This is a genomic window from Caballeronia sp. HLA56 (genome assembly GCF_054655155.1).
On record NZ_BAAHOB010000006.1, the window covers coordinates 1 to 115,343 of the forward strand.

Below are 115,343 nucleotides of genomic sequence, written 5' to 3' on the forward strand. Positions count from 1 at the left end.
TGTCGCGCGTGCCCTGCAGAAAGAGAGTCGGCACCGTGACGTCAGCTAGGTGCCGTGCCCGCTCCACGTCGGGCGCTCCCGCAGGGTGCAGCGGGAATGCGACGAAAGCGAGGCCGCGCACGCCGTCGAGCGGGGAAATGGCTTGGGCCTGGGAAGTCATGCGGCCGCCGAACGACCTGCCGCCTGCAAAGAGCGGCAAGGCTGGCAGTCGCCGGCGGGCCTCCGCGACGGCTGCCTTCACGGCAGCATGTGCCACGGCCGGCGAGTCTACTCGCTTGGAGCCCCGCTCCATGTATGGAAACTGGAAGCGCAATGTGGCGACCTTAGCCGCAGCAAGCGCGTCGGCCAATGACGACATGCCGGCGTGCTGCATGCCCGCCCCAGCACCGTGCGCAAAGACGTAAAGGGCTCGCGCGTCCCCCGGCGCTTGGAGGAGCGCAGAGACCTTAGTGCAGTCGGGCAGTGCCAAAGAAAGGGATTCGCGGTCGTCCATCGTTTTCAGGTGGTGTCGTTGTGGCCTTAGCGGCCGATTCTGCATCGATGAGGCATTGGGGAAGCGTATGTGGCGACCTCCGGCAAGGCATTACGCAGGCGAAGATCGCCGGACGATCCATGGAGGCGCGCCCCCATTGTGAACGGCGCCGCAGCCGCGATGTGTCGATTGATGACCGCAAGCCAGCAACAGGATTGTCAAAATACCCGGATTCGGTGGCGTCACGCCAGAAAAATCTGTGGCGCCGAGAAGTCAAGCGGCGAAAAGCGTTTCATTTTCTTTGAAGGAGTCGATTAAGTGCTGCATCACCGCTCGTATAGTCGGGACATTGCGGTCCTGTTTCCGTATAAGGAGCCACATATCTCGCGCGGGAGGCAAGGGACTTAGTGAGCAAGGGTTTAGTCCAGGCAAGGCTCGGCCCAGATAATGGGGGAGTAAAGCTAAGCCCGCACCGTCTCGCGCCGCAATGGCCTGTAGAATGTGATTCTCGGCGCGAAATGAAACACGAGACTGTGAGAAGTGCTGCGTCAGCCAGCTTGTGCCCGGCATGTCAGCACTTTCCTCATTGAAACTCACAAAAACAGGCGGCTCTCCGCGTTCGGCTCGCTCGCAATGCGCTGTGGCTCCATAAAAGCCAAATGCCATGCTACCAAGTGACTTGGCAATCAGGTCCGCGTCGACGAGCCGGCCTACGCGCACTGCGATATCTGCTTTATGACGTTCGAGACTGACAGAACGAAGGTTCGTTGCAAGGTCGATGTCGATACCGGGATATGATTCAGCAAGCTGAGTGAGACGAGCAAGTAGGAAGCCCTGAGCTAGTGCGGGCGGTGCATTTATGCGCACCAAGCCTCGGAATTTGCCACCGTCATCGATCGACCCGGCAGGCCTCATTGTCTGCGCCGCTGATTCCATCGTTGCTGCAACCTGCAATGCGTTCTCTCCGGCAGGTGTCAGTACGTATCCTTCCGGTCTGCGCTCGACCAGCTTCTGACCCACGCTTTCCTCAAGAGACTGAACACGGCGAGCGACCGTCGCATGGTTGACGCGCAGTGCGCGTGCTGCGGCGGACAGGCTTCCGTAGCGCCCAAGGGCCAGAAAGATCCGCATGTCTTGCCAGTCAAGCTCTGTGCGTTTATTAACAGTCATTGCGCAAGGATACCGACTCCCCGTTCCCGAAGTCCAGCGATAACCTACTGTCCATACCACCGGATGCCAACGGCATCTGGGTTCGGTGAACAGCCGGGAGAAATATCATGACTCAGAAAAAAGAGCCATTGTCACCGGCGCCTCGCAGGGCATTGGCGAGGGCATTGTCAACGGTTTTCGCGCCCGTGGCTACAGCGTTGTCGCTACCTCGCGCTCGATCGAGCCCTTAGCTGATCCGGACTTGGTGACCGTTACGGGCGACATCGGCGACCAAGAGACGGGCAAGCATTTAGTCGCGGCAGCTCTGGACAGGTTCGGCCGCATTGACACGCTAGTCAACAACGCCGGCGTCTTCATCGGCAAGCCGTTTATCGAATACAGCGAAGAGGATTATCGGCTTAAGCTAAGAACTAATCTGGACGGATTCTTCTTTACCACTCAGCAACTCATCCCGGTGATGTTGAAGCAGGGCAGCGGCCATGTGGTTCAGATTACGGCCTCCACGGCTGAATTCGCCAGCTCGCGCTCTCCCGCCTTTGTTGCCATGCTGACTAAGGGCGGGATGAACTCAGCAACTAAAAGCATGGCGATCGAGTATGCCACGCGCGGCATCCGCGTGAACGCAGTAGCTCCGGGCGTCATCCGGACCCCCATGCATGATCTGCAAATAGTAGAACAGCTGGCTGCATTTCACCCCATGAACAAGCTTGGCGAGATTTAAGTTATTGTCCGAGCAGTGCTCTACCTTGAGGACGCCGCCTTCTCAACTGGCGAGATCCTCCACGTTGATGGCGGTCTAATCGCCGGTCGTTGACCTTTCACGGGCGCCCGACCAGCGCCCCGCCACTTCCGGAGCACCGTATAGCCCATCGTGACTATCTTAGTGACTCGTGAAGCACCAGTTTGTTCGCCAAAGGCGCTAGCAGTAATCGAGAAGCCGCGTGTACGAGGCCTAGCCGAGGAGCTTTTCATCGTCATGGGCAAACCGCATGACGATATAACCGTCGTCGCTCACGTATGCGTGATAGCTGACCGCAGGCAGGGCGGCCTTTCGCCGTCAGGCGTTCGCAACTCGCGCTCTCGAAACGTCCCGCGGACTGCTTAAAGTACGCCTTGCATTGACCTCACCAATTGCACCGCTGGATGAGTCCGAGGAACAGCAGGATCGTCCTATCATCCAAATGGTTGGAGTGCTCACAATCGTAGTCACTCTTTGGATTGCCGCGTCGTTGCGACAGGCGCGGCGCCGTAGCACTTGACTGAGATAACCGCAAGCGAACCCAACGGCTACGAAATGCTAAGGATCGACGAAGTCACGAACAGCGTAGGATTCCCCGAGCGATGCGATGTGGTGGTGATAGGCGGCGGTATCGTCGGCGCTAGCGCCGCCTATGAACTCGCGCGACGCGGGGTCCAAGTGACCCTGCTTGAAAAAGGCGTCATGGGATGCGAGCAGTCGGGGCGCAACTGGGGATGGGTGCGTCAGCAAAACCGTGACCTTCATGAATTGCCGCTCGCGATGCAAAGCCTTAAGCGCTGGAGCGAGCTCGGCGATGAGCTGGCGGACGATACGGGGTTTCGAAAAGCGGGCATCCTCTACGGCACCGAACATCAGTCTGACATCGCACAGTGGGAATCGTGGCTTGCCCGCGCGCGGGAATTCGGCTTTAAGAGCGAAATCCTAAGTGCGCGCGAACTTGCGTCGCGCCTTCCGTCCGGACGTGCGAAGTGGGCTGGAGGACTTTGGTCGGTCACGGACGGGCGCGCCGAGCCGTCCAAGGCCACACCTGCGATTGCTCGCGGCGCACAGCGACTTGGCGCAAGAATCTATCAGAACTGCGCGGTACGCAGTCTCGACACGAGTGCGGGGAAGGTCTCCGGGGTCTGGACGGAGCGCGGTCGAATCGCAGCCGACGCGGTCGTTCTCGCGGGAGGCGCTTGGAGCGCGTTATTCTGCCAGCGCCACGGCATCGACTTTCCCGCCATCAACGTGATCGGAACGGCGTTGCGAACCGCCGAGGCACCAGCCGTCATCGACGGCTGTTTTTCCGGACCGGACTTTGCGCTGAGGCGACGACTGGACGGCGGCTATACCATTGCTGTTCCCGGGTACGGGCGCGTGGAACTCGCTCCACAGAATCTGCGGCATTCGGTGAAATTCCGCAGCATGTTTCGCAGCAAGCTGAAGAAGAAACTGAAGATACGCGTCGGTGCAAGCTTCTTCCATGGAGCAGAGGCAAGCGCAGCCTGGCTCGGTGACGACGTCTCGCCGTTCGAGCAAACACGCGTACTGGATCCCCGTCCTGATAACGAATGGCTCGGACGAGCCCTGCAAAACGTGGCCAGCGTGTTTCCTGAGTTGTCGCACATGCGGATCGCTCACGCATGGGCAGGGGCAATCGACACGATGCCCGACCTTGTCCCTGTCATTTCGAAAGTCGAGGCGAAGCCCGGCCTTGTGATCGCATCCGGCTTTAGCGGACACGGCTTCGGCCTAGGGCCGGGCGCCGGCATGATCGTAAGCCGCTTGGTCATGGACGAGGTTCCGCAGTTCGACATTCACCCCTACAGACTTGCCCGCTTTTCAGACGGAACAAAACTGGGCAGTCCCGAAATGATGTGAGTTGATGCGGAAAGACTGCGTGCAAGTATTCCCGAGGGCCCCGAAATACCTTGCGCTTCTCGTTTCAGAATGTTGTGCTGCTGCGCACGGCGATACAATTGCGTTCATCTAAGGCCTCATCTCGAAAGCTACGCGATGCTCTCGCCCGATTGAAGCGTGAGCTTCCTAAGGAACTGCCTTTATCGGGGATCAGGGTGGCAGCGGACGGCAATTCGATTGTCGTCAAGGCGAAGCAGTCGCGCTGGGATGCGGTGACGGGCCAGATGTTGTTCGACTTCGAGCTTGCAGAGGCTGCTTAAAGCGTGATGCCCCTAGATGCGGCACCTGAGCAGAAGAGCGTCGCAGCGGCACAGGCGCGGGAGCGATAAGACCCGGCGGAGTACTTGATCGAGACCGATCCGATTGCCGCCGAGCGTCACTATAGACGAGCAAGCGATTTGGCTCCAGAGCCGTTTTACGACGCGTACGTCGACTTAGGCGCATTGCTGTGCGAGCAGGAGCAACAATGCGCGAGGCGTGTCAGGCTTTTGACGAAGCGCTGCGGCATTTTCCAAACGATGTTGCTTTCAATAAAGCGGTGGCACTTGATACCATGTGGCGGCTTGACGAGGCAAGGCAGAGCTACGAGCAGTGTCTGGTCCTCGACCTTACGCAAATGCCCATCACAACCTCGCAATGCTCTTAGATAAGCGGGGAGACCGTCGCGGTTTAATTTGCCATCTCAACGCATACAGGCGTTTGGATGGTTAATCGCGCATGCTTCTTTTCGATGATGCTCGTCCAGCTTCAACGTCAGTCGTTGGTTGACATTCGATCCCGGTCTAGATGCTTTGCCCGTGTTTTCGACGCTGGATTCTTTGGAGAAAGACTGTGCTTGGACTTTCAGGAGATGCCGAGCTTCTTGTCGTAGAGGTTAAAACCCAGGAAGAGGAGCGTCTTACCTTAACTCTAAGGATTTTCACCAAAAAAAGCGTTCAATTATCGACGATGACGTCCTACGCGATGACGAGGACGGTGAGTACATCGCAGAGGTGAGCGCGCTGGGCATTGATTTCCGAGTCGTTGCTTTTCCACTGAACAACCTCGAGATCGAAGAGGACCCGGAAGAGGTAAGAGTCGAGATTGTTGAGAACAATATCGGATCCATCGAGTTGGAAGTCGACGAGGACCGAAGCAAGGATGACTTGAGCTCCTTTTTGAGAGCAGATGATTGTAGGCCTTTTCTTACGGTTCTCCGGAGCTTCGATTGACCAGACGCGCCGCCCATACACCAGCCATAGCTGAACTTGCGGCCGGACGCTACCTGCAACAATTCGCTCTATATTTTCTTAACGGCTGGTTCGCGCTTAGTGTTCGGCATGAAATGGATGAATGCATACCAAATGCTAAAAGATTCATTCGTAGCTTTTGGTGCTCGTATTGACCTGCCCGTTTTTCTAAGACCACTGCGTTCTAGCAATAACGGCTTGGGTTGAATTGGTTTCTAAGCGCTGGCGATACGCCAGCGGCGTGTCGTAGTTCAAGCTCGAATGCGGTCGAACCTCGTTGTAATGCCGTCGCCAGTCGTCAATCACGATCTTGGCTTCAATCCGATTGCGAAACCATTCCATAGCAAGACATTCGTCACGGAATTTACCGTTGAAGCTTTCGTTCGTGCCGTTCTGCCATGGCTTGCCGGGATCGATTAACGCCGATTCGATCTTCTCCGATACCACCCACTTGAGCAACGCTGCGCTGACGAATTCGGGGCCGTTGTCGCTTCGCATATAGCGTGGCGCGCCGTGAACGCTGATTAGCTTGCTCAGCACCTCAATGACTCTGGCCGATCGGATCGAGCCAGACACATCTATGGCCAAACATTCACGCGTGTACTCGTCGACGACCGTCAGACACTTCAGTTGCTGGCCGTTGGCACACGCGTCAAAGACGAAATCGTAACTCCATACGGCGTTGCGAGCGCTCGGAGCAAGCGGTCGAGGACGCGAACCGGCAACGCGGCGTCGGCGTCGTTTGCGAGGCACTTGAAGGCCGGCTTGCGCCCACAACCGGCTGCACCGCTCCTTGCCGATGACGATCCCTTCGCGGCCCAGCATGATGCGGATGCGCCGCGAGCCGAAGCGGGGATAATCACCCGAGAGGCGTCGCATCATCTCCACGATCGGGCCGTTCTTGCCCGGCATGATGCTGATGTAACCGAGATTGGCGCGACTGACGTGAATCAGCGCACACGCACGTCGTTGACTCAGCCCGCGCGAAATGGCATAGCGGGCTTGCTCGCGGCGTGCCTGTGCGCTTACCATTTTTTTGCGGAAATCTCCCTCATGACCTCGATTTCCAGGTCACGCTCCGCCACGAGCTTCTTCAGTCGGTTGTTCTCGAGCTCTAACGCCTTCAATCGCTTGACGTCGTCACTGACCATTTCGCCAAATCGCTTGCGCCACGCGTAAATCGACGCGTCGCTGACACCGTGTCGCTTTGCCACCTCGGCAATCGGCGCACTGTCCGCCTCTCGCAAGATCCGAACAATCTGCTCATCGCTGTATCGACTCTTCTTCATGACGCGCTCCGTATGGATGCGCCGTTATCCTAGATCAATTCGGTCTCAAGTTACCGGGGCAGGTCAGGCCACTGAAGTGTGATGTTTGGTGGCCTGCGGTCGAGGCGGCCGGTCAGCTTTCACCGAACACGGCTTAATCAGCAGGTCCCAGCTGCCGAGCCGGCCGTGTCATCGGCGCCAATGAACCGGGCTTTGCTTCAGAAGGCTTTAAAATTGCCGTCAACCAGGATGTTTCAGGATGCGGTCAAATAACGTGACAAACCCCGAGATCGTGCCAAGCCACTATGCTGCGCTTCATCAAGAAGTCGTTGGTGTGGTCGAGTCCGCGCGGCGAGCTGCTTCGCGCAGCGTCAACGCCTTGATGACGGCCGCCTACTGGGAAATCGGAAGACGAATAGTGCAGAGCGAGCAGGGCGGCCGGGATCGGGCAGGATATGGTCAGGCACTCATCTCACAGCTCGCCGAAGATCTGACCGTCCGCTTCGGCCGGGGTTTCGGGCGTGCCAATCTGGCTAACATGCGCGCGTTTTACTTGGCGTGGCCGGAGGAAACGATTTTCCAGACACCGTCTGGAAAATCTTCGGCTGTCGGCATGGTCCAGACGGTGTCTGGAAAATCTCGAACGGAACAGCCAACACCGGGCGCCGCGGACAAGCCCGACTTTTTGGTGCTGCAAGCGCGGTTTGCTCTACCGTGGTCAGCGTACGTCCGATTGCTCTCAGTGAAAGCGGCCGCAGCCCGAGCCTTCTATGAAACTGAAGCGCTACGCGAAGGCTGGTCGGTACGGCAGCTCGATCGGCAAATCGGTACGCAGCTCTTCGAGCGGCTCGCCCTGTCGCGCAACAAGGCTGCGCTCCTGACCAAAGCCCGCGCCACTGAACCGCGCGATACGCTTACGCCAGAGGAAGCAATCCGCGACCCGTTCGTTCTGGAGTTCCTCGATCTAAAAGACGAATATTCTGAGTCGGATCTGGAAGCGGCGCTGATTCAGCGACTTACCGACTTTCTACTTGAGCTCGGCGACGATTTCGCTTTCGTCGGCAGGCAGCGCCGGCTTCGGATCGACGATACGTGGTTTCGGGTGGACCTGGTCTTCTTTCACCGGCGCTTGAGATGTCTTGTAATCATCGACCTGAAAGTCGGCCGCTTCAGCTACGCCGATGCAGGACAGATGCATCTCTATCTGAATTACGCGCGTGAACATTGGGTCAAGCCGGGCGAGAACCCTCCTGTAGGCTTGATATTGTGCGCCGAAAAGGGATCAGCAGAGGCTCACTACGCGCTGGATAATCTTCCCAACAAGATTCTGGCAGCCGAATACCAGACTGTCCTACCAGACGAAACTCTGATCGCAGCAGAGGTTGAACGGACCCGCGCTGAACTGGAGAAAAGGCAATCACTCGGCAGGCCCCGATGAAGTCTCAATCCGTGGGAGGCCTGGAGTATGCGGATTTCGGCGATGGTGATCAGTCATTTCGGCGAACGTGATCAGTCTGGAAGGTGGTGTTGCGCGGTCAATGGATTATAGCTACGGTGATCACGATCAGGCGTCAGCGGATTCGTATTTTGTTTTCTTTCTCATCGAATCGCCCTTGACCGGAAGCTTGTGGGCCTGATGCACGAGCCGGTCGAGAATCGCATCGGCGAGCGTGGGATCCTGCAGCCACGCGTGCCAGTGTTCGAGCGGCAACTGGCTGGTGATCACCGTCGAGCGCGTACCGACACGATCATCAAGTACTTCGAGCAAATCGTTGCGCGCGGCCTGGTCGAGATCCTGCAAACCCCAGTCGTCGAGGATCAGCACATCGATCTTCGCGAGTTGCGCGAGCCGACGTGTGAAGCTGCCGTCGCCGTGCGCGATTTTCATTTCTTCGAACAGCCGCGCGACGCGCACATAGAACGCCGAGAAGCCCTGACGGCACGCCTGCTGGCCGAACGCGCATGCGAGCCAGGTCTTGCCCGCGCCCGTGGGGCCAGTCAGGATCAGGTTCTGCGCATTGCGCACCCAGTCGCAGCCGGCGAGCGTGGCGACGATGCGCTGGTCCAGCCCACGGCTTTGCCGGTATTCAATGTCCTCGACGCAGGCCTGTGGGTTCTTGAGCTTCGCCGCGCGCAGCAGACGTTCGAGTCGCCGCGTATCACGCCAGGCCAGCTCGCGATCTACGAGCATGCCCACGCGCTCCTCGAACGACAGGCTGGTGCTGGCCGTGAGCGCCGACTGCTCCTCAAAGGCGCGGGCCATGCCGTCCAGTTTCAGCGCCTTCAGTTGGGTAAGGGTGTGCTGCATCAACATTGTGATCTCCTTCGGGTCAGTGGTAGTAGTCGGGACCGCGCACGTTCTCGTGCTCGGGCGAGCGCCATTCGGTGAGCGTGATAGGGAGCGAGGGCTGCAGGTCAAGCCCCGCTTCCAGGATCGACAGCACGGAGCGGCGCGTGGGCGAGCCGATCTTCAATGCGCGCTGGCACGCGGCTTCGAGGCGGTGCTTGCCGTACTTGCGCGCGAGCGAGAGCAGACCGAGACAGGCGCGATAGCCCATCTCGGGGTGGGGTTTGTTGGTCAGCAGGTGTCGCACGACAGCCTCGGCGCCGGGGCCGACGGATGCGCCCCAGTTGAGCAGGCGGCCCGGAGTCCATTCCATGTGCGCGCGATGCGCGGCCGGCATGTGTTCGGCGATGGTCGTGTGTTTACCTTTGAGGCGCGAGCGTGCGTGCGCAGCGACACGCTTGCCGCCATGCAGGATCTCGACGCCGTGGCGTGTGATGCGCGCCCAGACCTCCTGCCGCGCGAGGCTGTGCGGGACGCTGTAATAGTGGCCGCCGACATCGACGTGGTAATCGATGTTCACACGGCACTTCTGGAAGGTGGCAATCTCGTAGCGACGCACGGGCAAAGGGCGCAGTACGGGCTGGTCCAGACGTTCGAACCATTCACGACGGTTGCCTTCGAGCCGCTTGAACGGGCGCTGGTTCAGCTCGGCGATCAGTTCTGCAATGGCCTTGTTGAGTTCGGCCAGACTGTAGAAGCGATAGTGGCGCAACCGGGCCAGCACCCAGCGCTCGACGATCTGCACGCCGACTTCGACCTTGGCCTTGTCCTGCGGTTTGCGCGGACGCGCCGGCAGCATTGCCGTGCCGTAGTGGTTCACGAAGTCCTGCGTGGTCGTGCCCAGTCCGGGTTCGTAACGGTCGGGCCGCGCGATCAGCGCCTTCGGGTTGTCGGGCACGAGCAGCTCGGGCACGCCGCCGATGAACTCCAGCGCGTCGCACAGGCTGCCAATCCAGTCCGCCATCGTCTCGGTGCGGGTCGCGCACGCGAACGTGTAGTTCGATGCGCCGAGCACGGCAACGAACACGTGCGCCTCGAACTCAACGCCGCCATCGCGCGCGAGGATCGGCACAGTGGGACCCGCGAAGTCGGCGAACAGCTTCTCGCCGGCGCGGTGCTGCTGGCGCATTGAACGCTTGATCGACTTCGCCCAGTCCTTGTACTTCTGGCAGAACTGCGTGTAGCGGTAGGTCCGCTGGCCGGGGTTCGCTTCAGCGTATTCTTCCCACAGCAGTTGCAGCGTCACGCCCTTGCGACGCAGCTCGCGATGCAATGCCATGTAGTCAGGCTCGATGCGTCGCGACGCTGTCGCCGTGGCATCGGTCGCCGCAGGCCTCAGGCGCGCGTCCAATTCATCGTCGGACAGCGCTTGGGCTGCGGCCCAGTCGAGTCCCGCCTGGCTGGCCTGGGCCGCGAACTTCGACACGGCTCCGACGCTGATGCCGATGGCCCTGCTGATCTGACGATGCGTCAGGCCACACGCCCACTTCAGTCGCAGGACTTCCTTCAATTTGCGCATGCTCATCCGAGGTGTCGGCATCAGCGCCTCTCCCGCAAAAAAGGGAGCAGGCTAACGCCGCCGGTGAATACATGCGCAACGCCGCCGCCAGACTCAAACCCGGATTACGTTCCGGTTACGTGATCACCCGTTTCGGTCCCGTGATCGCTCATTCCGGCATCGTGATCACGCGTTTCGGAAATCTGTGATCGGCGATCGTGATCAACCGAAACGGCTGATCACGATCATTCGGAATCCGCGATCACGATCCGCTGAAATGCGTGATCACGTTCGCCGGAATACGCACTGGAGTACGCTGCGCCTCTTCCGTTGCGCCACCTGTTGACGTTCATGCAGGACTGACACGCTTGGGTTAGGACTGCGCAAAACCAAGAGCCCGCGTACAGTCTTCAAGCTTCGCCAATTCGACGTTTGGTAGGCGGCGGGCAAGGTAAGACCTTTTCGGCTTGAGCCAACGAACGTTCTCGCTTGCGGGGCCGCGTGTGAGAAACCCTTTGTCCTTGTACCGGCTTACCAGTGCAAGGATCGATAGGCGACTTTCAAGATTAGCATTGAGGTTTGCTTCGGACGTCCGGTGCGCGAGCACAAGGGTGGGAACAGGAACCGAGCATAGCTGACTGTCGAAGAGTGCGAGGAGCCGCCAAACGGCTTTGTCGGTCTCCATATCGAATTCCCACTTCTCCGTATCATTTGCCGACAAGACAATCCGACCCAGAATGATATCCACTTCGCAAAAGAGATTAACTTCTGCCTGGTCGAAGCCGTAATCAGAAAGATAAAACGAATCGAACAGAGTTCTTACGAGTGTTCCAACATGAAACGCAGTACCATGCCCCTCCTAGCACACCACGCAGGATACGTTGACTCCCGTTAAGCGTCGCTCCGACTTGATACAACCCTTTCACCGTTGGGCACGCGCTGGACGTACAGCTCGATAGCAGTCAAATAGTCAGCGTCGAGAACCTTATGGGCGCGCCGTCCCACGATCTCTTCCGGGTCTACCCCGAACCACTTGCGACAGGTCGAGTTGGCGAAGCGATAACGTCGCTCACCGTCGACGTGAGCAACCAAGGCCGGCAGATTGTCAGCGATGGCGCGCAAATCTATGCGCGTGGCTCTTAATTGTCGCTCGGTGCTCGTCAGTTGCTCATGCGCCCTGCGCAGACCTTCCGAGGCCTCATGGGCTCCCCGTTGCAACGCAGCCTCCCGCGCATCACGTGCGGCTTTTTCATGTTGCTCCGCCTGGGTATCGTGAATGACGAACAGCCAGCCTTCGTCGCGGGACGACGTCGTCTGTTTTCGTGCCACCCGCACTCGCGCGGGCTTTCTTTGCTCGTTGCGCAACCGAAACGTCACGTCGAGCGTTTGGACCTCACCCCCTCGGCCATGATTGAGTACCTGTACGAACCGTTCAAGCCTGGTCCGGTCGTTCGCATCCAGCAGATCGAGTACGTTCTTTTTCGTCAGCGGAGCGCGCGAGTGCGCGAAGAATTTCACGCAGGCATCTTTCATGGGCCGCCACCCCCAGTCGCATCCAATATGCGCGATAGCGACCGGAGTCCGATGGAACGTCTCGACGTAAAGCGCATGCTGGGTCTGTAGACGTTGGACCGCCTGGAGCACCTGCGAGCGATCAGAGCTGTTCAGCTTGCGCAGGCCAACTTCGTTTTCAATCATTTGCCCCAGGTCTACCAGCATCTAACGTTGTTGGCGCGTGAAGCGCCGCGGCATCGAGTACATCACACACAGTACACCGATGGGTTTGCCGCAGGGCAGACGCAGCGCGATACCTGCGAAAAAGCGGAACCTGTATTCGCCGGATGCCAGTGACCCTTGAGCAAGCTCCACATGAGACCGCGCGTCTCTGACGACGAATGGTCTTTCGCATAGAAGCGTCCGATGATAGTACGTCTCCAGATGGAATACGACGTCCCGTTCGCACCCGATTGCGCCGATGACTTCTGGCTGACCCAGACGGTCGAGACATACAACGGACATTGGCGCATCCAGCGCGCGCGGCAACCCGGGTGACCCGCTTAAAGTACCCATCATTGGCGCTTCCTGTGGGCAGGGGAAGGCTGGTCGGTTGTTGTTCTTGCGCATCCATACTGCATTCGTCGGTCACGCCTTAAGCTCCATTCCGGTGCCATCTTGTGATGTATCTATCGACGCCGATGCAAATACCCGGAGTTGGTCGATTGCCATTGGCCTCCCAAACCAGTAACCCTGCGCCAGGTCGATTCCCGAACGCTTAACAATATCGTGTTCGGCAGCGCTCTCGACCCCTTCTACGACAACTTTGGCCCCTAATGCATGCACTAACCCGGCCACCGACTCTAGAAACTGGATACGCGCATCGCCGCGCATGGACAGAAAACGCCGGTCTACCTTCACGTAATCGAACTGAAAGTCAGCGAGCAAGTCCAGATTGCTGAAGCCTTTGCCGAAATCATCGAGCGACAGGCGTACGTCGCGTTGCCTCAATTGGCCAAGCGCCGTGACAACTCGCGCCGGATGCTCGACGCAACTGCGCTCGGTCAGCTCCAGAACGAGGCGATCCAGCACCAGACCGGCGGACTTGCAGACATCCTCGACGAAGCAGTCCATCATCAGATACCGCGCGCAGATGTTTACGGAGATATGCCAATGTTGGGGGAACGGCGGTTGACTTAGTGCGCTATTCGCCTCGCGCAGTACGAAACGGGTCAACTCGCCGAGTAGACGCGTGCCCTCGAGCTCTCCAATGAACTGCCCCGGGCCCCCGGCTCCAAAACTCGGGTAGGCCCACCGGAGCAGGGCCTCTACGCCCACGCAATGTCGTGTGTGCGTGTCCACCATGGGCTGATAGACGACATGGAACTCCCCACGCCGAAGACCGATGCGCACCGCGCCCCGCAACCTTGTCTTTGGGAGAACCCGGTAACCAACATACGCAGTCGCGCCACAAGCAGATAGTGCGATGGGCAGAGCGGCGGCGATGCGAGCTGCGAATAGGCCTGCCGCGAGGAGGCCTGCTAGACTTGACGCAAGGGAAACAATCAACGCCACAGCACGGCGCTCGTCGGAGACAGCTCGTAGCGAGCCGATTCGTGCTGTATAGCGCGGCAATAATCGCATGAGGTTGTTTCCGCAAGGTTAGGATTAGGTTGCGAACTATGACCTAACTGCGATCCCAAAAACGATTACCAGTTACGTGTCAAAACATGCGTATCAGATCCGCCGTCAAACGCGGGCAAGTTGGCGCAGCAACTCACTGAAGATGGTTCGTCTGCTTACCAGCGGCTCACGCGCTCGCCTTAACCGGCGCGCAGCATCCGAATCCCTGTCAGAGAAGCCGCCAAGAAGTGTAGGGGAGTGATCTGCCCTGTTGTGGTAGAGCGCCGACGACCTTTCACGGACTTTTACATTCACCGGTTCGACCTGTCGCCCCTCTGCTTACTTTTGTGCGCATACATGGCGCCATCGCTTTCGGCAAGCAGGTCGATGACCGATTGATGCCGCTCCGGATCGAACGGTGTCTCTCCGACGCTGAAGCGGATTTCGTAGCTGCGCGTCGATCCAGCGTTGGCCGCCGCAAGCGTCTCGCGCAGGCGTTGGAGCGCGCGATGTGTTTCTTCATCGTTGGCATCGGTCAGAAGCGCGACGAATTCGTCGCCGCCGAGACGACCGATTACATCGCTGTCCCGCAGCGCGGCACGCAGTGCATCAGCGAACATCATAAGAGCACGGTCGCCTTCGGCGTGCCCATACGTGTCGTTGATCTGCTTGAAGCTATCGAGGTCAAAGAACAGCAGCGACGCGTTCCGGCCCAGGCGCTTGCAGACATGCAGCGTTTGTAGCGCCAGGGCTTCGAAGCCTCGGCGGTTTGCCAGTAGCGTCAGGTCGTCGACCGTGGCGAGTTCGATCGCCGCAATCTCGCGTTCCACGATCTGCGCCAAGTCCCGCAATAGTCCGCGCTCATCGCTTCGGAATTCCCGTGGCTGCATATCGATCACACACAGCGTGCCAAGTTTGCTACCGTTTGATGCTGTCAGCGGTTGCCCGGCATAGAAGCGAATGCCGGGCGCACCTGTGACGAGCGGATTGTCATAAAAGCGTGCGTCGCTGCACGCATCGGGAATCACCAGGACGTCATCATGCAAAATGGCGTGCCCGCAAAAGGAGATGTTGCGCGACGTCTCGGCAACGCTTAAGCCTATACACGACTTGAACCACTGTCGGTTCTGATCGATGAGACTGACGGCTACGGCCCGACTTGGCGGGCTTTGAGAGGGGAGCGGCGCGATTCCGTATGTTGATGACGGGGCAATCCGCCTCGTTCCTCCACGGAGCCGCATCATGATCTCCACTCAACCGGGCGTTAGCCCGCTGCGTCAGCGCATGACGGACGACATGCGCATGCGCCAGCTTTCTCCCAAGACTCAAGCGGGCTACTTGCGCATTGTGCGTGAGTTCGCTTGATATCTTAAGCGCTCGCCCGACACGGCGACTGTCGAAGACCTGCGAAACTACCAGTTGTATCTGGTCGATCGCGGAACATCGCCTACCTCTCTAAATGCCGCAATCACCGGGCTGAAGTTCTTCTTTGAGATCACGCTTCAGAAACCAGAACTGATGGCTCGAATGCAGCCGGTGCGCGTGCCGCGCGTACTGCCGGTTATCCTCAGCCCGGACGAGGTCCGACGCCTAATCGCGGCAACGAGTAATTTAAAGCATCAGACGGCGTTGTCGCTGGCTTACGGCACCGGGTTGCGTGCCGGCGAAGTGGTCGCGCTCAAAGTGAGCGACATCGATAGCCAGCGCATGACGCTGCGCGTCGAACAGGGCAAGGGCCTTAAGGATCGCTACGCGATGCTCTCACCGGTTCTGCTCGAGCGCTTGCGAGTCTGGTGGCGCGTGGCACGCGCCCAAGGCAAGATGCCCGATGGCGGCTGGTTATTCCCGGGACTCGATCCGGTCGACCCGCTGACTCCACGGCAACTGAATCGCGCGATTCGCGCTGCGGTCGAAGCTGCACAAATCGACAAGCGCGTATCGATGCATACGCAGCGCCACAGTTTTGCCACGCACCTGCTTGAGCAGAAGGTGGATATCCGCGTGATTTAGTGCTGCTGGGCCACAAGAAGCTTGAGACCACGGCACTTTACGTCCAGGTCGCCACCGACTTGCTGCACGAAGTCGTCACCCGCTGGAGCGCCTGCGTACCGAGTAACGCACGCGCGGTCAGATCCGATGCTGGAGGTCGCGGACATCTTCCGCGCCTGCGGGCCAATGTGGCGACGCACAGTAGCGTTGAGCCTGGGGCAGTTGAAGGTGATGTCGGCCATCGAACAGTGCTGCAGCGCGGCGCTGGGCGGACACGTGTTGCGCTGTTCGGGCTGTGCACGAACCGAGATCGCCTATAACTCATGTCGAAATCGCCATTGCCCGAAGTGTCAGGCCAGTGCCGCACGCCGCTGGCTCGAAGCGCGCGAGGCTGATCTGCTCCCGGTCGAGTACTATCACGTCGTCTTCACGCTTCCCGCACCGATCAGTGCGATCGCCTGGGATGACAAGCGCGTCATCTACGGGCTGCTGTTCGACATCGCGGCCGAGACGCTACGCACCATCGCGGCGGACCCCAAACACCTAGGCGCCAACATTGGCGCCACGCTCGTGCTGCACACATGGGGCTCAGCGCTCACACATCATCCGCACGTGCACGGCATTGTCCCGGGCGGCGGCCTGTCAGCCAATGGTGAACGATGGATCGCTTGTCGGCCTGGCTTCTTCTTGCCCGTGCGTGTGCTCTCGCGCCTGTTCCGCAGGCGCTTCCTTGAAGCGCTCACTGATGCGCATCAGCGTGGACTGCTTCAGTTCTTTAGCGAGTACGCGCAGCTCGCTGACCGAGCGGCTTTCGCGCAGTGGCTCGCGCCGCTGCGCACCTCGGAATGGTTCGTGTATGCCAAGCGCCCGTTCGCGGGCCCTGAAGCGGTGCTCGCGTACCTCTCACGCTATACACATCGCGTCGCCATCTCCAACCAGCGCTTGCTCGCCTTCGACGAGCGTGGCGTGAGCTTCCGTTGGAAGGACTACCGCGAGAACGGTCGCACCCGCCAAAAGGTCATGACGCTCGAGCCCGGCGAATTCATGCGCCGCTTCCTGCTCCATGTGTTGCCTACCGGCTTCCATCGAATTCGCCACTATGGACTGCTCGCCAACCCGGTGCGCCGCGCCAACCTGGCGAAGATTCGCACGCTGCTCGGCGTTGCGCCCAACCTCAGCTCAGCACCGCACGAAGCGGCCGTCGTTGATCAACCGACCTTCATCTGTCGGCACTGCGGCGCGCCGATGCTCGTCATCGACATTCTGACGCGCACCGTACCAATTCGTGCTCCACCGGAGGGAACACGGCAATGAATGTCGCGCTCATATCTAGCGCCCAATCGTCGGCTTTGCGTCAACGCGGCCGAAGAGTGGACGGTTGCGCCTTCGACTTCATACACACCTGTATAGCCGGATTCCGAACTCCCAAGCGAACGCCGCATCGCCTCCAGTCCGGCATCGACGTCTCTTCCAGTGCTCGCATCGCTCGACGTCGACCTACAACACACGCCGGACAGACTGATCAATCACCATAGCGAAGACGCCGGCCGCCTCAGACCACTCCGCGGTTTCCTTCCTCGAGGTTTATTTAACGCCTGCCCACACGCGTTATCGTTGGCTCGTGAGCCTTTGGTCGAGGGCAGGCGTCGAACAAACCTAAACGACTCCTGTCCGACGCGGACCGATCAGTGGTGGGCTCCTTCGCCAGTTTAAGGTCGGACCGAGTTTGTCCAAGAACGGACACCTAATTTCCGACCACGGATCGTCAACAAGCGCCCATTCGAAACAACATCCAGATTGGATTGTCCTGTTCCATTTTCGCCTGTGGGTTGAGCGTATCCCACAATAGGGTTTGGCTTACGGAGAAATCTGATTCAAGCCGGTGTGTAAATCGCGAGCTTCAATGCGGGGTCGTCGTTCGCCTGAAAGCTGGCGTAGTCATAGCGTTGTGTGCCGCGCTCGGGATGGATCAGCACCTTCTGCCCGGACGCGCCGCCGCGAATATCGTGCGCAATCCACCATTTCGCAAACTCGGCGCTGTGCGCACGAAGTCGTTCGACCAGTTCGACAAAGGCCGGATCGTCGGCATATAGATCATGCGTTGCGCGAAACAACGCAATCATGCGACGCGCCTCTTTAGTCCAGGTCGCGCCGAAAAGCCGGCGCGAATCCCGTTCGATGAACATGAACACCAGAATGTTGCGATCCGCTTCGGCAAGGCGCTCGAAGCCGAGTAGATCGGCCGCCGCTGCATTCCAAGCCAACAAATCCCAACGCCTGCCCGTGATATAGGCGGGAAGCTCGAGAGTCGCAATCAGATTCACGATTGGTGCTGGCACGCTTTCACGAATGAAGGTTTGCCGTTCGCCGCTGCGTGCTAGAGCGCGCAAATGTGCCGCCTCGACTTTGCCAAGCTGCAGCGCGCGAGCCAACGCTTTGAGGGTGGTATCGGACGGACTCACCGTGCGGCCCTGTTCGAGGCGTACATACCAGTCCACGCCAATGCCGGCGAGTTCGGCAACCTCCTCGCGACGTAATCCGGGCGTGCGACGCCGCCGTCCGTTGTTGATTCCCACCGATTCAGGGCTTAGCTTCTCGCGCCGTGAGCGCAGGAAATCGCCAAATTCGCTTCGGCTCGCAGTTGTCATGACCTTCCATCCTCAAGGAGGTACGCCGGAATCCCAGGATAGTCCCAGGCCTTGTTACCAATGCTACGCCTGTCAGAATGACCTCGTCCAATCACCACTGAAGAGGAACACAGATGAAAGCAGCGATCTTGAAGACGCTTGGCAAGCCGCTTGCGATTGAAGACGTAGCCGATCCTGTATTGGGAACCGGCGAAGTGATTGTCGACGTCGCTGCCGCGCCAGTGCTGTCGTATGCGCAGGAAGTGTTTAGCGGCGAGCGCCGCTACCTGATCGATTTGCCGATCGTGCCTGGCTGCGGGGCAATCGGTCGCGTACGTGCGTTCGGCCCCGACGCTACACGCCTGAAAAAAGGCGACTGGGTTTTCTGCGACCCAACCGTGCGGTCACGCGATGACGCGCTGACGCCCGACATAACATTGCAGGGCTGGAGTGCGCGCGGCGACGGTGGCCTGCGACTCGCGCGCCATTTCCACGACGGCCCATTCGCCTCGCAAATGCGCGTGCCAACTGAAAGCGCCATTCGCATTGGTGAGATCGATCCCGCTGATGCCGCGAAATGGTGCGCGCTCAATACCATGCTGGTTCCGTACGGCGGTCTGCTTGCGTCGAATCTGCAGGCTGGCGAAACATTGCTTGTGAGCGGCGCGACCGGCAACTTCGGCAGCGCATGCATCGCTGTCGCCCTCTCGATGGGTGTGCGCCGCGTGATCGCGCCGGGCCGCAATGAACGCGTGCTAGCAGATCTGCAAAGGCGCTTCGGCGAACGCATCCGTACCGTGAAGCTTAAAGGCGACGAAAACGATGATCAGGAACAGATGTGTGCGGCTGCCGGAGCACCCATTGACTGTGTGATCGATCTGCTGCCGCCTTCTGCGACCACGAGAACGGTGCGTGCGGCGGTGATGGCCGTGCGGCCGTACGGACGTGTTGTGCTGATGGGCGGCGTCGGCATGCTCGGCGGTGACGGTCTTGATTTGCCCTATCCGTGGATCATGCGCAACGACATTACCGTGCGGGGCAAATGGATGTATCCACCGGAAGCGGTCACGCTTATGGCCGGCCTGATTCGTGGCAGTCTGCTCGACCTCGGACACTTCGATGTGACATCCTTCAAACTCGAGGACGTGAACGAAGCCATCAGTCATGCTGCGGCGAATGGCGGCCCGTTCAGGATGACGGTGGTCCAACCATGAACGCGGTTTCCCCCGCGCTTTGGTCAGGCCGATCCCAGCGCGCCGGCTTTCGTCAAACAATGCCACCCCGATCGCGCCTGACATCTAACTAGAATTGGGTTGACGAGATCTTGTTACGCGAAACTCCTGATGCGAAATCTAAGGCGAAGCGAAAATGGAGAGCTGGCTGTCGACAATGTCTGCTTGCAAAGCTGCGTAAAACGGCCGCTTTCTATGAAGTCAGCTGGTCGTCTAGGGTGTGCACCGTAAAAAAGCGGCGCTTTCCAGCGGGTGCAAACTCTGCACGGCAAATGTTTTAGCCAGAAGCAACCGGAGCAGCTATGGAGGCAACGAAGTGGCTGAAGCCTTCGGTGATGCGTTTCGCAAATTTGTGACAGCGCAAGTGTGCAGGGCGTAACGCGAGTGAACGCCGAGCAGACCTCGAAGAGGTCGATGCGCAGGCCGACCCGACAGCCCTATCGGGGAAGGCTGATACGACTAGGCGAATAACCTTCCACCAGAGCGATACGCTTATCGTGCGAGCGAAACGCCTAGCAAGCGGTGATGGAGGTGGGAGAGCGACTGCATTGAGGGCAAACAAACGTCGTTGACGCCGACCTTGGCGACCTGACCGCCCTCAAAACGTTGTGGCAAGAGACCAAGGAGCTGGTGGGCAGGTTGAACCGCACGCTGCGCGGCTGGGCGAACTACTTCAAGGTAGGCCCAGACAGACGCGTGTATCTGGCACTCGACAGCTACACCGCTACGCGGTTGCGTCCGAGGTTACATACACGTACAAGCTTCGACGTCGCAGGGGCGGTACTCATCCATCCCAGCACTTCTACGAGCACTTCGGTCTCGTGCGTCTGACCGCTCCCTGGTTGTAAACCCGCCGCGTACGAAGGCGTGATGTCTTGTACGAGAGCCGGATGCGGGAGATCTGCATGTCCGGTTCGATAAGCGGGATGTGGGAACGGAGCTAGGGCGAGGTGTCTAGGGCACCGCCGCGCGAAAGAGGCGGCAAAAGACAGATCGAACCTACTGCCACTGCGCCGCATCTCGAATTTACCGTCATGTCTCATTCGGCGTTCCCCAGATCCGACCTCCAACTTGCAACTCCCGACCGAAGACAGCAACGGATACGCGCTGCCTCAATACTTCTAATTCAACCGATTAGCCGGTGCCATCACTTTGAAGGACACGGGCTCATCGGCGCCCTCGTTAATGTGCGTTTGGATAACCCGCTTCTGTTCGTTCTTTCTCCAGATGCACGTGATCTGCCTTGCGCGCCGCACGAATGCCGAGCAGCCCGGCGAAGGCGGAGATCGCCCCGCCCAACGTCAAGACCAGTGTAGCCGCCCAGGCAACGTGGCTAATGCTTTCTGATGCCGCATTGCCCGCCTCACGCGCCTTTTGTTCGCCTGCTTGCTTCAGAGACTGAATTTTCGCCATCGCCTGGTTGTAAGTCTGCTCATAGTTGTCCGCGATCTGCTCAGCTTCGGCCCTAGACTTCCCGGTACGCGCAACGATGATGTTCACAAGCGCATCGCGATCCGTTGCATCCATCGCAGGCTGCGCCTTCTGCTTTAGACGATCGAAGAACGCTTGAAGGTCGGTGTTGGCGGCTTGAGGATTAGCGGCTGCGTCCTTCGCGCTCGACGCGCCTTCTGCCGATGCGGAATTTGCCGCGGAGGCAATTTGTCCTGGCGACAAAGCTGGCTTCCCGCTTTGCTGCAGTAGGGTCTTAAGATTGTTTTCGAGGTCGCCAATCTGAGGCGTCAAGCCGTTCTGATCGAGGACCGCCTTCACGCCCGATGCAACGGTGGGCGTGACCGCAGCGATCCCCTGACCTGCCAAGGAAAGCCCTTGTCCTGCCACGCCAGCCGCAGTGCTTACGACGCCGCTAGCCGCACTCGATACAAAGTAGAGCGTCGCCAACGTGGTGAGTGCCCACGTCAATACGCCATGAAGTGCCCCGTACCGTGGAGCCGAGCGGCCCGCAAAAAATCCGCCAATTGCCAGCGCGATCAGCGTTGACACACCCACCCATATGCTTGCTGCCGTGCCAAAGCCACTGAACGGATTGCGATTTGCCAGCGGATCGAACGCACCGGCGCCGATGGCCGTGCCTAGAACCGAGAGGAATAGGTAGGTCATTAAAGCAATGACGAAGCCTACGAAGGCGGCGCCCCACGACACGCGCGGTACGCGCACTCGATGTTCAGCAAACGTTGAATTCAGAGATTTCATTGATGTTCCTCATTGTGGTGTGCTATTTGTTCGCGCCAGTGACATCGCTGTTAGACTTGCCTCAAGACTAACGACGGCATGCAAGGGTAATTTTTAGTCGTGGCGCAGCTCCTTCACGTCTTCGCGCGCAAAATCCCCGTGCCTTCAAGCGACACCCCCAGGATCTAAAGCTCTCCGCTAGCGCTGAGCTTGGAGACTTCGACCGTTGCAACGGCATTTCTTGCCCACACGTCGAGTCGTTGGAAGCGTGCTCACTTTTCTGACGTGAGAGAGGTAAAGATCAATGCTTTAGACTGCGTACCAATCTGCGGTCCAGACGATCCACCCGCCAGTCTGTAGCAGCGCTCACTTCGGCCACGCACTTGCAATGCGCCTCCACGTATTGCGGCGAGCCAAAGGCTGAACGTCAGCCGGGGACAACAAGTACCTCATGCGCTTTAGTCAGAAGCTCGGGTATTGCTTTTGTAGCGTGGCATCGACCGATGGATCTACTGATCGATTATTGTCTTGTGTCGACGCAATTTTGGTCGCCTAATGCGACTCGGTTGTCGTTCACGTTCCTAGCACAGCCGCGTAGACCGCGAGAAGCAGGAGCGGTGGTCTATTGTTCGGCTATGCGTTCTATCGTTTCTTCAATGATGTCTTTTTCTCCGGTCTTCTTCTCCGTAAAATTCAAAGCGCCCGTCGTACGAAACCGTGTCGTACGGATGCCAAGTCTAATGGCCAGCGGCGAAAATGCCATGATGCATTCGCACCACTTGAGGTGAAGCATTTGCTTCTAGAAACTGGCGCGATTCCCGCTAAGACTGCCGAATTGAGCAGACAGCAGTAGAACACCTAAAAAGAAGGGAAAAGAGAATGAGTCAACATAGCGAAGGGACGAGCCAGGAAGAACAGACGGCAGCGGACGACAAGGTCTTGCGCAAGCAGACCGATCGGCGGCAGTTGCATCAAATACTCAGCGGCTTGACCGAGGGGGTCGTGCTGGTCGAGCCCGATCAAACGATTGTCTGGGCCAATCAGGCTGCGCTTGAGATGCACGGCGTAACGGAGATGAACGAACTGGGCGCGGATGTTACAGATTATCGCGCGCGCTTCCGCTTGCGCTATCGCAACAATCATCCGGTGCTCCCCGGAAGCTATCCGCTCGATCGCGTCATTGCCGGCGAACAGTTCAGCGATGTTGTCGTTGAAGTCGAGCGCATGGATGGAAGTGGCTCCCATCGGGTGCATCGAATTCGAAGTCTGGTTCTAACCAACGCGGACAACGAACCCGATTGTCTTGCCCTCATCTTGCACGATGCCAGTGATTGGGCGAGCGCGGAGCAACGTTTTGAGAAGACGTTTAACGCCAACCCGGCACCCGCGCTCATCTGCCGATTGCAAGACCAGCGCTATATCAAAGTGAATCAGGGCTTCTTGGAAATGACAGGCTACCTCAAAGAAGACGTGGTAGGGCGCTCTGTGCTCGAACTCGACGTGTTGGAGGGGGCCGAGCGGCGTGACATCGGCATTGAGCGCATTCGACAGGGCGCCACGGTCCCTCAGATGGAAGCGATATTGCGGCTTCCGGAGGGCGCCGCGAAGTTTGTGGTGGTCGCCGGCCAGCCGATCGAGATCGGCGACGAAGCTTGCATGCTATTTACGTTCATGGATCTCGAGCCCCGCCGACGCGCCGAGACGGCGCTTAAACAAAGCGAGGAGCGTTTCGAACGATCGTTTCGCATGAACCCGGTGCCGACCATTCTCTATTCGTCAGACGGCGGCAAGACACTCGATATCAATGACGCGTTCACCACGACTACCGGATTCACCGCGGAACAGATCGTCGGACGTCCAATTGACGAGACAGCCCTTTGGCTCAACGATGCTCACGGCAAGATCACCGAGTTGCTTGCGCAAACTGGCAGTATTCGAAGTGTAGAGTTTCAGATCAAGGCGGCAGGCGGCGGTATTCTCGACTGCCTCGTTTCGGCCGAGCCGGTCACGATCCACGGCACGGAGTGCGTGTTGATCGCGCTGCTGGACATCACCGATCGCAAGCGCTCAGAGATGGAGCTTGTATCCGCCATTGAAACGGTGATGCAAGATGCATCCTGGTTCAGCCGTACGCTCATCGAGAAGCTCGCCAACGTGCGCAAAGCCAATGCGCCCGACGCCGGCGCCCATCTGTCCGATCTGACCGCACGCGAATGCGAGGTCTTCAAGCATCTTTGCCGCGGACTGTCAGACAAAGAGATTGCCAAGGAACTTGAACTGTCGCATGCCACCGTGCGCAACCACGTCTCGACGATTTACGCCAAGCTGGACGTGCATAGCCGTGCCGAAGCGATCGTCTGGGCGCAAGCCCGGGGGCATTTCGCGTCTGAGCGTTGAACCGGTGCACGACCGAGACTCGATGCCTGTCGAATATTGCGCGCAGTCTTCGAGGGGTGATTCTCACTCGGCTCGCATGCATTTGCATCAGCAACGGTAGTGCAAACGAATCTGTCGTGGCCCGCTACGTGCTGGCATGCTGGCGACGTGAGATGTGCCAAACGTCGTAAGGCAAATGGACCAGCACATCGCATGCCTTTTTGTTTCAACCTCTTCTTTGGAGAAAACGATGGACAAGAACCGTGTCGAAGGTGCCGCTAAGCAAGTCAAGGGTTCCATCAAGGAAGCCATCGGCAAGGTGACAGGCGATCGCACGACTGAAGCTAAAGGCGCGGCGGAAAAGGCCGAGGGCAAAGTGCAAGAGACCGCTGGTAAGGCTCTTGACAAGGTCAAGGATGCGTTTAAAAAGTAAATTTTCTGGGGTGTCGATCGCGGTTCGATCGGCACCCCGAGGTCACCTAACTTAATGGAGTAAACGCACGATGTTCGAAAAAACGGAAGGCACGTTTCAGCGGGCCGCGGGCAAGGCGCAATCGGCAATCGGAAGTGCGACGAACGATGCATCAACGCAAGTTGAAGGTCTAGCGCGGCAAGCGGCAGGCGCGGCTCAACAAACCTATGGCGAGGCCCTAAACACCGTCCGGGATGTGACCAAGGACAGCCCTGTCGCGACGCTGGCGTGGATCGCGGCTGCGGCATTTGTGCTGGGCGCGCTTTGGGCGCGGCGCTGATACGCGGGGAGGCGTTGGTCGCCAGCCAGAGTAGCTATCCGTGCGGAGATTGTGCAGCGCTCGCAAGGCGGACGCTCGATGGCTGGATCTGATGGTGGGACTTGTGCCGAACAGAAAGCTTCGTCTGTTAGATCGCCTGGCATTAGCGGTCTGCGCGCAGCCAGTCGTCAGCACGACCCAGAGATCGTCACTGTCTACAGCGCTCGCTATGATGAAATCGGTGGGTTGCAGTTCTTGTGCTGGCATTAGGTGTCGCAATTTTTACAATAGCTGGTTTGATTGGTACGCGTGTGGCCCGCAACGAAGTTCATCGTGCTTTCGGACACAAAGAAGCGCAGGGTGTTGATTGAAGGTTCGACGTTGAAGTGTGGAACATGTCACTTTTCCGGGGGAGATTGCTCTCCCTAGGCCTTGCTTGACCAACAAGAGGGACTTCAGGAAGTTCAGCGCTTTTATCGCGGGTTCTGACGTCGTTACTGGCAGAATCAGTAGCCCTATCTTCGGCCGGCATTAGAGCGGCAATAAGGTAGCCGTGCGTTCAATGGGAATAAGTTGAAATATGCCCATCAATGCCCGCGGCGCTTTTCCCGGTTTAGGTCGTGAAATCAGCATGTTCTCTCAGGTTCCGGTGCCTCGGATGGCCGGAATCTTTAAGCCGGCCGACTTCGGGCCGGCTTTTTTTTATAGTGAAAATAGGCTTTATTCAACCACTTCTTTTTTACTTGTAATTCTTTAAGGGTGCACTAATATCGACTAGCAGCGCCAGGCTATTGGTTGGCCGGCTGGAACCTGAGAGACAGAGCCGAAGCAATTGACCTGCCCGTTTTTCTAAGACCACTGCGTTCTAGCAATAACGGCTTGGGTTGAATTGGTTTCTAAGCGCTGGCGATACGCCAGCGGCGTGTCGTAGTTCAAGCTCGAATGCGGTCGAACCTCGTTGTAATGCCGTCGCCAGTCGTCAATCACGATCTTGGCTTCAATCCGATTGCGAAACCATTCCATAGCAAGACATTCGTCACGGAATTTACCGTTGAAGCTTTCGTTCGTGCCGTTCTGCCATGGCTTGCCGGGATCGATTAACGCCGATTCGATCTTCTCCGATACCACCCACTTGAGCAACGCTGCGCTGACGAATTCGGGGCCGTTGTCGCTTCGCATATAGCGTGGCGCGCCGTGAACGCTGATTAGCTTGCTCAGCACCTCAATGACTCTGGCCGATCGGATCGAGCCAGACACATCTATGGCCAAACATTCACGCGTGTACTCGTCGACGACCGTCAGACACTTCAGTTGCTGGCCGTTGGCACACGCGTCAAAGACGAAATCGTAACTCCATACGGCGTTGCGAGCGCTCGGAGCAAGCGGTCGAGGACGCGAACCGGCAACGCGGCGTCGGCGTCGTTTGCGAGGCACTTGAAGGCCGGCTTGCGCCCACAACCGGCTGCACCGCTCCTTGCCGATGACGATCCCTTCGCGGCCCAGCATGATGCGGATGCGCCGCGAGCCGAAGCGGGGATAATCACCCGAGAGGCGTCGCATCATCTCCACGATCGGGCCGTTCTTGCCCGGCATGATGCTGATGTAACCGAGATTGGCGCGACTGACGTGAATCAGCGCACACGCACGTCGTTGACTCAGCCCGCGCGAAATGGCATAGCGGGCTTGCTCGCGGCGTGCCTGTGCGCTTACCATTTTTTTGCGGAAATCTCCCTCATGACCTCGATTTCCAGGTCACGCTCCGCCACGAGCTTCTTCAGTCGGTTGTTCTCGAGCTCTAACGCCTTCAATCGCTTGACGTCGTCACTGACCATTTCGCCAAATCGCTTGCGCCACGCGTAAATCGACGCGTCGCTGACACCGTGTCGCTTTGCCACCTCGGCAATCGGCGCACTGTCCGCCTCTCGCAAGATCCGAACAATCTGCTCATCGCTGTATCGACTCTTCTTCATGACGCGCTCCGTATGGATGCGCCGTTATCCTAGATCAATTCGGTCTCAAGTTACCGGGGCAGGTCACAATGTAATTTGGCTGGCGCTGCACCCTAGAACGCTCTCGTTTAACATTCTAGTATAGGTCGATTGATTTCATTTGGCTGAGAAAGAAAGTGATTCTTAAGACGGCAGTCGTGGATAAAAAGACTAGCAGGCCGAGCAAATGCATGCAAAACCAGTCTTTGTTGCTTGTCATTTGCGCTGCGCAAGCAGGCAATTGCCCAGGCAAACGCGGCTGAGCCACTTCTAGCTTGGGACGGCAGTGACCTGCCCCCGGTTTTAGTACGAAGTGAAGTTAAAGTCCGAGGCTAATAATTCCTTCGCTTCGTGCGCCTGCGCGAATCGCATCGGCGCCAGATAACCGAGCGAGCTGTGGGGCCGCTCGGTGTTGTACTCGATACGCCATTCCTCAATCAAATGCCTGGCATGGCGCATGGAAACGAACAGTGCTCGTTCAGGCATTCGTCGCGGAATCGCCCGTTAAAACTCTCGATGTAGGCGTTTTCCACGGGCCTGCCGGGCCGGATGAACGACAGCGTCACACCCACCTCATAAGCCCACGCATCCAGCACCGTACCAGCGAACTCCGGACCGTTGTCCACCGTGATGGAGCAGGCAAGCCGCGCATCTCGCGTAACCGTTCAAGCACCTGCTTGACCTGCAGACCCAGCAACGAGCTATCGACCTCGATAGCCAGGCACTCACGCGTGTAATCTTCGACCACGTTCAGACAGCGAAAGCGCCGACCATTGGCCAGCCCGTCGCTGACAAAGTCCATTGCCCAGCTCTGGTTCAGTCCCGTTGGCACCGGCAGCGGTTTGCGCTCGACAGCGGCAATGCGCTTGCGTCGCCGCTTGCGCACGCTCAGTCCGGCCTTGCTGTACAGCCGCCAGATGCGTTTGTGACTAGCCAGCCAGCCCTCGCGCCGCAACAGCACGTGAATTCGCCGATAGCCATAGCGTCGCTTTTGAGCTGCGATGGCCATCATCCGGCCAGTCATCGCTTCGTCGTCGGCTCGTCGGCGCGACTCATACTGGAACAGCGAGCGCGAAATCCCTACCAGCCCGCAGGCCCGGGTGACACCCATGGCGCGTTCGGTCATCAACATCTGGACCGCCTCGCGTTCGGCCTGCGGGCTTGCTATTTTCGCGACAACAGGTCCTTCAACGCAGGATTGTCGAGTATCGATTCGGCCAGCAGTCGCTTGAGCTTGTTGTTCTCCTGCTCCAGCTCCTTCAGGCGCTGGGCGTCGGAAACCGTCATGCCGCCGAATTGCCTTCCAATTGCAGTAGATCGCCTCAGAGATGCCGTGCTTTCGGCACAGCTCTGCGGGCTTCAAGCCAGCTTCGCCCTCCCTCAGCACGCCAATAATCTGTTCTTCGGTGAATCGCTTCTTCATGACCGCTCCTTGTCGGAACGGACTCCACGCCGTCAGCGTACAAATCTCAGGAGACAGGTCAGCACCGCAAACTAAGGGCGCCCACCCCCTCGGGCGAGCCGTTAATGCCTCGTGGCGCGGCAGTACGTCCGTCGCTTTTTCGGTAGTTCGACCAATTCGAACGATTGAACATCTTTTTTGGCGATTGATCTCTTCCTTCTCGCGCCGCAGCCAGGTCAGCCCATGAGATCGCTCAGTCTTTGGAGAACGCGCGATAATAAATGCATTTAGAAAGCAGCTTGTCGCAATAGTCAACTTTTCTGCATGTTTTTGATATCAGACGGTCGACGGACCGCGCTTTGTCTGCCCGGGCAACGATGTTTAACTACCTTAAGTTGTACGGCGACGACCAATGAGATATATTGCCCAACGCGCTGCAATCGAAACCATTGCTAAGAATACCGTCACCATAAGCATTGTCTTTTCGGTCCGCTTCGCCCGGTCCATGCGATCGATCATCAGTTCTGCTTCGGCATTACGCATTTTTGCTATCAAGCGTCGGACGCGATCCATTCGCTCGCGGCCGACGTCGTTCTGGACCAGCTTGGACGCTTTTTCGGTTCCCTCGTGCTCGGCAATTTCTATAGTGTATTTAAGCTCGGCTACCTTGTCGCCAAGAGCAAGCTCAAGAATGCTGAGTCGTGCAAGTTGCGTTGAGCTGTCTCGTACTAATTGCCTCAGTTGACCTAGTTGTTTCTTCACCTCGGCGACTGCAAGCACATATGGCGCGAGGTATGTTTCATTGCCGGTTAAGATGAATCCGCGCGGCCCAGTTTCCGCATCGGTTATCAATTGGAGGGTTTGCTCCAGCGCGGACATAACTTGATAAGTATGCTCTATTTGATCGTGTTGTTCGAGCAGGAGTCGATGGTACTCGAACGACGTCGACGCAGAGATGATGACGAGAGCGGCAAGGAGGGGAACCCGCCAATCGATCGATGCGAGGTACTGCCGCCCCTTTTTCAACATTGTCATCACACTGAAACTTAGAACCGCATAACCAGCGCGACGCCAGCCACCATTAGCAACGTGCCGAGCATCCGCAGCCAGGTGAGAGGATGCTCCGCCACGCCGATCAGGCCGAAATGGTCGATCGCCACCGATGCAACGAGGTTCGCGCATATAGTCAAGCCGTTGAGGGCTCCGACGCCTACCTTTTGTACCAGCGTCAGCCCTGCGAAAACCGCGACCGCACCAACGATTCCTCCAAGCGGCGCCCACCATTTCATATTGCGCAGACTGTCTAGCGTCGGCAGCGGCGTCGGTTGAATGCAGAATAACGCAAGGGCGAGAAAGCTGACCAGCAGGAACGATACGCTCGATGCAAGCCACGGATTGACTAGCGATCCTTTGAGCTCGCCATTGATCGGTGCACCGGCAGCCTGAAGTATTCCGCCGATGATGATGAAAGGATAAATCCACGCGCTGCTCATTATTTATCTCCGACTATCTAGGCTCAATTTCCGACTAAAAGCCGCGCGCCGAGGCTTAATAAGAGCGCGGGCAGCATGACAATCGCACCGACCTTCAGGAACTGCATGAAGCTCACTTCCTCGCCTTCGCGCCGGATGGAAGAGAGCCAGAGAATGGTCGCCAGCGAACCGGTGATCGAGAGATTGGGACCGAGGTCCACGCCGATCAGCAACGCATCGATCACGCGTTCGGGGCTATGTGCTTGCAGCACGGTCGCGCTTGCAATGAGACCCGCTGGCAAGTTGTTGATGGCGTTGCTGCCGAGCGCAATGACCACGCCCGACACCGCCGCCGTCACGGTCTGATTCTGCTGCGACGCGAGCGCCAGCAAATGCGAAAGCGCCGTGACGACGCCCGTATGCGCCAGCATCTCCACGAGCACGAAGAGGCCAGCCACGAGCGGCAGCACGCTCCACGATATCTCGCTCATCAGCTCGACCGGAGATTGACGTTCTTTCACGAGCACCACCAAAGCGGTGCCGACGCCGAGGATCGCAGTGGGCAGGCCGAGTTGCATGTCGAACGCGGAGACGGTGAGCAGAGCCACCGCCGTGACGCCGATGCCCGCGAGCGTCACTTTGCCGTTCGCGCTGAGCGGTTCGACGTTCAGATCGCGAGCGCACGAGCCAGCGAGTTCGTCGCGCTGCGTCCAGCGCAGCATGAAATACGTCGCAACGATCGACAACACCGAAGGCAAGGCAAATCGCGCAATCCACGAGCCCAGCGCGGGCGTGTGATTCGCGTAAAGCACGAGATTCGCCGGGTTCGAAATCGGCAACACGAAGCTCGCCGCGTTGGCGATGAACGCGCACACGTACAAGAGCGGCAACGGCTTCGTATGCGCCTTCTTCGCCGCCGCGAAAACAGCGGGCGTGAGCACGACGGCGGCGGCATCGTTCGAAAGGAACGTCGTCACCACGACACCGACGAGATACACGAGCAGAAAGAGCTTTCGGGGCGAGCCCCTGGCATGGTTCACGGCAAGCACCGCGATCCAGTCGAACAGGCCTTCGCGCCTGCCGAGTTCCGACAGCAGCATCATGCCGATGAGAAACAGGTAGACGTCGCTTCCCTTGCCTATCGCCTGCCACGCGAGATTCAGCGGTAGCAACCCGAGCGCGACGAGCAACACGGCGCCCGTGACCGCCCAGATCGCCTCGGGCCATTTGAAGGGACGCAGGATGACGCCGGCAGTCGCGGCAAGCCCGATGCCCCAGGAGAGAAAAATCGGATTCATGTAGCGAGAGAGGGTTCGTTGGCAGAATCGCGATGGATGCCGCATGCCTTCTTGAGCGCGCTGCCAAAGAATAGCCACAACAAGAGCGAGCCGATGGACACGGCTCCGAGTACGAGAAACGCAACCTTATAACCGAAGTGCTGGGCGAGCATGCCGCCGAGCGCCGGACTGAGCGCCGCGCCGATTCCCTGCACGGTCATCACCACGCCCTGCCCGACATTCACGCGCCCCGTGCCTTGTAGCAAGCGCACGACGAGCGCGGGAACGGCCACGCTTTGCAGCCCCGCGCCGATGCCGTCCAGCGCCTGCACGGGCCACACGCCCCAGGCGTTGATGAACATCGCCGCGACCAGACCGCGCAGCGGCAGTGCAAGAAAGGTGATGAGAATCACGCCCCAGTAACCGATACGTTGAATGATCCGGCTTGCGAAAAACGCGGCGGCCACCATCACGAGTTGCGCGATGACGATGGTTTGCGCGGTAAAGGCGCTTGGATCGCCCTTGTGTGCCGCGACGACGGCAAGGCCATAGAGCGGCAACATCGCCGCATTGCCGAGGTGGAACATCGCGAGTGAAGCGGCAAGCAGCAGCAACGGCTTGCACGTGAGCAGCATGCGAAAGCCGCTCGCGTGCTCGTGTTCGCGCTCCTTCGAGGACGAAGCGCCGAGCCCGCGCGCACTATCGTGATCGATCGAATCTCGCCGGATCAGAAGCGTGGAGATCACGGTCATCGCGCCGAACAAGCCCGCGAGCACGAACACCGCGCCGAAGCCGAAGCGCCAGCCGAGCCACCCCGAAAGCGCTGCGGCCACGACATTGCCTGCGTGATTGGCCACCTGATTGCGCCCGAACTGGCGGTCGAAACCGCGTTCGCGCACCATGCCGAGCGTGACGCCAGCCACCGCCGGACCGAGCGCCGCGCCCGTCACCGCCGTGAGGATCTGCGAGGCGGCGACCATCCAGTAATCGTGCGATACCCATAGCACGAGCGAGGCGAGCGTCGTCATCACGCCTGCCACGACGATCAGGCCGCGCTTGTAACGCGTGGCATCGACGAGTGCGCCCGCTGGCGAGGTCGCGAGCATCCCCGCAATGCCACCGAGCGTCATCACGGTTCCGATAGCATCCGTATGCCAGCCCTGAGCCTGCAAAAAGACCCCGAGAAATGGTCCGATGCCGGCTTGCACATCGGCCATGAAGAAGTTCAGGCCTTCCAGCGCGTAAAGAGGATTCATTGGGCGATCACCAGTGACGTCCGTTCTTGTTGGGGCCAAGCTGCGAGCCGAAAATGCCGTGCTGGGGCCACGCGTTTATTGCGTGCGCGTCCGAACCGAGTCTGCCGGGTTGCAGCGCACGGCCGGTGTCGGCAATTCCCGGCAACTCGATCGAATCCTCGCCGACGCGCCCGTCAGCGGTTCGTGCTGTCACGGTAAGCAGCATCGAACCGGACGCCGTCACCGATGGCAGGGAAGCTTCCCACACGCCGTTCTCCGTCTCGCTGGGTGCGAGGGCGATTGCTATTCCTTCGAGGTTTGCCGCGACGGAAACGACCGCGTCATTGGAAACCAGCGCGCGCAGCTTCGGTTGCAGCTCTGCGGCGTTCAGTGCGAAGCGTCTGCGATACAGCCGCCGGTCGCAGGGTTGCGTAATCATGACGAAGGGATACGCCGCGTCCAGGCGGTGAAACCTCCAGCTCACCGCGCCGCCATCGACTGCGACTACGGAGAAGCCGGGCTGACCCTCGTCTTCTTCTATCTGCCCTGTCGAGCGGGTGGCAGCGTAGACGACGTAACCGTCATTGAGCAGCTCGTTATAATGTGTGTGCCCTGTATCGACGATAGCGACGTTGGCCTGCGCAAATGCGCACGCCAATGAATCGCCGTCGTCGATATCGGACGGGTACGCGTGCATGAAAACGACAGGCGACGCGCGATCGGAAGCCGACCGGTCGAGTTCGTGGTCCAGCCATTTCCGGTCCGCGCTCGAGAGCCGAAAGTCCGGGCCGCCTCGCCCCGCGGTCACGACATCGAGAAAGATGCACCGGTGACCCTTGACGATGCGCGACATCGGCAGCGGCGCTTCGAGGAAAGCGTTGAACGCGTTTAGATTTCCCGGCTCGAAATCGTGATCGCCGGGAATCGCGTAAAGCGGCACGCGAAGTTCGTGGATGACATCAACAATGCGCTCGAACTGCTCGGGCGTGCCGTTGTTGGCGTTATCGCCCGGCAGATACGCGAAATCGATACGCTCCGACAGATGCCGGTTCACGTTGGCGACCATCGCCCTCAAGTGGTTCAGGCTTTGGTAACCATCGTCGGATGAAGCGTGCAGATCCCCGAAATGTACCCAACTCAGCATGTCGCTCTCCTCGTCGTGCTTGCTTTACGCGTCGATCAGTTCGGCGATCTCGTCCACTTCGATCGTGCAGCCATGACGATTCTTGACGCCATGCCCCCACGCCTGGACATGCGCGCCCGGAGTCAGATACGCGACCAGTTCGGCGGCGGCATGCGGCGGCATGCGCAGCGACGTGCCATCGTCGAGCAATGCGCCGCGCAACTCGCCTTTCGGACCGAAGAGCGAGAGCACGACTTCACCGCTCGCGTCGATCGGCTCGCGCTCGACGTGCGGCTTCTCATGCGGCTTGCCATCGTGATGCGGGCCTTCGTCGAGAATGACCTTGCCCGTCTTCGTCACGAGCGCGACCGCCGCGATCATGTCCGCTCCGCGCGGCTTCACGCCACGCACGCCGACTTCATCGCCCACGGCGATTTGCCGCGCGATCTGGCGAGACAGATGAGGCGGAAAATGAACCTGCCGCGCATGACGGGCGCCGAGCACGAAGCCATCCAGTTCGCCGTGCGGATTCAGAAGGAAGCGCGTCACGGTGCCACGCGTTTCGGGAAGGCTGTCAGGGTCGATCCAATGCATGTTTTGATTCCTCGTTCAGATGTCGATGAAAGTTCGCTTGTAACCGGCAGCTTCAAGGGTTGGCCGGAGCGCGGTCATAAAGCCGCGTGAGTTTTCCCGGTGCGCCGAATGCCGTTGCCTGAAGCGCGGTGCCGTACTGATTGCGCGTGCCGTAGCCTTGCGCGGATACCTTCGCGCCCGTGTGGACAAGACTCGGAAACTGCTGCGCGACCGGAGGCGTGAGCTTGATGACGGTGCCATCCGCGAGAATCACGCCGTCCGGTTCGCCGCGCGGAGCGGTCGTGACATGGGCCACTTGCCCCTGTGCGCTCAGATGCGCGAGCCCCGCGCCACGCAATTCACGCGGCATGGGTTGCGCGCCCGGAAGCGGCGGCGTATCGACGAGTTGCTGGCCGCTTCTCGAATCCGCGATGCGTTGTGCCTTGAGATTGCCGCCCGCATCGCGCAAGCCGCTGATTTGCACGCTGTCGCCGGGACGCATCGCGGAGACAAGCTGCGCGCTCATATGCGGCGGAAAGCGCACGAGCGCGCCGTCGTCGGTCAGGAAGCCGTCGACGTCGCCATCCGGATTGGTGAGGAAGCGGGCCACCGTGGCCCGTGTGTCCACTGCCGTGCCGGCGTCAGTTGATTCGAGCGGAGCCTGACCAGGCGGCGGCGCGGGCATGGCAGTCGGTGCGGGCGCAGCGGCAACCGGCGGCGGTACGACGGGCGCCGCTGCCGGTGGCGCAACGGGTGTCGCCGCGGCTTGCGTCTGAGCGACGCAGCCCGTGCTGGTCACGAGCAAAGCGGCACAAGCCGCCGCGCCGAACACGCGAACAGCGTTGAGTTGAATGGGATACTTCGAGGTCGATTGCATGACTCACTCCTCCACTAGGTGCGCAGTCTTTTGCAAGCCCTATGCCATGAGCCTCGACCCCTTGCAGCCTATGGGTGACGCCATGTCACGCGACCATGGTGTCAAGGAATCGGACACATGCAGTCCGGTTGCTTGACACTTGCCGTTTTTCGAAGTCATCGTCAAGATCCTCGCCCACGACGCCGTGTATCGGCAAATGGCGACTGCTCGTGATTGGCGATGCACGCCAGCTTGAACGCACATTCCAGATCGTGCGCGGCGACTCGAAGGTGCACGCCATTAGCGAGGCATCGCTAGCGCGCAACGTGCCCAGCACGATCGACTGCATTGACCTTGGCTTGATCTCCGACGAGCTGCCTTTCGGCGAACTGTCGGCGCTTGCCGGAGATGCCGCATATCGCTGTATCGCTATATCGATATATCGCGCGGGCCGTCGAACTGGCCGAGGCAAACAGATCGATGCCATCTGCACCGCGCCGCTCAACGAGGAGCGTTGCATGCGGGAGGGCACAAGTATCCGGGCCACACGAAAACGCTTGCGCATCTGACGGGCGTGGATGACGTGTCGATGATGCTGGTTGCGCCGAAGCTGCGCATGATCCACGTGACGACGCACATTGGCATCATCGACGCGATCCGCAAGATCGAGCCGGGCTCGTCCGGTGCATCATCGAGGGCAGCAAAGCGACGCTTGTCTAGGCCGGTATAGCGAAGCCGCGCATCGGTATGTGCGGGAACAATCCGCATGCGGGCGAAGCCGGCATGTTCGGCTTTGCCGAGGAAGAGAAAAAGATCATTCCCGCAGTAAAGACGCTGCAGGAAAACGGCATGGACGTGACCGCACCGTTGCCTGCGAACATGCTCTTATATCACGCAAGAGGGTTCTGATCTCGTCGTCGCGACATATCACGATCAGGGACACGGGCCCGTAAAAGTGCTAGTGCTTGAGGCAGGCGTCAACGTAACGGTCGTACTAAAAATGATTCGCACGTCGGTGGATCTAAGTGACCGCATTTGATATCGCCAGTGAAGGCGTTACGGATCAAAGCAGCTTGGTCGAAGCGTTGCGTCGGGGGTGAGCAGCTTGCGACGCGCCGGTAAGGGCGGAAATATTTGCGCTATCTCCCTAAAGATGACGAAGTTTTTATGAAGCTTACGCTTCAGTCGGTCGGATACATGTCGTTAAGCGGACAGTAAGGAGCTTCCGTGCCGTCAAAGCAAGGCTGGAGGCAACTGCCAGCCCGGCCGACTTGAAAGGTCACCGGTTCAGAGCTCGACTCCGTGTTCACGATGACCGCTTCGATTTCTCACGATATTCTTGCCGTTCCCGCAGCCGAAACGACGGCATCCGTCGCGCCGATCACCTTCACGCCGCCTATCACGCCGTGCCCCGCACCAGCGAACATCGCGGCCAGACCGCCGTTCCCGTTGTGCTCTCCCATGCCGACGCAAGAGGCTTTGCACGGCGTGCGCTTCGACTTTAACGACGGCTGTCGCATAGTTTTGCCCGAAGGCCAATGGCATGTCGTGCTGCGTGACTACGAGACCAACAACGTACTGTTCCAGACGGATATCGGCGTGGGCGCGGTGGCAAGCGGCAAGAAGTATTTTGTCCCGTTCGAACTGGAAGTCCAGCGGCGTGGCAAGCATGCCGATGCGGCATTCATTCATCGCTTCGACGCAAACGATCGCGAGGTGCTGATTCAGTTTCCCGTCGGCACGCTAGGCGATCTGATGGGCTGGTTCCCTTACGCAGTCAAGTTTCAGCGCAAGCACCACTGCAGGCTTACCTGCGCGATGTCCGCGCTGATTGCGCCGCTTTTTCGCCGCGCCTATCCGGACATCGAGTTCGTCACGCATGAGGAAGTGAAGCCGGAGCGCTATTACGCGACCTACAACATCGGCCTGTTCTTCGACGATGAAGCGCACACCTGGCAGCCCGCCGATTTTCGGCACGTCGGGCTGCATCGCACCGCGGGTCACATTCTCGGCGTGGACCCGGAAGAGATGCGCCCGGACATCGTGCTCGCGGACGACACCCGGCCGATCGCGGAGCGCTACGTCGTCATCGCGGTGCAAAGCTCGACGCAATGCAAGTACTGGAATCATCCGACCGGCTGGCGCGAGATCGTTTCGTTCCTGAAGGATGCCGGGTATCGCGTCATCTGCATCGATCAGAAAGCGACGCATGGCTCGGGCATCGTCTGGAACCATATCCCGCACGGCGCGGAGGACGAAACCGGCGATCGCCCTCTGGAGGAACGCGCACGCTGGCTCAAGCATGCCGACTTCTTCGTCGGCCTGTCGAGCGGACTCGCATGGCTCGCGTGGGCATGCAATACGCCAGTCGCGATGATCAGTGGCTTCACCGCCGAGAACAACGAGTTCGCCACGCCGTACCGCGTCATCAACTACCACGCCTGCACGGGCTGCTGGAATGACGTGCGTCATCGCTTCGATCATCAGGACTTCTTCTGGTGCCCAAGGCATAAGGACACCCCGCGTCAGTTCGAATGCACGCGCCTCATCACGCCCGAGCAAGTGAAGCGCACGTTGCAGCGCATTCCTGGCTTCGGCGAAGGGTTGAAGCAAACCGCCGCCGACTGTTCCTGATCAGACCGCGACTCCCGAACATTTTTTGCCACCGCGCTTTCATCAACGAGCGTGAGGGCCGCACTCATACCAACACGAAGAAATGAAGCCGCTTACTTATCGCCGCAAGTTTTGTCTGCATGTGTTCGGTAGCCGCCGACGCGGGTTGTCGCGCCTCCTCTCGGGCATGTTCGCACTGCTGGGACTTCAGGCCTCCCTGATGCCTGCGGCGCAGGCCTACACCGCCGAGGTTGCGAGCGGCACCACGGTCACCGGCGAATCCGTGACTGGCACGCAGAACGTGTCGGGCGGCGGCTACGCGAATGCATCGACGGTCTACGGCACGCAAAACGTTCTCGGGGGCGGCTCCGCGTCGACCACGACCGTGTATGGCGCGCAAAACGTCGCGTCGGGCGGGCGCTCGACGGGCGTGACCGTTTCGGCAGGCGCACGCGAAACGATCGCCGCAGGCGCGACGGTAACGGGGCTTGCCGTGACCTCGGGCGCGGTGCTGATCGCCACGACCTCGGGCACGATCAACGGCACGAACGCGGACGGCTCGACGTTCAACGTCGGCGGCAATGTTGCGAGCGGAATCAAGCTCGCCAGTCAAAGCCAGCTCGAAGTGCTGGCGGGCGGCGTGGCGAGCACCACGCAGGTGCTGGGCGGCACATTGAACGTGGATGCGGGCGGGCGCGCGGTCAACACGCTGGTCACGAGCGCCGGCACGCAGAACGTGGCGGGCTCGGCCTACTACACGACCGTCACGAGCAACGCGCTGCAAAACGTCCAGGCGGGCGGCGTGGCCAGCAACACGACTCTCACGTCGGGCGGACAGCAGTCGGTAGCGGCGGGCGGCTCGGCGGCGGCAACGACCGTGAACAGCGGCACGTCGCTGTGGACGGCGGGCGTGGCATCGGGCGTCACGGTGAACTCGGCGGGCAGTGTTTCGGTGGCGAGCGGCGGGTCGATCGCAGCAGCAAGCGTGCTGGCCGGCGCTACGATGAACGTCGCGGCCGGCGGCGCAGCAAGCGGTTCGATTTTGTCGGGCAATGGCACGTACTACGCACAGCAGAGCGTCGCGGGCGTCGAAACCGGCACCCATGTCGGCGCCTATTCGACCGACACCGTGTTGGCAGGAGGTGTTGCCAACAACACGACGGTCAATGGCACGAATGCATCGCAACTGGTGACTTCTGGGGGGCAGACCAACACCGTCGTTGCGCTCAATGGCGCTCAGGTCCATGTGCAGTCCGGCGCGAGCGCAACGGCAGCCGTGGTCAGCTCGGGCAGCACACTCACGATCGATTCGGGCGCAACCGCAGTTGGCGTCACACAGGCGGCGAGCGGCGGACTGGTTGCAACCACGTCCTCGACGGTGCTCGCAGGCGTCAACACGCGTACGGATGGCACGGGCTTTTCCATTTCAGACGGGGTCGCCTCGCATACGCAGATCGTCGGCACGGGTCATCTGACGGTGCTCTCGGGCGGCGCGGCGCAAGACACGGTCTACTCCGCCGGCGGCATCTTTCAGGTCGATACGGCCGGCGCCGCCGATACCGTGCATCAGGGCGCGGGTGGTCAGATCGTCACGAACACATCGGCGACGATCACGAACGGCCTCACGGATTCAGGCCGCACCTTCTTCGTTTCGAACAACTATGCATCGGGCGTCATGCTCGACGGCAGCGCCGCGAATCTCGAAGTGATGAGCGGCGGCGTGGCGAGCAACACGCTGCATTCGGCAGGCATCTTCCAGGTCGATGCGGGCGGTTCAGCGAACCAGGTCGCGCAGAGCTCGGGCGGGGCGCTCATCACCAATACCTCGGCGGTCATCACGAACGGCACGGACCGCATGGGTGCGTTCTCGGTGGTCGGCAACGTCGCATCGAATCTCGTGCTGGAGAATCGCGGCAGTCTGACGGTGTTTAACGGCGGCTCGGCGACGTCGACGACCATCGGCACAGGCGGCAACACCACCGTACAGGGCGGCGGCTACGCAGTCTCGACGACGGTGGCCAATTCCGGCCGCCTCGAAGTCGATGCCAGCGCCGCGGCCGATACCGTCAACGTCGCGTCGGGTGGCGCGCTCGTCACCAACACATCGGCGACGATCACCAACGGCACGAACCGGCTGGGCGCGTTCTCGATCAACGGCAATGTCGCCTCGAACGTGGTGGCAGAAAACGGCGGCGCGATGACCGTGCTCGACGGCGGCACGGCCTACGCGACGACCGCGGGCAGCGGCGGACTCGTCACGGTGTCGGGCGGCGTGGCCCAGGGCGTGACGATCAACTCGGCGGGCGTCGGTATAACGACCGGCAGCGGCGTGATGAACGACGCGGTGGTCAACAACAGCGGCTCGCTGGTCGCTTCTGGCGGGCTGACGAGCAACACGACCGTCAACTCGGGCGGCGTCGTTACCGTGACGGGCACGGGCGTGACGTCCAACACGCAATTGCAGAGCGGCGCACGGGAGCAAGTGTACGGCGGTACTGCGAGCGGCACGGTCATCTCCGCAGGCGCGACCGAAACGGTTCAAGGCGGCACGACCAGCGGCGTCGTCGTCGCAGGCGGCACGCAAATCGTTTCGGCAGGGACGACCTACGGCACGCAGTTCAACAACGGCACGTTGATCGTGAGCGGCGGGGTGGCGTCGGGCACTGCGGCTGCGGCGGGAACGCTCGTCGATGTACAAGGCGGTACGACCGTCGGCACCGTGCTGGCGGGCGGCGCGTCGGAAGTCGTGACGAGCGGACGCGCGAACCTGACGTTCGTCGGCAGCGGCGCATCGCAAACCGTCGGCGTGTATGGGTATGCTTCGGCGACGCAGATCAAGGCCGGCGGCAACGAAGTGGTGAGCGGTTCGAGCATCGGTGCTACGGTCTCGGCGGGCGGCAATCAAACGGTCACCGGCGTGAACGCACGTACAACCAGCGCGACGGTGCTCGCGGGCGGTGCGGTCACGGTGCGCGACGGCGCAACGACCGCTGGCGCAAGTCTGCAGGGCGGCTCGCTCACTGTTTCGTCCGGATCGACTGCAACCAGCACCGATGTGCTGAGCGGCGGCAACCTGACCATTTCGTCCGGCGGGGCCGCGTATAGCAACCGCATCGGCAGCAGCGGCGCGCAAAGCATCGTTTCGGGTGGCACCTCATACAACGATGTCGTCTCCGGTGGCACGCAGACCATCGCGAGCGGCGGCGTGGCGCAAGGCGCGGCGGTTATCTCGGGCGGCGTCCAGAGCGTGCAGGCGAACGGCGTGGCGAGCGCGACTGTCGTATCGTCGGGCGGTACGCAAGCGGTGCAGAATGGCGGCCTGGCCTATGGCGGCGCCGTGCGGGGCGGCGTGCAATCGATCCAGGGCGGCGGCGTGGCGAGCAACACCGTGGTGTGGTCCGGTTCGCAGATCGTGAGCGCCGGTGGCGCCGCGAACGGAGCGACGCTGCGCGGCGGCGTACAGCAGGTTCTCGCGGGTGCGCATGCCTCCGGCAGCACCATCGTCGCTGGCGCCACGCAAGAAGTCGATGCGGGCGGCGTCGCCTCGGGCACGACGCTCAACGCGTCGGGCAAGCTCACCGTGCAGGCGGGCGGCTCGGCGCTCGGCATCGTGCAAAACCTGGGTGGCGCGCTCGTCGTGGATACCGACACGGTGATCGGCGGAAGCGGACCGAACGGCATATTCAGCATCTCCAATCACGTTGCATCGAACGTTTATCTGGCCAACGGCGGACAGTTGACCGTGCAGTCGGGCGGCTCGTCGGTTGCGACGCGCGTGGCCAGCGCAGGCGGCGAGATCGTTGCGGCGGGCGGTGTCGCCACGGAGACGCGCGTCGATCTGGGCGGCGTGCAATCGGTCACGTCTGGGGCGAGCGCCGTATCGGCGACAATCGGCGGTGTACAGAACGTCGATGGCGTGGCGTCCGGGACCATCGTCGTCGCAAACGGCACGCAAAACTTGAATAGTGATGCTCAGGCTTCAGGGACCATCGTGCAGGCCCTCGGCGTAATGACCGTGGCGAGCGGCGCGCTCGCTACGAACGCAAGCATCCGTGGCGGCGCGCAGACCGTGCTCGCGGGCGGAACAGCTGCGGGCACCACGATACTGTCAGGGCAGCAGAACGTGCAGGGAACGGCCACGGGTACGGTCATCTCCGGTGGCGTGCAGACCATCGTCGCGGGCGGTTCGGCCAGCAACACGCTGGCCACGGGCACAGGCGTGCAGAACGTGACGGGCGGCACGACCGACGGCACGACCGTCTTCTCGGGCGGCAGGCAAACCATCTCCGGCAACGGCGTTGCGAACACGACCGTGGTCGGTTCGGGCGGCATGGTGGCCATCTCTTCGGGCGGGACGCTGAACTCGGCGTACGCGTCGGGCGGCGTGGTCCTCGTGGGCGGCGGAGGTGTTGCGGCGAACACTTCGGCCATCAACGGCGGTGCGGTGCTGCTTACGTCGGGCGGCGTGGCGAGCGCGACGAATGTCGGCTACGGTGGTCAGATTCAATTGCTCGCCGGCGCTAGCGCGTCGTCATCGACCTTGATGAACGGTGCGCTGATGGTCGTCTCCGCGGGCGCGAACGCAAGCGATGTCGATCAGCGCGCGGGCGCCGCACTCATCACGGATACAGGCGCGAACGTCGCGGGCGTGAATGCCAACGGGGCATTTTCGATCGCGAATAACGTGGCGACCAACGTCGTCGTTGAAAACAGCGGACGGCTCACCGTGACGTCGAACGGCGCCGCCAGCGGCACATATATCGGTGATCGCGGCACGGAGAACGTGCAGTCCGGCGGCGTGTCGCTGGACGCCGTCATCGCTGGCGGCCAGCAGTCCGTGTCGTCGGGCGCGAGCGCCAGCGGCGCGTTGCTGCAAGGCGGCGCGCAGTACGTCATGGCCGGCGGTTTTGTGAGCGGCACACAGGTAACCGACGGCATCCAGTCCGTCATGGGCAGCGCAACCGACACCGTACTCACGGGCGGCACACAGAGCATCGGCGGTGGCGGCGTGGCGACCAGCACGAGCGTCGGATCCGGCGCATCGCAGCAAGTGCTCGGTGGCATTGCGAGCAACACGACCGTGGCCTCGGGCGGCGTGCAGGTCATCAACGGCGGCGCGTCCTTTGAGGCGGTGATCGCGGGCGGATCGCAGCAAGTCTTCAATGGCGTTGCAAGCGGCACCCTGCTTCAGGGCGGATCGCAAGCAGTGAACATTGGCGGCGTTGCCATCGGGACTGTCGTGCAGTCGGGCGGCACGCAGACCGTGAGCTTCGGCGGCATCGCATCCGGTAGCGAGATCGGCGCGGGCGCTTCGCAGCTCGTGCAGTTGGGGGGCGCGGCGTCTGGCACCACGGTCGAAGCCGACGCGGCGCAGGTCGTGTCTGGCAGTGCGTTCGATACGGTCGTGTCGGGCACGCAGATGGTGTACGGCAATGTCGATAACACGACGCTCACTGGCTTGGGCGCGACGCAGATGGTCGCATCCGGCGGCGTGGCGATCGGCGGCGCCGTCAGCAATGGCGCGGTTCAGACGGTCGCGTCCGGCGGCTACGCGAGCGGCACGACGATCGGCGTGAGCGGAACACAAAACGTGGCGGGCGAGGCCGACGGCATGATCGTCGCCGGCGGCGTGCAAAATGTCTCGGGTGCTGGCGCGCTCGCGCTCGGCACGACGCTCGTTTCCGGCGGTCAGCAAAGCGTGGGATCGGGCGGCACGGCAGCATGGTCAAACATTGGTGCAGGTACGACGCAGATGGTGCTCAACGGCGGATATGCGAGTTCGAGCGTGATCGGCGCGGGCGGCGTTCAAACCATCGGGGCTTCCGGCAGTGCGACCTCGTCGACCGTTTTGTCAGGCGGCACGCTGACGGTGTCGGCAGGCGCGGCACTCGATGACGTCGATCAGCAAGCGGGCGCGGCGCTGATCGCCAATACGTCGGCCACGATTACGAACGGCCACAACGCATCGGGCGCATTCTCGGTGCTGAGCAACGTTGCATCCGGCGTACTCGTCGAACATGGCGGCAGCTTCACGGTGCTTTCCGGCGGACAGGCCTCGGGGACGCAAGTCGGTATCGGCGGGGTGGAGACAGTTGCGGTCGGCGGCATCGCTTCCGGTTCGATCGTGTCGGGCGGCGTGCAAACCGTCAGCGGCACGGCAATGGGCGCGTCGGTGCTCGCGGGTGGTTTGCAGACGGTTGCGTCGGCGGGGAGCGCGGTGGGCAGCATCATCGGCAATGGCGGCCATATCGCGGTGGATGGCGTCGCGAGCGGCACGCAAGTGCGCAGTGCGAGCGTGATGTCCATCGGCTCGGGCGGCAGTGCGTTCGCAACCAACGTGAACAGCGGCGGCGCGGTGACGGTCGCTTCGGCAGGTCTTGCGAGCGCAACGACCATTGGCGCGGGCGGCGTGGAGACGGTCGCATCGGGCGGCGTGTCGAAAGACGCGAGCGTGTCGAGCGGCGGCATGCAAAGCGTCGCGTCGGGTGGATCGGCGAGCGGCACGGCAGTGTCTGCCGGCGGCTTGCAGGCCGTGCTGTCGGGCGGCGTCGCCTCGGCGTCTCGCGTGCTGTCGGGCGGCCAGCAAAACGTCACGGCGGGAGGCAGCGCGGTGGCGACGCTGGTGGCCAATGGCGGCGCGCAGACCGTGCAAACCGGCGGGACCGCCATCGACACGACGGTGGCGAGCGGCGGCGTGCAGGAGGTTGCTTCCGGAGGGACCGCCACCGGCACGCTGGTGAGCGCAGGCGGCGTGCAGCGTGTGTCGTCCGGCGGCAACGCAGGCGCGGTCACGCTCGGCAGCGGCGGCAATCAGTATGTGTCATCGGGCGGGGTGGCCAATGGCGTCTCCGTGACCAACGGCGGCACGCAGACCGTGCTCGCGGGCGGGACCGCGAGCGGCACGATGGTATCCGGCGGTGGCGCGCAAGCGGTGTCGTCGGGCGGCCGCTCGACCGGCGCGGTCGTATCCAGCGGCGGCCGGCAGACGGTGACGACGGGCGGCGTGACGAGCGGCACGCTGGTGCAGAGCGGCGGTGCGCTGACTGTATCCAGCGGCGGAGCGGCGGGGCAAGTCACCGTGCAGAACGGCGGCCTGACGACCGTGACCGGGGCGGGCAGCGCGACGATCAGCCAGCAAAGCGGCGCGGCGCTTGTCACCGACACGTCGGCGACGGTCAGCGGCACGAACACCGGCGGCATGTTCAACGTGGCGGGCAACGTCGGCTCGAACGTGCTGGTCGAGAACGGCGGCGTGTTTAGCGTGTTGGCGGGCGGTGTCGCCAGCGACACGCAGGTGGGCTCGGGCGGCATGGAAATGATCAATGCAGGCGGCTCCTCGCTGCGTTCGATCGTCTCCGGCGGTACGCAGCTCGTCGAGGCTGGCGGCACGGCCGTGGGCGCAATCGTCAGCGCGGCGGGCGTGCAGCAGGTGGCCTTCGGCGGCAACGCGACGAGCACGACGGTCGCGACAGGCGGCATGCAGGCCGTCGCGGGAACGGCAGCCAGCACGATGGTGTCGGGCGGCACGCAGACGGTCTCTGCGGGCGGTGTGGCGCAGGACACGACGGTCGTGAACGGCGGTCAGCAGGTGATCAGCGCGGGAGGGCTCGCCATGACGACGACGCTCCTTGCAAACGGCACGCAGACGCTGACCTCGGGCGGCGTCGCCAGCGCGACGACGATCAACGGCGGCACGCAGAATATTCTGGCCGGCGGCGTCGCCAGCGACACGACCGTCAATTCAGGCGGCCTGCAATATGTCGATGGCGCCATCGAAGGCTACGCCTACAACACGGTCGTCAACAGCGGTGGCGCTCAGCAAGTGGCGTTCGGCGGCTTCGCGGGGAATGCGATCGTCAACGTTGGCGCGTTGCAGGATGTGCAGGCCGACGGCATCGCGAGCGCAACCACGCTCAACGGCGGCACGCAGGTCGTCAGTTCAGGCGGCGCGGCCGATACGACCACGGTCAATTCGGGCGGCGTACAGCGCGTGCGCTACGGCGCGACCGTGACGAGGACGCTCGTCAACAACGGCGGCATGCTGACCGGCGACGGCAACGTGGCCGGCGTGACCGTGACGAGCGGCGGTCTGGTGCAGAACCTTGCGAGCGCGAGTCTCGGCATCGTCAACGACGGCGGCACGGTGCAGGTCGATACCATCACGGCGGCGAATGTTGCGGTGAACGCGGGCGGTGTGTTGTTGGGGAGCGGCTCGCTCATCGGCAACGCGACGTTCAACTCGGGCGGCGCGTTGGTCGCGGGCACGCCGGGTCAGGCGTTGCGCGTGAACGGCACGCTCGCATTCAACGATGGATCGACCTTCGTCGTCAGTGCGAACGCGGCGGGCCAGACCGGCAGCGTCGCGGTGACGGGCGATGTCGACATCGCGCAGAGCGGGGCGAATGGCGGGGCGAAGGTCGTCGTCAACGCATTGCCCGATGCATGGAAAACCAACACGAAGTACACCATCCTGACTTACACGGGCGCGCTCAACGGCACGTTCGCGGGCGTCGGCATGGACTACGCGTATCTCTCGCCCACACTCTCGTATGCGCCGGGCGAAATCGACCTGACGCTGAAGATCGCATCGATCTTCTATCAGGCGGGCGACTTCTCGGGCTTCGGGATGGTCGGACAGAACCGTAATCAGTTGCAGGTGGCGAGCGCGTTGAACCGCGTGCTGCTTGCGGGCGGCAACGCCATCACCGATGCCTTGTTGTTCGAAACCACGGCAGGCGCGCAATCTGCGCTTGCGCAGATGACCGGTGTCGAGGCGACTGGCCTGCTGCGCGTCGCGCGTCAGAACACCGAGGCGCTGGGCAATACGGTGAGCGAGCGCATGACGTCGGTAGCGCAGGTGCGTCCGTCGAACGACGTGTGGGCGTCGGTGCGATATGGCCAGTCGCATGTATCGGGCGATGCAACGCTTGGCAGCAACGCACTCGATACGCGGTCGAGTTCGCTTGCCGTCGGCTACGACCGCGAAGTCGCGCGCGACGTTCGCGCCGGCGTGGCGGTCGATGCAGACTACAGCGATCTCGGCTTCAATGCGCCGGGTGCGAGCGGTCAGACGAACGGTTGGCAGGCGCTGATTTACGGCGCGTGGCAACCGGCGGCGCAGCCCTTCTTCGTGCGCGGCATGGGAAGCATCGGGCGATGGAGCAATGCGGAGAATCGCGTCGTCGGCTTTGCCGGTTTGTCGGGCACGCCGCAAGGCAGCGTCGAAACGCGCGCCGCGACCGCCTATGCGGAAGGTGGTCTGAACTTGCATCTGCGCGATGACATGGCGCTGCAGCCGTATGTCGGCATGCGCGTGGGCCGGTACGCACAGGACGGTTTTGGTGAAGGCAAGGGCGGCGTATTCGATCTCGCCTATCAGGGCAGCACTCAGGCCGCGACGACCGGTATCGCAGGCGTGCGGTATCTTTTCACGCAGAAACGCCGTGACGGAGCGACCAACACATGGGAGATCGATGCGAACGTGCAGCAGCGCATTGGCAGCCTGGGGCAGACGCTGAATGCGTCATTGGCTCAAGCGCCGGGCGCGGTGTATCAAGTATCGGGCACGCCGCTCGCGCGCACCGTGGGCCATGTAGCGACGGGTGGAGCATGGGAGATTGGCAAGAACATGTCGGTGTTCGCACGTGCTGGTGTGGACTTTGCGAAACACGAGCAAGACTACAGCGGCATGGCAGGCGTGGGTTGGAAGTGGTGATCCATGTGCCCCAGTCGACATGTTCGTATGGGCTCGCTGCCGGGCCCAGACCTGTCTACGCTGCTCGAGCACACGATCGACAGCAAGAGTACTGTTTGTTCCGGGCGCCCTTCCATGTGGATCGCGCCGACGAAGCGACTTTAAGCCATTGCCTTTTTGCGCCTGCCCCCGAACATATTAAGGAAGGCGTAGGACGACAGGCAAGGATGCCGTTGCGATAACCGGGTTGATTATCTCACTGTTCAAATAATGGGAAAAAACGAAACTGTTAGGGGTTTGGTAGGTATACCAGTTAAGATTGTTTCATGACTGATCGTCGGAGTGCAATCATTGATGCCGGACTGGCCATCGTTCGCGAGCAGGGATTCACCGGGCTAACCCAGCCACGTGTCGCTACCCGAGCGGGGCTTACGGCTAGCCACCTCACCTACTACTACCCCACACGGGTCGATCTCTTAACGGCGATTGCTCGAACCGCCGTTGATCGTCAACTGTTTGCGGTGAAAGCATTGTTTAGTGCCCTCAAATCGACTGACCAGGCGGCCATGGCCATTGCTGATTTGATAACTCGGCCCGACAACACACGGGTGTTGATGGCGCTTGCTCAGGCGGGAGACCAGGCTCCTGAAATCCGCACCATGTTTTGCGAACTTGCGGATGGTATCGCAACTGAGATCGATGCTTTTCTTAGTCGCGTAAGCAACCGCCAACCTGGAGCACATGCGGCGCGGTTATTACATGCCGCATCGGTTGGCCTGGCAGTCGTTACACTAGCTACCGGGCGCACTGATGGTCAAGAAGACGTAGCAAGCATGCTACGCGGCTTGCTTACCACTTTGTTGTGAACACCAGTGCATCCTGGGCTTTTTTTTCAACCTGTTATTCAGGATTCCAAAATTATGAAGACGCCTGCGCTTATTGTCGGTGCTGGTCCGGTCGGGATGACACTTGCTTCCGAGCTTGGCCGATATGGCATTCCTGTTCGTATCGTCGATAAGGCGGCGCATCGAACCGATAAGTCCAAAGCCATGGTGCTTTGGAGCAGAACGCTGGAGCTTCTTGAGCGAGGAGTGGGGGGCGCCGCACCGTTCGTCGATGCGGGCTTTAAGATCGAGGGCGTTACATTCATGGCGAACGATCGAGTGGTTGGCCGGGTCGCCATGGATTCCATTCCAAGCTTGCACAATTATGCGCTGGCCTTGCCACAGTCCGAGACTGAGCGACTGCTGGAGGAGCGGTTAGTTCGTCAGGGAATAAGCGTCGAGCGTGAGGTCGAAGCAACGCAAATCGTACCGGACAGCACAGGCGCTGACGTGGTCCTGGTTCACTCTGATGGTCGAAAGGAGGACGTCCGTGCCGAATGGCTGATCGGTTGCGACGGTGCGCATAGCACCGTGCGCCACGCCTTGGCCATACCCTTTGCCGGGGAGACCTTGCTGAGTGATTGGTTCCTTGCTGACGTGCATATGAGCGGGTACCCTCGACCGGATACGGACGCTTCCATCTACTGGCATGAGGAGGGCGTCTTACTCATCTTTCCGATTCAGGCAGGGCGGTACAGAATCATCGGTGATCTGCCGGCCACCGCAGGCGCAATACCACCGACGCCGACACTGGATCAGGTTCAACAACTCGTGGATAAGCGTGGGCCTGCTGGAACCAAGTTGAACGATCCTGTCTGGCTGTCCGGCTTTCGTATAAATGGCAGAAAAGTTGCAAGCTATCGGCAGGATCACACGTTTCTTGCCGGAGACGCTGCACACATTCACAGCCCCGCAGGCGGGCAGGGCATGAATACCGGCATGCAGGATGCCATCAACCTTGGCTGGAAACTTGCTCTCGTCATTCGCGGTGATGCAGACAAGGCCTTGCTGGACAGCTACAGTCCTGAACGAAGCGCGGTTGGTGACGCAGTACTGAAAGCGGCTGAGCGGCTGACTGCCGTTGCGACGGTTCGCAACCCGGTAGCACAGCGACTCCGCAATCTCGCCGGTCACTTCGCGCTAGGACTCACGCATTTCACCCGTGGTGTTGCCGAAACGATGTCGGAGGTAGACGTTCATTACCCCAATAGCCCGCTCAATGGTCCGCATCACGGCGGACTGGTGCCTGGCGCGCGAGTGGCGCCGGTCGAAGATTATCCTTCGGCCGGATCAGGCCCACGACCCTTGTTCGTATTGTTCGGGGCACGTGACCCAGGCGTTGAGCAATTACTGAAAATGTATCCTGACTTGATCGACGGCAATGTCAGGCCGGCTTTGCAAGACGACATAATCTCACTCGTGCGCCCTGACGGGTATCTCGCCTGTTCTGCAAGTGATATCGAAGCCGTTTCGGCGTATCTCGATCGCTTGACATCGCCCAGTTGATTCGCTAAATCCGCTTGGGGGTGGTGTTGAAAAGTGTCGTGAGCCCTGGGGTGTCCTCCGACCATTTGCATCGAAATGGCATCGGCGCACCGTGCATAATTTCTGCGGTGCTTCCGGCTCCCGCGCAATGGTCCGACAGTCGCTACCTCGTCGACCAATCATGACTTACTGTATCGACCCTGAAGGACAAAGCATGACGAGCAGACATTCGGCCACAATCCCGCCTCTCGACAAGCAGGATTTCGAAGCCATGTCAAACTTCCGCTATGAGTTGCGCAAGTTTCTGCGCGCTTCGGAAGAGATCTCCAACGCCGCCGGCATTACGACGCTCCAATATCAACTGCTCCTGCACGTTCGCGGTTTCGAGGGCCGTCAATGGGCCACTGTCGGGGAGCTCGCCGAGCGCCTGCAGGCTGCACCGAACGGCACCGCCGCGTTGGTCTCGCGATGCGAAGCGGCGGGTCTCGTCAAACGCCGCGCGGATGAAACTGATGGCCGGCAAGTGCAGGTTCACCTCACCGCAAGAGGCGAGCGGTGCTTGCTCAAACTAGCCGCAGAGCACAAGGCGCAGTACGGATCGTTCGGCTGGATCTTTTTGCAGAATCGAGAGTAAGACAATATGCAGGATGTCGATGCATAGAATCCAGTCGCCCGTTTATGGCACAATGTGCCTTATTTTGGACCGACGTCCCCGATGCATTTACTCCGGCTCTTCGATCGACGAACGATCCTGCGCGCTCGTCGTCTCTGGCTGCACTACGGCGTGTTCTGGCTGGGCGCAATTGCGACCGGCCTAGTCGCGGTACTGTATGCGCGTTTAATCGATGTCGGATACGGCCTTTTTCTGCGTCTTGAAAGCCGGTACTTCTGGCTTCCGCTGTTCATCACGCCTGCCATTGCAGCGCTGGCTGTGTGGCTCACGCGGCGCTTTTTCCCTGGCGCGGAGGGAAGCGGCATACCACAAGTCATCGCGACGCTGCACGACGGACGCGAAGCGGCGTCGCGTCTCTTAAGTCTGCGAGTGCTCGTTGGCAAGGTTGTCGTATCGTTCTTGTCGATTCTTGGTGGATTCACGATTGGACGCGAAGGACCGACCATTCACGTCGGAGCCGCGCTCATGTTCAGCTTGCGGCGCTTTTACCCGAGGCGGCTGCGTCGTCTTGGCGGTGCCGCGTTCGAACGCAATCTGGCGCTCGCAGGTGCAGCGGCGGGATTGTCCGCGGCCTTCAATGCGCCGCTTGCGGGCGTCGTGTTCGCCATCGAAGAGTTGACACGCAGCTTCGAGGCGCGAACCAGCGGCGTGCTCATCACGGCGATCATCTTTGCCGGCATCGTCTCGCTCGCCTTGCAAGGGAATTACACGTATTTCGGCACGATCAATATCGATGGACACTTCCCGGATCTGCTCGCGCTCGTCGTCGTTTTGCTCGGTGTAATCACGGGTATCGCAGGCGGCGTCTTCTGCTGGCTCCTGCTCAACACGCATCGCTGGATGCCACGGAGGCTGGTTGAATGGCGCAAGGCGCATCCAGTCATGTTCGGCGGCGCATGCGGGCTGATGATTGCGCTGATTGGCCTGGTCGCGGGCGGTCATACGTTCGGCAGCGGTTATGTGGAAGCGCGCGGCATGCTCGAAGGCACGTCACAGCTCGGTGTGAGTTATCCGGTGCTCAAGATGGCGTCGATGATCTGGTCGTACTTGCCGGGTGCGCCGGGCGGCCTGTTCGCGCCGTCGCTGGCAATCGGGGCCGGCGTGGGAAATGCGCTGCATCTGGTGTTCGCGCACGTGCAGTTGCCGATGCTGATCGCGCTCGGCATGGTCGGTTATCTTGCCGCGGTGACGCAGAGTCCGATCACGGCATTCGTCATCGTGATCGAGATGATCAACGGGCACACGCTCGTCCTGTCGCTGATGTCGACTGCGTTGATCGCGAGCCGCGTGTCGAGACTTTTTGCTCCGCCGCTGTACGAAGCGCTCGCGCGTCGTTACGACAGCACTAAGGCAGCGCAATGAAACGGTCGCGTCGATACGTCCTTACGTTCAGCGCACGCGCTTGATCGCAATTAATCGCAATTGATCGCGCGCTTTGATCCCGTTGGAGCTTACATGGCCAAATTCCATCTTTTTCTCTTCGTTTTGCTGCTAGCAAGCTTCTTTCCAGCAGCTGTACAGGCGAAACGCATCGTGCAACATATCGCAAGACACCACATCAACAAGCATCACTTGTCCGGTCAGCATGTTGGAAAGCAGCATGTCAGAAAGAAGCGCAACCATCAGCCCTTGGTACGATCCCGCGCTGCCGTGGCGCTCGACCTTACAACGGGACGGACGCTATATGCGAAAAAAGCGGACCGGCGCATGCCCATCGCCTCACTCACGAAGCTGATGACCGCCATGGTAGTGATCAATTCCGACCGCTCTTTGATCAAACCCGCGCGTATTACCGATGCTGACGTCGACCACCTGAAGGGGTCGAGCTCGCGTCTGCCGGTTGGTTCGTTGCTGTTGCGCCGAACCATGTTGCACATTGCGTTGATGTCGTCCGAGAATCGCGCAGCCTTTGCGCTTAGCCGGGACTATCCTGGCGGCCGAAAGGGCTTCGTGCATGCGATGAATCTCACCGCAAGCAATTTGCAGATGCGTCACACTCGTTTCGTCGATCCGACCGGGCTGTCACCTCATAACGTGTCGACCGCTCGGGACCTTACGCGGCTGGCGCGTGCTGCATACGCGTACCCAACGATTCGTGAATATGCGACGTCGCACGAAAAACTCGTGCTCGGCGGCGATGGTCCGCTCATGTATCACAACACTGATCCGCTCGTCTACGATGCGTCGTGGAACGTCCGCTTGCAGAAGACCGGTTTCACAAACGAGGCGGGGCATTGCCTCATCATCGTTACCATGGTGTCGGGTCATCCGACGCTGCTCGTACTGCTCGGCGCGCCAGATTCGCGTGCGCATTTTAATGACGCGGCGGCTTTGCGAAGCTGGCTGCTAAGGGGCGCTCAGCGAAATCGATTCAATTGACTGGAAGCTGGAAGCCTGATGCGCGCGCGATGGCTTGCATTTGCTCGCCAGAAAATACAGAGTTTAAACGGTCTCCCCCGGGATAACGTCGCAATGAGTAAGCCGATTGAAGACTATGCCCTGTTGAGTGATGGCGAAACCGCCGCGCTGGTGAGTCGCGACGGCTCCATTGACTGGTTGTGCTGGCCACGCTTCGATAACGACGCTTGCTTTGCCGCGCTGCTCGGCACGGCGGAGAACGGCCATTGGTCGTTGACGCCAGTCGGACCGGTCAGCCGTCAGCGCCTCCGCTATTAGCAAGATACGCTCGTCATGGAGACCGACTTCGAAACAGAAGAGGGCGCCGTCCGGGTCAACGACTTCATGCCGATTCGTACAACGTTTTCTTCGGTTGTTCGCATCGTTGTGGGCTGAGCGGGAACGTAAAGATGCGCTCGACTTTGCGTTTGCGATTCGACTATGGCGCGCTGCCGCCCTGGTCGATGGCGGATGGTGACACCATGGTCGCGAAGGTCGGCCCCGATCTTGTGGTTTTACGCACGCCATTCCCCCTCGAAGTGAAGTCGCATGTGGTTGAAACCGAAACCGAAACCGAAACCGAAACCGAATTCGAAGTCCAGGCCAGAAGCAGGGTTGCGTTCGTGATGAGCTACGGACCGTCTCATCAGCCGGCGCCGGCAGCCATTGATGCCGAAGCCGCGCTGGTCGCCACCCGGAACTTCTGGCGCAACTGGATCGCCCGATTCGATGATTCCACAACCGACTGGCCTCACAAGGTGCGCCGCTCCCATCTCACGCTTAAAGCGTTGATCCATCAGTCAAGTGGCGGACTGATCGCGGCGCCGACGACATCTTTGCCCGAAGCGCCAGGCTGCAAGATGAACTGGGAGTACCGCGACTGTTGGCTGCGCGATGCGAGCTTTACCTTGGGTGCGCTCTTTAATGCCGGTTTTCACGGGGAAGCGCAGGCGTGGCGCAACTGGTTGTTGCGCGCCATCGCCGGTTCGCCGGATCGCATGAGGATCATGTAACGCGTTGACGGCGCGCGGCATCTGGCCGAATGGACCGTCGATGCGTTGCCGGGATCGGTATTCATCGCCGGTGCGTATTGGCAGCGCCGCGTCGACACAGCATCAGATCGATGTCTTCGAAGAGGTGCTCGATTGCCTGGACCTGGCTCGCCGGGGTGGTGTCCCGACGACAAAGCATGAGAGTGCGGTTGCGCTGAAGATCGTCGAGCACCTTGCCGCGATGTGGGAAAGCGCGGGGTCGGGCGTCTGGGAATCCCGTGCCGAACCGCGGCACTACACTTACTCGAAGGTCATGGCGTGGGTCGCATTCGACCGCTTCATCCGCCACCATGAAGCGTCTGAAACCGCAGGTGCGGTCGATCGGCGATTATACAATCGCATCTTTGGCTTGCGCTCGTTGGTTCACGAACAGGTATGCCGCGACGGATGGAACGAAGGTCTGGGCAGCTTCACTCAGTATTATGGCGGTCAGGAACTCGACGCGAGCCTGTTGCTGCTTCCGTTGATGGGCTTCCTGCCGGTCGACGATCCGCGCATGGCCTCGACCATCGCTACGATTCAGCGGGAACTCTCGGGAGGCGGTCTCATTCGACGAACGGCGTCACGAAGCGACGGTCCGAGCGAAGGCGTGTTTCTCGCATGCTCATGCTGGATGGCGGACTGTCTTCATCTGCAGGGGCGTACCGAGGAAGCGCGGGCGCAGTTCGAACGCGTACTCGCTGTCAGCAACGATCTTGGCTTGCTCTCTGAGGAATACGACGTGCCGGGCAAACACCTCGCCGGCAATTTTTCCGCAGGCGCTGACTCATCTTGCGATCGTCAATACGGCTCTCAATCTTTGCGGTCCAACACTGAACCGGGGCGGTAGTTGATAGCGCATCTCGCGTGCATCCACGAACCGACAAGCAGCATTGAGGAGTGTCCATGACCCATTCAAGCGCTAAAGATCCTTCAGCCCCGGCAGCGCCCAACGCTCGCCGTTTGCCCCATCCACGCGCTTATCCGATGCTGGCGGGACAGCCGGCTCTCGTCACCGGCGCGAATTCGGGCATTGGCAAGGCAGTCGCCCTCGGGCTAAGCAGGCGCCGGCCCGGCGCGTTCTTCCTACATTGGAATACAGGCCGGCCAAGCGAGCCGCGATTATCGCCTAATACGCTATAAATACCTTTTCGATTTCCGACGCTCTTTCTATGGCTGCAGAACTGCTACGCGACGTTGCCGCTGCGCGTTGCAGGCCGTCTGGCTTTGACATGGATGCTGGTTTTGCACAACTGCACGCCGACGCGGCCGATGTTCTCGAAGAGGAGCTGAGAGCGCTTCAACCGCTGACATCAGGGAACACCTAGATTTCGCACGGAAGAGAGCGCTGCTTGTTGGCGGAAACGGGCCATTTCCTTCATACAACTTCGGTGCGCATTGAAATTCGGTCGTCCGTGACCATCCGTTAGCGGACTGAGAGGTCGAACCGTCAACCGAGATTTGCGTCATGTCGTCGTGAGTGAGTGGTCCTCCACAGGACATCGAAAAATCACTTCACTCGCCTTAAATGAAGTTCGCGATCGATCCACCCATTCGAGCCTTGAAGTCGATGTTGGAGTTATCCGAGTAAGTTGAATCGCGAAAACGAATAGAAACAATAGAGTTTGGCGGGATTTCTCGCAATGGCAAAGATTGAACTTCCTCAGAGGGGCGTGCGATGTGCGACTATCGATGATTTTCGACGGAGGTAGAGTGTTGTCGATCCGATTCTCAGCGGTCGTTTGGGGTCGGCACGAACATTTTTCGAAATTGCGCCGCGGCGCTCGACGGTTTCTCCGTGCCTTTTCCTCTACTCGGATCGAACCGGTTCCGCTCGACGTGACCGCTTCGGCTCCGAGGCTTTCGTCGGGCGTTGCGGGGGACGCTCCACCGAATGCTCGACGAGCGCCCGAACGCCCGCCGCGGCGAATCGCACAAGCTGCTCGTAATGGCCGGTCGATTTCGAGGTCCGCGCGGAAGCGCCCAGGCGCGCGGCACGCCCGTTGAGTGCATGCGCCTGCTGCCGTGCGCCGACGGAAAACAGATAGGCCCACGTCGCATGTTCGCGCGAGATGCCGGGCATGACCGTATGCAGCGCATCGATGATGCGTTCCGCGATCGGGTCATAGTAAGTCTCGCGGATTCGCCGCGAACGCTCGTCGCTGCCCAGGCTGACGGATGCCACCAGCTGCACGTAAAGCGCCAGATTAACGGCATCCTCGCCATGAAAAATCTCCGACAGCGGTGTGAAGGCGATCGTCAGTACGTCTTCGACGGTCGCAGTGCGTTCGCTTGCAAAGAGGCCGTCGAGCAACTTGCCGCGGTGTTGATTGATGGCCGACGATCGCCGCTCGAACACGGCCTCGTACAGTTTGTCCTTGGTCGCATAGTGGTAGTGCACGAGCGCTTGCGCGACGCCGGCTTCGTCCGCGATGTTTCGCATGCTCGCTCCGGCGTAGCCGTGCTCGCCGAACACGCGCTCGGCCGCATTCATGATCGCGGACAGGCGCGTCCTCGGCGCGCGGTCGGGTTCCTGAGTACCGTTGCCGGCGCGTGCGGACGCCTTCTTTTCGCGTTGTGTTTTCATCTCCGCAAACTCCATAGAATCACTATTCGATCGATCAGTCAGTATATCGCGACCCTCGCGCGACGCGGGTCGGACGATCCGGACCGCGTCGCAACCTGCAACGCGATGCACCGAGCAGGGTACGCCCTTATCCGAGAAACTCCGGCTCCGGTAGACCCTTCACGCCGGGCCGCACCGCGAGCACGTTGCCCGCGAGCGGCTGCTGCGCGAGTTCCTTCTCGCTCATCCGCCGGCGCGCCGTCGTAATAAAGAGGGTGTCGAGGTCCGGACCGCCGAAGCACAAGCTGCTCACGCGTCGCACCGGAAGATTGACGACCATGTCGATTCTCCCGCGCGGGTCATAGCGCGTGACGCACCAGCCGTCCATGTTCGCGCTCCAAAAGCAGCCGTCGGCATCTACGGTCGAGCCGTCGCAAATGCCACGCCCGAGCGGCACTTCCGCGAATTTGCGGCGGTTGTAGATGGCGCCATCGACTGAATCGTAGTCGAACACGTCGATCTGACAACTGAACGAATCGGTCATGTACATGAGCCGGTTATCGGGGCTGAAGCTGATGCCGTTGATGCAGGTGATGCCTTGCATTACCAGCTTCGGCTGCAGATCGGGATCAAGACGGAACAGACGTCCGCGCGGCGTGTACGCGGCCGCTTCCACCGTGCCGGACCAGTAGCGGCCGTGACGATCGCATTTGCCGTCGTTGAAGCGGTTCTTCGGACGCTCGGCGTCGGGACGCGCCACTTCGGTCAGCTCGCCGGTCTCGGGGGAGAAAAAGTAGAAGCCTGAGCGCATCCCCACGATCAGGCCGCCCTTCGCGCGCAGACCGATGCTGCCGATTTCTTCCTGCATCGGCCAGCTTTTCTTGGCGCCGCTCGACATGTCGAGGCGGTGAATTGCCTGCCCGATGCCATCCACCCACCAGAGCAGTTGCGTTTTTTCATCCCAGATGATCGATTCGCCCAGCACATCGGGCGCGGAATCGATCACGTCGATGATCGAACCCACCATGTCGATCGGTCTCGTGATGCTGCTGACAGTCATGTTGCCTCCTTGATCCTAAAATTAATGTTCATATCGACGAATTTGATCCGTCCGCTCAGGCGGCCGGCTCCTTCATGCGGGCGATGCCTTCGAGCGCGAGTCCGTAACCCAGGACGTCGTGCAGCCGGGCTTTCAGTTCCTGATTCAGGCAGGTGCGCGTGTAACGTCTCACAAGGCGCGGTTGCTTGAGCATCGAGCTCGCGAGCTCGCGGGCCCGCGGCAGTAGTTCCGCCGCCGGCAGCACTTCGTTGACGAGACCCATCGCCAGCGCTTCGTTGGCCGAGATGCTTTGGCCCGTCAGCAGAAAATAGTGGCCACGCGCGCGGCCCATAAGCAGCGGCATGATCAGATGCATTCCGTCGCCCGGCACCATGCCGCCCTGGAAGTGCGCGGTGTCCTGGATCGTCGCGGTGTCCGATGCCAGCACGATGTCGCCCAGCAGGGGAAGCTCGGCGTGGCGCACGGCCGGCCCGTTGATGATGCTAATCACCGGCGCTTCGATGTTGAGCAGGTTGATGAGCAAATGCTTCGCTTCCCAGTAGATCGGATCGTAGATCGTGGGTGTCATCGAATTGCGGTTCTGGTGCATGCCGGGCGCGATGGACGGCCCGCTGAACGCATCGCCCGTGCCGGTCATGATCACGACGTCGTTTTCCCGATCGCGGCCGACGTCGAGGAACGCCTGCTCGAATTCCCGGTGCGCCGTCAGATTCCACACGAGCGGCCCACCATGGGTGTGGAAGTGCATCTCCAGCACGCCGTCGGTGCGGGTCATGCGGATGGTCTCGAATTTGTCTGCGTATTCGTCGAAGTTGCTCACGGCTTTGTCCTCTGCTGAACGTTGGAAAAACTCGCCGGCGCACGCCGGCGGAGGTGCTGGCGTGAATCCACGCGAGGTAATCAAGCGCCGACACTACGCCTGACTGATCGATCAGTCAACAAGGGAAAATCCGGCCGCGCTTCCGGTTGACCACGCGTTCGGTCCTCCGCTACTGTGCTGACTGTTCGATCAATCAGTTTTTGATGCGAGCGAATTGCCGCCTTCCAGTGCGCCCTGACAAAAGCAGACGCCGCGGACCTTCCGGATATCCGCGGCTTCGAGGAGACAGCTTCATGAGACGCTTTCCGTCGTTCGTATGCCGTTCCGTCCATCAACATTGAGAGGGCCATCATGTCGCGCAAAATCGCTCTCGATAGCAACTCGCCGGTTCCGACGACGGCCCACATGGACACGCAACGTGCGCTGTATATCAAGGTCGCGCTGCGGCTCGTGCCGCTGCTGATAGTGTGCTATGTGGTTGCGTATCTGGACCGCATCAATGTCGGCTTCGCCAAGCTCCAGATGCAGGACGCGCTCGGCTTCAGCGATGCGGTGTACGGTTTGGGCGCCGGCATTTTCTTCATCGGCTATTTTCTGTTCGAGGTGCCGAGCAATCTGCTCTTGCAGCGCATCGGCGCACGCAAGACCATTACGCGCATCATGGCTCTATGGGGAATCACCGGCTGCGCGATGGCGACGGTATCGAGTCCGACGGCGTTCTACTCGCTGCGTTTTCTGCTCGGCGTGTTCGAGGCCGGCTTCTTTCCGGGCGTCGTGTACTACCTGAGCCAGTGGTTTCCGCGTCATCGCCGTGGCCAGATTCTCGGGCTCTTCATGACGGGCTTTCCGATCGCAGGGGCCATCGGCGGACCGGTGTCGGGCTGGGCGATGTCGCGGCTCGGCGGCGTCGCAGGCCTCGCGGGCTGGCAGTGGCTTTATATCGTCGAAGCTGCTCCTGCGGTGCTGCTCGGCATCGTGACGTGGTTCACGCTGTCGGACGACATCGCGCGTGCGAAGTGGCTGACCGAACCGGAGCGCGACGCTTTGCGCCATGCATTGCGTGTCGAAGGGAGCGACGCGGAGCCGAAGCATACCGGGCAGTTGCGGCAGGTGGTCACCGATCCGAAGGTGTACCTTATGAGCTTCGCGTATTTCACGTTCATCTGCGGCACTTATGCGCTGAGCTTCTGGTTGCCGACGGTACTAAAAAGCGCGGGCGCGACGAGCGTCGAGCGTATCGGCTGGCTCTCGGCGATTCCCTACGGGATCGCGGCCGTGGGCATGGTGCTGATTTGCCGAAACTCGGACCGGCTGCTGGAGCGTCGCTGGCATGGCGCGCTGGCTGCCTTCGCAGGGGCAATCGCGCTTTCGCTGCTGCCGCTGATGGCGCATGATCTGACGGCGACCATCGTGCTGCTGACGATCGCATCGACCACGGTGTTCGTCACGCTTCCGCTGTTGTGGTCGCTCGCATCGGACTATTTCGCGGGCTCGTGGGCGGCTGCGGCTGCAATCGCGTTCGTCAACAGCCTCGGCCTCTTAGGCGGCTTTGCTAGTCCGTTCGCAATGGGCTGGCTCAAGACACTGAGCGGCACGCTGAGCAGCGGGCTTTATCTGATGACTACGCTGCTTGCACTGGGCGCATGCGCGTTGCTGTGCATGCGCACCTGCCGCCAGGCGAATGCATGATCAACCAACGAACGTCGAGGCCTGCGCAATCGGGCCCGCTCGCGGCAAACATGGAACAGATCTTCAAGGACGCATCGCCGGGGAGCCTGCTCGGAGAGAGCGTAGCGCGACTGGATGGCGCGCGCTTCGTCTCGGGACGTGTCGACTACAGTGCCGATCTCGTTCCTCGCGATGCCCTCCATCTCGCCATACTGCGCAGCGCGCACGCGTGCGCGAGGATCTTGTCGATCGATTTGTCCGACGCGCTGGCGATGCCCGGCGTCGTCGCCGGCCTGACGGGCGAGGAAGCGGCCCGCTTCAGCGATGCGATGCCGCCGGCGATGGACCTGCCCGCGCAGGGCGCACGCGGTCCCCTGCAGAGCCGCTGCCTTGCGCTCGGCGAAGCGACGTACTTCGGACAACCCGTGGCGGCGCTCGTGGCGACATCGGTTCACGATGCGCAAGCGGCGCTCGCGAAAATTCGCATCGACTACGAAACGTACACGCCGATTGTCAGCGCGCAAGAAGCCTTGCGCGACGGTGCGCGGATCGTCCAGCCCGGCTGGGACACGAATTTGCTCGTGCACGACCGCATTCGCTCGGGCGACGCCGACGCCGCCTTCGCGCGCGCGGCACACGTCGCGCGAGGTGAACTGACCATCGGCTCGTCGACGAGCGCGCCGATGGAAACGCTCTGCTATGTCGCCGAATGGGATGCGCGCGGCGAGCGTTACGCGCTCACCGGCACGTTCCAGAATCCCCATACGAGCCGCTGGCTGATCGCTGCGGCGCTGCGCGTGAAGGAGTCACAGGTGCGTGTGATCACGCCGCGTATCGGGGGCACGTTCGGGCTCAAGATGGCGGGGCATCCGGAGGAAGTGCTGGTCGCGCTTTTCAGCCGGCTCACGAAGCGCCCGGTGGCATGGATCGAGGAGCGGCGAGAAACCCTGCTCGCGGGCGCGCGTTCACAGCATCACAGCTTCGAGATTGCCGCTGATGAGAACGGCAGGCTGATCGGCTGGCGTGATCGCATTCTGGTCGATGTCGGGATCATCGGCGCTGGTCATAGCTGGGCAATGGCGCTCGTTACGCCGGCGGTGTTTCCGACCGTCTATAAGATTAAGCATTGCGACGTCGAGTGCTCACTGGCCATGACCAACCAGCCGCCGTGGCAAGCGATACGTGGTTACGGCAAGGAGATTGGCAATCTCGTGCTCGAACGCGCGATCGATCTGCTCGCGCAACAGACCGGCATGGATCCGGTCGAACTGCGCCGACGTAACCTCGTCGCGCGCGATTCCTTGCCGCGCCTCCTGCCATCCGGCCTGAACGTGGACAGCGGCGACTATCCGGGCGGCCTCGAGCAGTTGCTCACGATGTTCGACTACCCGCGATGGCAGGCACGGGCGCGCGCCGCGCGCGATTCGGAGTGTCGCATCGGGATCGGCATTGCGTTCGAACTCACGCCGGAGGGCGGCGCGCGGCCAGGAAATTTTCCCAACGGCTACGAGACATCCACGGTACGCATGATGCCGTCGGGCGATGTACAGGTGCTGACAGGCGTGACGTCCCCCGGCAGCGGCAGCGACACCGGCATCGCGCAGATGGTCGCGGGCGAGCTCGGCTTGCGCGCCGACCAGGTGAGCATCATCGAAGGCGATACCGACGTGACGCCGCTCGGCACCGGCAACGCCAGCAGCCGCGCGCTAATGTACGGCGGCACGGCCGCGTACCTTGCCGCGTGCGAACTGCGGGACCGGCTCGCGCAGTGCGCCGCCAACATGCTCGGCGGAGCGGCCGACGACATCGTGCTGCGCGACGGTCATGCGCGTCGCCAGTCGAACGGCGCGCAGATCACTGTGGCCGAACTCACGCTCGGCGCGCATCTGCGGCCGTTCACCGTGGCCGCGGGGGTGACGTTGCCGCTGGAGGTGACGCGCAGCTTCGCGCCGAAGAACGTACGCGTGGAGCCGGACGCGCAAGGCCGCATCGCGACCTATCCGACATTTTCGTATTCGGTGCATGCTGTGGCGCTCGAACTCGACATGGTCACCGGCAACAGCACGCTGCTCGACTATGCCGTGGTGCACGATTGCGGCGCGATGATCAACCCCGCGCTCGTAGAAGCGCAGCTCAGGGGCGCGATCGTGATGGGCATCGGCGTGGCGCTGTGGGAACTCATCAAGATGGACGAGCATAATCGCATGATCACCGATCGCTTCAAGAGCTACCTGCTACCGCGTGCAAACGATCTTCCTCCGATTCGCGTCGGGCATCGCGTCACGCTCAATCCGTTTCATCCGCTCGGCATGAAGGGCGCGGGTGAATCGGGGCTTGGCGGCGCGCTTGCGGCCGTCAGCAATGCCGTGGCGAATGCGCTGGGTAACGACGCGTGCGTCGCGCACGTGCCGGCGACGCCCGCGCGCGTTATTGCTTCCCTGCAGGAGCGATTCGCGTGATAGGGCATCGCTTCAATCTTCATCAGCCGAAGGAACTCGACGAAGCAGCGGGCTTGCTGGCTCGGTTCGGCGAGGACGCGTCAGTGCTCGGCGGCGGCACGATGCTGGTGCCGTCGATGTCGGCGAATCTCGTGCGGCCCGCGCATCTCATCAGTCTGAACGCGCTCGGTCTGGATCCGATCGTGCTCGACGACACACACCTGCGTATCGGCGCGATGACGACCTACGCTCAACTGCTCGCCTCGCCGATCGTGGCAAGCCATGCGCCGCTGCTCGCTGCGATGGCCGCGCAAGTGACGGGCGGCGCATCGATCCTCAATCAGGGAACGCTTGGCGGAGCCGCGAGCTTCGCGAATCCTTCATCCGATGCGCCGGGCTGTCTTGCGGCGCTGGAGGCGGTGTTCGAGTTGCGCTCGTCGCAGGGCAAGCGTTGCATGCCGGCGGGTGATTTTTTCGCCGACGCGTTTTGTACCGCTCGGCGCGCGGACGAATTCCTCGCGGGCATTCTTGTCCCGCGCGATGCGACCCTTGTCGCCTGTCAGTACCAAAAGTACAAGGCGAGCGCGAGTTCGTGGCCCATCGTGACCGTCGCGTGCTCGTTGCATCGTGGCGCGCAGACGAGCGTGCGGCTCGCGGTCGGTGCGGCAGGGCGCCGACCGGCGTACCACCGCTTTGTCGTCGACGAGCGATCGTTGCTCGCACCCGATGCCTTCATCGAACAGGCGGCGAGCAGGGCGCTCGATCTCGTCGGCGAAGGCTGGAGCGATGAACTCGCCAACGGCGATTACCGTCGCGCCATCGTACCGGGTGTCGTGAGTCGACATTTGCGCACGCTGCTCGCGGGAGCGAAGACATGAAAGAATCGATTCAAGTGCGGCTCACGCTCAATGGCGAGCCGCGTGTCGCGGATGTGGACTCGCGGCTGTTGCTCGTCGAACTGATCCGCGATGCGTTGGATGCAAAAGGGACGCGCGTCGGCTGTCTCACCGGCGATTGCGGAGCGTGCACGGTGCTGATCGATGGCGACGTAAGAAAGTCCTGCCTCGTCCTGGCGGCGTCGATTTCGGGCAATGATGTGCGGACGATCGAAGGCATCGAAGGTATCGAGACGCTGAAGGAGGCGTTTATCGCTGAGAACGGATTCCAGTGCGGTTTTTGCACGAGCGGCATGATCGTCGCGGCCGCGGATCTGTTGAGGCGCAATCCGTTGCCAAATTACGAAGAGATACGGCGCGCCATCAGCGGCAACTTGTGCCGATGCACGGGTTACGAAAGCATCGTCAATGCAGTCTATCGTGCGGCGCACGGCGGCTGCTTATTGGGACGAAGCGATGACGCGTGATTCCTCCGTCACGGCTTACGTGACGTATGAAGGCGAATCTGGCGTGCGTTTCGACAGGGCTTGCTACGTCGAGCATCACCTGCCGCTCGTTATGCGTCACTGGTCGCGTTACGGCCTGCCCGGTGTCGCCGCAATTTCCGGGTGTGGAGGAGGCCGGTACGCTCGCGATCTGCGAATGCCGGATTCGCGACGAAGCATTGGTCGATGCGGCGTTCGCGTCGCCGGAAGCCTCGGAGAAGATGGCGGATCTGCCGCGCTTCACCGAAACCGAACAGCGCGCGTGCGTGCGCTAATCGAAAATGAGGCTATGGGACGGCGGCCGCCCGGCCTTGCTCTTGAGTCAGTGCGGCTTGATGATCTGCACCGGTACCTTGAACAGCACCACGCGCTCCATCTCGTCGGGGATCTCCCGCTTGCGCGTCTTCTTCGCCGACAGGTTAGATTCCAGGCTGATCTGCTGCATAGGCTCCATGTTCGCAGCTCAGATTCCCTTAGGCATCGAGTGTCCATACTACGTTTTGCGGACGTTCTCAGACACCGGCTGATCCACTGCGGCATCCCACATCCCCATCGCGTCGGTCACGGCCTTCTCGATGACGGCCTGCCGGACACGATCGCGGGCGAGCACGGACAGCCCCTGGAAAAAGCAGTCGAACGCGATGGACAGCGCTGCCGAATCCGTGCTGCTGCGCAGTTCCCCGCTCTTGATGCCCCGCGCAACGCAGGCGCGGAAGCCGGCGCGCGTGCGAATGCGCACATCACGAAGCCACTGGGTGACGGCCTCACTGCCGATGGAACTGGCCCCGACGACGCCCAGCGCGACCATACAGCCTTTTGGGTGGCCGCTCTCAGTCTGCATCCGTGCCGACCGGAGCAGCGCCAGGAACACGCCCTCCCGTGGCGGAAGCGACGTGTCATGAAGACTACGGGTGACCTTGCCATAAACCTCCATGTAACGGCCCAGCGCCTCCTTATACAGCGCCTCCTTGGACTCGAAGGCCGCGTAAAAGCTGGGCGCCGAGATGCCTCCGCCGATCGCCGCCTTCAACTGCGACAAAGACGTCGATTCGTAGCCATGTTCCCAGAACAAGTGCATCGCCGAAATAATCGCCGCATCGCGGTCGAACGCGCGTGGCCGGCCCCGCTGAACCATGAACATCTCCGTCAATGAAAGAAATACATACTAGTCGATACACAATCTTCGAGCAAGTTGCGATCGACGACTTCCGCGCATGGCAGCGGACCGCTCAACACAGCGGTTGACAACCGTTTTCACGCTCGCTTATATTTGTACCAGTCGGTATGTAAATAAAGAGCAGTGCGGGGTCACCACACAAACCCCGCATTTTTTTAAGCCAATTCTGTACCAATCGGTATCTAATGAAAATGTCCAAAGAAATCGAAGCACGTCTTGACGCCATCGAAAGCCGCTTTGCCATCGATGCGCTGATCGCTAACTACGCCGAGGCGTTCGACACCATGAACATCGATCTGCTAGCCACGCTCTGGCATCCCGAATCGCGACTGCTCCTAGGCGCGAACGGCAACTCCGAGGGCCTGGAAGCCATCCTGGCGCAGGCACGCATCAACATGACGCGCATGCCCCACATGCATCATTGGATGGCGAATGCCCTGATCACGGTGGACGGTGACAACGGCCACGGGCTGGTGGCAGCGGACTGTCTTTTTTACGACGTCGATCAGGGCCCGCTTCAAGTAAGCGGCCAATACCGCGACGTCTATCATCGACGCGAAGGCCGCTGGGCATTTCTGGAGCGCACCTTTACCATGCACTACGCGACGCCGCTCCAAAATTGGAACCCCATCGGCGGAACGGAACGCTTCGGCCGCCCGGCCTGACGCGGCCCGCGAGCGCCTAAACTTATGCATACGACAACCTCCTCCACGCGTCGATGGTCGGCGTTCGCGGTGTTGCTGGTGGGAGCATTTCTGCCTCCGCTGGACTTCTTCATCGTGAACGTAGCCCTGCCATCGATCCAAAGTACCCTCCAAACGAGCGCTGCCGAGCTGCAGCTCGTTATTTCCGGATACGCCGCGGCTTACGCGGTCTTCCTTATTACAGGAGGACGGCTAGGCGATCTCTTCGGCCGGCGGAGGATCTTTCTTATCGGCGTCACGGGCTTCGGACTGACATCGGTGATCTGCGGACTCGCATCGTCGCCCGCCATGCTGATACTCGGGCGTGTGCTGCAGGGTCTGAGCGCCGCCGCCATGGCGCCGCAAGGGCTTGCCTCAATCCACGCACTGTTCCCCGAGAAAGAGCGCGCGCGCGCCTTGGGCCTCTACGGCGCAGCGGTAGGACTGGCCGCAGTAGCCGCGCAGGCGCTCGGGGGTGCTTTGATCTCTGCGGACCTTTTTCACTTGGCGTGGCGAGTCATCTTTCTCATCAACTTGCCCGTCGTCGCGGCCGTTCTAATCTTCGGGCTGCCGTTGCTACCCGACGTCCGGGGGGACAGCCCGGCACCCATCGACCGGATCGGGGTGCTGCTCTGCGCGCTCATGCTGGGCTTGCTCATCGTGCCCCTGGTAGAAGGGAGGGAGCTGGATTGGCCGTGGTGGACTGTTGCAATGCTGATTGCGTGTCCCGCCGCTGGGGTAGGCTTTTGCCGATACGAGATGGGCTACGCCCGCAGAGGCGGCGTACCCCTGATCAGCTTGGAGCTGATCCGGAGGCCTGGCCTGATGAGCGGGCTTACAGGCGTCCTTTTCTTCTACGTCGTCTCTGCTTTCTTCCTGACGTTCTCCGTCTACCTCCAGGCGGGCCTTGGAATGAGCCCATTCGAGACAGGGCAGGTTTTCCTACCGTTCGGGGTCGGCGCCTTCATCGGGCCGCTTACGACGCCACTAGCCATCCGCCTCTTCGGTGACCGGGTCCCCGCCATCGGCATGATGCTGGAGGTCGCAGGCTGCATACTCCTCGCCGCCCTCGTGGCCGGCGCGCCCGGACAGATGCCGGCTCAGTTTTCAGTGATTGGGGCGGTAGCACTCCTGGGATTCGGTCAGGGCTGGGCGCTGCCAACGCTGGTGCGCTCGGTCATCAATCGCGCACCGACGACCGGTTCCGGGATGATCGCGGGCATCACGAATTCGGCGTTGCAAATCAGCGCAGCACTGGGTGTCGCGGTCATCGGCGGAGTCTTCTTCAGTGTCGCAGGGACTTCACCGGATCCGTTGACCTTGGCCAGGGCACTGGTCGTCGCAATGATGTGCGTCGGCGGCAGTTTGACCGTTTCCGCCGTCCTGTCTATCGTCGCTTCAAGATCGAGTGCTCATGCCGCTGCAAGGACCGCGCCTCGTTGAGGCCGGCCCGCCATCTCTCGCGGCGAGGAGAACATCGATGCACATCCCCACGGCGTGCACGGCGACCTTCCCACCATTTCACCGGCATCGCTGCGACGCATCACGCATGAAGATGGATCTCGACGAAGAGCGGATGGCGACGATGCTTTCCGGGGATGATCGCGGAGGTCGACTGACAAGGACGGCAATTCAGTGCTGAATACCGCAGCCGCTACGGCGCTCGCGATGTACATTGAACGGCATTAGGTCGAACGCCACTAAGCCGAACGCGAACCTAAGCCCCAAACAACAACGCCGCCCCGTCTACAGCTGGAAGGCAATCAACGCGGCAAATGCCGCGCGAGTCATGCAGATCTACAAGCACCTCTGCCCACTGCCAAAAAAGTAAGTTTAGTTGGCTGCGCAAGTTGAGTCGCACGCGTGAAACGGATGTTCCCGGTCCTTGTTACCCCACCACGCTAGCGTGATTATCTCGTTAGCTGTTTTCCTCATTGTCGGTGAAGCCTAATCTGTCTTCGAAAGCCGACACGCTGCCAGCAACGTTGTGCATGAGTTCGGATGCCGCCCTGTCCCGCGGCCCTCGACGCGCTCAGTGGCCGAACGCATCACCGACTGAGCGTCGCTTCGTGGCGCCTGCGTTATCCGGATGTCACCGACCAAAAGGACTTATAAGCGAATCCAAGACGGCGAACTTCGCCGCGGCGACGGCGCAAGCAGCGCGCAACTGATCCTGATTACGCCTTGTCAAAGAGATCGGGCAAGGCATCGAGGCCGGACAGTTCCCAGTCCGGCCTTTGCCCCATTTCCTCGAACGTATCGCCGCTGCGATTGACCCACGCAGTTGGAAAGCCGAAATGGCGCGCGCCGGTTGCGTCCCACGCATTCGACGAGACGAAGAGAATCGACGCGCGCGAAAGACCGAATGCCGATTCAGCAAGTTCGTAGGCGCGATCGTGCGGTTTGTAGATGCGCACCGGATCGACGCTCAGCAGATGATCGAATCGATCGCGCAATCCCGCATGGCCGACCACGGAGCCGATTGAATGCGGCGAGCCGTTCGAGAGAATCGCGAGCCCGAGGCCTCGCTCCCTGAGCCGCAAGAGCGTCTCCGGGACTTCGGGAAAGGGCCGCAGCTTCAGATACGCGTCGCAAAGTGCCGCCTGCGTGTCGTCGTCCAGGTCGAGTTTCAGATGCTGCGCCGTATAGCGCAATGCATCTTCCGTCGCCTGCTCGAAGGTAACGTAGCGATTCATGAGGCTGCGCAACCACGTATATTCCAGCTGCTTCTGCCGCCAGATCCTGCTAATCTCGCGCCCGCGTCCCGGATACCGCTGCTCGCACTGATCGATGACCGAATGCACGTCGAACAGCGTGCCGTAGAGATCTAGCGCAATCGCCTTGATGTGATTCATGCTCTTTCCTTCCATTGAACATCCGGATCGAACGCTAAGGCTCAACCGCCCTTTCCTTCCCTGAGCCGCGCGCGATGTGCAGCCACCTTCGCGCGATTCCCGCAGATGGCCATGCTGCACCAGCGGCGCGCATGCCCACGCGTGTGATCGGCAAACAGCAACGTGCACTTCGGGCCCTCGCACGCCTTGACGTACGTGAAGTCCTGTTCGCACACGAGCTTCGCCAGCGTCTCGATGATCGGCATCAGCAGCGACTCGGGCGTCGAGTAGCGGCGTTGCATCGCGAATGCAAGGCCGCTCGACGCGCGCCCATCCTCGACGATCGCGCCGTGCTGTTCATCGCGCTGTAGCACGCCATTCAACGCTTCGAGTTCGATCAGGTCCTTTGCCGCGAGCGGCCGTCCCTTTCTCTTCTGCACGAACGATCTGAACCATTCCCGCAGGCCGCGCGCCTTGACCGCGATCTCGTCCAGCTCGGCGGGCGCAGTTTGCGAACGCATGTGCGCAAGCACCTCGGCGGGCACCAGTTGCGCCTGTTCGAGCCACGACAGAAGGCTATCGCCGTCCGCGATCCAGTCGACGGGTTCGTCTACCGGCGTCGCGATCGAGTTGAGGAAATCGAGGCCGGGCGCATCGGCCACGAAGATCGCGGGAAGTGAGCGGTATTCCATTTTTCGAGCCAGCCGTGTTTCTACGATGACTTCATCGTAACCGCTAAAAAACGTATTGACAAGTTACATCGCTAATTTGTAACCTCTTTCAAAATACTCTAGCGGTTACTCAACGAAACGACCTCACCCTGGAGAAACGACCATGTTGGCTATTGCTCATCGCCATACCGACGTCGACGGCTTCGATGTGTTCTATCGCGAAGCCGGTCCTGCAGACGCGCCGAAGCTGCTTTTGCTGCACGGCTTTCCAAGTTCGAGCCACATGTTTCGCGATCTGATTCCGCTGCTGGCCGACCGCTTTCATATCGTCGCGCCGGACCTTCCGGGCTTCGGTCTCTCCGACATGCCGAGCCGCGACAGCTTCGCGTACACCTTCGAAAACATCGCCGGCGTCATCGACCGCTTCACAGAAGTGATCGGCTTCGACCGTTACGCCGTCTATGTCTTCGATTACGGCGCGCCGACGGGCTTCCGCCTCGCGCTGAAGCATCCGGAGCGCATTACGGCCATCGTTTCGCAGAACGGCAACGCGTATGAGGAGGGACTGAGCGAGGGCTGGAATCCGATCCGCGCCTACTGGCAGGAGCATACGCAGGCCAATCGCGATGCACTGCGCCCGTTCCTCACGAAGGAAACGACGAAGTGGCAATACACGCACGGCGTGCCTGACGAGTCTGCTGTTCCGCCCGACGGCTACTCGCTCGACGACTACTACATGAACCGTCCCGGCGCGCACGAAGTGCAGCTCGATCTGTTCGGCGATTACCGCACCAATGTCGCGCTCTATCCGGCGTTCCAGGCGTACTTGCGCGCGCATCAACCGAAATTCCTCGCCGTGTGGGGCAAGAACGATCCATTCTTCCTGCCGCCGGGCGCGGAAGCATTCAAGCGCGACATTCCGCATGCGGATGTGCGCTTCTTTGACACGGGCCACTTCGCGCTCGAAACGCACGCGGCGCAGATCGCGGCAGCCATCAACGAATTCCTCGCTGACTAAAGCGCGGTCGCACCGCGTTCATCTACCAAAGGAGAAACATCATGCGTGCAATCGTCCTCGAAAAGTTCGGCGGTCTCGACAGCCTCGTCTATGCGCAGATTCCGGAGCCTGAACCGCTGGAAGGGTATGTCGTCATCGAAATCAAGGCATTCGGCATCAATCACGCCGAGATGCACATGCGGCGCGGCGAATGGGCCGAAGCGGCAAAGGTGAGTGGCATCGAATGCGTGGGCATCGTGAAGTCGTGTCCGGGCGGCGAGTTTCCCGTCGGCGCGAAAGTGGCCGCGCTGATGGGCGGGCTCGGGCGCACCATCAACGGCAGCTATGCGCAGTTTACGCGCGCGCCGGCGTCGAACGTCGCGCTGATCGAATCCGATCTGTCATGGGCCGAACTCGCAGCGATTCCCGAAAGCTATGCGACGGCGTGGACGACCCTGTTCCGCAACCTTGAAATCAAGGAAGGGCAAACCGTGGTGATTCGCGGCGCAACCTCGTCGCTCGGGCAAGCGGCGGTGAATCTCGCCGTCAACGCGGGTGCGAAAGTGATCGCCACGACGCGCAGCCGGGAGCGCTTCGCGAAGCTCGAAGCAACGGGCGTGTGGCGCGTGGAACTCGAAGGGCCGGACCTCAGCAAGCGAATCGCGGAAGCTAAGCATATCGATGCCGTGCTCGACCTCGTCGGCAACAGCACGATTCTCGATTCGCTCACGATGCTCCGGCGCGGCGGGCGCGCGTGCCTTGCGGGCTGGCTCGGCGGACTTGCGCCGATCCCAGATTTCAACCCGCTCCTGCAGATGTCGAGCGGCGTGTATCTGACCTTCTTCGGCAGCTTCGTGTTCGGCACGCCGGGCTTTCCGCTTTCCGATGTGCCGCTGCAGTCCATTGCAGCGAATATCGCGGCCGGCCGTTTCAATGCGAAGCCTTCGCGCGTGTTCTCGTTCGACGAGATTCACGAAGCCCATCGCGTGATGGAAGCCAACGAAGCGAACGGCAAGATGGTCGTCGTTCATTGAGCCGGGAGGAACCACATGCCCACTAAAGCCGCCATCGTCACGGGCGCGAGTCAGGGGATCGGGCGCTCGACGGCGATCCGCCTCGCACGCGATTTCGATTCGATCGTGCTCGTCGCACGTAATCGCGCCAATCTCGAAGAGACCGCCGACGCGGTTCAGAACGCCGGCGCAAAGACGATCGCAATCGACATCGACCTCGCACGGCCCGAGGCCGCGCAACACGTCGTCGATGAAGCGCTCGCCGCGTTCAGCCGCATCGACGCGCTGCTCAATATCGCGGGCGCGGTTCCGCATATCGATCTGTTCGACATGACCGACGAACAATGGGACGCCGGCCTCGCGCTGAAGCTTCACGGCGCGCGCAGGCTGACGGTCGCGGCATGGCCGTCGCTCAAGCAGTCGTCTGGATCGGTCGTGCTGATGTCGGGGAATTCCGCGCTGTTTCCGAAGGCGCCGTATGCGGCCGTCGGCACGATCAACGCGGCAATCGTCGCGCTGGCGAAAGCGTTTTCCGATCGCGGCATCGCGGATGGCGTGCAGGTCAATAGCGTCCTTCCCGGCGCGGTGATGACCGGCCGCCGGCGCTCATATCTCGAGCACTGGGCGCCCTTGCACGACATGACCGTGGAAGAAGCGACGGCGCGTTTCCCAAAAGAAGCTGGCATCGCGCGTTACGGCACGCCGGAAGAAATCGCCGAGTTGATGGCGTTCCTCGTCTCGCCCGCGGCCAAATGGATGACCGGCAGCACGCTGCGCATGGACGGCGGCGAGGTCAAATCGGTCTGAAGGGAAGAAGCCAAAGGCCGGACGGATGCCCGACCTTTGGCGCTTACCGCGACATCGCGCCCGAAACCGGAATGGAACTTACGATGTAGCGAGCGAAGTGACCGATGCACCGCGCGGCGGCCCGCCTAGGCCTGCCGCGTCTGCGCATGCGTGCGCCGCCAGAGCGCAGGCGTCACGCCGAACTGCTGACTGAACGCGCGCCTAAATGCCGCTACCGACTGATACCCGACCGTCTCGGCTACAGCTTCGGTTGACACCGCAGGTTTTTTCAGTTCGTTCGCCGCCAGCGCCATGCGTACATGGATCAGCAGATCGCTGGGCGAACGTCCGACCTTGGTCTGGAACTGACGGATCAATGTGGCTCGCGACATATTGCATAAGGCCGCCAGGTTGGGCAGCTTCCAGTCATGCGCCGGTTCGGTGAAGATCGCCTCCAGCGCCGGGGACAGTCGCGAGTCCCCTGAGAGCGCCAGTAGCCCGGCGGGTGCTTCGTCGGACTCCGTGCTGGCGCGTAAGGTCAGTGCAAACAGCGCCGCCGACAGCGCGTTCATCATCGCGTGGCCACCGAGATTGTCCGCGATCGATTCCGCGCGCATCAGCGCGACGAGGGAATTCAACTGATTCAATGCGCCGTCCGGTCCCGCGCCCCTCGACGTCGCCGTGCGCACGACGAGCCGTCCGGGCAGATATGTCCGCACGAAGCGGTCATGCGGCGGCGCGAGCACGATGCGTCCGCACAGCATGTCCAGATGCTCCCCCGTACCCTTGTTTTCGCTGACGATCAGGTTCATGACCGCGCGTTGGCGGGCTGGCTTCGGACGCGCGCCGCTACCGTCGCGAAGCGTGTGCGCTGATCCGTGCGCGAGCAGCACGATATCGCCGGCACTGAGCGGCTGCGGCTTGCCCGCGCCGGGCGTCTCCAGAATGGCCGATCCGCCCAGCACAATGTGATAGGGCATTTCGCCGTCGTCCGAATCGGCGTAAATAACTTCCCACGGCGCGCCATACGAGCACCGCAGTTCCAGCTGACCGCGCACGGTCATCATACCGAGCAGACGGCTCAGCCAGTCGATCGAAAGCGCCATGCTCGTCTCCGTATGATACTTTCGAGCATGATATTGAGTATTTCTAGACTCAACAAGCTCATCTTGCGAACCTAAAGTGGAGGCTCCTGACCACCACCAAACGAGGTTCACCATGAGTCGTATCGCTATCTCCGCACTCTCGGATGCAGCCGGCAACACCGCCGATGCTTACGCGCGCGTTCGCAAGATCGCGGGCGGCGGCGCGCCGAATCTGTTCGCGGCGCTCGGTCATCTCGCGCCCGCGACGTTGATTGCCGCGCTGGACGCCGAAGGCGCGCTGGCCTCGAGCAGTCTGAGCAAGCAGGATCTGGAGACCATCAAGCTGCTGATCAGCGAACTGACCGGCTGTGACTACTGCGTGGCCGCGCACGTGATGCTCGGCAAGATGGCCGGTCTGACGCCAGCGGCGCTCAAGCAGATTCGCACCGGCCAGCCGACGGGCGATATCAAGCGCGATGCGCTGATCCGCTTTGTGCGGACCCTGCAAACGACGCGCGGCACGATCGACGAAGACGAGCTCACCGCCATTCGCGCGGCAGGCTACAGCGACACGCAATTGGCGGACGTCTCGCTCGCGATTGCGATGACGATCTTCACCAACACGTTTAATCGAATCAACGATACCGACGTCGATTTTCCGGCCGTCGAGTGATCCAACCATTCATCGTCAGCACATTGGAGAAAGTCATGTCTCAGATCGAACAGTTCGATACGCTGATTCTCGGCAGCGGCCAGGGCGGCAAGCTCCTGGCGTGGCATCTGGCCCGCGCGGGACAGCGCGTCGCCGTGGTCGAGCGCCAATGGGTCGGCGGCTCGTGTCCCGCCGTCGCCTGTCTGCCCAGCAAGAACGAGATATGGAGCGCGCGCGTCGCGCATCTGACGCGCCACGCCGCCGATTTCGGCGTGATGACGGGGCCCGTGGCCGTCGACATGGCGAAGGTGCGCGATCGTAAGCGCGGCATGGTCGAGCGGGAGGCTGCGTTTCACGTGCAGGCGTATGGGTCGAGCGGCGCCGAGCTTGTCATGGGGGTGGGCCGGTTCGTCGGGCCGAAGACCGTCGAAGTGCGGCTCAACGATGGTGGCACCCGTACGCTCGGCGGTAATCAGGTCGTGGTGAACGTCGGCACGCACGCCGCGCTTCCGGAGGTGCCCGGCCTGCAGGCGGCCGACCCGCTGACGCACATCGGCGCGCTGGAGCTCGATCACGTGCCGCCGCATCTGATCGTGCTGGGCGGCGGTTACATCGGCGTGGAGATGGCGCAGGCATACCGGCGGTTCGGGAGCCGCGTGAGCGTCGTCGAGCGCGGCGCGCGGCTTATGGCTCGTGAAGACGCGGACATCGGCGAAGAAACGCTGCGCATCCTCCGGGCGGAAGACATCGACGTGATACTCGATGCACAGACGATCCGCGTCGAAGGTCATTCCGGAACGCATGTGCGCGTCGTCGTGCGGACGCCTTCGGGCGAGCAGACCCTGGAGGGCAGCGACATTCTCGTCGCGGCGGGACGCGTGCCGAACACGGCCGATATCGGCCTCGACCTGGCGGACGTGCAGATCGACGAGCGCGGCTATATTCGCGTGAACGATCGCCTTCAGACATCGGCCGACGACGTCTGGGCGATTGGCGAAGCGGCGGGAAGCCCGCAGTTCACGCATGTCTCCGTCGACGATTTCCGGATCGTGCGCGACAACATGGCAGGCGGACATCGCAGCACGAGTGACCGGCTGATTCCGTACACGCTGTTCACTGATCCGCCGCTGGCGCGCGTCGGCCTCAACGAAACCGACGCACGGCGCGCGGGAATCGGCGTGCGCATTGCGACGCTACCGATGAGCAACGTCCTGCGCACCGAAGCGACGGACGAAACGCAGGGCTTCATGAAAGTGCTCGTTGGCGCTGACGACGACCGCATCCTCGGCTTCACGATGATCGGCTCGGAAGCAGGCGAAGTGCTTGCGGCAATTCAGACTGCGATGATCGCCGAGCTTCCGTACCAGAAGCTACGTGACGCCGTGATTTCTCATCTGACCGTGGCGGAGGGTCTGGGGCCGTTGTTGGCGAGGGTGCCCGAACGCGCGGCTACGTGAGACTTGTAGCCGGACGGTCGGGCTTGTTCATCGAGCGCTTTCTGCGGCCGACTGTGGTCGGCGTCCTCGACGCAAGGGTATTCGTAAGCCGGTAGATGCAATGCGTGATGTGCGGTTGCGTTGAGTGCGAGAGCCCTGCGTATCGGGCAATCTGAGCCGATATCTGCGACTGGCCGTTGTCTTGAAGAGGCGACGTCCGACCTATCGTCCTGCGAGCGGCCGGTGAGGGTTGTTCATCGGCAGTGTACTAGGCGTTGCCCAACGCCATATTCTTCGGCAGTATCGCTTCTTCCTCGTCGGTGTGCGGCGAGCTGCGGGTCGGATGCGCCTAGAACTTAAGCGTCGAAAAGTGTTTCGCTCTGCTTGAATGAATCGATAAGGTGCTGCATGACCGCGCGTATCGTCGGGACGTTTCGGTCCTGTCTGCGTGTCAATAGTCACACGTCTCGCGGCGGGGGCAACGGCCCCCGCGAGCACGGGCTCAGCCCAGGCAAGCTTCGGCCTAGATAATGAGGCAGCAAGGCTCGGCCCGCACCGTCTCGCGCGGCGATTGCCTGCAAGATGTGATTCTCGGCGCGAAGTGAAACGCGCGAGTACTTAAAATGCTGTGTCAGCCAGTTCGTGCCCGGCATGTCGGCGCTTTCCTCGTTGAAACTCACGAAAACCGGAACCTCCCCGCGTTCGGCTCGTTCGCACTGCGCTGGTGCGCCATAAAAGGCGAACGCCATGCGACCGAGTGGCTTTGCGATCAAGTCCGCGTCGACGAGGTGTCCTACACGCACCGCAATATCGGCTTTGTGCCGATCGAGACTGACGGAACGAAGGTTTGTCGCAAGATCAATGTCGATACCGGGATAGGAGTCGGTGATTCGCGTGAGGCGTGCAAGGACGAAGCTCTGACATAGCGCGGGCGGTGCATTTATGCTCACCAGGCCTCGAAGGATAGCGTCGCCACAGCTCGCCTGCGCATGCCCTATCGTCAGCGCGGCGGTTTCGATTTCCGCTGCAACCTGTAACGCGCGTGTTCCAGCAGGCGTCAGTGGGTAGCCTTCAGGCCGGCGCTCGACATGCTTCTGACCGACGCTTTTCTCGAGAGACTGGATACGGCGGGCAATCGTCGCGTGATTGACCCGCAGGGGGCGGGCAGCGGCGTACAGGCTTCGATAGCGCCCCAGCGCCAGGAATATCCGCATGTCCTGCCAGTCGAGTTCTGTGCGTTTTTTATCAGTCATTGCGCGAGGATAGCGGCTCCTTTTTCCGAAAGTCCAGAGCTAACCTGCTGTCCATACCACGGGATGCCAACTGCATCCAGGTTCACTCAACAGCCAGGAGAAACAGCATGAGCCAGAAAAAGGTAGCCATTGTCACCGGCGCTTCGCAGGGCATTGGCGAAGGCATCGTCAACGGCTTCCGCGCCCGGGGCTACGGCGTCGTCGCTACATCGCGCTCGATCCAGCCTTCAGCCGACCCTGACCTCGTGACCATCGCCGGCGACATCGGCGACCCCGACACGGGTAAGCGTCTGGTCGAAGCAGCTCTCGACAGCTTCGGCCGCATTGATACATTGGTGAACAACGCCGGCATCTTCATCGGCAAGCCGTTCACCGAATATACAGAAGAGGATTACCGGCTCAAGGTGAAGACCAACCTCGACGGCTTTTTCTTTACCACGCAGCAAGTTACTCCAGTGATGCTCGAGCAGGGCAGCGGCCATGTCGTCCAGATTACGGCTTCGACGGCGGAATTCGCGAGCTCGCGCTCGCCCGCCTTCATCGCCATGCTGACGAAGGGCGGGATGAACGCCGCGACCAAGAGCATGGCGATCGAGTACGCCACGGGCGGGATCCGCGTGAACGCCGTGGCTCCGGGCGTTATCCGCACGCCGATGCACGATCCGAGCATGGTTGACAAGCTGGCTGCCTTCCATCCCATGAACAAGCTCGGCGAAGTCGAGGATATTGTTCGAGCGGTGCTATATCTCGAGGACGCCGCCTTTACAACCGGGGAGATCCTTCACGTCGACGGCGGTCTAATCGCCGGACGTTGACCAACCAAGGGGCGCCCAAGGAGCGCCCTCCGCGCCCGGAGGACCGTGTGCCGGTATGGAAGCAGTTGCTCCGAAGCATCCGGAGATTCGCTAAATGAGTAGAGAGTGGGTGGTGGCAAGTGCGCGCTTGTCTCTGCCATCACCTATTATCGTTAATCTGGCCGGAAAGGTAATCGACCGACAACATGCCAGCAAACGGACTACCACGGAAGCGTCTCGCCACGGTAGTTGTAGTAACGAAGTCCTGCCTTGCCCGACGACGCGGCTATCTGTTTTATTATCCCGGGGATGCTTTCATCAATGCTCAGGGTGGCATCGGCGCCGCCCATTTCTGTCCGAACCCATCCAGGATCGACCAGCGCGAGGCTTTTTGAAGCGCTCGCGTGGCGCGCGGCAAAGGAGCGCATCAGCATATTCAAAGCCGCCTTGCTGGCGCGATAGACTTCCCATCCACCGCTGTCGTTCAGTGCCACGCTACCGAGACTTGAGGACATAATTGCTATCGTTCCTTGTTGTTTCACCTTGTTGTATAGCCGTTCAATGATGCGGATCGGACTCAACGCGTTTGTCACCATCAAACGGCTGAAGTCCTCGGTCGTCACATTGTCCGCGCGATCCTCTGGACCAAGAGCGACGCCGGCATTGACATACAGGACATCAAACTCGTGATTAGGCAGACGGCCCGCGAGGGCCTCAATATCAGAGCTATCAGTGACGTCCATCTGCTCGATACGTATTTGCCCTGGAAACACCTGTTCTAAGCGATGCAGCGGCGTATCGCCACTTCGTACGGTAGCGACGACGTTCCAGTTTCGCGAAAGCCACTCTTGGGCGAGCGCGAAGCCTAGACCACGCGATGCACCAATGATCAAGACTTTTTTAGTGTTCGTCATATATCGATTCCTCCTTCATCAAAATGTTGAGATGACTATTCCTAAGACCCAAAGCAACCGCGACGCCCTCGGTGTGGCCTTCGGAAAGTATGTTGGACACCTCGCACCGCGTGCAAACGCCCCGGAGTCATAACACAAATGCCGCCGAGTAATGTCTGGACGGTTCGCCGCTGCCTAAATCTCTCGTCGTGAGGAAAACTGGGCGTCGGCGGAGAGCGAACGGCCACAAGCCGACGTTCGCGCCGATGGTGGCAGCTTACGAGTGGATCCCGTCACCCGCGATAGCTGTCCGCGACATTGCGCCTCTGTGTGCTGCGGAGCCTCGCGGGCACGCATCCGTTCAACCGTTCTCTCTTGCAAGCAGTTCGAGCTTGTCGATCGCCTTCGTTACCGCCGCCCGTGCAAGCATCTCGTCGCATCAGCGTTGTACATGCGGCGTCATGTCCAGTGTCACGTTTGCGAAGGCTCGTCGCCATGTACATCCGAAGTCGGCGATATCCGCGATGGAGTATCCGTCGCCCGCGACGAAGGGCTGTTCGGCAAGAAAAGTGACGAGCAGTTTCAGTTGACGATTTGTTTCGCCGGAAAAGCGCTCGATGGCGTGGAACATCACTTCCGGTGCAAATTTGAGAAAGTAACCTGCCTGCCCTAAGGCGGGGCCCAGGCCAGACGCGTGAGCGAACCGTTGCTCAAACGTGCGCGCCCGGTGTACAGGGTCCCACGAGAGAAGCTTGCCGTGTTTTTTCGGCAAGATAAACGAGATTGGCCGCAGACTCGGTCAGCACGAAATTGCGGTCTTCGGTGGTCAGCACTGGCACTTTTCCGTTGGCATTCAATTCGGGAAACGCATCGCTCCTCTGCTCGCCCTTTCGAACGTTGATGGCGTGCAGCGTTTAGTCGAATGCGAGTTCTTCGAGTGCAATCGACACCTTGACGGAGTTGGGTGTGGCGAATGCATGGACTTGGTACATGGAGAATGATCCTTTCAGAGAGATACCGGCTTAGCGTGAGACGAACTTTGCGCGGAATTCGTTCTCCAGTGAAGTCCGACCGGAGTGATAAGCGCTATTCCCCCAAGGAATGGCTCAGGATGCTTCTTGCTATTCCGCGCAGGAATGACTCAGGATGCTTCTTGCTATTCCGCGCAGGAATGACAGCTATCGCTCATTGCTGTCTTCTGCGGAGTCGTGCTCGCCCTGAATGATCCACAGGTCTTCACCCTTTTTCAGGCACGCGCAATGAACCCACTCATTACTCACACTCAGGTCGGCCCTTATCCGGTAAGTCACCGCGTCGTCATGGGGCCGCTTACACGAATGCGCACCGAAGCGCAGAACGTCCCCGGCGATCTGATGGTCGAGTACTACGCGCCGCGTGCTTCGGCCGGCGGCTTGTTAATTTCTGATGCGACGTCCGTGTCTCCGCTCGGCTTCGCCTATGTCGGCGCGCCAGGCATTTCTACTGATGCGCACAGGCGCGGCTGGAGACGCGTTACTGACGCCATCCACGCAAAAGGCGGACGAATCTACCTGCCGTTATGGCATGAGGGACGACAGGCGCATCCCGCCAACATTGGCGGCGTATTGCCGGTCGCGCCATCTGCCGTGCGCGCTTATGAACACTCGCAATTCAAGACGAAGACGGGCGCGTGATCGACTTCGAACAGGTCGTCCCGCGCGCACTGATGCTTGAAGAGATTGCTGGCGTGATCGAAGAATTCCGTCGCGCCGCGACGCTTGTGAGACAGGCTGGTTTCGATGGCGTGGAACGGCATGTTGCTAACGGTTATCTGCCCGACCAGATTTAACAGGACGCTTGAGAACCGGGCGCGCTTTCTGTTCGAGGTGATCGACGCAATCGTTTTGGTGTGGAATGCCGACCAGATTGCAGTGCGCCTATCGCCGGGAAGCACGTATGGCACGATGTTCGATAGCGATCCGCATGCTACGTTCGGGTACGTCGCGCGGCGTCTGGACGGCTATGGGCTCGCGTATCTGCACGTCGTTGAGCCACGAGTGCGCGGTAACGATGACATCGCCGCAGCGGCGACCGCCATTTCGGTGAAAGACTTGCGACGCGTGTACAAGGGCACACTCATCGCGGCAGGCGCCTTTACTGCGGACAGCGCGCGTCGCATGATCGAAACAGGCGACGCCGATCTCGTCGCATTCGGGCGCCTGTTTGTCTCCAATCCGGATCTGCCCGAGCGGCTGCGCGTCGGGGCACCGTTGAACCAGCGCGACCGTTCGACGTTCTACGGCGGCAACGCACGCGGTTATACCGACTATTCCTTCCACAGCCCCGCGCCGGTTGCCTGAACCGGACTGCACGCATCGCAATCCGGCCCCGCCGCAGGATCGTCTGCGGCGGGGCCGCTTGTATTTGCGGATTGCTTTCTTAAACGGGAGCAGATGACACAAACCAATCATCGGCGATTTCCATCGAGCGGTTGTTATGACGCGCTAGACTTCCGCCTGAACACATCTCAGCAACAACAGGGACTTTCACGGTCCGCAAGGAGCAGCAACGACATGGACCGCATGGCAGCAATGGAAACGTATGTCAGCGTCGTGGAGGCGGGTTCATTCTCGGCGGCCGCCAAGCGGCTCAAGCTTGGGCAACCGGCCGTATCTAAGTCGATCGCGCAGCTCGAGGAGCGGCTCGGCGTGCGGCTTTTGTTGCGCTCGACCCGCGGCTTAGCGCCCACCGATGCAGGCCAGCGCTTTTACGAACACGCGAGGCGCGCAATCGAAGAAGTGGACCTTGCCGAGCATGTCGCGCGCGACGCGTCGACAGGCCTATCCGGTGTGTTGCGCATCAGTGCAGCCGTGACCTTTGCGCGGCTGCATATCCTTCCGGCGCTGAAGACTTTTCTGGACCGGCACCCCAAGTTGCAGATTGATATCGTGCTGGACGATCGCAACATCGACCTGCTCGAAAAGGGCGTGGACGTGGCGCTGCGCATGGGTTCGCTCGACGACTCGACGATGACCGCACGCCGCATCGCGCAAAGCCGTCGGTTGGTGGTCGGCACGCCCGCGTATTTCGTCGAAGCGGGCGTGCCAAATACACCTGCGGAGCTCAGTCAGCATCAGGTGATCGTGTATTCGTTGCGAGGCGGCGGTGAGTCGTGGGCGTTCAGCCAGCAGGGAAAGGAAGTGGCGGTGGTGGTGTCGGGGCGCGTCAGCGTGAGCGCCGCCGAGGGCATGCGTACGACCTTGCTCGGCGGCATGGGCCTGGCAATCGCGTCGGAATGGATGTTCTCGCCGGAGCTCGCCGACGGCTCGGTACAGGCGGTATTGACTGACTGGGAACTGCCCCCGATCGACTTGTGGGCAGTCTTCCCGGCCGGACGCCTGGTAAGTGCGAAGGCGCGAGCGTTCGTCGCCTTCGTGGCAGAGGTACTCGGTGCTGCGGGCACCGACACCGAAACGCCCCTTTAGAAAGCGAGCTTGCCGATTGACGCACCGCCGTCGACGTAAAGCGTCTGACCGGTCATGAACCCTGCCGCCTCGGATAGCAAAAAGCCGATCGTCGCGGCAATCTCATGAGGCTGGCCGAAGCGACCCATCGGTACTGCGGACAGATAGCGCTTCTCGCCCTCGCTGCCGGGCGGATTGTTCGCGCGAAACAGCGTGGTCTCGGTCGGACCCGGTGCGACGGAATTCACCGTAATGCCCGTGCCTGCAAGTTCCAGCGCCCACGAACGCGCAAAGCTTACCAGCGCTGCTTTCGCCGCTGCATACGCCGTGCGTTGCGTCATGCCGAGAATTGTCAGGCTGGAAATGTTCACGACGCGTCCCCAGCCGCGTTCCTGCATGCCGGGAAGCAGCGCCTGGACCGTTTGGACGGCAGGGTGAAGATTTAGCGCGAGAACGTCGTCGAGATCGTTGAGCGCGACTTCCCCCAAGCGTTGCGGCCTGACTAATGCGACGTTGTTCACCACGCCATCGAAGGCATGACGTCGCACGAGGTCATCGAGCGCCGCGTTGGTTGCGGCACGGTCGGCCAGATCGACGCGGACCAGTTCGCCCGGAAAATCGCTTGCTTCGCGCGCGAGCCCCACCACGTAGTGGCCATCGGCAATCAGTTGTTCTGTCAACGCGAGGCCAATGCCTTTGGTCGCGCCGGTGATGAGAAATTTACGCTGTATCATCAAATGTCCTTGAAGAACCCGGAGGGAATTGAAACGCCGTGCCGGGTTCTCCGGCGCGGCCTTGCAGTTGCCTGGCTTTGAGCAGTAACGCTCAGGCGCTGGCCGTCGCCTTTTCCAGAACTGGGAACATGTCGGATGGATCTGGGCGGCGTGTGTAGTCCGGGTTGACCTCCGAATACAGCACGGTTCCATCCTGTCCAATGACGTAGCGCGCCGGCATCGGTAGCGTCCAGCTCGGGTCGTTATTGAACGCGGGCAGGTCGTTCTTCAGCTTTTTGTACAACCCAACCAAATAATCGGGCAACACGAAACGCAATCCGAAGTCGGCACCCGTCTGACCGCTTACATCGCTCAGCACCGGAAAGCCCAGTTCGTTGGTGCGTACGGACTTGCGGCTGTTCACTGGCGTCTGCGGAGAAATCGCTACCACGTTCGCACCATAGGCCTGAACCTGCGGCAGCGCCTCGTTGATCGCCTGCAATTCGATATTGCAATACGGGCACCACACACCGCGATAGAACGTCACCACCAGCGGACCCTTCGCCAGCATCGCAGCGGACGACACATCATTGCCGTCCTGATCCTTGAGCTTGAAATGCGGGGCTCGGTCGCCAGCCTTGATTGCGCGGCCAGCCTGTCCACTCGCAATCAGTTCTGCTGTAGCGCGTTCCATCACCGGATGAATCTCCGGCGGTGCGTTAAAGGGCGGCTTGCCCGCCTTGAAGTCGGCCCGGAATGCGTCGAGTTTGTCTTGCAGTGACATGAGTGTCTCCGTTGAGAGGATTAAACGAATGAATCAATTTAGGCTGCGTTCTGTGCTGCTGTGATTCGCGCCACTTCGGCTGCGGTGATACCTTCGAGCGCGAGGCCGTAGCCAATGCCCTCGTCGATCACGCGACGCAGGCGTTGAGTCAGGCCAATGCGCGTGTATTTGGTGGTGAGCGGCGGCTGTTTTGCGATCGTCGCGGCGATGGTGTACGCACGTTCGAGCAACTGATCTGCAGGCACGATTTCGTTCACCACACCCAGCGACTGCGCCTCCGCAGCGTCGAGCTTTTGCTGCGTAAGCACGAAGTACCGGCCGCGAATGCTGCCGATCATTTCCGGCCACAGCAGATGCACACCATCATTGGGTGCAATACCGAATGCAGCGTGCGGCATGTCCTGGAACACAGTCTCAGGCGTCGCCACGACGATGTCGCACAGCAAGACATATTCGGAATGCAGCAGGACCGCGCCGTTGAGTGCGGCGATCATCGGCACTTCGATGTCGAGAATATTCATTAGGATCTTGCGGCCTTCGCGGAAGATCTTGTCGTAGCCGCGCGGCGTGAAGAAGTCGAAGCCTTCCGGCGAGATCGCGTCCATAAAGGCGTCGCCACTCCCCGTCAGGATGACCACGCGGTTTTCCGGGTCTTCGCCGATCTGATGAAACATATCGGTGAACTGCTCATGCGTGTGGCCATTGAAGACGAGCTTCGCGCCTTCCGTATGGAAGCGGACCTCGAGCACGCCGTCCGGTGTGCGCGTCAGTCGTGCATTAGGGTAGGCGTTTTTATAGCGGTCAAATGTGGACATGGCGGTTTCTCGGAGAGCTTCTGTATGGGATGGATGAAGGCCGTGAGGGCTCCCGGGAGGCTTATGCCGCAGCAGCAACCGGTTTGGTCCACTCATTAACGGCCATGAAGCCGTCGAGTTCGGTGTGGACGATGTGATTTGTGTAGTTGCTCATTACCTTCGTCGCCACGCCCAGGATCACTTCAAGCACGTTCTGACGGGTGTAGCCGGCGGCAAGAAATGCGTCGACATCGGCGTCCGGGACGAAACCCCGCTCACGCACCACGAGCGTCGTAAAGCGATGCAGCGCTTCGAGTTTTGCATCGGGCAGCGGCGTGCCGGCGCGCAGTGCGGCAATTACAACCGCGTCCATCTTGATCATCTTTGCAAGCGTGCTGTGACCGGCCATGCAGTAGTGACAGTTATTCTCGAAGTTCGCGGTCAGATACACCACCTGCTGTTCAGGCGGCGTCAGCGTGCTTTTCGAGAAGAGGTCCCACAGCGCCGAGTAACCGGCCAGCAGCGCGGGCGACTCCGCCATATGCGCCTGAAGATTGGGGACGAAGCCAAATGCGCGCTTCGTGTCTTCGAGAACGGCCTTCGAAGCGGCCGGTGCGTTTTCGATCGAGTAGGTCGGGAAGCTGCTCATCGTGTTGCTCACGTTAGTTGACGGTGAGCAAATGATGACGGTCAGCACTTCCTCGAAGAAGGCAGGCGCCGTCGATAACAGTCATTCTTGGGAGGCATAAAGCGAGGCGGCATTGAAGCGATGTGGACTGAAAAGCCCGACAGTTCACGCAGCGGGAATAATCGTTTAGGGCTCGGACGACTGCCTTCGATCATTGGCATTAGTAAGGGACGGGCCGCTTCAACTTCGAAAGCGGGATGCACAACTCTCAACCGAGCCATGGGCTGCTCAGGGTCAGTAGGGAGTGTTCAAGCTGGCCCGCGATGACTCCCATCGCTCATTTCGGATCCTTAGATCTTGTTGGCTCAAAAGCGGGATGTACATCACCTAAATAAGGAACCCATATATAATATTTATATGTCATCCTCTGTAAGCTAACAACCTCACGTAATGCAGAGCGTTTGCCGGTTCTTGATGTTCATGCTTCGGAGCGACACTATTTAGCTCGGGGCTGACTGTTTTTTCAGTGTTAGTCGCGCGAGCATGGTATCGAGCGCTTTCAGATCAACGGGCTTTGCAAAGTGGGCATCAAATCCAGCCCTGAATGCACGTTCCCGATCCATTTCGCTTCCATAGCCTGTCACCGCAATAAACGCGGTGCGCGCCATCGAGTTTATCTTCGCAAGCTTCTGGACCAGTTCGTAGCCATCCGTGTTGGGCAATCCGATGTCGCTGATCACCACATCTGGCTGTTGTTCGATCATCATGGCCAACGCGTCCTGCGCCCGATAGGCTACTCGGACCGAATGTCCGTAAATGCGGTAGTAGAGCGCCAATGCGTCAGCCGTATCAACATTGTCCTCGACGATGACGATATCAAGCGTGGAGCCGAGGTTGGCCTGATCTTCAACAGTTGGGGCCACTGGTCTATCAGCAGGTTTGAGCGTCAGGATGAACTCGCTTCCTTGCCCGCGCCCCGCACTTTTTACCCCTAGTGATCCCCCGTGCCACTCAGCTAACCGCCGCGCGAGCGCTAGTCCCAGGCCCATGCCGCCTTTGGCTCGATCAAGTGGCTGCTTGCTCTGCCCAAATACTTCGAATATCTCGTTGATGTCTTGAGCGTCGATGCCGATGCCAGAATCCAACACATGAATCTCGACGCCATCGTCAGATGCCTCAACAGTAACGTCAATGTTGCCGCCTTCCGGCGTGTACTTCGCAGCATTGGTCAGCAAGTTGGATATGAGCAGTGGGCACTGAGTTTGATCCGCAAGCACCCATGGGTCATCCACAATCGTGCAAGAAAAGGCATGCCGGCCATCCAGAATGAAACCCTGACTCATCTCGATAGCTTGGTCTACAAGCTTTCGGGACGAGACTGGCCCGAGTTCGAGTTCAACGACACCAAATGACACCAATGAAGCCGATAGAAGATGGTCGACGATTTCACTCATATACCGAACATGGCGATCGATCAGCGACTTGGCCCATATCCGTTGATCGAGCGTTATCTCTACCTGCTGCAGCAGTTGCACGGCAGTAAGTATCGGGGCCAAGGGCGCACGCAATTCGTGGGCGAGCATCGCTAGAAACTGGTCGCGGTTAAGCTGGGCGTGCTCAAGACGATCGCGTAAAGACCGAATCTCTCGCTGTGCCTCAATAGCTTCGAGGTGTTTGATGACTTGCTGCGCAAATTTACGGAGTATCCGAATCTCTCTATCGTCGATATCACGCGCTTGGGTATCGGTCACACATAGTGTTCCAAGCGGCAGGCCGCTGGGCAATCTCAGTACAACACCGGCGTAAAAGCGCACCCGGCGTTCGTCGGTAACAATGGGATGGTTTGCGAAGGATGGACTGCGCGATGCGTCAGAAATGATAAGTACATCACCGGTTTCAACGGCGGCGGCGCATAGGCAGTGCTCGTTAGGGCGATTCAAGCGAGCAGCTCCCCACGCAGCATGACACCAGGTCTGCACATCATCAACGAAGTTGATGAAGGCAGCGGAGACGCGCAAAGCAGTCGCAACAAGCTCCACTACCGCATCAAAATGAGATTCGGCGGGCTTGCCAAGTATGTTGAGAGATCTCAATTGCGAAAGCCGGCCGGAATCTGACAGGACGGAAACGGTCGACATGGAACACGTCATAGGCGAAAGGAGAACGTAGTCGAAGGCGCAAGTTATGTTCCTAGTGAATAAGCTGGCCAGAAGGACGCAACACCGTCGCAGGTAGGAATAGGCATAAAATCGAAGGAGGCACTGACTGGAGAACAATTTGGACTCGCCCTCGGTAGCATTTTTTGTAGGCCGATTGTCAGCATTGCTGGGTCAACAGCCGGCCGGCACCACAGCAGAATTGACCGAAGTCGCAGTTGCGTATTTGGATGTAGACGGATTGGTGGGTGTCTTTCTATCAAAGGACAGCAAAGGGTTGCTCGACGAAGAGTTCGAGTTTGATGAAAATACGTGGCTTAACTGGAGTCCGGAGCTTGACGCATGGTTGGATAAGCCTACGTACGCAACACGGTCGGACTTTAGAGCCTGGCGAGCGTTTAGGCATGGGCGGCTGAATCTGTAACGATATGGAGACGCGACTGTCGCCGTTGCATGCAAGGAAACAGATGTGTAGATCTGCACACCGAGTGACCCGCATGCTCTACCGAACAAACCATCGCAGGCGGTTGAGGCAGGCGATACCGGAGTTGGGGCTTAGTTGGCTGATCGGCCTAATGATGAAATGCTTGGGGACCACGACAATGTAAGTCTAGGTCGAGAAACATCCTGTGGTTGAGAAGTACGCCGGTCTAAGCATAGGAGTACACGATGAATGACCAAGAAATTAACCTGCGTGCGGGACTGGCCGCGTTCTCGGATGCGGACCGTGTGGTTCCCGTGAACCTTGAACGGTTCGACCCGATGAATTCGCTTGACGACCTGATCAAGTTGCTCGTGGAAACGGGCATTTCTTTTTCCCGTCCCAGTAACATGGAAGTCGCAGCCGAAGACGGACGTAGAAGAACCAAAGTAACGATCGAAGATGGCAACGTAGTTGGTGCGGCCGCGAAAGCGGCGTGCGAACTGGCGGCGAGCTGGGTGGATGACGATGACGTAAAGGCTTGGCAAATCGCGACAGGAAGGTTTTTACGCTAGCTCTTTTCAGTGGCGAACTTACACCGTTTGAAAAAGCTGGCATCGACGCTTCTACTATTTGCGCATAGTTAGAGGGACGGACGTCCTTTACGGGTTCGCTCCGGAAGTTCGCCGCGAGGCTGAAGCGTCGGCGTTTGGACCGTGAACTTCAGCAACCGGCCAACAGCCGTCGCTCGCTTTGGCCAAAACTTGTATTTAGGATGGCGGTTTCAGATCGTTCCAGTCACTCACATCCGATGAGGCGTCTTGCTTCACTAGCTGTGTTCGCTTGGTGACCACGACTATTGGCTTGAGCAGGCAGGCCCGACTGATGGCAATGGAATCACAAAGAGAAGGAGCTGGTCGTCGCTAGATGTTAAATAGTCGCTAGATATCTAACGCCGTTTCCATTGAGTAATGGTGACTTTTGTTCCCATACCGACCGTCGATGCGATGTCGAACTCATCTTGTTGATGCGCACGCAAAACTGACCCACTTCTGCTAGAAATTTGCATCGAAAATTGACCCACATGTTCAACTTCCTGCTTGGACGCCAAGCAGGAGAACGGAGTGATAACCGTGAGCATGTTGGCCAAGATTCGGCGGATGCATTTCCGCGACGGCGTCCCGCTTCGGGACATTGCGAGACAGACAGGACTGTCGAGAAACACGATTCGACGATGGCTGCGTGAGCCGTCGTCCGACGAGCCGAAGTACACCAAACGCGTCAACAACAGTGTCGTCGACCCATGGTCGGAGCAACTGCGCCTGTGGCTGGTCGCCGACGTTAAACGTCCCAGACGAGAGCGACGCTCCGCAACTCAGATGTATGAGGATTTGCGTGCGGCTGGCTACGACGGCAGCGACGACCGCGTGTCAGCGTTCGTACGCAATTGGAAGAAGGAACGCGACGCTGGTGCGCAGCGCGGCGCCTTCGTGCCGCTGGCTTTCGAATATGGCGAAGCCTTCCAGTTTGACTGGAGTTGTGAGTATGTCTTCGTCGGTGGGCTTAGACGAAGGATAGAAGTCGCTCACATGAAGCTCGCCGCGAGTCGGGCGTTCTGGCTTGTTGCCTATCCAACCCAAAGCCACGAGATGTTGTTCGACGCCCACGCACGAGCGTTCGTGGCTTTAGGGGGCGTTCCTCGACGCGGCATCTACGACAACATGAAGACGGCCGTGGATAAGGTCGGGCCGGGTAAGGAACGGGCTATTAACGCGCGCTTCCACGCGATGTGTGGCCATTATCTATTCGAGCCTGAGTTCTGCAACCGAGCGGCCGGTTGGGAGAAAGGCATAGTCGAGAAGAACGTTCAGGACCGGCGTCGACAGATTTGGCACGATGCAATCGCCGTTCGATGGGAGTCGCTCGAAGTTCTAAACATATGGTTGGCCGAGCGATGCCAACAAGCCTGGAAGCAGCTGAAGCATCCTCAATGGCCTGAGCTGACGGTAGAGGATGCCTTGGCGGACGAACGTCCACGGCTGATGCAGGTTCCCAAACCGTTCGACGGCTACATCGAGAAGCCTGTGCGCGTCTCGCCAACGAGCCTGGTGCATCTTGACCGCAACCGCTACAGCGTACCGACGGAATATGCGCACCACATCGTCAGTCTCCGGAGCTATCCAACCTACATCAGCCTCGTGGCCGATGGTGTCGAGATAGCGCGTCATCCGCGTAGCTCGACCGTTACCAAACCTTCTACGACTGGCGGCACTACATCAACCTTGTCGAGCGTAAGCCCGGCTCGTTAAGAAACGGCGCGCCATTCTTAACAATGCCTGAACCGATGCTTCGACTGCAGAGGTACTTGTTGAAGCAAACCGGTGGCGACCGGGTCATGGTGCAGGTCCTCGCGGCAACTCCGGTTCATGGTCTAGAGGCCGTGCTGGTTGCGGTTGAGCTTGCGCTCGAATCGGGGCGTCCGAGCGGTGACCATGTCCTGAACATTCTTGCTCGACTAAAAAGTCCGACGGCACGTGCAGGTGACGTCGTGAGAACGGCAATCACGCTCAAGGTCGAGCCGCTTGCGGATGTCCACCGCTACGAGCAGCTTCGCGTTCCACGTAACGAGGAGGATGGTCATGTCGAATGAAACCGCTGCACTACTTAAGTCATTGAAGCTCCACGGAATGGCGCAAGCATGGCCAGAGTTGGTCGCCCAAGCGCGCCATAACGAGTTTGAACCGGAGAAATTCATGCAGATGATGCTGAAGGCGGAGACAGCTGAGCGGCAGGTCCGGTCAATCAACTATCAGATGGCCGCTGCCCGCTTCCCCGCACATCGTGACCTTGCCGGCTTCGACTTCGAGCAGGCGAGCGTCGACGAAACGCTCGTGCGCGACCTCCATACCGTACGGTTCTGCGAATCAGCGCAGAACGTCGTGTTCATCGGTGGGCCTGGCACGGGGAAAACGCACCTTGCGACATCCATTGGTATCGAAGCAATACAACAATACGGGAAACGAGTTCGATTCTTTACCACAGTCGAGCTCGTGAACCACCTTGAAGCCGAGAAGGCTGCTGGCAAACCTGGCCAGTTGGCTAACCGCCTGATGTACGTCGATGCCATCGTCCTAGATGAACTGGGCTACTTACCATTCACGCAGACGGGCGGTGCGCTGCTGTTTCACCTGTTCTCTAAACTGTACGAGCGTACGAGCATTCTCGTGACGACCAACTTAAGCTTCACCGAATGGTCGAACGTATTCGGCGATGCAAAGATGACTACGGCACTGCTCGACCGACTTACGCACCACTGCCATATCGTCGAAACAGGCAACGACTCGTGGCGCTTTAAAAACAGCACGGCGGGGCAGCCCGCTTCGCGGGCTGCAACCCGAAAAAGCTCACCCAAGCGACTAAAAGAGGAGGAAAACGACACACCAGAATGATGTTTCTGCACATCAGGGGTGGGTCAATTTTAGATGCAAAAAGTGGGTCAGTTTCCGGTGCAAATCAACACTTTTGCCGCGCACGCCTCGTTGGTTTGCAACGTCGGTTGCGTCAAATCGAACCAATGGCGTGGATCCACCAAGTCACACAGCAGGCTTGCCATCGCGGGCTTTGGCGCGAGTTGGCCCAGGCGCTCCTTGGCGAAAAGCGCGCGGGTCGGGAAACCGGACTCGTAGACATCGCGAAATCCGTAATGATTGAAAAACTCGACGAGATCTTGCCCCCGGCGATACGGCCAGCCGATTGCAAAATCGTCCTCGCCGGGCTGAGCGAGCGCGGGGGTGGCAGCGGCCGCAATCGCGCCAGCGTCGAGCACATTTGCTTGCTCGCGCCGTTGCGCGCGGGACGGCTCGCGCGAGAAGCCGGCGACTTTTTGTGCTCCGCCAGCAGCCTTGACAATGGCTCCTACGACCATCGCGGAAGACATTTGTCGCGAGGTCGAGAACGGCGAGTCGGTGGAGGCGCGAATCGACCACAGCCCGCGAATCACGTGCAAGCGCTGTTTGCAGCTCGTCGAGAGCCTTCGCAAGCATCGAATCGGGTAGGGCAGGCGCGCGGCGATCGCCCCCGTGTGGCCGCTGCGGCCCAGCGCAAAACGCGACGCGCGGCAAGGCTGGGGCATTGTCGCGTTGATGCGCGCCGCTCTTTATGACAAAGCCTGCCGCGTTTTGTCGCTTCTGCGAACTGGCGCTGCGTTCGCGCGGGTCAACAGCATCAACGCGGCCGCGCCAGCACGGTTCGCAGCTCCGCTCCACCGCGCGGCATTAGACTTCTCGTCTTCACAGTCTTGTTATCTTGAGTAAGCCGTCCGGTTGGGCGCTCAGCTTGAATTTGATTTCGTTCATCGAATTATGCAGGTCGCACAGGGCGCTCAGCTCGTCTTCGCTGATGCGATACTTCGCCAAGTGCCCCGCAGTTGGGTGCGAGATCGACTCCGTCAGTATCGACATTGGCCATAGAGGATCGATGTATCCTTCGATGAACGTCCCTTGCATTTCCCTAAGCTTTCGCCCGCTCTTGCTTTCCTTCGAAAAGTTTTTTAGATCCGCCTGGAACGTCAGGATGCCAAATTCCGACGATCGGTCGTGGAGAGGAACGAAATCTTGATCCGCTGAGACGATGCAGATGGAGTCGGCCTCTTTCTTGTAGAAAGCATCCATCGTGCGCATGACGATCCGTGTGTCGACTTCTTTCTCGTCAAACGTTCGAAGGCCGTGAGTGCCCACATATACGGTGAAAAATCCCCGTTGAGTGCCTCCATGCTCGACATTTTTGGTCAGGGAATCGACGAAATCATCGTAGGCGGAATAGTCGCGAACGAACACACCTTGTCGCTCAACGATGCCTTGTTTGAGCTGTTCGAGTTGTCGCGCCGCTTCGGGGCTGCCCTCTTTGGCCCGCCGCTTCAAGTTGAACTCAAGGTATTCCAACGGCGCCGGCGCATGAAAAAGTTCGAAACTGGGGGCGACGTCAAGGTAGGTCACACCCTTCTGAACTTTCAGTTCCTCACCCAAGAACGGCCGTCCGTCGACAAAGTTGATTTTGATTGAGGCCAGTAGCTCGTTGAGGTCGCGAGTCGCCGTCGGTCGCGCTTTCGCGATGCGCTGTGTAATTTCCGTAACGGCGCCTCGGATTTGCAGATAAGCAAACCGACTGAGAATCAGGCCGTCGTCGATTGGGAAGCCTCGCTCAGACAGCCACTTATGGAGCGCCAGATACATCCCTTGAAGATCCACCAGGATGAGCAGCTTGTGCTCCTCGACCTTAGATTCCGAGGCCTCGATCGCCAGCTTCGCGGCCGCAAGTTGTGCTTGATGGAGCTCCTTGCGTCGCTGCGCTGCGACCTCTTTGTTCGCTTCAAACTGCTCACCGCTGGGCTCCCGCCCCGTCGACGTTTTTCGCATTCGGCTCTCCTCTTTGTTTTCGGTTGAGAAAATGTCGTTTAAGTTTTTAAACGCGCCTGGCTAGGGGTCGTGCAACCCCGCTTTCGTGTCGGCGGCGCGATCCATCACAACGATGCTAGCGACGAGCGGAATTCTCCCTCATTGGGGACGCTCGCGCCTAATCGCAACGTTCAGATAAGCCGAAGTGCGTGACGCACACGCTCCGCCACGTCAGCGGTTCATCGCGCCGACACGAAGGCATTAGAGTTTTCTCAGCTAAAGGCGAAAGGCCGTTTGCAAGTGGAACCCGATGCAGCTAACCGTCTGACCCTGTACTACTTAGAGTTCTACGTCAGAACGCGTCTAAGAGCAGACTTATGCGTAAGCGCGCATTAGACGGCGCCCCTTGCGCGTTGCCATGCGACATACGTCAAGCTATGGTTGGATTCAGTCGCCAGGGCAGCAAAGCCTCGTAGTCGTCCGCGGTGTGCGCGTGCGGCAGACCTTTGAACAACGCGATGAGGTATTGGTACGGCTCAATGCTGTTGGCTTTGCAGGTTTGCACGAGCGAATACAGGTTGGCGGCGGCGTTTGCGCCGGCGACGCTGTCACTAAAGAGCCAGTTCCGGCGCCCGACCGTAAACGGTCTGATCGCGTTCTCACATGGGTTGTTCGAGATGGGCCACGCTCCGTTGCCGACGTAGCGAACCAGCTTGGGCCATTGGCCTCGCAGATATTGAAGCGCTTTGCCGAACCCGCTTTGCGGCAACACCGTGTTCAGATGACGCGATAGTAGCGCCTCGATCTGATCAAGAACTGGCTGACTCCTGGCCTGTCTGAGTTGCTGGCGCTGCTCCGGCGTCATGTGTTCGGATCGTGCCTCAACGGCAAACAGCTGGCCGATCAGGCGAATGAATTCGCTCACCGGATGATTGCCGCCGCGCTGTACCTTTGGGAGGTCCTCTTCCGCCTCAATCAGGTAACGTCGCGCGTGCGCCCAACATCCGAGGTGCACCAGCTGGTTTGTTCGGGCGATTTCGTTGTACGGCTCGTAGCCGTCGCTCATCAATACCGCTCCGGGTTTGATGCCTGCGTAGAGCACGGCGGCCTGCGCCGCGCTGCGCGTGGGACTGTAGCTGAACATTCGTACTGGTGGTCCGGTACCGTTCATCTGCGCCCACATGTAGCTCTTACGTTGTGCAGCACGGTCTGGCTCTTTTAGAACTTGCACCGTCGTTTCATCGCCGTAGACGATGTCGGCCTCGAGCAGGTGGTCGCGCATCAGGTTAATCAGCGGCTGCACTGCCATGCCGACGCGCACTACGCTTGCTGCCAGCGTGCCGCGTGAGAGATCGCCACCGAAACGGTGCAGCAACGCGGCGATCCGGTACAGCGGCAGCGCGTCAGCGAACTTACTCACAACCACCCATGCAAGCGCTGATTCAGTGAGTAAGCCCTTCGGGATGATGCGCGAAGGTGCCGGCGTCACCTTGATGCCAAGGTCGCAGCAAGGGCATGCGTATTTAAGTCGCTGGTGCTGAATGACGCGAACCTGCTGCGGCACGATATCGAGTTGCTCGCTGATCTCGGCGCCGATCTCGACCAGTGCGTGGCCGTCGTGTGCACAGACGCGTTCTGATTCGGGCAACTCATGGCGCACGACCTCACGAGGTAGCATCGGGTTTTACGGTTTGCGCCCACGCTTCTTGCGTTCATGCGCGCCGACTTCGACGCTCTGTTCAGTTTCAGTCTCTTGCGCCGGCTTGCATCCCGTTGCGAGCGCTTCTGCTTCGTTCAGGAAGAGGTCGCATTGCTCAGCACCGCGCACTTCGCTCCTGGAAGCAAACAACTGCCGCTGATAGGCCTTAAGCTTCTCGCGCAGCAAATCGCGTTCGACTGTCACCACACGCAACTCGCCCTTCATGGCAGCGAGTTCTGCGCGCAGCGCCTGCAGTTCGTCGGTAGAGGAAGAAGATGATGGCGGCATCGCTGAATTAGACCAGCGATGCCGGTTCTCGTTTCAGCTCACGCGCTGATAATAACGCCTCGGATGCGCGCGCATCGCTTCGATGTCGATGCCCTCCAGTAGCCAGTGAAGCTGTTCTGTTCGCAGCATGAGCACCGCTTCCTTGCGCGGCCATACGAAGCGGTCCTGCTCGAGGCGTTTCATGAGAAGCCAGAAGCCGTTACGGTCCCACAGCAGCATCTTGATGCGGTCGCGTCGCTGATTGCTGAACACATAAACCGCACTCGCGAATGGATCGAGCTTCATTGTCTGCTCGACGATGGCTGCGAGACCGTTGATGCTCTTGCGGAAGTCAACGGCGTCACGATGCAGATAGACCTTCAGTTCATCGTCCAGGCGGAACATCGCACCGTCCTAGCGTCTCGATCATGGCCGATAGCAACGGCGCGTCATTGCCGCTGCATTCAAACCGGAGTGTGACGCCGTTGGGCATCTGCACCAACAACCGCGCTGAAGTGGGCGACGACGTCCTTGCTGCAGGGGTGCGGCGGTGTGCCTTCGCGGATGCGGGCGCGATCACCGCTTCGTGACTATCGACTTCGACTACCGGAACGAACGCTGTGCCAGTCGGCCCCGGCTTCAGGGACCTGCCAGCCAGTCGCTGCTGATGCAGCTTGATCCACTTGCGCAGCAAGTTGGCGTTGACTCCATGCTTGAGTGCGAGTCCGGCGACCGAAGCGCCCGGCTCAAGACACCCTTCCACCAACTTCTGTTTGGTTCGCCGGTCATATCTGCGCTTGCCGTCCCGACCAACGTTGACGACCTTCAGCCCAGTCGTTTCTGAGTGCTCTTCTGTCATGAAAGGTGTCCACTGATTTCGAAACAGTGGACATAGCCTGCACGCTCAAATCGACGAGTTCTAGACGTCCATTTCTTCGCGCTTACACTTATGCTGCACGCTACGCGAATCAGCGCCCGATGAACATCACAGGACCGCGAGCGTTGTTTGTTGACGGTTCAGCTGCGTCAGGATGGGGTCTTCCTTTGGTCGATGCAGAAATAGCGGTTAATCCAAAAACGACTAAATGTAGGCCTCGTGCATTCATCGCCGCTGAAAAGCGGGCGCTCATTTGAGTCCCCGCTTTTCGACCAGAACGACAATTTTCCGTCGCTCCTTACGCCGAGGCCACCTCGCTTGTGACATTCGGTTCAACCGCAGGAGTGAGTGCTTCGACTACCGCCAACTTTTTCGTGGCCACGCGTTTCATCCGCGCTTTCCTCACAGTGGCCTTTTTAGCAGCCGCCTTCTTCGTCGCAGGCGCGGCGTGCTTTACAGCCGAGGATGTTTTGCTCACTGCCTTCTTTGCTGATTTGACGATGGGCCTTTTATTCAGTGTCGCCGTCTTGGATGTAGTTTTCCTCGCCGCATTCTTCACCGCAACCTTCTTAGCCGCCTTGGTGGGAGGTGCCGACTCAGATTTCGCTGATGCAGGCTCTGGCTTTTCGATCAGAAATTTCGTTCGATCCTTGGCCGCTGCTATCCAAGCCGGCGCAGGACCTCGACCGCTCCAGGTTGCGCCGCTCTTCGGATCTCGATACTTGGGAGCTTGCGGCCCGCGTGCGTAATTGCCCGCCTTCGGCTTCTTCTCAGCGACTGCCACCGGAGCAGTGCTTGCACTGGCGAGAAACTTGTTGCGATCCTTCGCATTAGCGATCCAACCGGGCGCGCGTCCATGCCCAGTCCAAGTCGCTCCAGTCTTCGGATCGACGTATTTCGCCGCGCTTGACATTGCGGATTGAGTTGTCGCCAATGACTTACGACCCGTAGCCGGCTGACGGAAATGAGCAGCGATATCGTCCGGAGTCAGACCATGCTTCTGCATCAATTCATGAATCTTTCCAAAAACTGCCGACGACTCTTTCTTCGCAATCGCTTCGGCCTGAGCCTGAAGCTTGGCGATTTTGTCTTGTAGTGCTTTGAGCGTAGCCATCGACTTTCCCTAGTTGGTCATCGTCGCACTATGCCACACCAGACCTACAAAAGACATGTCACTCTCATCGACACAAGTGTCGGAATCGAATGAGTTTTCAGGAGAAGCAGGGCGGAATAGGCCCAAACAATGCCTAACGAATGCTTAATCTTAGAAGAGAAGTTTCGCCCATAAGCATGTGACGTTCTTCTTTTAAAGCCGCGTGGTCGTAATCGACTACTCGCCCCGCTATCTTGCGCCGAATACATCATTCAGTTGCCGTGCTCGCTTCACGTCATCTGAATGAAGATAAATCGAGGTGGTGGCAATGGACGCATGCCGGAGGTTATCCCGGACGGTCGTCAGTTCCGCGCCATTGGACAGTGCCAAGGAAGCGTGGGAATGTCGCATCCAGTGAGGGGTCGCCGCGCGCAACTTATCGGCGAGCGGCGGATGATCGACTTCGAGCGCTTGCGCAACTTGCTTAAAAAACCGCTTCATCACCGCCCACAGCCGCACGCTGCTAATCGCCTGATTCGGGTCTGAGTCCAGATGGCCGATCAACGGCGTTCTGAGATTCCAACGCTCCCGGGAAACGGGCAGTTGTCGGGAAAGTAAATAAGTCGTCAGCGCGTTCCAGGCCAGTGGCGGCAACGCCACTTTACCGATTTTGTGCCCTTTGCCGGTGACCCGAAGCCAGTACAGGCCGGTCGGATCGGTCTCGAACTGCCGCAGCGTGGTCCCCACGAGTTCGCCCGCCCGTAGGCCCGTCGCCACGCCGAAGTCGAGCAGAAACCGCAGCCGGTGCGCCGCCGGCACGGACCATCCATACGAATATTCCAGCCCATCGGCGATGGTCCGGATCAACTGCCACTCTCCCTCGGTGAACGCGCGCGACGCATCGAGCAAAGCCGCCGTCGCTCCGCGAACCTTGACGCCCGAGAACGGGTTCGCCAGCACGTAACGTTGGTCGATCAGCCATCGAAACAGCGCATTAAGAATGGAGAGGGCGTGGGCGGTCGAGCGTGCTGACAGGGCACCGGCGAATGGACGCCAATCGGGCGAATGGCGCGGGCGTAGCGCCCCCACCCACCGTGCGTGCGGGGTCGGCCGGCGCAGGAACGCGCGGTACGCCACTGCATCTTCTGTCGTGAGCGACGACAACGCGCGACCGCGCTCCACGATCGCCCACAGGATCAGGCGCTCGGCTTCTTTTCGGTACGTGCGCCGGGTCGCTGGCGACTCGTGCAGCGAGAGCCAGGCGTGGATGGCGTCGTAGTCGTCGCTGGCGTCGAGCGTACAGGTGGCGGCCGGTGCCCGGAAGGTGCCCGCCGACCCATCGACTTCATGCGGCAATTTCAGCGACTCCCACGGTACAACAATGCCACGCGGTTCCGACAGGATCAACGCGCGCGCCCGCTCGGTCAGGGAAGGATAGGCGGCAAAGAATCCTTCGATGGCCTTCGCGCTCGCCGCGCCCAGGTCGGGAATGACGGTCCACCACTGACGCCGACGCGGAATGCGCACGGTTAAGTCAGCGAGGGTGACGATGCCGTACGCGTGCAGCGCGCGCACGGTGCGAGGCGAGAACCAGTACTCGACGGGGTCGACGATGCTAGGCGTCGGTGCTTGCGCGTGACGGAGGACTTCGATCGCCTGCGACACGGCTTGCGCGTGCCGCTCGCGCGCGGCGACCGGGTGACGCAGCACGTCTGCAAGATCGGCGCGTTTAACCTGTTCTGCACGACAGATCAACTGCCGGCGAATGCGCCCGATCACGCCGCGCGCCGATTTCGCGAGTTCGTTCGGCAGGAAGCGTTGGACGGCTTCACGCGAGGCGAGGCCGGCGGTCCACGCGCGCAGTGCTGCGAGTTCGTCCGCGGTCGGGAATTCGGGCAGATCGAGCTGGTCGGGTCGGGCGGTGTCGGCGGGGGAGGCTGCGGCCGAGACCGACGATCGTAGACGCGTTTTCATGAACGCAAGTTTAGAGCAAAAACAGGGCTATTAGGATAAGAGCAGTTATCTAAATAGCCGTGTTCCTGAGCGATCAAACGAACTTCGCGGAGGATTGTGCGTGCGCGTGTCGCCGACCAAGACGCCGGCGACGCAGCACGCGAAGTCTGAAACAAGCTAGGAGGCAAGGAGTGCGCTTTCTCAGCATGGCCAAGCTAGGCCAAACGACCGAAAGTATGCACACTGTCCTTGCGACTTGACTTTTAATGTAGATGATTCGCGCCGAATATGACCCATATGCCGTCACCGCTTTGGCTACTCAGGCTTCTAATAAATTTATGGCTGTCATCTGTTCTGCTTGAGTCCCCACGCGTACGGTGCGATCGTTAGGGCCGACGATCGTCCGATGTAATTAAGCGGACTGGTTAGAGCGTGGCGAGTTTCAGCTTACTAACGCCTATACGTTGGAATGTTGGACTGCTAATTATTATTAGCAGTGAAGGTTTTAATGGGTAAAATGGGGGTAACGCCATTTACGCCTCGCCGAAAGCCCATTAGCACCGGGCAGAGGCGGGTTTTCGACGAATCGGAGGTTGAGACGTTCCGGCGAAGTGGTGGAGTCCGATCCGCAACGCTACGGACATGAAAGCCAGCGCTTGATGGATGAGGTGAGCACCTGCGGGAGCACGCGCGCGACAGATCGATGGCCAATCAACCCCAACAATTGACGCTGCCCACGCCGCGTACCTACACCCGCACCGACTTCACGGCGCTGCGCGCGTTCGTGCAGCGCGTGCCGGCGGCCACCATCGCGCGGCTTTACTACGATGTCGAACGCGCGCCCCATGCGGCGAGCCCGGAGACCACTGAACGCTACCTGCGCCAGATGCGCGATGACCTGGTAAGCCTGGCGCTCAAACATGGCTCATCGGTGCTCGCCGATCACCTGAAAGCCTCGATCAAGCAGCACGGCAGCGCGCGGCTTACGGCCATGACGCTGCGCATGGTCGAGCAGGCGTCGACCATGGCGGCCGCCTCGCCGGCGTTGGGCCATCCGGTCGAGTTGTGGTTCCGGCCGCTGATTGCACGACGCTTGATCGGCGAGGGGATCACCACGCTGGGCGCCCTGATTGAGTACTGCAATGCCCGTGGCGGCAGCTGGTGGCGATCCGTGCCGCGCATCGGACCGCTGCGCGCGGCGACCCTGGTGGCATGGCTGCATCGCCATGAGCGAAGCCTTGGTGCACGCGTCGCCGACGACGTCGATGCGAGGCCACTTGACGTCACCTTTCGCGCAGCGGGCGAGCCGGTCGCCATCGTGGTGGGCGGCGATCCGGCCGTGCCGCGTCTGGCGCCGTTCGAGCAGCTTGCCGTGCCGGCTGAGTTATCGGGCGGTGATGGACTCCATCGAGGCATCAACCGTGCGGGCAGCTTCGCCTTCATTCGTGCCGAGCACGATCTGGCCGCCGTGCACGCCTACCTGCACCGGTATCGCGATCGTCCGGTGACCCTGCGCGCCTATACGCGGGAGCTCGAACGGCTGATTTTGTGGAGCGTGGTCGTTCAACAAAAGCCGCTGTCCTCACTGCTCGTCGAAGACTGCGAGGCATACAAGGACTTTCTGAAGGCGCCGATCGCGAGCTTTACTGGGCCGAAGCGTCCGCGCACGAGCGGCCGTTGGCGCCCCTTTGCGCCCGATGGACTGTCGGACGACAGTCAGGCCTATGCGGTGCGCGTGATCCGCGCGGTGTTCGCCTGGCTCGTCGAGGTGCGCTACCTCGCCGGCAATCCTTGGAGCGCGGTGCATGAACCGGCGACGGTCATTCGCGAGACAGCGGTGCAGGTTCATCGCGCCTTACCGGCCGATCTTTGGACGCGCGTACGAAGGCTCCTCGACGCCCGTTGCGTGGCCTTGGCATCTTCGACACCGGCGGCGACGGGACAGTCGTCGGAACGTTTAGCCAAGCAGGCGCGGGCGCGTGAGCAGCAAGAAGCAGCGCCTCAATGGCGTGCCGCGCGGGCGGCGATTCTTTTGATGGGTGACTCGGGGCTGCGGCGAGTCGAAGCCGCCCAGGCTAGGCGCGAAGATCTGCGCGCTTCTGACCTCAGAAGCGAAGCACTGATATCTGCTCGGCGCCCATCAGGGAAGGCACCTGCCACAGGTGAAGTGTCTGCGTTGCGTCCTCGAACCGTCTGGACCTTGACGATTGTTGGCAAGCGGCGCAAGCAGCGCACGGTGCCGGTGAGCGGCGCGACGATGGATGCGCTGCGCGCCCATTGGGCGGACCGGGGTCGCGACTTCAATAGTCAGGCGCGCGGGCCGCTGATCGCGCCACTCTGGATTCCGGAAACTAACACGGCACAGAATCGGCATGCCACTGACGACCATGACGTGTCCTACACGCCGGATGCGCTCGGGCGGCTGGTACGCATGGCCGTCCGGCGACTGGTGGTTGAGTTGCGTGCGGATCCCGCGTCGCTAAGCGAGATGAGCACCGAAGACCTGGTGCAGCTCGTCAATACCTCGGCGCATGCGTTTCGCCATACCTTCGGCACGCGCGCCGTCGCGCGGGATATGCCGACGGATGTCGTCCAGTCGATCCTCGGCCACGCATCACTACAGACCACCTCCATCTACGTGAAGGCGGAGAAGCGCCGCATGCTTGAGGCGGCGGCACGCTACTACGCGGATGACGATGCGGAATAATCGAAGAGCAGCACCGTTCATCTCCCATCCTGCATCCATTGACTTGCGAAATACGTATCGGTGTAACCGGCGCCACCCTAGCGCAGCAGCTTCAATTGGAATGCTGGTCCGGCCAAGCCGGCCGGCGGATTCGCTTTACACACTATGAATACACTTTCGCTTTCCGACGCGCTTCGCATGGCGGCAGAAGTGTTACGCGACGTTGCCGCTACTCGCTGCACGCTGTCTGGCTTCGAGACGGATGCTGGTCTTGCCCAGCTGCACGCCGACGCGGCCCACGTTCTCGAAAAGGAGCTAAGAGCACTCCATGCACTGACATCAGGGAAAGCCTAGATCGGTGAAAGGGCACGGTCCGTTCTGGCGGCGACTCGGCCGGAAGCCGTAGAACCCATTAAATATGTCAAGGTCGCGCCTATAAAGTCGTCAATTCGGGACGCATCAGGCCCCGGTTGCCGGACGAGCTTGCTCATCATAAGCTTGCCGACGCGAAATGAAGTTGTCACTTCGCCCGTGAGATGCGGCCATCGACGCAAGGCCGCCGTCGGTGTTTCACAAGGAATGCTCGGCCAACGTATGCCAACTGCATCAGGCAGCACAGGGGGGCGTTCGGCCGCTCGCCCGTGCTAGGACGCAAGCGGCCCATGAACGGCCATTCCGGAGGGTCTTCCAGTTGTCATGGTCGGGATCCGATAGGCGCCTTGCTCAACGAACGCTTTTCGGCGTAACACTATCTCGACCCCGACCAGGAGTCGCCGGTCTAGGTCGACATCTAGCTTGATCAGCCACGCTCTCGTTTCCCCCGCTCACTGGCCGTTTTGAGGCAGGCAAATTTCCGAGCGCTGCAGTTTTCTTTTTGGGCGCCCGGTACTGGAGCAAGGGGGATGGACGACTTCCGCCATAATGGATGTTACATAGCACTACGACCATATACATGTCAGCGATAAAACCTCAGGCGTCTTACCCCTATCGTTGGACCGATCGGGCGATTTGCGTCAAACGCAGGCATCCACGGATCTTGATAGTCGATGACAACACCAATGCGGCTGAAGCGCTTGCCGCATATCTCGACGGTGGCCCATTCAAAGTGCTGGCCGTCTACGGCGGTGCGGCTGCGATCGCCGCAGCATGCATCTGGAAACCGGACGCCCTGCTGCTGGACATCTCAATGCCAGTAATAGACGGCTTCTCGGTCGCTCGAGCGCTCCGGCAGAACGCTAAGACTTCGTCGATGGTGATTGTTGCTCTGACAGCGCACGATGACGCCTTCGTAAAGCAACGGGCGTCCGAAGGTGACTTCGATGGCTATTGCCAGAAAGGCCTGATGCTGCAATCGCTTATGGCGCTTTTACACAGCTTCATCGAAAGCGCAAACTGCCTAGGTTTGGGGTAATGGCCTGTCCACCTTATATAGCTGTCGTGCCGCAAAAGGGCTTCAATACCAGGCCCTGTCTGTCCGTGCTAGCCTGCGCGATTGTTTCTGCCTACCTTTACATCCATGGACCTGTCCGTACTATTTGGAAACGACAGCCGCGTCGCGCGGTATTTGCATAGCATCGAATGGAACCGAAGTCCCGTGGGTCCCGTCGAACGATGGGACGTCTGCTTGCAAGCGTCGTTCACTAGCTGTGTGTGGTGTTCGGTTCCCGCGTGCGTCTTGTGGGGCTCGGAACTGGCTGTTATCCCAAATCAGGAGCTATGCGATCTGTTTGATATGAAAGCGGCAGGGACCATCGGTCGACCGCCCGCAGATGTTTGGCCCGGCAGGTGGGATGCGTTGCGACGAACCGTGGCGCAAGCGCTGAAACAGCGTGCCCCCGTCCGCTCCGACGATATTCAGCTTCCGGCCGTGAGCGTTCGTTCAGAGGGCGAACCCCATTTCGCGGTCTCGTGCAGCCCTATTTACGACAGCAAGGGACGCACTCCCGGTGTCTTCTGCATCTTCAACGAAACCACGGAGATAGCTATCGCCAAGAAGCGCGTCGCATGTGAGCAAAGCGCCGTGCGAACGGCGCGACGCATGGATGAGCATCGGCTACAGACCATTATCGATCAATTGCCGGCGGGTGTCGGTCTCACCGACCAGAGCGGCCAGTGGACGCTCAGCAACGAATTGATGAGGCGATACATACCGACGGCTGTTCCATCGACGCTTCCAGAACGAGCTGCATTTTGGCAAGCATGGGACGCTCATGGAGTACCTATCCCTCCGCACGACTGGCCCGGCGCGCGAGCGCTACGTGGGGAAACGGTGCTCCCCGGCCAAGAAATGCTTTACACCGGTGTCCCGGGACGGCGTATTTGGATGCGAGTGAGCGCAGCGCCTCTACGCGATGAGGCCAATGACCTGATCGGCACATGTTCGATAGTCCAGGACATTAGTGATTTGAAGGTTGCCGAGGAAGCGCTGAAAGACGCGGATCACCGGAAGGATGAGTTTCTTGCAGTGCTCGCTCACGAACTTCGAAACCCATTGGCGCCGATTCGAAACGGCCTCCATGTTTTAGATCATGCGACCAACGGCGATACGCGCATCCGTGTTCATCGCATGTTCAAGCGCCAGATGTCTCACATCGTCCGTCTTGTAGACGATTTGCTAGAAGTCTCGCGTATTAAAAGTGGCAAGATCGAGCTGCGAAAGGAGGCGCTAAATCTGTCTAAGATTCTGACAAACGCTGTGGAGACGAGTCGGCCTGTCATTGATAAAGGTCAGCACCAGCTTACATTAAGCTTTTCAGCGGAGCCGCTGACTGTGATCGGCGATCCGGTACGGCTCACGCAGATCTTCGCGAATCTGCTGAACAACGCGTCAAAATACTCTAATGTGGGCGGCCATATCCAGGTTACGGCCATGCGCGATGACACGGATGCTGTTGTGTCCGTGCGTGATGATGGTATCGGGATATCCGAAGCGATGCTGCCAATAGTCTTCGACATGTTTAGTCAGGCGGAAAACTCCCGTCAACATGCGCAAGGGGGTTTGGGCATCGGATTGACACTTGTTCAAAGCCTTGTCCGGTTGCATGGTGGTTCTGTCTGTGCACGCAGCGATGGTCTGAATCAAGGCAGTGAATTCACAATCCGTCTACCGCTCCTAACCACCGCCACCGTCATGCTGAATCCAAAACCCGAAGATGAGCCATTTCGGCAGAAGTCCCTTGCGGGTAGGAGGATTCTCATCGTTGACGACAATGTTGACGCGGCAGACAGCCTTGCCATGCTTTTAGAGATATTGGGTGCCGAGACACGCACTGCGCACGGTGGACTCGCTGCGCTAGACATGCTGAAGAGGATACAAGCTGATACCGTTCTTTTGGACGTCGGCATGCCCGATATAGATGGTTACGAACTTGCACGACGCATCCGTGCGATCGACGCTTTAGCTGGCTCAACATTAATAGCCATCACTGGCTGGGGCCAGGAGGAAGACAAGCGAAAGTCACACGAGGCTGGGATTGATCGCCACCTTGTCAAACCGGTTGATATTGTCCTGCTTCTGGAGGCGCTGACAGCTCCAACAGACTGACAGCAGGAATGAGCATCGGTTTGCTTCGAATTTCGATTCACGCTGCATTCGCTCAATGTTCTCCATCCGACGGGTAGGGTAGCAGCCATCTTGATAGGCCAATGAATGCTGCAAAGCGGCACGTCATCGAGTGGCTGTTTGGGGTGACTCTACGAGATCTGCAACGGCCGCTAAGCGGCACTCAAGTCTGCAGCGTCCCCGGTCAACACGAGTGACCGATTTGGAGAGTTTTGTATGGCTGAAGTGGGTCGCTTTCACCGATTGGGAAACGAGGGAACTGTTGCCGGGTGACGTCGCGAGAAAGGAGTGCGGTGGTGGAGGGCGGTGATTGTCCCTCATGATGGACTGGGCAGCCGGCATTAGGCCCAAGGCAAGTTGGCACGCCAGGTTTCCAAGCTGGACATTCGTCGGATAGACTCAAATAAAGGTTTTCACTGATACCCTCGACGACGACTGCAGTTAATCGCGGCGAGCAGAGGGCAATTGATTTACCGCGTCCAAAGCTATCTTGACAGCGAGTGTCCGCCGCTATGTGAACAGATGCCTACGAACGCCTGAACCGCTTCGGCGATGATCGGCGAAGTCTCGCCGCTGTCGAGTGGCAGCACGAATGTAGTGACGACCGTTTCACCCATGCTCAGACAACCCGGCTGGCTCACGCGGTGAGACGCTGAACGACGCGCTTCGTGCGGATAACTAACGGAAAATCGCTGATTACCATTTTGTCGAAGCTGACGAATCGATTTACTTACCCGCAGCGGCAGGGGCAACTTTCAAGCGCGACGACCGAGAACTCGATGCGTAGCCCTACGCCGCAAAGCTCAGCCCTTCGCTTTTCTAAGCTGCCGATTGCGTGTCTGCAGATTGATCTTGTCCGATACAAGCGCAGCAAGTGTGCGCAGCATCGCCATTTGCGGTGCTTTAAATGCCCGTGGCGCGCGATCAATTACGCACAGCGCGCCAAGCGCGTACCCCTCATAGTCGATGATCGACGCTCCGGCGTAAAACCTTATGCCCATATCGCCGGTGACAAGTGGATTGGCGCGGAACCGTACATCTTCGGCCGCATCCTCGACAATCAATCCGTCCGGTTGCGCGATGGTGTAATTACAAAACGCGTAGTCTCTGGGTGTCTCCTGAGTCGCCAAGCCGTAGCGGGCCTTGAACCATTGTTCCTTGGCGGTGAGCAACGTAATCAATGCAATCGGCACCTTCGCGACGTTTGCCGCCAACGCAACGATCTCGTCGAATTCTTCCTGCTGCGAACTGTTGACCAGATTTGTGCGGGCAACCGCCTGCAAGCGCGCCAACTCCCGTGCGGCCGCAATATCGGCGACGGCTTCCAGATACGGCGCGATTGCAGCGCGCAATTGTTCCGGTGCAGCGCGCTTGCTCACGAGACGCATGCGCGTATCGCCGAGATCGAAGCGCAACTCTTCCGCATTTAAATCGGACAGTACGACGATGTTCGAATGCGCAAGTCTCGGCGATGCAAGGAGCCGCTTGAGCAAGGCGATCCGCTCCCAATCGAGCCGATCGATCTCCATCACGACCGATGCCGGCATTTGATGCCCCGCCTCGATCAAACCCAGCAGCGCGTCATTCGCTACGCTGACCTGAACGGCGGGCACGCTGGCCAAGCTTTCGCTGCATCGCCTGCCTGCGCCTTCGCTGGCGATGATCAGGACGGTATAGGCGGTTTGAACCGGCGCGACCAGCCGCCGCTCGCGAAGCGCGAATACGGCGCTTCGCCGGACGCGGCGGTGCCCGCCCGGCGTTTTCCACGAGTCGATCGCACCTTCTTCCACCCAGGTTTGAACCGTGCGAATCGATACGCCGAGTATTTCGGCTGCCTCGCGCGTAGTTAGGATCGGATCGCTTTCCATGTCTATGACGTTACTCAAAGCTCTTGCCGCCGAAGATAACGAAAGCTCTGCAAACATGCAACCGAATGCTGGAAGGGAAAATCTGGCAAAAATGAAACGTCGCTCGGTGCCATGCGCGTCGACCGTCTGCATGTTCGCATGCGTAGTTTAAGCGGTAAGTTAAGCCGACGTGAGTGATCGACCGTACGCTTCCCGCGGTGACTTTACCGGCAAACGTTAAAAATTTGGAAAAAACTTAAGTTCGCCGGAGTGCTGCCGTAAGGGGAGTCATGGCGCGTATTAGGATCGTCCGGCATGGGCCGAGTCTTCAACGCGACAACGACAACGACGAAACGGACCACGACATGAGAGCTTTACGAAATATAAGAATTGGGGCGAAGCTGGGCATCGGCTTCGGATTGACGCTGTTGGCGCTTTGCTTGATTAGTGGACTGGCCCTTTTTCAGGTCTCGCAGGTCTACAAGGGAACGGCGGAACTCGCAAACGACTGGCTGCCGAGCGTGCTCACGCTTGGGGATATCCGCTCCGGAACGAATGCGGTAAGACGCGGCTCGATGGGCGCGCTGCTGGCGACCAATGCACAGGAAAAGGCAGCGCAAGTGCAGAAGCGTCGTGAAGGTCTGGCGACGCTCGATCGCGCGATGACGGCCTATCAGCCCTTGATCTCCAACGCAGAAGAGAAGCAACTCTTCGACGACTTCAACACGGCTTGGGCTGCATACCTCGTCGCGGACAACAAGATCAATGCGTTGAACGATGCCGGCGATGACCACTTCACTGCCGCGCGTGAAGCTGCCGCGAATGAATCGGCACCTTTGTTTGTGGCGGTATCGACATTGATCGATCGTGATATCGCGCTCAATACCAAGGGGGCGCGCGAATCGGCCGAAACGGCTGCAGCCGACTATCACCGCACGCTGATCGTCACTTCAGTCCTTGCCTCGTTTGCCATTGCGCTCAGCATCGCGATCGGGTTCTCGATCACGCGTTCGATCTTGGTGCCAATCCGCCGTTCGCTCGAAGTCGCCGAGACGGTCGCTCAAGGTGATTTGACGTCGCATATCGTCGATGACAGCAAGGATGAAACGGGTCAACTGCTTCAGGCACTGCGCAACATGAACGAGCGGCTCGTCGATATCGTCGGCCGTGTCCGGAACGGGAGCGAGAACATTGCGACGGCTTCCGCCGAGATCGCGTCGGGCAACACCGATTTGAGTCAGCGCACGGAAGAGCAAGCGGCATCGCTTCAGCAAACGGCTGCGAGTATGGAGCAACTAACATCGACCGTGAAGCAGAACACGGAAAACGCGCAGCAAGGCAACACACTTGCAGCGAACGCGTCCGAGGTAGCGGCGCGCGGCGGTGCGGTCGTGAGCCGTGTCGTCGATACGATGAAGGACATCAGCACGAGCTCCGCGAGGGTGGCGCAGATCATCGCGGTAATTGAGGGAATCGCGTTTCAGACCAATATTCTTGCGCTGAATGCTGCCGTGGAAGCGGCGCGAGCGGGTGAGGAAGGGCGCGGCTTTGCCGTCGTCGCCGGCGAAGTGCGCACGCTCGCGCAGCGAAGCGCTGCGGCCGCGAAGGAGATTAAGGACCTGATTGGCGAATCGGTCGCCAAGGTCAGCGTGGGAGCGGAACTTGTCGAAGAAGCGGGACGGACGATGAGCGAAGTCGTGCAGTCGGTGAAGCGCGTCGCCGATCTGATGGGCGAGATTTCGGCCGCGTCATCCGAACAGCATACGGGCATCGAGCAGGTAAATGTCGCTGTATCGCAGATGGATGAAGTGACGCAACAGAATGCCGCGCTGGTCGAACAGGCGAGCGCCGCGGCGCAGTCGATGGCGCAACAATCCGGTGCGCTTCGCGATCTGGTTTCCGTGTTCCGTCTGAGTGGCAGTCCGCAAAGGGACGTGGGCATTCGAGTCGAGACAAATCGAAAGCTGGAGCCAAAACGAACGCAACGTACGGAACGCGCGAACGCCGCGCCTCGCGCTACCGCAACACCGGCTCGTGTGACGGGACCTGCGTCGGGCGAATGGCAGACCTTTTAATCGACAGAAATTCGTCTCCTGACGGACGTCGCACATGAATGCTCGTAGATCGGATTATGCACGTGGGCGCGGCTTTGCAAGACGCGCTTATGTGTTGCGGACTGTAGGACTCACCCTTGGGCTGGTTTTCGTCCAGATGATCCTTTGGCGCGAGCATTCGTCGTATGCGGTGAAGGCCTATATTGCGGTGTATTGCGTCGTCTGGCCACACATCGCATACCTGTTGGCGCGCCGGTCGCGCACGCCGGCAAATGCGGAAAGAATCAACATGTATGTGGACGATTTCGTGAGCGGAACGTCCGTTGCAGCAATGAGTTTCACGTGGCTTCCCAGCACCCTTGTCCTGCTCATGTTCATGATGAACAATGTAGCAGCAGGGGGTTGGCGCCAGTTGGCCAAGGGGTTCCTGTCGTGCGCCTTGGGGACGTTGATCGGAGCAGCCGCTTTTGGCGGGCGGATGGAGCCAGAGTGGATTCCCGATGCACCGACGTTGTTGGCCTGTTTGCCCATGCTCGTGGTGTATCCCTTGGCGCTCGGGTTGGCGAGTTATCGCACCGCATTGAAGCTCGCGGAGCGATCGAAAGCATTGAGAAGCCTGAGCGAGCATGATCCCCTGACCGGTTTGCTGAACCGGGGCACGTTAAGTTCCCAACTGGGTCTTCTGCTCGATTCCCAACGCGGCAAGCGTCAATTGCTCAACGTGCTCTTTATCGATCTCGACGATTTCAAAATCGTCAACGACTCGCTCGGGCATCGCGTCGGCGATCAGCTTTTGACGATTGTTGCGTCGAGACTGCGGGACGCAACGGACGATGCCACCGAAGACATCGCCCGGTATGGCGGCGACGAGTTCGTTATCGTGTCCATCCGCTCGCCTGTGGAAGCCGTCAGGGGTCTGGCGGGCAAGGTCATCGAGGTGATCAATCAGCCGGTCACCCTCGCGGGGCAGGTGATACAAGTGCGTGCGAGCATCGGCATCAGCACGTTCCCGGATCACGGCAATGATCCTCAGGCGCTGCTGAGTCGCGCTGATGTCGCCATGTACGCCGCAAAGGCGGGCGGGCGCAATCGCATCGTACAATTTAACGAGCAGTTGCATCTTGCCGCTGCCCGACGCCTCAATCTCACCGCACGCCTGCAGGCGGCCCGATCGATCAACGCGTTCGAGTTGCTGTATCAACCGCAAGTCGATATGGGTTCGGGGCATATCATCGGCGCAGAGGCTTTGATACGGTGGAACGATCCGTTGCTCGGCAGCATTTCCCCGACGACTTTCATCCCTATCGCTGAGTCCGACGGGCAGATTCATGCGATCGGCGAATGGGTGCTGGCCGAAGCGCTTGAACAGGGACGAAGATGGCTCGATGCGGGATTGCCGCCCATGCGCATCGGCGTGAATGTCTCTCCTGTTCAGCTCGAAGAGCCGCGCTTTCTAGAACGAGTTCAGCGCTCACTGACCTTGCACAGGTTCCCGCCACAATGGCTGGAACTCGAACTGACTGAAGGCGCGTTGATACGCGATATCGATACAGTCGAGCAGACGCTCGAAAGGCTAAACGAAGTCGGGGTATCGATCGCGATCGACGACTTCGGGACGGGGTATTCGAGTCTCGCTTCGTTGCAGCGCTTCGACATCGACCGAATCAAGATCGATCAGAAGTTCGTTCAGGCAATCGGTGTGGCGCCGCGCGGCGAGGCGATCATCAAGGCGGTGATCACACTGGCGGACGCACTTGGGTTTCAGATCGTTGCAGAAGGGGTCGAGACCGTCGAACAGCGCGACTTTCTAACGGAGAGTGGTTGTGTGATCGGACAGGGGTTCCTGTTTGACAAACCCCTGACGGCCGATGCGATGGACGCACGGTTGCGACAGCGCCTTCTGCCTCACGATACCAGTAATAAGGATAATGGATGCATAACCATTTGCGACACTCCCTAGTCGCACAAATCCTCGACTGCATCGTCGATGCGCACGATCGCCACACGATGCTTCTCGCCGCCCTCGTGTGCGCCGTCGGCATTTATGCGTCGATCGCGATTGCACGTCACGCCGCGCGATCGAGCGGCGCGGTGCGCATCCGGTGGGGTTCGACGAGCGTGCTGTCGAGCGGCTGCACAGCGTGGGCGACGCACTTTATCGTCTTGCTTGCCTATCAGCCTAATATGCGGGTGGCGTTCGAACCTGTTCTCACGGCGATCTCGCTGACATGCGCGGTCGTAGGTATCGGCGGGGGCGTAGTCGTGTCTCTCAGCAGCCGTCGCGGTCCAAGGCAATTCGCAGCAGGAGTCATTATTGGCGTGGGCGTCGCGGCGTTGCATTATGTAGGACAAAGCGCGTATCTGGTGCAAGGAACGATCAGATGGGATCTTACTCTGGTCATTCCATCGATCATTGTGAGCCTGCCGATCTTCGGGTTCTCGATGATGGCGATCGCAAGCCGCAATAGGACATGGCAAACATGTGCCGCGCCGTTGATGCTTTTGGGCATCGCCATATTGCACTTTTGCGGCATGGCGGCGATGACCTTGCAACAAGACCCCAGCATCGAGTTTCCGTCGGATGCCGTTGCGCCGCAGACGATCACACCAATCGTTGCAGGGATTTCTTTGGCGTTGATCGCGCTTGCTTTTCTGGGCTGGCGCTTCGATCTTGCAGCTACAGCCAGAATCCGTCAAGACAGGAAGAGGTTGCGTGATCTCGCGGATGTTGCGCTTGAAGGGCTGTTAATTACGCAGAACAACATAATCATCGCGGCAAACCGGAGCATAGAGCGCCTGTCAGGTTTGAAGCAGGACGATCTGACGGGAAGCGAAGTCAGCCGGCTTCTGCCGGCGCTCGAACTCACCACGCTTTTAGAGAATGAAGAGCGCGAAGCGAATCTCATTGGCGTAGACGGGATCATCGTTCCAGTGCGCGTGCTGCGCTCCACGGTTCCACTTGGGCACAGTGTACAGACGGTCATCGCAGTGCGCGATCAGCGCGAAAGGCTGCGCACCGAAGAAAAGATGCGCCGACTCGCGTTTGCCGATCCGCTGACGGGCTTGCCCAACCGCACAAAGTTCACCGAGTTGCTGGAGCGGCATACGTGCACCGAACGACGCACCGACCAGGGCCTCGCAATACTGCTCATCGACCTAGATAGCTTCAAGATAGTGAACGATACCCTCGGTCATGCGGTAGGGGACGCCGTGCTGCAAGACGTCTCCATTCGACTTTCGACGCTCGTCAAAGACAGAGGTATCGTCGCGCGGCTCGGGGGCGATGAATTCGTCGTGATGCTTACCGGCGACGTCAGCGATGTATCCGCGTTTGATATTGCGAGCAAGGTCGTCGAGCAACTTGGTGCGCGGCCGTTTGATATCGATGGTAGAACAATTCATATCGGTGCAAGCGTCGGGCTTGCGTTGTTCCCCGAAGACGGCGGCGACCCCTCGTCGCTGCTGCGCAATGCCGATCTCGCAATGTATCTCGCGAAGAGCGAAGGCAAGGGGACGGTTCGGCGTTTTGAGAAGATCCTGCATGAGCGGCTTCAAGAACGGCAGAGCCTTGAAGCGGGTCTTCGCATAGCATTGTCGAGTGGTCAACTCGAAGTTCATTATCAACCGCTCGTCGATGCGGCATCAGGCCGTATTACGTCAGCCGAAGCCTTGGTGCGCTGGCGGCATCCATCGCTTGGACTTATCGCCCCCGCCACCTTTATTAGTCTTGCGGAGGAGACGGGGCTGATCGTGCCGCTCGGGACTTTTGTGTTAAAGACTGCGTGTGCCGAGGCTGCAACCTGGCCGCCTGAGATTGGCTTGGCGGTCAATCTGTCGCCTGCGCAATTTCACGACAAGTCGATTGCGTCGATCGTGGCATCGGCTATCGAGGATGCACATCTTCTTCCGCAGCGACTCGAAGTGGAGGTGACGGAAGGCGTGCTGCTTGCCGATACGGGCGCGACGCTCGAAACGCTCAACCGCCTGCGCAGCATGGGTGTTCGCGTTTCAATGGATGACTTCGGAACCGGTTACTCGTCCCTCAGCTATTTGCGCAGATTTCCTTTCGATCGATTGAAGATCGACCGATCGTTCGTACGCGGCATTCCGTCCGATGCGGAGAGCGTCGCGATCGCTCGAGCCATCATTACGATGAGCACGTGTCTTGGTTTGCTGGTGACTGTGGAAGGTGTCGAAACCGCTGAACAGTATGCCTTTGCGGTCTCAGAAGGTTGTACGAGTATTCAAGGCTATTACATCAGTCGGCCAATGCGGGCGGAGGCGTTCGCCGCGTTTTTGATTGCCTGGAATAATCAGGCACCGCCGAATCCATCGACGGGCAGAAAGATCGCTGAAAAGAGCATAGTGCTGCATCATAGCGACCTAAGGTCTGTTTTGAATTGGTAGACCTATGCAGCAGTCCCTGCAAGCTATATGTAAATAGTCGCGAAACATGGAGAAACACTTTGTGAGGACGGTACCACGCGGACGACGCGTCGTGAGATTCCACTACTTCGCGGGGAGTGGCATCCGGAAGTCTGCGCTGCACGTATCATCCGGTCGACCCGGCGCGACGGTCTGTCCACTCCGCCTCTAGCTTGATGCGTAGAGCGGATTGTTCGCGACGGCCGGTCGTGCGGCGTGCTAGTTTGATGCCATGCCGCATTACTTCTGCAACCGAGAACGATAATGGAAATCCGCTACCGGCTTCATCGACTACTCATCACTGAACAACCAGCTGCTGACGGCAACCGCTGCCCTGTGCTTCTTCGGATAATCAGCGCTGACGGGTATCACTTGCCCACGCTCTCTCTCGTTACCGAACCGGGTATCGATCGGGTATATCGCTCGGCTTTCGAGCGAGGGTTGAGCATGGTAGATGATGCTTGCGACAGTCGATTGACGAATCCACTGGACGAAGTTCAACCGCGCTATTAACTGCGCCGCTCAGCAATCAGTTGATCTTTAGCCAATCGGCGCCCGTTCACAGCCGCCATGGCAGGTGTTGCACAGGCAGCAGTCAGTGCAGGAGCTCAATCTACGGTTCCCGGCGAGCCGCGCAACCGCACATAAGGTTCGAAGCCACCAGACGACCGTGCGTACCCTCCGGACTTCTTTTTTCCCATTAGCGTTATCAACGAACATGAGTAGCAGAATTGGACGTCAACAGCTACTGCAGACTAGTCAAGCTGCTCGCGCAGGAGAGCTGTGCGAACAATCCCCTCGGCGCGAAGCGGCGGCTCAGAAAGGTTACGAAAGGGCGTGCACAGAGAAGCGCTCGATCGATGTTTGGGTACGAACGTCGGCAAGCGGCGAGAAGCGGCCGGCCACGGGGCATCAAGGTTGCCGCCAAGGAACAAGCGTTGACAATCGAGAAAAGATTAAATGACTTACAGCGCAGTCCGCACGAACTGGCAAACTGAGACGTAACCGGTTTTGAGGCGGCTGGACGGCGGCATTACGGAGCAGATGTTGAGCTCCGAAGAAACGAATGCAACGCCGACTCCTGCCGCGACCGATGCCAGGACAGATTGCACGTCATCGGCCCGTTGCGTGATGCTCGGTGTAAATCCATGCTCGCTGCATCATGCGTCGACTTGCGCAGCTATTCCAGGTCCGCGCGCGCGGCGCAAGGCCAGGAGATCACAGTAGCGGTTGTAGACGAGCACCAGACCGTAAACATTACCTCTCAACCTGTCCAAACCGACAACGCGACTACTGCTTTCTACAGAAACATCGTGACGAAGCCGTTAGCCATGTATGGTAACCGTCGATGGTGGAAACAGATGAACAATGATCAGCATGATATTGAACAAAGAGTCCGTTTAGCGGGCAGCAACATGTTCGAGTTGCTGCTTTTTCGACTCGGCGCAACGCCTGGTACCGGCGCTCGCGAGCTCTATGGCATCAACGTTTTTAAGGTTCGGGAGATCGTGACAATGCCGACGCTCACGGAACTGGCGGGCTCGTCCAACAAAATTCTCGGCGTGGCGGACGTACGCGGCGAAATCATCCCGGTCATCGACCTCGCACGCGTCACGGGATGTACCCCACGCGAGGGAAGCCGTATTCTCTTGGTGACGGAGTTCGCTCGCACGACGCAGGGCTTCGCCGTCGAAGAGGTTGACGATATCGTGCGCCTCGAGTGGAATCGAGTGCTTTCGGCAGAGGGTCACTCCAGCGGTAAAGCAGTGACGAGCATCGCGCGCCTGGATGCCCACGCGGGCGGTCGGCTTGCGCAGGTCCTCGATGTCGAGCAAATTCTTCGCGACGCGCTGCCTGCAAGCGAACCGGAGATCAATGAGCAGAACACTGGACGCTTGACGCTGCCGCCGGGCGCACGAGTACTTGCCGCAGACGACTCCGGCGTTGCACGCGCCCTTATCGAAGAGAGCCTGAAGTCAATGGGGGTACCGTTCATTATGGCCAAGACGGGCCAAGAAGCGTGGGAACTGCTGGAGAAGGCAGGCGCAAAAGCGGCGAAGGAGGGTAGGAAGGTCACGGATGACATTGCATTAGTGCTTACCGACCTTGAAATGCCGGAAATGGACGGCTTCACGCTTACCCGCAAAATTAAAGGCGCCGCTGCGTTGCAGATGATCCCCGTGGTCATTCACTCTTCATTGTCGGGATCCGCGAATGAACAGCACGTGCGAAAGGTAGGTGCAAACGCTTATGTATCAAAGTTTGTTGCGGCCGAACTTGCTGACGTAATGCGTCAGGCAATGTTACGGACAGCCGCGTGAACCACTCGCTCGACATCGCTTCGACGCCAACACTCTCGATCGCTAAAGATGCAGGCGGCAAATGGCAAGGTGGCCGACGGCCGAAAATTCATGTTGTCGGTCGTTGATCAAGTTGATTAAGTGATTCTCTTGTCCGTCGTTTCGATCGGGCAGCTGCATGCGTTCGCGAATGCTGAAGAGGGCAAAGAATTCGTTGACCTCAAAGCAGCGTACAAAACGCTTGCGCCGTCGGCTCACGATCTAATGCGGTACGAACTGCATTCGTTGCTCGGCTGACTGGTTGCAGCGAACCGTCGCAATTCAACTATTCACCTCGATGATCCAAACTGATAGACCTGTTCGGAGGTGGCGAATCAGCGCTCTCCGGCGAAGTATGCAGCCTTAAACTATGCAATGCATCTGAGCACTC

85 protein-coding genes and 7 pseudogenes are annotated in these 115,343 nt (G+C 60.0%); 48 read left to right on the plus strand and 44 right to left on the minus strand.

Going from position 1 to position 115,343, the window contains the following annotated elements:
• Together ACYQ47_RS34500 and ACYQ47_RS34505 are read right to left on the minus strand one after the other, a co-directional pair.
• Window positions 1–493 (minus strand): alpha/beta hydrolase family protein (locus ACYQ47_RS34500; protein ID WP_459909465.1); only part of this gene is annotated, 493 nt, incomplete at its 3' end.
• A gap of 252 nt (window positions 494–745) precedes the next feature.
• A complete protein-coding gene (locus ACYQ47_RS34505; protein ID WP_459909467.1) occupies window positions 746–1,642 on the minus strand; it encodes a LysR family transcriptional regulator in 897 nt (298 codons plus the stop codon).
• Between the two features lie 85 nt (window positions 1,643–1,727).
• On the opposite strand from ACYQ47_RS34505, the pseudogene ACYQ47_RS34510 reads away from it, so the two are divergent.
• The 3 genes and pseudogenes from ACYQ47_RS34510 (at window position 1,728) to ACYQ47_RS34520 (ending at window position 4,564) form a co-directional block, all read left to right on the plus strand.
• Window positions 1,728–2,456: pseudogene (locus ACYQ47_RS34510) on the plus strand (SDR family NAD(P)-dependent oxidoreductase).
• Window positions 2,457–2,936: 480 nt separating this feature from the next.
• Window positions 2,937–4,265 (plus strand): NAD(P)/FAD-dependent oxidoreductase, encoded by a 1,329-nt coding sequence (locus ACYQ47_RS34515; protein ID WP_459909924.1) that lies wholly within the window; start codon window positions 2,937–2,939, stop codon window positions 4,263–4,265.
• A 50-nt stretch (window positions 4,266–4,315) separates the two neighbouring features.
• Window positions 4,316–4,564 (plus strand): hypothetical protein, encoded by a 249-nt coding sequence (locus ACYQ47_RS34520; protein ID WP_459909469.1) that lies wholly within the window; start codon window positions 4,316–4,318, stop codon window positions 4,562–4,564.
• 1,137 nt (window positions 4,565–5,701) lie between these two features.
• On the opposite strand, the gene ACYQ47_RS34525 is transcribed toward ACYQ47_RS34520, so the two are convergent.
• Window positions 5,702–6,822 (minus strand): IS3 family transposase gene (locus tag ACYQ47_RS34525; RefSeq protein WP_459909471.1). Its coding sequence is split into 2 segments (ribosomal slippage): window positions 5,702–6,564 and window positions 6,564–6,822, totalling 1,122 coding nucleotides; the frame shifts between segments, so codons are not numbered across the junction.
• A 253-nt stretch (window positions 6,823–7,075) separates the two neighbouring features.
• Here ACYQ47_RS34525 and ACYQ47_RS34530 point away from each other — a divergent pair.
• Window positions 7,076–8,239: a PDDEXK nuclease domain-containing protein gene (locus ACYQ47_RS34530; RefSeq protein WP_459909473.1), complete on the plus strand. Its 1,164-nt coding sequence runs from the start codon at window positions 7,076–7,078 to the stop codon at window positions 8,237–8,239.
• Between the two features lie 126 nt (window positions 8,240–8,365).
• Here the strand turns inward: ACYQ47_RS34530 and istB (ACYQ47_RS34535) are convergent, their stop codons facing one another.
• The 3 genes from istB (ACYQ47_RS34535) to ACYQ47_RS34545 all read right to left on the minus strand — a co-directional run bounded on the left by istB (ACYQ47_RS34535) (window position 8,366) and on the right by ACYQ47_RS34545 (window position 12,365).
• Window positions 8,366–9,115 (minus strand): IS21-like element IS408 family helper ATPase IstB, encoded by a 750-nt coding sequence (gene istB / locus ACYQ47_RS34535; protein WP_459906734.1) that lies wholly within the window; start codon window positions 9,113–9,115, stop codon window positions 8,366–8,368.
• A gap of 16 nt (window positions 9,116–9,131) precedes the next feature.
• The gene (gene istA, locus ACYQ47_RS34540) at window positions 9,132–10,688 is read right to left on the minus strand and encodes an IS21 family transposase (protein ID WP_459906732.1); all 1,557 of its coding nucleotides are present in this window, start codon (window positions 10,686–10,688) and stop codon (window positions 9,132–9,134) included.
• Window positions 10,689–11,537: 849 nt separating this feature from the next.
• Window positions 11,538–12,365: a PAS domain-containing protein gene (locus tag ACYQ47_RS34545; RefSeq protein WP_459909475.1), complete on the minus strand. Its 828-nt coding sequence runs from the start codon at window positions 12,363–12,365 to the stop codon at window positions 11,538–11,540.
• Between the two features lie 201 nt (window positions 12,366–12,566).
• Between ACYQ47_RS34545 and ACYQ47_RS34550 the strand changes: the two genes are divergently transcribed.
• Window positions 12,567–12,698, plus strand: a complete 132-nt coding sequence (locus ACYQ47_RS34550) for a hypothetical protein (RefSeq protein WP_459909477.1) — start codon at window positions 12,567–12,569, stop codon at window positions 12,696–12,698.
• 90 nt (window positions 12,699–12,788) lie between these two features.
• Here the strand turns inward: ACYQ47_RS34550 and ACYQ47_RS34555 are convergent, their stop codons facing one another.
• Complete coding sequence (locus ACYQ47_RS34555; protein WP_459909479.1) at window positions 12,789–13,784, minus strand: EAL domain-containing protein; 996 nt, start codon at window positions 13,782–13,784, stop codon at window positions 12,789–12,791.
• Between the two features lie 290 nt (window positions 13,785–14,074).
• Window positions 14,075–15,007, minus strand: coding sequence for a sensor domain-containing diguanylate cyclase (locus ACYQ47_RS34560; RefSeq protein ID WP_459909926.1), 933 nt, complete (start codon window positions 15,005–15,007; stop codon window positions 14,075–14,077).
• Here ACYQ47_RS34560 and ACYQ47_RS34565 point away from each other — a divergent pair.
• A pseudogene (locus tag ACYQ47_RS34565) lies at window positions 15,006–15,879 on the plus strand (tyrosine-type recombinase/integrase). The gene ACYQ47_RS34560 and the pseudogene ACYQ47_RS34565 sit on opposite strands and share 2 nt — an antisense overlap.
• Window positions 15,880–15,899: 20 nt before the next feature.
• Entirely contained in the window at window positions 15,900–17,066 is a 1,167-nt protein-coding gene (locus tag ACYQ47_RS34570; RefSeq protein WP_459909481.1) for an IS91 family transposase, read from the plus strand.
• A gap of 560 nt (window positions 17,067–17,626) precedes the next feature.
• Here the strand turns inward: ACYQ47_RS34570 and ACYQ47_RS34575 are convergent.
• Window positions 17,627–18,400: a helix-turn-helix transcriptional regulator gene (locus ACYQ47_RS34575; protein ID WP_459909483.1), complete on the minus strand. Its 774-nt coding sequence runs from the start codon at window positions 18,398–18,400 to the stop codon at window positions 17,627–17,629.
• Window positions 18,401–18,513: 113 nt separating this feature from the next.
• On the opposite strand from ACYQ47_RS34575, the gene ACYQ47_RS34580 reads away from it, so the two are divergent.
• Both ACYQ47_RS34580 and ACYQ47_RS34585 read left to right on the plus strand, forming a co-directional pair.
• Window positions 18,514–19,593: a zinc-binding dehydrogenase gene (locus ACYQ47_RS34580; protein ID WP_459909485.1), complete on the plus strand. Its 1,080-nt coding sequence runs from the start codon at window positions 18,514–18,516 to the stop codon at window positions 19,591–19,593.
• 648 nt (window positions 19,594–20,241) lie between these two features.
• Window positions 20,242–20,442 (plus strand): group II intron maturase-specific domain-containing protein, encoded by a 201-nt coding sequence (locus tag ACYQ47_RS34585; RefSeq protein WP_459909487.1) that lies wholly within the window; start codon window positions 20,242–20,244, stop codon window positions 20,440–20,442.
• 351 nt (window positions 20,443–20,793) lie between these two features.
• On the opposite strand, the gene ACYQ47_RS34590 is transcribed toward ACYQ47_RS34585, so the two are convergent.
• Window positions 20,794–21,822 carry a hypothetical protein gene (locus tag ACYQ47_RS34590; protein WP_459909489.1) on the minus strand — a complete coding sequence of 343 codons (1,029 nt, stop codon included), beginning with the start codon at window positions 21,820–21,822 and terminating at the stop codon, window positions 20,794–20,796.
• A gap of 858 nt (window positions 21,823–22,680) precedes the next feature.
• Between ACYQ47_RS34590 and ACYQ47_RS34595 the strand changes: the two genes are divergently transcribed.
• The 3 genes from ACYQ47_RS34595 (at window position 22,681) to ACYQ47_RS34605 (ending at window position 24,929) form a co-directional block, all read left to right on the plus strand.
• The gene (locus tag ACYQ47_RS34595) at window positions 22,681–24,198 is read left to right on the plus strand and encodes a helix-turn-helix transcriptional regulator (protein WP_459909491.1); all 1,518 of its coding nucleotides are present in this window, start codon (window positions 22,681–22,683) and stop codon (window positions 24,196–24,198) included.
• A 229-nt stretch (window positions 24,199–24,427) separates the two neighbouring features.
• The gene (locus tag ACYQ47_RS34600) at window positions 24,428–24,610 is read left to right on the plus strand and encodes a CsbD family protein (protein WP_459909493.1); all 183 of its coding nucleotides are present in this window, start codon (window positions 24,428–24,430) and stop codon (window positions 24,608–24,610) included.
• A gap of 70 nt (window positions 24,611–24,680) precedes the next feature.
• Window positions 24,681–24,929: a CsbD family protein gene (locus ACYQ47_RS34605; protein WP_459909495.1), complete on the plus strand. Its 249-nt coding sequence runs from the start codon at window positions 24,681–24,683 to the stop codon at window positions 24,927–24,929.
• Between the two features lie 828 nt (window positions 24,930–25,757).
• Here ACYQ47_RS34605 and ACYQ47_RS34610 read toward each other — a convergent pair.
• The 9 genes and pseudogenes from ACYQ47_RS34610 to ACYQ47_RS34650 all read right to left on the minus strand — a co-directional run bounded on the left by ACYQ47_RS34610 (window position 25,758) and on the right by ACYQ47_RS34650 (window position 34,855).
• Window positions 25,758–26,878 (minus strand): IS3 family transposase gene (locus ACYQ47_RS34610; protein ID WP_459909471.1). Its coding sequence is split into 2 segments (ribosomal slippage): window positions 25,758–26,620 and window positions 26,620–26,878, totalling 1,122 coding nucleotides; the frame shifts between segments, so codons are not numbered across the junction.
• Window positions 26,879–27,199: 321 nt separating this feature from the next.
• Window positions 27,200–28,319, minus strand: a pseudogene (locus ACYQ47_RS34615) (IS3 family transposase).
• 369 nt (window positions 28,320–28,688) lie between these two features.
• Window positions 28,689–29,333 carry a CHASE3 domain-containing protein gene (locus tag ACYQ47_RS34620; protein ID WP_459909497.1) on the minus strand — a complete coding sequence of 215 codons (645 nt, stop codon included), beginning with the start codon at window positions 29,331–29,333 and terminating at the stop codon, window positions 28,689–28,691.
• 11 nt (window positions 29,334–29,344) lie between these two features.
• A complete protein-coding gene (locus tag ACYQ47_RS34625) occupies window positions 29,345–29,791 on the minus strand; it encodes a DMT family transporter (protein WP_459909499.1) in 447 nt (148 codons plus the stop codon).
• 23 nt (window positions 29,792–29,814) lie between these two features.
• Complete coding sequence (locus ACYQ47_RS34630; protein WP_459909501.1) at window positions 29,815–31,068, minus strand: arsenic transporter; 1,254 nt, start codon at window positions 31,066–31,068, stop codon at window positions 29,815–29,817.
• Complete coding sequence (locus ACYQ47_RS34635) at window positions 31,065–32,303, minus strand: MFS transporter (protein WP_309958474.1); 1,239 nt, start codon at window positions 32,301–32,303, stop codon at window positions 31,065–31,067. The genes ACYQ47_RS34630 and ACYQ47_RS34635 overlap by 4 nt, the downstream gene beginning before the upstream one ends.
• A 7-nt stretch (window positions 32,304–32,310) precedes the next feature.
• Entirely contained in the window at window positions 32,311–33,426 is a 1,116-nt protein-coding gene (locus ACYQ47_RS34640) for a metallophosphoesterase family protein (RefSeq protein WP_459909503.1), read from the minus strand.
• Between the two features lie 24 nt (window positions 33,427–33,450).
• Window positions 33,451–33,999, minus strand: coding sequence for a hypothetical protein (locus ACYQ47_RS34645; protein ID WP_250494695.1), 549 nt, complete (start codon window positions 33,997–33,999; stop codon window positions 33,451–33,453).
• A gap of 52 nt (window positions 34,000–34,051) precedes the next feature.
• Window positions 34,052–34,855: a hypothetical protein gene (locus ACYQ47_RS34650; protein WP_459909505.1), complete on the minus strand. Its 804-nt coding sequence runs from the start codon at window positions 34,853–34,855 to the stop codon at window positions 34,052–34,054.
• A gap of 139 nt (window positions 34,856–34,994) precedes the next feature.
• Between ACYQ47_RS34650 and ACYQ47_RS34655 the strand changes: the two are divergent.
• The 9 genes and pseudogenes from ACYQ47_RS34655 to ACYQ47_RS34695 all read left to right on the plus strand — a co-directional run bounded on the left by ACYQ47_RS34655 (window position 34,995) and on the right by ACYQ47_RS34695 (window position 54,465).
• A pseudogene (locus ACYQ47_RS34655) lies at window positions 34,995–35,956 on the plus strand (4-hydroxythreonine-4-phosphate dehydrogenase PdxA).
• Between the two features lie 189 nt (window positions 35,957–36,145).
• Window positions 36,146–37,468 carry an autotransporter strand-loop-strand O-heptosyltransferase gene (locus tag ACYQ47_RS34660; protein ID WP_459909507.1) on the plus strand — a complete coding sequence of 441 codons (1,323 nt, stop codon included), beginning with the start codon at window positions 36,146–36,148 and terminating at the stop codon, window positions 37,466–37,468.
• A gap of 82 nt (window positions 37,469–37,550) precedes the next feature.
• Window positions 37,551–47,162 carry an AIDA repeat-containing protein gene (locus ACYQ47_RS34665; RefSeq protein WP_459909509.1) on the plus strand — a complete coding sequence of 3,204 codons (9,612 nt, stop codon included), beginning with the start codon at window positions 37,551–37,553 and terminating at the stop codon, window positions 47,160–47,162.
• Between the two features lie 305 nt (window positions 47,163–47,467).
• Window positions 47,468–48,007 (plus strand): TetR/AcrR family transcriptional regulator, encoded by a 540-nt coding sequence (locus ACYQ47_RS34670; RefSeq protein ID WP_459909511.1) that lies wholly within the window; start codon window positions 47,468–47,470, stop codon window positions 48,005–48,007.
• Between the two features lie 54 nt (window positions 48,008–48,061).
• On the plus strand, window positions 48,062–49,531 hold the full coding sequence (locus ACYQ47_RS34675) for an FAD-dependent monooxygenase (RefSeq protein WP_459909513.1): 1,470 nt from the start codon (window positions 48,062–48,064) through the stop codon (window positions 49,529–49,531).
• A gap of 193 nt (window positions 49,532–49,724) precedes the next feature.
• Window positions 49,725–50,144: a MarR family winged helix-turn-helix transcriptional regulator gene (locus ACYQ47_RS34680; protein WP_309852650.1), complete on the plus strand. Its 420-nt coding sequence runs from the start codon at window positions 49,725–49,727 to the stop codon at window positions 50,142–50,144.
• 81 nt (window positions 50,145–50,225) lie between these two features.
• The gene (locus ACYQ47_RS34685) at window positions 50,226–51,545 is read left to right on the plus strand and encodes a chloride channel protein (RefSeq protein ID WP_459909516.1); all 1,320 of its coding nucleotides are present in this window, start codon (window positions 50,226–50,228) and stop codon (window positions 51,543–51,545) included.
• 93 nt (window positions 51,546–51,638) lie between these two features.
• A complete protein-coding gene (locus ACYQ47_RS34690) occupies window positions 51,639–52,562 on the plus strand; it encodes a serine hydrolase (protein WP_459909518.1) in 924 nt (307 codons plus the stop codon).
• 93 nt (window positions 52,563–52,655) lie between these two features.
• Window positions 52,656–54,465: pseudogene (locus ACYQ47_RS34695) on the plus strand (glycoside hydrolase family 15 protein).
• Between the two features lie 956 nt (window positions 54,466–55,421).
• On the opposite strand, the gene ACYQ47_RS34700 reads toward ACYQ47_RS34695, so the two are convergent.
• From ACYQ47_RS34700 to ACYQ47_RS34710, 3 genes are all read right to left on the minus strand, one after another.
• A complete protein-coding gene (locus ACYQ47_RS34700; RefSeq protein ID WP_459909520.1) occupies window positions 55,422–56,198 on the minus strand; it encodes a TetR/AcrR family transcriptional regulator in 777 nt (258 codons plus the stop codon).
• Between the two features lie 127 nt (window positions 56,199–56,325).
• Complete coding sequence (locus ACYQ47_RS34705) at window positions 56,326–57,237, minus strand: SMP-30/gluconolactonase/LRE family protein (protein WP_459909522.1); 912 nt, start codon at window positions 57,235–57,237, stop codon at window positions 56,326–56,328.
• A 55-nt stretch (window positions 57,238–57,292) separates the two neighbouring features.
• Complete coding sequence (locus ACYQ47_RS34710; RefSeq protein WP_459909524.1) at window positions 57,293–58,057, minus strand: enoyl-CoA hydratase/isomerase family protein; 765 nt, start codon at window positions 58,055–58,057, stop codon at window positions 57,293–57,295.
• Window positions 58,058–58,408: 351 nt separating this feature from the next.
• On the opposite strand from ACYQ47_RS34710, the gene ACYQ47_RS34715 reads away from it, so the two are divergent.
• The 5 genes from ACYQ47_RS34715 (at window position 58,409) to ACYQ47_RS34735 (ending at window position 63,819) form a co-directional block, all read left to right on the plus strand.
• Window positions 58,409–59,746, plus strand: a complete 1,338-nt coding sequence (locus ACYQ47_RS34715; RefSeq protein WP_459909526.1) for an MFS transporter — start codon at window positions 58,409–58,411, stop codon at window positions 59,744–59,746.
• Window positions 59,743–62,184: a xanthine dehydrogenase family protein molybdopterin-binding subunit gene (locus ACYQ47_RS34720; protein ID WP_459909528.1), complete on the plus strand. Its 2,442-nt coding sequence runs from the start codon at window positions 59,743–59,745 to the stop codon at window positions 62,182–62,184. The genes ACYQ47_RS34715 and ACYQ47_RS34720 overlap by 4 nt, the downstream gene beginning before the upstream one ends.
• Window positions 62,181–63,041 carry an FAD binding domain-containing protein gene (locus tag ACYQ47_RS34725; protein WP_459909530.1) on the plus strand — a complete coding sequence of 287 codons (861 nt, stop codon included), beginning with the start codon at window positions 62,181–62,183 and terminating at the stop codon, window positions 63,039–63,041. The genes ACYQ47_RS34720 and ACYQ47_RS34725 overlap by 4 nt, the downstream gene beginning before the upstream one ends.
• Entirely contained in the window at window positions 63,038–63,526 is a 489-nt protein-coding gene (locus ACYQ47_RS34730; RefSeq protein ID WP_459909532.1) for a (2Fe-2S)-binding protein, read from the plus strand. Before ACYQ47_RS34725 ends, ACYQ47_RS34730 begins: the two co-directional genes overlap by 4 nt.
• 122 nt (window positions 63,527–63,648) lie before the next feature.
• On the plus strand, window positions 63,649–63,819 hold the full coding sequence (locus ACYQ47_RS34735) for a hypothetical protein (RefSeq protein WP_459909534.1): 171 nt from the start codon (window positions 63,649–63,651) through the stop codon (window positions 63,817–63,819).
• Window positions 63,820–63,866: 47 nt separating this feature from the next.
• Here ACYQ47_RS34735 and ACYQ47_RS34740 read toward each other — a convergent pair whose 3' ends face one another.
• Both ACYQ47_RS34740 and ACYQ47_RS34745 read right to left on the minus strand, forming a co-directional pair.
• Window positions 63,867–63,989: a hypothetical protein gene (locus tag ACYQ47_RS34740; protein ID WP_459909536.1), complete on the minus strand. Its 123-nt coding sequence runs from the start codon at window positions 63,987–63,989 to the stop codon at window positions 63,867–63,869.
• Window positions 63,990–64,037: 48 nt separating this feature from the next.
• On the minus strand, window positions 64,038–64,679 hold the full coding sequence (locus ACYQ47_RS34745; RefSeq protein ID WP_459909538.1) for a TetR/AcrR family transcriptional regulator: 642 nt from the start codon (window positions 64,677–64,679) through the stop codon (window positions 64,038–64,040).
• Between the two features lie 233 nt (window positions 64,680–64,912).
• On the opposite strand from ACYQ47_RS34745, the gene ACYQ47_RS34750 reads away from it, so the two are divergent.
• Window positions 64,913–65,386 (plus strand): nuclear transport factor 2 family protein, encoded by a 474-nt coding sequence (locus ACYQ47_RS34750; RefSeq protein ID WP_459909540.1) that lies wholly within the window; start codon window positions 64,913–64,915, stop codon window positions 65,384–65,386.
• A 24-nt stretch (window positions 65,387–65,410) separates the two neighbouring features.
• Complete coding sequence (locus ACYQ47_RS34755; protein WP_459909542.1) at window positions 65,411–66,847, plus strand: MFS transporter; 1,437 nt, start codon at window positions 65,411–65,413, stop codon at window positions 66,845–66,847.
• Window positions 66,848–67,581: 734 nt separating this feature from the next.
• Here ACYQ47_RS34755 and ACYQ47_RS34760 read toward each other — a convergent pair.
• Window positions 67,582–68,259, minus strand: coding sequence for a haloacid dehalogenase type II (locus ACYQ47_RS34760; RefSeq protein ID WP_459909544.1), 678 nt, complete (start codon window positions 68,257–68,259; stop codon window positions 67,582–67,584).
• A 41-nt stretch (window positions 68,260–68,300) separates the two neighbouring features.
• On the minus strand, window positions 68,301–68,930 hold the full coding sequence (locus tag ACYQ47_RS34765; protein ID WP_459909546.1) for a CGNR zinc finger domain-containing protein: 630 nt from the start codon (window positions 68,928–68,930) through the stop codon (window positions 68,301–68,303).
• 142 nt (window positions 68,931–69,072) lie between these two features.
• On the opposite strand from ACYQ47_RS34765, the gene ACYQ47_RS34770 reads away from it, so the two are divergent.
• From ACYQ47_RS34770 to ACYQ47_RS34780, 3 genes are read left to right on the plus strand one after another with little or no spacing between them, the layout of a single operon-like run.
• Complete coding sequence (locus ACYQ47_RS34770) at window positions 69,073–69,927, plus strand: alpha/beta fold hydrolase (RefSeq protein ID WP_459909548.1); 855 nt, start codon at window positions 69,073–69,075, stop codon at window positions 69,925–69,927.
• A 41-nt stretch (window positions 69,928–69,968) separates the two neighbouring features.
• Complete coding sequence (locus ACYQ47_RS34775) at window positions 69,969–70,940, plus strand: zinc-binding alcohol dehydrogenase family protein (protein ID WP_459909550.1); 972 nt, start codon at window positions 69,969–69,971, stop codon at window positions 70,938–70,940.
• A gap of 15 nt (window positions 70,941–70,955) precedes the next feature.
• On the plus strand, window positions 70,956–71,726 hold the full coding sequence (locus tag ACYQ47_RS34780; protein WP_459909552.1) for an SDR family oxidoreductase: 771 nt from the start codon (window positions 70,956–70,958) through the stop codon (window positions 71,724–71,726).
• A gap of 125 nt (window positions 71,727–71,851) precedes the next feature.
• Here the strand turns inward: ACYQ47_RS34780 and ACYQ47_RS34785 are convergent, their stop codons facing one another.
• A complete protein-coding gene (locus ACYQ47_RS34785) occupies window positions 71,852–72,811 on the minus strand; it encodes a cupin domain-containing protein (protein ID WP_459909554.1) in 960 nt (319 codons plus the stop codon).
• Window positions 72,812–72,923: 112 nt separating this feature from the next.
• Between ACYQ47_RS34785 and ACYQ47_RS34790 the strand changes: the two genes are divergently transcribed.
• Window positions 72,924–73,463 (plus strand): carboxymuconolactone decarboxylase family protein, encoded by a 540-nt coding sequence (locus ACYQ47_RS34790; RefSeq protein WP_459909556.1) that lies wholly within the window; start codon window positions 72,924–72,926, stop codon window positions 73,461–73,463.
• A gap of 35 nt (window positions 73,464–73,498) precedes the next feature.
• The gene (locus tag ACYQ47_RS34795) at window positions 73,499–74,899 is read left to right on the plus strand and encodes an FAD-dependent oxidoreductase (protein WP_459909558.1); all 1,401 of its coding nucleotides are present in this window, start codon (window positions 73,499–73,501) and stop codon (window positions 74,897–74,899) included.
• 437 nt (window positions 74,900–75,336) lie between these two features.
• Here ACYQ47_RS34795 and ACYQ47_RS34800 read toward each other — a convergent pair whose 3' ends face one another.
• The gene (locus ACYQ47_RS34800; RefSeq protein WP_459909560.1) at window positions 75,337–76,131 is read right to left on the minus strand and encodes a LysR family transcriptional regulator; all 795 of its coding nucleotides are present in this window, start codon (window positions 76,129–76,131) and stop codon (window positions 75,337–75,339) included.
• Between the two features lie 107 nt (window positions 76,132–76,238).
• Between ACYQ47_RS34800 and ACYQ47_RS34805 the strand changes: the two genes are divergently transcribed.
• A complete protein-coding gene (locus ACYQ47_RS34805) occupies window positions 76,239–76,946 on the plus strand; it encodes an SDR family NAD(P)-dependent oxidoreductase (protein ID WP_459909562.1) in 708 nt (235 codons plus the stop codon).
• A 200-nt stretch (window positions 76,947–77,146) separates the two neighbouring features.
• Here ACYQ47_RS34805 and ACYQ47_RS34810 read toward each other — a convergent pair whose 3' ends face one another.
• The 3 genes from ACYQ47_RS34810 to ACYQ47_RS34820 form a co-directional block, all read right to left on the minus strand.
• The gene (locus ACYQ47_RS34810; protein ID WP_459909564.1) at window positions 77,147–77,839 is read right to left on the minus strand and encodes an SDR family NAD(P)-dependent oxidoreductase; all 693 of its coding nucleotides are present in this window, start codon (window positions 77,837–77,839) and stop codon (window positions 77,147–77,149) included.
• Between the two features lie 418 nt (window positions 77,840–78,257).
• The gene (locus ACYQ47_RS34815; protein WP_459909943.1) at window positions 78,258–78,590 is read right to left on the minus strand and encodes a glutathione S-transferase family protein; all 333 of its coding nucleotides are present in this window, start codon (window positions 78,588–78,590) and stop codon (window positions 78,258–78,260) included.
• Window positions 78,529–78,675: a hypothetical protein gene (locus ACYQ47_RS34820; protein WP_459909566.1), complete on the minus strand. Its 147-nt coding sequence runs from the start codon at window positions 78,673–78,675 to the stop codon at window positions 78,529–78,531. Before ACYQ47_RS34820 ends, ACYQ47_RS34815 begins: the two co-directional genes overlap by 62 nt.
• 402 nt (window positions 78,676–79,077) lie before the next feature.
• Between ACYQ47_RS34820 and ACYQ47_RS34825 the strand changes: the two genes are divergently transcribed.
• The 4 genes from ACYQ47_RS34825 to ACYQ47_RS34840 all read left to right on the plus strand — a co-directional run bounded on the left by ACYQ47_RS34825 (window position 79,078) and on the right by ACYQ47_RS34840 (window position 81,282).
• A complete protein-coding gene (locus tag ACYQ47_RS34825; protein WP_459909568.1) occupies window positions 79,078–79,491 on the plus strand; it encodes an oxidoreductase in 414 nt (137 codons plus the stop codon).
• Window positions 79,488–79,646, plus strand: coding sequence for an oxidoreductase (locus tag ACYQ47_RS34830; protein WP_459909570.1), 159 nt, complete (start codon window positions 79,488–79,490; stop codon window positions 79,644–79,646). Before ACYQ47_RS34825 ends, ACYQ47_RS34830 begins: the two co-directional genes overlap by 4 nt.
• On the plus strand, window positions 79,612–80,157 hold the full coding sequence (locus ACYQ47_RS34835) for an oxidoreductase (protein ID WP_459909572.1): 546 nt from the start codon (window positions 79,612–79,614) through the stop codon (window positions 80,155–80,157). The genes ACYQ47_RS34830 and ACYQ47_RS34835 overlap by 35 nt, the downstream gene beginning before the upstream one ends.
• A gap of 213 nt (window positions 80,158–80,370) precedes the next feature.
• Window positions 80,371–81,282 carry a LysR family transcriptional regulator gene (locus ACYQ47_RS34840; protein ID WP_459909574.1) on the plus strand — a complete coding sequence of 304 codons (912 nt, stop codon included), beginning with the start codon at window positions 80,371–80,373 and terminating at the stop codon, window positions 81,280–81,282.
• Here ACYQ47_RS34840 and ACYQ47_RS34845 read toward each other — a convergent pair.
• From ACYQ47_RS34845 to ACYQ47_RS34865, 5 genes are all read right to left on the minus strand, one after another.
• Window positions 81,279–81,995, minus strand: coding sequence for an SDR family oxidoreductase (locus tag ACYQ47_RS34845; protein ID WP_459909576.1), 717 nt, complete (start codon window positions 81,993–81,995; stop codon window positions 81,279–81,281). The genes ACYQ47_RS34840 and ACYQ47_RS34845 overlap by 4 nt on opposite strands.
• A gap of 91 nt (window positions 81,996–82,086) precedes the next feature.
• Window positions 82,087–82,758 (minus strand): peroxiredoxin-like family protein, encoded by a 672-nt coding sequence (locus ACYQ47_RS34850; protein ID WP_459909578.1) that lies wholly within the window; start codon window positions 82,756–82,758, stop codon window positions 82,087–82,089.
• A 38-nt stretch (window positions 82,759–82,796) separates the two neighbouring features.
• On the minus strand, window positions 82,797–83,651 hold the full coding sequence (locus tag ACYQ47_RS34855; protein ID WP_459909580.1) for an enoyl-CoA hydratase/isomerase family protein: 855 nt from the start codon (window positions 83,649–83,651) through the stop codon (window positions 82,797–82,799).
• Entirely contained in the window at window positions 83,635–84,201 is a 567-nt protein-coding gene (locus tag ACYQ47_RS34860) for a carboxymuconolactone decarboxylase family protein (RefSeq protein WP_459909582.1), read from the minus strand. The genes ACYQ47_RS34855 and ACYQ47_RS34860 overlap by 17 nt, the downstream gene beginning before the upstream one ends.
• Before the next feature lie 479 nt (window positions 84,202–84,680).
• The gene (locus tag ACYQ47_RS34865; RefSeq protein ID WP_459909584.1) at window positions 84,681–86,318 is read right to left on the minus strand and encodes a hybrid sensor histidine kinase/response regulator; all 1,638 of its coding nucleotides are present in this window, start codon (window positions 86,316–86,318) and stop codon (window positions 84,681–84,683) included.
• Between the two features lie 687 nt (window positions 86,319–87,005).
• Between ACYQ47_RS34865 and ACYQ47_RS34870 the strand changes: the two genes are divergently transcribed.
• The 3 genes and pseudogenes from ACYQ47_RS34870 (at window position 87,006) to istB (ACYQ47_RS34880) (ending at window position 90,206) form a co-directional block, all read left to right on the plus strand.
• Window positions 87,006–87,332 (plus strand): hypothetical protein, encoded by a 327-nt coding sequence (locus ACYQ47_RS34870; RefSeq protein ID WP_459909586.1) that lies wholly within the window; start codon window positions 87,006–87,008, stop codon window positions 87,330–87,332.
• Window positions 87,333–87,890: 558 nt separating this feature from the next.
• A pseudogene (istA, locus tag ACYQ47_RS34875) lies at window positions 87,891–89,407 on the plus strand (IS21 family transposase).
• Complete coding sequence (gene istB / locus ACYQ47_RS34880; protein ID WP_459909588.1) at window positions 89,391–90,206, plus strand: IS21-like element helper ATPase IstB; 816 nt, start codon at window positions 89,391–89,393, stop codon at window positions 90,204–90,206. The pseudogene istA (ACYQ47_RS34875) and the gene istB (ACYQ47_RS34880) overlap by 17 nt, the downstream one beginning before the upstream one ends.
• A 47-nt stretch (window positions 90,207–90,253) precedes the next feature.
• Here istB (ACYQ47_RS34880) and ACYQ47_RS34885 read toward each other — a convergent pair whose 3' ends face one another.
• From ACYQ47_RS34885 to ACYQ47_RS34915, 7 genes and pseudogenes are all read right to left on the minus strand, one after another.
• Window positions 90,254–90,763, minus strand: coding sequence for a hypothetical protein (locus ACYQ47_RS34885; RefSeq protein ID WP_459909590.1), 510 nt, complete (start codon window positions 90,761–90,763; stop codon window positions 90,254–90,256).
• Between the two features lie 283 nt (window positions 90,764–91,046).
• Complete coding sequence (locus tag ACYQ47_RS34890) at window positions 91,047–92,171, minus strand: NYN domain-containing protein (RefSeq protein ID WP_459909592.1); 1,125 nt, start codon at window positions 92,169–92,171, stop codon at window positions 91,047–91,049.
• A 409-nt stretch (window positions 92,172–92,580) separates the two neighbouring features.
• Window positions 92,581–94,137 (minus strand): annotated as a pseudogene (gene tnpC / locus ACYQ47_RS34895) (IS66 family transposase).
• Window positions 94,138–94,170: 33 nt separating this feature from the next.
• Window positions 94,171–94,521, minus strand: a complete 351-nt coding sequence (tnpB, locus tag ACYQ47_RS34900) for an IS66 family insertion sequence element accessory protein TnpB (RefSeq protein WP_459909594.1) — start codon at window positions 94,519–94,521, stop codon at window positions 94,171–94,173.
• A complete protein-coding gene (gene tnpA / locus ACYQ47_RS34905; protein ID WP_459909596.1) occupies window positions 94,502–94,975 on the minus strand; it encodes an IS66-like element accessory protein TnpA in 474 nt (157 codons plus the stop codon). The genes tnpB and tnpA overlap by 20 nt, the downstream gene beginning before the upstream one ends.
• Before the next feature lie 316 nt (window positions 94,976–95,291).
• The gene (locus tag ACYQ47_RS34910; protein ID WP_459909598.1) at window positions 95,292–96,107 is read right to left on the minus strand and encodes an H-NS family nucleoid-associated regulatory protein; all 816 of its coding nucleotides are present in this window, start codon (window positions 96,105–96,107) and stop codon (window positions 95,292–95,294) included.
• A 228-nt stretch (window positions 96,108–96,335) separates the two neighbouring features.
• Complete coding sequence (locus ACYQ47_RS34915) at window positions 96,336–98,060, minus strand: phage integrase family protein (RefSeq protein WP_459909600.1); 1,725 nt, start codon at window positions 98,058–98,060, stop codon at window positions 96,336–96,338.
• 682 nt (window positions 98,061–98,742) lie between these two features.
• On the opposite strand from ACYQ47_RS34915, the gene ACYQ47_RS34920 reads away from it, so the two are divergent.
• The 3 genes from ACYQ47_RS34920 (at window position 98,743) to ACYQ47_RS34930 (ending at window position 104,269) form a co-directional block, all read left to right on the plus strand.
• Window positions 98,743–100,746 carry a phage integrase family protein gene (locus ACYQ47_RS34920; protein WP_459909602.1) on the plus strand — a complete coding sequence of 668 codons (2,004 nt, stop codon included), beginning with the start codon at window positions 98,743–98,745 and terminating at the stop codon, window positions 100,744–100,746.
• Window positions 100,747–101,677: 931 nt separating this feature from the next.
• The gene (locus ACYQ47_RS34925; protein WP_310390693.1) at window positions 101,678–102,136 is read left to right on the plus strand and encodes a response regulator; all 459 of its coding nucleotides are present in this window, start codon (window positions 101,678–101,680) and stop codon (window positions 102,134–102,136) included.
• A gap of 264 nt (window positions 102,137–102,400) precedes the next feature.
• Entirely contained in the window at window positions 102,401–104,269 is a 1,869-nt protein-coding gene (locus tag ACYQ47_RS34930) for a hybrid sensor histidine kinase/response regulator (RefSeq protein WP_310390694.1), read from the plus strand.
• Window positions 104,270–105,090: 821 nt separating this feature from the next.
• Here the strand turns inward: ACYQ47_RS34930 and ACYQ47_RS34935 are convergent.
• Window positions 105,091–106,287, minus strand: a complete 1,197-nt coding sequence (locus ACYQ47_RS34935) for a GAF domain-containing protein (protein WP_459909605.1) — start codon at window positions 106,285–106,287, stop codon at window positions 105,091–105,093.
• A 212-nt stretch (window positions 106,288–106,499) separates the two neighbouring features.
• Between ACYQ47_RS34935 and ACYQ47_RS34940 the strand changes: the two genes are divergently transcribed.
• From ACYQ47_RS34940 to ACYQ47_RS34955, 4 genes are all read left to right on the plus strand, one after another.
• Window positions 106,500–108,209 (plus strand): methyl-accepting chemotaxis protein, encoded by a 1,710-nt coding sequence (locus tag ACYQ47_RS34940; protein ID WP_250528328.1) that lies wholly within the window; start codon window positions 106,500–106,502, stop codon window positions 108,207–108,209.
• A gap of 34 nt (window positions 108,210–108,243) precedes the next feature.
• Window positions 108,244–110,148 carry an EAL domain-containing protein gene (locus ACYQ47_RS34945; RefSeq protein WP_310390697.1) on the plus strand — a complete coding sequence of 635 codons (1,905 nt, stop codon included), beginning with the start codon at window positions 108,244–108,246 and terminating at the stop codon, window positions 110,146–110,148.
• Window positions 110,121–112,595, plus strand: coding sequence for a putative bifunctional diguanylate cyclase/phosphodiesterase (locus ACYQ47_RS34950; protein WP_310390698.1), 2,475 nt, complete (start codon window positions 110,121–110,123; stop codon window positions 112,593–112,595). The genes ACYQ47_RS34945 and ACYQ47_RS34950 overlap by 28 nt, the downstream gene beginning before the upstream one ends.
• A 1,379-nt stretch (window positions 112,596–113,974) precedes the next feature.
• On the plus strand, window positions 113,975–114,934 hold the full coding sequence (locus ACYQ47_RS34955; RefSeq protein ID WP_459909608.1) for a chemotaxis protein: 960 nt from the start codon (window positions 113,975–113,977) through the stop codon (window positions 114,932–114,934).
• The last annotated feature ends 409 nt before the right edge of the window (window positions 114,935–115,343 follow it).

Excerpts from the sequence above, each read along its gene's own strand:
- ACYQ47_RS34570 (WP_459909481.1), top strand. The coding sequence starts at position 15,900 with ATGCTGGAGGTCGCGGACATCTTCCGCGCCTGCGGGCCAATGTGGCGA.
- ACYQ47_RS34800 (WP_459909560.1), bottom strand. The coding sequence starts at position 76,131 with ATGACTGATAAAAAACGCACAGAACTCGACTGGCAGGACATGCGGATA.
- tnpA (WP_459909596.1), bottom strand. The coding sequence starts at position 94,975 with ATGACAGAAGAGCACTCAGAAACGACTGGGCTGAAGGTCGTCAACGTT.
- ACYQ47_RS34595 (WP_459909491.1), top strand. The coding sequence starts at position 22,681 with ATGAGTCAACATAGCGAAGGGACGAGCCAGGAAGAACAGACGGCAGCG.
- ACYQ47_RS34775 (WP_459909550.1), top strand. The coding sequence starts at position 69,969 with ATGCGTGCAATCGTCCTCGAAAAGTTCGGCGGTCTCGACAGCCTCGTC.
- ACYQ47_RS34605 (WP_459909495.1), top strand. The coding sequence starts at position 24,681 with ATGTTCGAAAAAACGGAAGGCACGTTTCAGCGGGCCGCGGGCAAGGCG.
- ACYQ47_RS34620 (WP_459909497.1), bottom strand. The coding sequence starts at position 29,333 with ATGACAATGTTGAAAAAGGGGCGGCAGTACCTCGCATCGATCGATTGG.
- ACYQ47_RS34515 (WP_459909924.1), top strand. The coding sequence starts at position 2,937 with ATGCTAAGGATCGACGAAGTCACGAACAGCGTAGGATTCCCCGAGCGA.
- ACYQ47_RS34625 (WP_459909499.1), bottom strand. The coding sequence starts at position 29,791 with ATGAGCAGCGCGTGGATTTATCCTTTCATCATCATCGGCGGAATACTT.
- ACYQ47_RS34745 (WP_459909538.1), bottom strand. The coding sequence starts at position 64,679 with ATGGTTCAGCGGGGCCGGCCACGCGCGTTCGACCGCGATGCGGCGATT.
- ACYQ47_RS34675 (WP_459909513.1), top strand. The coding sequence starts at position 48,062 with ATGAAGACGCCTGCGCTTATTGTCGGTGCTGGTCCGGTCGGGATGACA.
- ACYQ47_RS34845 (WP_459909576.1), bottom strand. The coding sequence starts at position 81,995 with ATGATACAGCGTAAATTTCTCATCACCGGCGCGACCAAAGGCATTGGC.
- ACYQ47_RS34720 (WP_459909528.1), top strand. The coding sequence starts at position 59,743 with ATGATCAACCAACGAACGTCGAGGCCTGCGCAATCGGGCCCGCTCGCG.
- ACYQ47_RS34755 (WP_459909542.1), top strand. The coding sequence starts at position 65,411 with ATGCATACGACAACCTCCTCCACGCGTCGATGGTCGGCGTTCGCGGTG.
- ACYQ47_RS34680 (WP_309852650.1), top strand. The coding sequence starts at position 49,725 with ATGACGAGCAGACATTCGGCCACAATCCCGCCTCTCGACAAGCAGGAT.
- ACYQ47_RS34810 (WP_459909564.1), bottom strand. The coding sequence starts at position 77,839 with ATGACGAACACTAAAAAAGTCTTGATCATTGGTGCATCGCGTGGTCTA.
- ACYQ47_RS34945 (WP_310390697.1), top strand. The coding sequence starts at position 108,244 with ATGAATGCTCGTAGATCGGATTATGCACGTGGGCGCGGCTTTGCAAGA.
- ACYQ47_RS34630 (WP_459909501.1), bottom strand. The coding sequence starts at position 31,068 with ATGAATCCGATTTTTCTCTCCTGGGGCATCGGGCTTGCCGCGACTGCC.
- ACYQ47_RS34575 (WP_459909483.1), bottom strand. The coding sequence starts at position 18,400 with ATGACAACTGCGAGCCGAAGCGAATTTGGCGATTTCCTGCGCTCACGG.
- ACYQ47_RS34635 (WP_309958474.1), bottom strand. The coding sequence starts at position 32,303 with ATGAATCCTCTTTACGCGCTGGAAGGCCTGAACTTCTTCATGGCCGAT.
- ACYQ47_RS34600 (WP_459909493.1), top strand. The coding sequence starts at position 24,428 with ATGGACAAGAACCGTGTCGAAGGTGCCGCTAAGCAAGTCAAGGGTTCC.
- ACYQ47_RS34580 (WP_459909485.1), top strand. The coding sequence starts at position 18,514 with ATGAAAGCAGCGATCTTGAAGACGCTTGGCAAGCCGCTTGCGATTGAA.
- ACYQ47_RS34950 (WP_310390698.1), top strand. The coding sequence starts at position 110,121 with ATGCATAACCATTTGCGACACTCCCTAGTCGCACAAATCCTCGACTGC.
- ACYQ47_RS34870 (WP_459909586.1), top strand. The coding sequence starts at position 87,006 with ATGAATGACCAAGAAATTAACCTGCGTGCGGGACTGGCCGCGTTCTCG.
- ACYQ47_RS34590 (WP_459909489.1), bottom strand. The coding sequence starts at position 21,822 with ATGAAATCTCTGAATTCAACGTTTGCTGAACATCGAGTGCGCGTACCG.
- ACYQ47_RS34765 (WP_459909546.1), bottom strand. The coding sequence starts at position 68,930 with ATGGAATACCGCTCACTTCCCGCGATCTTCGTGGCCGATGCGCCCGGC.
- istA (WP_459906732.1), bottom strand. The coding sequence starts at position 10,688 with ATGCCGACACCTCGGATGAGCATGCGCAAATTGAAGGAAGTCCTGCGA.
- ACYQ47_RS34640 (WP_459909503.1), bottom strand. The coding sequence starts at position 33,426 with ATGCTGAGTTGGGTACATTTCGGGGATCTGCACGCTTCATCCGACGAT.
- ACYQ47_RS34660 (WP_459909507.1), top strand. The coding sequence starts at position 36,146 with ATGACCGCTTCGATTTCTCACGATATTCTTGCCGTTCCCGCAGCCGAA.
- ACYQ47_RS34780 (WP_459909552.1), top strand. The coding sequence starts at position 70,956 with ATGCCCACTAAAGCCGCCATCGTCACGGGCGCGAGTCAGGGGATCGGG.
- ACYQ47_RS34925 (WP_310390693.1), top strand. The coding sequence starts at position 101,678 with ATGTCAGCGATAAAACCTCAGGCGTCTTACCCCTATCGTTGGACCGAT.
- ACYQ47_RS34955 (WP_459909608.1), top strand. The coding sequence starts at position 113,975 with ATGAACAATGATCAGCATGATATTGAACAAAGAGTCCGTTTAGCGGGC.
- ACYQ47_RS34730 (WP_459909532.1), top strand. The coding sequence starts at position 63,038 with ATGAAAGAATCGATTCAAGTGCGGCTCACGCTCAATGGCGAGCCGCGT.
- ACYQ47_RS34825 (WP_459909568.1), top strand. The coding sequence starts at position 79,078 with ATGAACCCACTCATTACTCACACTCAGGTCGGCCCTTATCCGGTAAGT.
- ACYQ47_RS34670 (WP_459909511.1), top strand. The coding sequence starts at position 47,468 with ATGACTGATCGTCGGAGTGCAATCATTGATGCCGGACTGGCCATCGTT.
- ACYQ47_RS34915 (WP_459909600.1), bottom strand. The coding sequence starts at position 98,060 with ATGAAAACGCGTCTACGATCGTCGGTCTCGGCCGCAGCCTCCCCCGCC.
- ACYQ47_RS34790 (WP_459909556.1), top strand. The coding sequence starts at position 72,924 with ATGAGTCGTATCGCTATCTCCGCACTCTCGGATGCAGCCGGCAACACC.
- ACYQ47_RS34665 (WP_459909509.1), top strand. The coding sequence starts at position 37,551 with ATGAAGCCGCTTACTTATCGCCGCAAGTTTTGTCTGCATGTGTTCGGT.
- ACYQ47_RS34865 (WP_459909584.1), bottom strand. The coding sequence starts at position 86,318 with ATGTCGACCGTTTCCGTCCTGTCAGATTCCGGCCGGCTTTCGCAATTG.
- istB (WP_459906734.1), bottom strand. The coding sequence starts at position 9,115 with ATGTTGATGCAGCACACCCTTACCCAACTGAAGGCGCTGAAACTGGAC.
- ACYQ47_RS34700 (WP_459909520.1), bottom strand. The coding sequence starts at position 56,198 with ATGAAAACACAACGCGAAAAGAAGGCGTCCGCACGCGCCGGCAACGGT.
- ACYQ47_RS34685 (WP_459909516.1), top strand. The coding sequence starts at position 50,226 with ATGCATTTACTCCGGCTCTTCGATCGACGAACGATCCTGCGCGCTCGT.
- ACYQ47_RS34920 (WP_459909602.1), top strand. The coding sequence starts at position 98,743 with ATGGCCAATCAACCCCAACAATTGACGCTGCCCACGCCGCGTACCTAC.
- ACYQ47_RS34650 (WP_459909505.1), bottom strand. The coding sequence starts at position 34,855 with ATGCAATCGACCTCGAAGTATCCCATTCAACTCAACGCTGTTCGCGTG.
- ACYQ47_RS34940 (WP_250528328.1), top strand. The coding sequence starts at position 106,500 with ATGAGAGCTTTACGAAATATAAGAATTGGGGCGAAGCTGGGCATCGGC.
- ACYQ47_RS34860 (WP_459909582.1), bottom strand. The coding sequence starts at position 84,201 with ATGAGCAGCTTCCCGACCTACTCGATCGAAAACGCACCGGCCGCTTCG.
- ACYQ47_RS34560 (WP_459909926.1), bottom strand. The coding sequence starts at position 15,007 with ATGATGCGGCTCCGTGGAGGAACGAGGCGGATTGCCCCGTCATCAACA.
- ACYQ47_RS34740 (WP_459909536.1), bottom strand. The coding sequence starts at position 63,989 with ATGCAGCAGATCAGCCTGGAATCTAACCTGTCGGCGAAGAAGACGCGC.
- ACYQ47_RS34840 (WP_459909574.1), top strand. The coding sequence starts at position 80,371 with ATGGACCGCATGGCAGCAATGGAAACGTATGTCAGCGTCGTGGAGGCG.
- ACYQ47_RS34645 (WP_250494695.1), bottom strand. The coding sequence starts at position 33,999 with ATGCATTGGATCGACCCTGACAGCCTTCCCGAAACGCGTGGCACCGTG.
- ACYQ47_RS34555 (WP_459909479.1), bottom strand. The coding sequence starts at position 13,784 with ATGCGATTATTGCCGCGCTATACAGCACGAATCGGCTCGCTACGAGCT.
- ACYQ47_RS34795 (WP_459909558.1), top strand. The coding sequence starts at position 73,499 with ATGTCTCAGATCGAACAGTTCGATACGCTGATTCTCGGCAGCGGCCAG.
- ACYQ47_RS34890 (WP_459909592.1), bottom strand. The coding sequence starts at position 92,171 with ATGCGAAAAACGTCGACGGGGCGGGAGCCCAGCGGTGAGCAGTTTGAA.
- ACYQ47_RS34705 (WP_459909522.1), bottom strand. The coding sequence starts at position 57,237 with ATGACTGTCAGCAGCATCACGAGACCGATCGACATGGTGGGTTCGATC.
- tnpB (WP_459909594.1), bottom strand. The coding sequence starts at position 94,521 with ATGTTCCGCCTGGACGATGAACTGAAGGTCTATCTGCATCGTGACGCC.
- ACYQ47_RS34850 (WP_459909578.1), bottom strand. The coding sequence starts at position 82,758 with ATGTCACTGCAAGACAAACTCGACGCATTCCGGGCCGACTTCAAGGCG.
- ACYQ47_RS34805 (WP_459909562.1), top strand. The coding sequence starts at position 76,239 with ATGAGCCAGAAAAAGGTAGCCATTGTCACCGGCGCTTCGCAGGGCATT.
- ACYQ47_RS34715 (WP_459909526.1), top strand. The coding sequence starts at position 58,409 with ATGTCGCGCAAAATCGCTCTCGATAGCAACTCGCCGGTTCCGACGACG.
- ACYQ47_RS34690 (WP_459909518.1), top strand. The coding sequence starts at position 51,639 with ATGGCCAAATTCCATCTTTTTCTCTTCGTTTTGCTGCTAGCAAGCTTC.
- ACYQ47_RS34835 (WP_459909572.1), top strand. The coding sequence starts at position 79,612 with ATGTTGCTAACGGTTATCTGCCCGACCAGATTTAACAGGACGCTTGAG.
- ACYQ47_RS34505 (WP_459909467.1), bottom strand. The coding sequence starts at position 1,642 with ATGACTGTTAATAAACGCACAGAGCTTGACTGGCAAGACATGCGGATC.
- ACYQ47_RS34935 (WP_459909605.1), bottom strand. The coding sequence starts at position 106,287 with ATGCAGACGGTCGACGCGCATGGCACCGAGCGACGTTTCATTTTTGCC.
- ACYQ47_RS34785 (WP_459909554.1), bottom strand. The coding sequence starts at position 72,811 with ATGGCGCTTTCGATCGACTGGCTGAGCCGTCTGCTCGGTATGATGACC.
- ACYQ47_RS34770 (WP_459909548.1), top strand. The coding sequence starts at position 69,073 with ATGTTGGCTATTGCTCATCGCCATACCGACGTCGACGGCTTCGATGTG.
- istB (WP_459909588.1), top strand. The coding sequence starts at position 89,391 with ATGGTCATGTCGAATGAAACCGCTGCACTACTTAAGTCATTGAAGCTC.
- ACYQ47_RS34750 (WP_459909540.1), top strand. The coding sequence starts at position 64,913 with ATGTCCAAAGAAATCGAAGCACGTCTTGACGCCATCGAAAGCCGCTTT.
- ACYQ47_RS34550 (WP_459909477.1), top strand. The coding sequence starts at position 12,567 with ATGATAGTACGTCTCCAGATGGAATACGACGTCCCGTTCGCACCCGAT.
- ACYQ47_RS34760 (WP_459909544.1), bottom strand. The coding sequence starts at position 68,259 with ATGAATCACATCAAGGCGATTGCGCTAGATCTCTACGGCACGCTGTTC.
- ACYQ47_RS34910 (WP_459909598.1), bottom strand. The coding sequence starts at position 96,107 with ATGGCTACGCTCAAAGCACTACAAGACAAAATCGCCAAGCTTCAGGCT.
- ACYQ47_RS34545 (WP_459909475.1), bottom strand. The coding sequence starts at position 12,365 with ATGCTGGTAGACCTGGGGCAAATGATTGAAAACGAAGTTGGCCTGCGC.